At 71.3% G+C, this 84,973-nt stretch carries 53 protein-coding genes and 3 pseudogenes; 19 read left to right on the top strand and 37 right to left on the bottom strand.

What is annotated here, in order from left to right; translation table 11 throughout:
• Window positions 1-182: 182 nt before the first annotated feature.
• Window positions 183-602, bottom strand: coding sequence for a hypothetical protein (locus ACFWBT_RS04295; RefSeq protein ID WP_385695687.1), 420 nt, complete (start codon window positions 600-602; stop codon window positions 183-185).
• Window positions 603-624: 22 nt separating this feature from the next.
• On the opposite strand from ACFWBT_RS04295, the gene ACFWBT_RS04290 reads away from it, so the two are divergent.
• Both ACFWBT_RS04290 and ACFWBT_RS04285 read left to right on the top strand, forming a co-directional pair.
• Window positions 625-927 (top strand): hypothetical protein, encoded by a 303-nt coding sequence (locus ACFWBT_RS04290; RefSeq protein ID WP_385695691.1) that lies wholly within the window; start codon window positions 625-627, stop codon window positions 925-927.
• Window positions 924-1,145: pseudogene (locus ACFWBT_RS04285) on the top strand (transposase); the annotation flags it as partial. The gene ACFWBT_RS04290 and the pseudogene ACFWBT_RS04285, both read left to right, overlap by 4 nt.
• A 27-nt stretch (window positions 1,146-1,172) precedes the next feature.
• On the opposite strand, the pseudogene ACFWBT_RS04280 reads toward ACFWBT_RS04285, so the two are convergent.
• Window positions 1,173-1,343 (bottom strand): annotated as a pseudogene (locus tag ACFWBT_RS04280) (DUF4259 domain-containing protein); the annotation flags it as partial.
• Between the two features lie 530 nt (window positions 1,344-1,873).
• Here ACFWBT_RS04280 and ACFWBT_RS04275 point away from each other — a divergent pair.
• A complete protein-coding gene (locus ACFWBT_RS04275; protein ID WP_385695685.1) occupies window positions 1,874-2,365 on the top strand; it encodes a hypothetical protein in 492 nt (163 codons plus the stop codon).
• Window positions 2,366-2,551: 186 nt separating this feature from the next.
• Window positions 2,552-2,674, top strand: a pseudogene (locus ACFWBT_RS04270) (IS5/IS1182 family transposase); the annotation flags it as partial.
• On the opposite strand, the gene ACFWBT_RS04265 reads toward ACFWBT_RS04270, so the two are convergent.
• Window positions 2,646-2,981, bottom strand: a complete 336-nt coding sequence (locus ACFWBT_RS04265) for an ankyrin repeat domain-containing protein (RefSeq protein ID WP_385695682.1) — start codon at window positions 2,979-2,981, stop codon at window positions 2,646-2,648. The pseudogene ACFWBT_RS04270 and the gene ACFWBT_RS04265 overlap by 29 nt on opposite strands.
• Window positions 2,982-3,445: 464 nt before the next feature.
• Between ACFWBT_RS04265 and ACFWBT_RS04260 the strand changes: the two genes are divergently transcribed.
• Entirely contained in the window at window positions 3,446-4,315 is an 870-nt protein-coding gene (locus ACFWBT_RS04260; protein ID WP_385695679.1) for a hypothetical protein, read from the top strand.
• A gap of 421 nt (window positions 4,316-4,736) precedes the next feature.
• Here the strand turns inward: ACFWBT_RS04260 and ACFWBT_RS04255 are convergent, their stop codons facing one another.
• Window positions 4,737-5,252 carry a YceI family protein gene (locus ACFWBT_RS04255; RefSeq protein WP_385695676.1) on the bottom strand — a complete coding sequence of 172 codons (516 nt, stop codon included), beginning with the start codon at window positions 5,250-5,252 and terminating at the stop codon, window positions 4,737-4,739.
• Between the two features lie 142 nt (window positions 5,253-5,394).
• Here ACFWBT_RS04255 and ACFWBT_RS04250 point away from each other — a divergent pair, with 142 nt between their 5' ends.
• From ACFWBT_RS04250 to ACFWBT_RS04230, 5 genes are all read left to right on the top strand, one after another.
• Complete coding sequence (locus ACFWBT_RS04250; protein ID WP_385695674.1) at window positions 5,395-5,916, top strand: MarR family winged helix-turn-helix transcriptional regulator; 522 nt, start codon at window positions 5,395-5,397, stop codon at window positions 5,914-5,916.
• Between the two features lie 403 nt (window positions 5,917-6,319).
• Complete coding sequence (locus tag ACFWBT_RS04245; protein ID WP_385695671.1) at window positions 6,320-7,531, top strand: hypothetical protein; 1,212 nt, start codon at window positions 6,320-6,322, stop codon at window positions 7,529-7,531.
• A 356-nt stretch (window positions 7,532-7,887) separates the two neighbouring features.
• Window positions 7,888-8,226 carry a thioredoxin family protein gene (locus tag ACFWBT_RS04240; protein WP_385695668.1) on the top strand — a complete coding sequence of 113 codons (339 nt, stop codon included), beginning with the start codon at window positions 7,888-7,890 and terminating at the stop codon, window positions 8,224-8,226.
• Window positions 8,227-8,361: 135 nt separating this feature from the next.
• Window positions 8,362-8,532 carry a hypothetical protein gene (locus tag ACFWBT_RS04235; protein ID WP_385695665.1) on the top strand — a complete coding sequence of 57 codons (171 nt, stop codon included), beginning with the start codon at window positions 8,362-8,364 and terminating at the stop codon, window positions 8,530-8,532.
• Window positions 8,533-8,573: 41 nt separating this feature from the next.
• Window positions 8,574-9,581: an NAD(P)H-dependent glycerol-3-phosphate dehydrogenase gene (locus ACFWBT_RS04230; RefSeq protein ID WP_385695662.1), complete on the top strand. Its 1,008-nt coding sequence runs from the start codon at window positions 8,574-8,576 to the stop codon at window positions 9,579-9,581.
• A gap of 123 nt (window positions 9,582-9,704) precedes the next feature.
• On the opposite strand, the gene ACFWBT_RS04225 is transcribed toward ACFWBT_RS04230, so the two are convergent.
• Together ACFWBT_RS04225 and ACFWBT_RS04220 are read right to left on the bottom strand one after the other, a co-directional pair.
• Complete coding sequence (locus ACFWBT_RS04225) at window positions 9,705-12,491, bottom strand: AAA family ATPase (RefSeq protein WP_385695689.1); 2,787 nt, start codon at window positions 12,489-12,491, stop codon at window positions 9,705-9,707.
• A gap of 315 nt (window positions 12,492-12,806) precedes the next feature.
• On the bottom strand, window positions 12,807-13,397 hold the full coding sequence (locus tag ACFWBT_RS04220) for a LuxR C-terminal-related transcriptional regulator (RefSeq protein ID WP_385695659.1): 591 nt from the start codon (window positions 13,395-13,397) through the stop codon (window positions 12,807-12,809).
• A 124-nt stretch (window positions 13,398-13,521) separates the two neighbouring features.
• Here ACFWBT_RS04220 and ACFWBT_RS04215 point away from each other — a divergent pair, with 124 nt between their 5' ends.
• Complete coding sequence (locus ACFWBT_RS04215; protein ID WP_385695656.1) at window positions 13,522-13,680, top strand: hypothetical protein; 159 nt, start codon at window positions 13,522-13,524, stop codon at window positions 13,678-13,680.
• A 1,120-nt stretch (window positions 13,681-14,800) separates the two neighbouring features.
• On the opposite strand, the gene ACFWBT_RS04210 is transcribed toward ACFWBT_RS04215, so the two are convergent.
• Window positions 14,801-16,276, bottom strand: a complete 1,476-nt coding sequence (locus tag ACFWBT_RS04210; RefSeq protein WP_385695654.1) for an MFS transporter — start codon at window positions 16,274-16,276, stop codon at window positions 14,801-14,803.
• Between the two features lie 112 nt (window positions 16,277-16,388).
• Here ACFWBT_RS04210 and ACFWBT_RS04205 point away from each other — a divergent pair, with 112 nt between their 5' ends.
• Window positions 16,389-17,042: a TetR/AcrR family transcriptional regulator C-terminal domain-containing protein gene (locus ACFWBT_RS04205; RefSeq protein ID WP_385695651.1), complete on the top strand. Its 654-nt coding sequence runs from the start codon at window positions 16,389-16,391 to the stop codon at window positions 17,040-17,042.
• A gap of 86 nt (window positions 17,043-17,128) precedes the next feature.
• On the opposite strand, the gene ACFWBT_RS04200 is transcribed toward ACFWBT_RS04205, so the two are convergent.
• The 12 genes from ACFWBT_RS04200 to ACFWBT_RS04145 form a co-directional block, all read right to left on the bottom strand.
• The gene (locus ACFWBT_RS04200) at window positions 17,129-18,100 is read right to left on the bottom strand and encodes an alpha/beta hydrolase (protein WP_385695649.1); all 972 of its coding nucleotides are present in this window, start codon (window positions 18,098-18,100) and stop codon (window positions 17,129-17,131) included.
• Window positions 18,101-18,289: 189 nt separating this feature from the next.
• A complete protein-coding gene (locus tag ACFWBT_RS04195) occupies window positions 18,290-19,399 on the bottom strand; it encodes a thioester reductase domain-containing protein (RefSeq protein WP_385695646.1) in 1,110 nt (369 codons plus the stop codon).
• An 8-nt stretch (window positions 19,400-19,407) separates the two neighbouring features.
• Window positions 19,408-25,650, bottom strand: a complete 6,243-nt coding sequence (locus ACFWBT_RS04190; protein WP_385695644.1) for an SDR family NAD(P)-dependent oxidoreductase — start codon at window positions 25,648-25,650, stop codon at window positions 19,408-19,410.
• A 103-nt stretch (window positions 25,651-25,753) separates the two neighbouring features.
• Window positions 25,754-26,350, bottom strand: coding sequence for a 4'-phosphopantetheinyl transferase superfamily protein (locus tag ACFWBT_RS04185; protein ID WP_385695641.1), 597 nt, complete (start codon window positions 26,348-26,350; stop codon window positions 25,754-25,756).
• A gap of 9 nt (window positions 26,351-26,359) precedes the next feature.
• A complete protein-coding gene (locus ACFWBT_RS04180; RefSeq protein WP_385695638.1) occupies window positions 26,360-26,614 on the bottom strand; it encodes a hypothetical protein in 255 nt (84 codons plus the stop codon).
• The gene (locus tag ACFWBT_RS04175) at window positions 26,607-27,473 is read right to left on the bottom strand and encodes an alpha/beta fold hydrolase (protein ID WP_385695635.1); all 867 of its coding nucleotides are present in this window, start codon (window positions 27,471-27,473) and stop codon (window positions 26,607-26,609) included. Before ACFWBT_RS04175 ends, ACFWBT_RS04180 begins: the two co-directional genes overlap by 8 nt.
• Before the next feature lie 5 nt (window positions 27,474-27,478).
• Complete coding sequence (locus ACFWBT_RS04170; protein WP_385695634.1) at window positions 27,479-28,462, bottom strand: NAD(P)H-dependent flavin oxidoreductase; 984 nt, start codon at window positions 28,460-28,462, stop codon at window positions 27,479-27,481.
• Window positions 28,462-29,289, bottom strand: a complete 828-nt coding sequence (locus tag ACFWBT_RS04165; protein WP_385695631.1) for a hypothetical protein — start codon at window positions 29,287-29,289, stop codon at window positions 28,462-28,464. Before ACFWBT_RS04165 ends, ACFWBT_RS04170 begins: the two co-directional genes overlap by 1 nt.
• Window positions 29,289-29,531 carry an acyl carrier protein gene (locus ACFWBT_RS04160; protein WP_385695629.1) on the bottom strand — a complete coding sequence of 81 codons (243 nt, stop codon included), beginning with the start codon at window positions 29,529-29,531 and terminating at the stop codon, window positions 29,289-29,291. The genes ACFWBT_RS04165 and ACFWBT_RS04160 overlap by 1 nt, the downstream gene beginning before the upstream one ends.
• Window positions 29,531-30,412, bottom strand: a complete 882-nt coding sequence (locus tag ACFWBT_RS04155) for a diiron oxygenase (RefSeq protein WP_385695626.1) — start codon at window positions 30,410-30,412, stop codon at window positions 29,531-29,533. Before ACFWBT_RS04155 ends, ACFWBT_RS04160 begins: the two co-directional genes overlap by 1 nt.
• Window positions 30,413-30,426: 14 nt before the next feature.
• Window positions 30,427-31,284: a hypothetical protein gene (locus ACFWBT_RS04150; RefSeq protein ID WP_385695624.1), complete on the bottom strand. Its 858-nt coding sequence runs from the start codon at window positions 31,282-31,284 to the stop codon at window positions 30,427-30,429.
• 361 nt (window positions 31,285-31,645) lie between these two features.
• The gene (locus ACFWBT_RS04145) at window positions 31,646-32,971 is read right to left on the bottom strand and encodes a cation:proton antiporter (RefSeq protein WP_385695621.1); all 1,326 of its coding nucleotides are present in this window, start codon (window positions 32,969-32,971) and stop codon (window positions 31,646-31,648) included.
• A 490-nt stretch (window positions 32,972-33,461) separates the two neighbouring features.
• Here ACFWBT_RS04145 and ACFWBT_RS04140 point away from each other — a divergent pair, with 490 nt between their 5' ends.
• Window positions 33,462-37,142, top strand: coding sequence for a type I polyketide synthase (locus ACFWBT_RS04140; RefSeq protein WP_385695619.1), 3,681 nt, complete (start codon window positions 33,462-33,464; stop codon window positions 37,140-37,142).
• Between the two features lie 20 nt (window positions 37,143-37,162).
• Complete coding sequence (locus ACFWBT_RS04135; protein ID WP_385695617.1) at window positions 37,163-40,552, top strand: amino acid adenylation domain-containing protein; 3,390 nt, start codon at window positions 37,163-37,165, stop codon at window positions 40,550-40,552.
• A 233-nt stretch (window positions 40,553-40,785) separates the two neighbouring features.
• Here ACFWBT_RS04135 and ACFWBT_RS04130 read toward each other — a convergent pair whose 3' ends face one another.
• The 3 genes from ACFWBT_RS04130 to ACFWBT_RS04120 all read right to left on the bottom strand — a co-directional run bounded on the left by ACFWBT_RS04130 (window position 40,786) and on the right by ACFWBT_RS04120 (window position 44,862).
• Complete coding sequence (locus tag ACFWBT_RS04130) at window positions 40,786-42,891, bottom strand: MMPL family transporter (RefSeq protein ID WP_385695614.1); 2,106 nt, start codon at window positions 42,889-42,891, stop codon at window positions 40,786-40,788.
• Window positions 42,892-43,012: 121 nt separating this feature from the next.
• Window positions 43,013-43,858: an ABC transporter permease gene (locus ACFWBT_RS04125; protein ID WP_385695611.1), complete on the bottom strand. Its 846-nt coding sequence runs from the start codon at window positions 43,856-43,858 to the stop codon at window positions 43,013-43,015.
• Entirely contained in the window at window positions 43,855-44,862 is a 1,008-nt protein-coding gene (locus ACFWBT_RS04120) for an ATP-binding cassette domain-containing protein (RefSeq protein ID WP_385695608.1), read from the bottom strand. The genes ACFWBT_RS04125 and ACFWBT_RS04120 overlap by 4 nt, the downstream gene beginning before the upstream one ends.
• Window positions 44,863-44,936: 74 nt before the next feature.
• On the opposite strand from ACFWBT_RS04120, the gene ACFWBT_RS04115 reads away from it, so the two are divergent.
• Window positions 44,937-45,575, top strand: coding sequence for a TetR/AcrR family transcriptional regulator (locus tag ACFWBT_RS04115; RefSeq protein WP_385695605.1), 639 nt, complete (start codon window positions 44,937-44,939; stop codon window positions 45,573-45,575).
• A 55-nt stretch (window positions 45,576-45,630) separates the two neighbouring features.
• On the opposite strand, the gene ACFWBT_RS04110 is transcribed toward ACFWBT_RS04115, so the two are convergent.
• The 8 genes from ACFWBT_RS04110 to ACFWBT_RS04075 form a co-directional block, all read right to left on the bottom strand.
• A complete protein-coding gene (locus tag ACFWBT_RS04110; protein WP_385695603.1) occupies window positions 45,631-46,947 on the bottom strand; it encodes an aspartate aminotransferase family protein in 1,317 nt (438 codons plus the stop codon).
• Between the two features lie 19 nt (window positions 46,948-46,966).
• Window positions 46,967-48,043, bottom strand: a complete 1,077-nt coding sequence (locus tag ACFWBT_RS04105) for a ketoacyl-ACP synthase III family protein (protein ID WP_385695602.1) — start codon at window positions 48,041-48,043, stop codon at window positions 46,967-46,969.
• A gap of 79 nt (window positions 48,044-48,122) precedes the next feature.
• Window positions 48,123-49,706, bottom strand: coding sequence for an amino acid adenylation domain-containing protein (locus ACFWBT_RS04100; RefSeq protein ID WP_385695600.1), 1,584 nt, complete (start codon window positions 49,704-49,706; stop codon window positions 48,123-48,125).
• Window positions 49,699-50,457: a thioesterase II family protein gene (locus tag ACFWBT_RS04095; RefSeq protein ID WP_385695598.1), complete on the bottom strand. Its 759-nt coding sequence runs from the start codon at window positions 50,455-50,457 to the stop codon at window positions 49,699-49,701. The genes ACFWBT_RS04100 and ACFWBT_RS04095 overlap by 8 nt, the downstream gene beginning before the upstream one ends.
• A gap of 10 nt (window positions 50,458-50,467) precedes the next feature.
• Window positions 50,468-50,743: a phosphopantetheine-binding protein gene (locus ACFWBT_RS04090; RefSeq protein WP_385695596.1), complete on the bottom strand. Its 276-nt coding sequence runs from the start codon at window positions 50,741-50,743 to the stop codon at window positions 50,468-50,470.
• A 12-nt stretch (window positions 50,744-50,755) separates the two neighbouring features.
• Window positions 50,756-51,703: a chlorinating enzyme gene (locus tag ACFWBT_RS04085; protein ID WP_385695594.1), complete on the bottom strand. Its 948-nt coding sequence runs from the start codon at window positions 51,701-51,703 to the stop codon at window positions 50,756-50,758.
• A 242-nt stretch (window positions 51,704-51,945) separates the two neighbouring features.
• Entirely contained in the window at window positions 51,946-58,509 is a 6,564-nt protein-coding gene (locus ACFWBT_RS04080) for an SDR family NAD(P)-dependent oxidoreductase (protein ID WP_385695591.1), read from the bottom strand.
• A gap of 7 nt (window positions 58,510-58,516) precedes the next feature.
• Entirely contained in the window at window positions 58,517-73,513 is a 14,997-nt protein-coding gene (locus tag ACFWBT_RS04075; RefSeq protein WP_385695588.1) for an SDR family NAD(P)-dependent oxidoreductase, read from the bottom strand.
• A gap of 78 nt (window positions 73,514-73,591) precedes the next feature.
• Here ACFWBT_RS04075 and ACFWBT_RS04070 point away from each other — a divergent pair, with 78 nt between their 5' ends.
• Complete coding sequence (locus ACFWBT_RS04070) at window positions 73,592-74,266, top strand: 4'-phosphopantetheinyl transferase family protein (protein WP_385695585.1); 675 nt, start codon at window positions 73,592-73,594, stop codon at window positions 74,264-74,266.
• Between the two features lie 42 nt (window positions 74,267-74,308).
• Here ACFWBT_RS04070 and ACFWBT_RS04065 read toward each other — a convergent pair whose 3' ends face one another.
• The 5 genes from ACFWBT_RS04065 to ACFWBT_RS04045 form a co-directional block, all read right to left on the bottom strand.
• Window positions 74,309-75,655, bottom strand: coding sequence for an FAD-dependent oxidoreductase (locus tag ACFWBT_RS04065; protein WP_385695582.1), 1,347 nt, complete (start codon window positions 75,653-75,655; stop codon window positions 74,309-74,311).
• Window positions 75,656-75,660: 5 nt separating this feature from the next.
• A complete protein-coding gene (locus ACFWBT_RS04060; RefSeq protein ID WP_385695579.1) occupies window positions 75,661-75,933 on the bottom strand; it encodes an acyl carrier protein in 273 nt (90 codons plus the stop codon).
• Window positions 75,934-75,963: 30 nt separating this feature from the next.
• On the bottom strand, window positions 75,964-77,457 hold the full coding sequence (locus ACFWBT_RS04055) for an amino acid adenylation domain-containing protein (RefSeq protein ID WP_385695577.1): 1,494 nt from the start codon (window positions 77,455-77,457) through the stop codon (window positions 75,964-75,966).
• Window positions 77,454-78,590 carry an acyl-CoA dehydrogenase family protein gene (locus tag ACFWBT_RS04050; protein ID WP_385695574.1) on the bottom strand — a complete coding sequence of 379 codons (1,137 nt, stop codon included), beginning with the start codon at window positions 78,588-78,590 and terminating at the stop codon, window positions 77,454-77,456. The genes ACFWBT_RS04055 and ACFWBT_RS04050 overlap by 4 nt, the downstream gene beginning before the upstream one ends.
• A 268-nt stretch (window positions 78,591-78,858) precedes the next feature.
• Complete coding sequence (locus ACFWBT_RS04045; protein ID WP_385695571.1) at window positions 78,859-79,626, bottom strand: thioesterase II family protein; 768 nt, start codon at window positions 79,624-79,626, stop codon at window positions 78,859-78,861.
• Between the two features lie 189 nt (window positions 79,627-79,815).
• Between ACFWBT_RS04045 and ACFWBT_RS04040 the strand changes: the two genes are divergently transcribed.
• Together ACFWBT_RS04040 and ACFWBT_RS04035 are read left to right on the top strand one after the other, a co-directional pair.
• Entirely contained in the window at window positions 79,816-81,900 is a 2,085-nt protein-coding gene (locus ACFWBT_RS04040) for an acyl-CoA dehydrogenase family protein (protein WP_385695568.1), read from the top strand.
• Between the two features lie 32 nt (window positions 81,901-81,932).
• On the top strand, window positions 81,933-82,682 hold the full coding sequence (locus ACFWBT_RS04035) for a class I SAM-dependent methyltransferase (protein ID WP_385695565.1): 750 nt from the start codon (window positions 81,933-81,935) through the stop codon (window positions 82,680-82,682).
• A gap of 126 nt (window positions 82,683-82,808) precedes the next feature.
• On the opposite strand, the gene ACFWBT_RS04030 is transcribed toward ACFWBT_RS04035, so the two are convergent.
• Complete coding sequence (locus ACFWBT_RS04030; protein WP_385695563.1) at window positions 82,809-83,327, bottom strand: adenylate kinase; 519 nt, start codon at window positions 83,325-83,327, stop codon at window positions 82,809-82,811.
• A 439-nt stretch (window positions 83,328-83,766) separates the two neighbouring features.
• Between ACFWBT_RS04030 and ACFWBT_RS04025 the strand changes: the two genes are divergently transcribed.
• The gene (locus ACFWBT_RS04025) at window positions 83,767-84,216 is read left to right on the top strand and encodes a spore-associated protein (RefSeq protein WP_385695560.1); all 450 of its coding nucleotides are present in this window, start codon (window positions 83,767-83,769) and stop codon (window positions 84,214-84,216) included.
• Between the two features lie 491 nt (window positions 84,217-84,707).
• Here the strand turns inward: ACFWBT_RS04025 and ACFWBT_RS04020 are convergent.
• On the bottom strand, window positions 84,708-84,973 hold a 266-nt coding region (locus ACFWBT_RS04020; protein WP_385695558.1), incomplete at its 5' end, for a transposase.

Below are 84,973 nucleotides of genomic sequence, written 5' to 3'. Positions count from 1 at the left end.
CCAACTCACCCCGGAGCCGGTCCACTTCCCCCAACCTCATTCCGGGAAGCTGCCCACACTCAGCCGAGATCACTCAACGTAACGAAGCACTACTAGGACCTGTCCGGTCGATCATCGGCACGTGACTCGCGCCGTCCCGGCAAGGCCGGGGCACTGCAGCTACAGGCACGTGAGCGGTGAGGTCAGGGAGCGAAGTACCAGCAGTACAGGCTCAGGCCCTTCTCTGCCCGGCTGTTGGCTAGAACTGACAGACACTCAAGGAGGTCCACCGCTCTATCCGGCGAGATCTCATTGTCTGGCTCGGAGGCACTCGCAGCCCACGCAATGCCTATCGTTCGGAGTTGATCCCTTTCCGCGCCCGCCAAAGCCGTACACAGCGGCTCCGGAACAGCGAAGACGGTGAACCCGTCGTTGGCCATGGGCACCACGTCTCGGAGCGGACTCGCGGGCGTGCCCGTCAGCAGAGTCTCCCAGCTGAGAACCGCGTCATCTGGATAGATGCCGTCACATGGCACGGCAAGAAAGTCGTGTCTCTTGCGCGGGCCTACCCGAGCTGTGGACGCATCGTCTGCGGCTAGGAAGAACTCACCTGCAAGCACCATCCGCCGATCCTGTCACGCCCTGGTGCCCGGGTTGTGGTCGGCCGACGGCACCTGGGAACGTCTGCTCCAGGTCCAGGCCGAGGCCGACGCGGCGGGTGAGATCGGCTGGGACATCTCGGTCGACTCCACCATCGTGCGGGCTCATCATCACGCCGCCGGCGCCCGCACCGATCCGCCGCCGGCTCCCGCGTCAATGGGGGACGTCCTGGCAGAACACCAGGACGAGGCACCGTGGCAGAGCCTCGTCGCCCGCCTGGAGGAGGTGGTGCAGGAGGTGAGGGCCTGGGCCGCTCGCGCGGCGGCTTCACCACATAGCTCCACCTGAGTGCGGCCGGCAGCTGCCGCCCACTGTCCCTGATCGTCACACCAGGACAGCGGGCCGATTGCACCCAGTTCAAACCGGTGTTGGAGAAGATCCGTGTCCCCCGCCTCGGGCTGGGCAGGCCCCGCAAGAAGCCGCACAGTCTCGCCGCGGACACGGCATACAGCAATGGCCTCGTCCGCGAATACCTGCGACGACGCGGCATCCGGCACACGATCCCGGAGAAGACCGACAACCAGGGCAGCCGCGGCCACTGCTCGCTCGCCGTCGGAGGTATCCAGGTGGTCCGCAGGTTCGGCGGCGCGTTTGAGTGCGCCGCGGATCATGGATTCGCGTTCTTCCGACGTTGCGTCGTCCAGGTCACCCCCGAAGTCGGCGGCGGTGTCGTTGTCGAAGGGGCCGATGTCCCAGGTGCCCATGTCTCTCCTCGCGCGGCCGTCCGGAGATCGTCGCACTGACCACCGACAGCGAGGTCAGGAGGCAAGCAGCACCCGCTTGCGCAGGAGCTTGAAGCCAGCGCGTCCGTACATCTGCCGCTTGATCATTGCAAGCCTGGCTCGGACACCGATCGTCGCAATCCACCCAGTACTGCGCGAAGATCACCCCGAACACTCTGTCCAAGGCGTATTCCAAAGCGTATTCGAGGCGGGCTACTTCGAGCGGCACGTCCGCACCATCGAGGTCCTGGTCGACCGGGACGCGGTCGCCTCCCGCTCACCGACGAAGAACGCGCGGCCGTCGACGATGGCCAGGCAGCTCTGGACCGCCTGCTTGACCGTCTGGCCGACACTCCGACAGCCGCAGGTCCGACACCTCGCGAACTCGACGTGCCGGCCACCGCACCGCCTTCTGCCACTCATCGCCGTCCGGCAAGGCAGGGTAGGGCAGGCCCAGCGTCACGTTGATATCGGAGTGCGAACTGCCTCGGGAGAGTGTCACAGTCAATGTCGTGACCTTGATGGACGTACTCGTCGACTTCTCCCGCACTGGCCGGATCGGGCCCCTGAACTGCGGAATGACGCTGGCTGAGGCTGAAAACCTCCTCGGCCCGGGGCGCCCGCACCCCGCCCACATCATGAAGGGGCCCGATATCGACGGCTACCCGTACTCCTGGGACGGGCTGCGGCTGGTGGTCACTCAGCGGGCCGTCACCGGGATCTGGATCAGCCTCTGGCCCGGTTCGACCGCCAAACTCCCGCCGCTCGTCCTGCCTGATTCCGAGTCGTTCGACGCCACCGTCCTCCGCGAGGAGCTGATCACCGCCCTGGACAACGCAGGCTGTGAACACGCCGTCAACAGCACCCTCACCTTCGGCCAGCAGGCAAGCCTCATCACCCAACCCGCTGACGTCTGCGCGGTCTTCAGCCTGCCGAGACGGGACAACCACGTGTCGCACCGTGATCGGCACTACCTCAACGTGATGCACAAGCACACGGCTTGACATCGCTGATTCCACAGAATGATGCGGTTGACGTGGCCTTCCACGACGCATGAGCTCCAGGGCAGGGTCAGGCCGGCGGTGACGGCCGCGAGGTCGCGTTCGAGGCCGCTGATGAAGGTGTGCGGGCTGGGCAGGTCGTCAGCCCGGACCGCCGCGATCCACTCGGGGAGCCGTTCCCCCCGGTGCACCATGTCCTGGCTCGCCGGCTGCCGCCGTCTCCACCGGCGCTACGAGCGCAAGGCCGAACACTTCCTCGCCTTTACAAGCATCGCCTGCACTCTCATCTGTTACCGGCGTCTGGCTCGCTGATGTGGGTGCGCAGTAGCTTCACTGCCAGGTCGTGGCAGTAGTGTTCGGCCACCTCCATGGGAGTGCGACCACCCGGACCTGCGAGCTCCGGGTCAGCCCCGAAGGCCAGCAAGATCGCAGTGGTATGCACCGTCAAAGGCTGGCCGCTCTGGAGTGAGCCGTCTCCCTCGACGTCGATCGCATGGGTCAGCAGCGTCATATTGTTGAAGACCTCATTGGGATCGGTGCCATCGGCCAGCAACCGGGCCAGGGCCTCCGCATTCTCGTGCTCCACCGCGTGATGGGCAGGCGTCCAGTAGTCGTTCACCGGAGCATTCAACCGCCAACGCAACGCGTCTGCCAGCGACTATCCACCTCGGCAACCACCAAATGAGATGACGTCTAAATACACCGCAGGAGTTGAGCCAGCACCTCAAGTCGGGAGGCAACCCGGTCGGTTCTGTTCGACGTTCACGAGAACGGGCAGCACCGCTGCCGGAATCCAACGCAGGCGGCCGGTCGGATCGCCCCGGGCGAATGGGACTTGAGTCGTACGATCCCTCGCCCCGCAGGGGGATACGGATCGACCTGGCGGTCGATGCCGAGCTGCCGCGGTCGATGCGACGTTTGGGCATGACCGATGACGGACGGACAGTGCGGACCCTGTGGCGCGCGTTACGGGGCCGGCCGCGCTGGGTGGGCTCGATATCAGTGCTCTGGGCGGTGGCGTACGCCTCGTTGGGCTTGGCTTGCGCGCTGAGCGGGACCCCGCTGTTCGATGGCGGCGGTCAGGTGTCCACCGCGCTTGACTGGGGTGTCGTAGCGGTGGGCGCACTGGCGGCGCTTGTCTGCGGAGCTGTCGTGCGGTACGGGCCGCGCCCGCTGCTGCGGGCGCTGCTCTGGGTAGTTTGTGGACTGACAGCCGTCGCCGCGTTCAGCCTGCTCATGGACGTGATCACGCTGATGTTCGGTGAGGGGGTGGACAGTTGGGCAGCCGCCACGAACCATACGGCGGCGGCCGCCGGGGCGCTGCTGCTCGCCGCGACCGACCGCTCCCACCGCCACCCGCCCCGCGGTGCCTTCGCGCCGGCCCCCTCCTGTGCCCCCTCGCGGGTCCAACTCGCTGCCTGGGCCGGGACCGTGGCCTTCGTCCCGTACGCCGCGATGAAGTTGTTCTGGGCGTGCGGGGGCACCTTCGCCGGGATGAGCAAGCAGGAGATGTTCGCGATCTCCGAGCGCAACGGCGCTTCGGAGATCTGGCTCACTCTGGAGTCCTGGGGCCTGGACGCCACCGTATTGCTGGCCGCACTCGGCGTTTTCCTGCTCTGGGGCCTGGTCCGCCCCTGGGGGCAGGTCTTCCCCCGCTGGTCACCGTTCCTGCGCGGCCGACGTGTTCCGCGCTGGCTCCCGCTGACCCCGGCCCTGATCGGGGCGGCCACTCTCGCCCCGTACGGGGTGCTCGGGCTCGCCTACTGTGCCCTGGCCGCAGCAGGCGCGGTAACGATGCGGAAAGGTGATTTCCCTACGTCGGGGGACGCGTTGCTGGTCAGCTGGCTCGGCATGATCGCGTTCGCTGTCTACGGGGTCGTACTGGCCGTCGCCGCCCGCTCGTACTGGCTTCGGACGCGTCCGATCAGCCAGGTATCAGTTGACGCCGAGTGACAGCTTGCGGCCGGTCAGCTCCCCACCGGCCGGCCCTTCCTTTGCCGTTCCAACCGACCAGGCAGCATCTGGGCGCCCGGCAGCCCGGGGAGCCCGGGGGTAGCTTAGCTGCCCTCGGCTTCGGCGAAGTGGGGCAACGCCGGCGCCGGGGCGGGGACCGGGTGGCCTGAGCGCGGCAGCTCATCGCTGTTGGGAAGGAGCAGGAACCGGCCGGAAGGAGGCAGCGCCTGTACCTCCCGAAGGCGTCGGGCGGAGTGCCGTGTCTGCCGACGCCGGACGTCGTTCACGAGAGGTCGCGTAGAGGTGCCGACCCTGATGCGTGACCGCCGATGGCGCGGCCTTCTGATGTCCGGTCTCGGGCCCTGTCTCGGGCCCTCAGCTCTGGCCCGGCCCGTTCCATCTGCGGGGCCGGGATGGCGTCTCAGGCGGGTGTACGAGTGAAGGCGAGCGTCGCGGTGACCGTGGTCCGGCCGCGGATCATCCCCAGCTGGTTCCAGCCCATCCCGAACTGCTCCCGGTCCACGGTGAACTCCGTGGTGAGGCTGACCGCATCGGTACTTGATTCGGTGACCCGGGCGGTGATGGCCTGAGGGCGGCTCTCACCCCGGACGGTCAGCCGGCCGGTGATATCGACGCTGTCGTCCTGGCGCACCACGGCGTCATCGACGGCGAAGGCGAGGGTGGGGTTGTTCTCAGCGTCGAAGAAGTCGCTGCCGCGCAGGTGCTCGTCTCGCTTGGCGTTCTTGGTGTCAAGGGACGTCGCATCCAGGGTGACGACGCCATGGGCGCGGCCGTCCGGTCGGATCTCGCCCTCGGCGGTAACGCCACCGAAGGTGCCCTTGACGGTGACCAGGCCCCACATCGTCCGGTGCGCGATGGCCACGGTGGAACCGGCGGGGTCGAGCTGCCACAGGCCGGTCTCGATGGCGACAGTCATGGGATGTCCTCCTGAAAAGTTAGAGGGAGCGAACGGGGACTCGGCGTACCCGCGATGGGATGGCCGAGCCAAGTCGTCCAAATTTGGATGACTCCACGCTAGACGGTTATTCAAAAATGGACAACAGGTAGACTGTGACGTCATGGTCGACTCTCCCGCCCCCGCCGATCAGCCCGAATGTGAGCCGTCAGGCGACAGCGGGCTGCTGCCGCCTGAACTGCGCTCCTGGATGCGGCTGCTGGCCGCGGCCGGTGCGATCGAGCAGGAGCTGCGTTCGCGGGTGAAGGACGCCATGGGGATCTCACACGACGAGTTCCTGGTGTTGTGCCTGCTCGCGGATCAGCCCGGATCCGGCTTGCGCATGACGCGGATCGCGGAGCTGCTGGGCCGCCCCAAAACGCGGCTGACCTACCAGGTGGCATGCCTGCAGCACGCGGGGCTCGTCACCAAACACTCCGCGTGCGGCGATCGACGCGGTATCGACGTGGCGCTCACCGACAAAGCCCGCCGCCTGCTCGGCGAGTCATCGGGTGCCTTGGCGGACGCCGTCTCCGAGGCCATCGAGCGGACGGCCTGCGCCCAGCGGTACACGCAACTGCACGACCTGCTCGCGGCGGGCAAGGGCTCCGAGGGACACGACGCCGACGAGACGCCGCAGCCGTAAGGCGCCGAACGGGGAACGCGTCGCGTCGGAGAGTCCCGTTCCAGCCCGATCCCGGGATCTCCCCACCCGCTCCGCCTACGCGGCTCACGGCGCCGGTTACCGGCCGGTACCCCGGCAACCGGCACGTCCGAGGACATGCAGCGCCAGCACTCGCCGTCACCCTCAAGCTCCTGGGCAAGCTGCGTGCCCGTTGCCGATGAACGACGATGGAGAGACAGCGGTTCGGTAGCTTCCGCCCCGCAGGGCGCATACCGCCGTGGCGCGCCGAGGACTGCGCGCGGAGGGAGTTCCCATGGACCCGCCCGCCGCCTCCGGCCCGCACGAACACGGCCGCCACAGGCCGAGCCGCTCTTTGGACCATGTCGAACGAGCGGAGTACGAGCGACTGCGGCGCACTCTCGACATGCGAAACCGTCGCCTGCGCCTTTGGGGAGCATCCCTGCTCCTCCTGCTGGCGATTCTGATGGCGCCCATCAGCGTCGTCGCCACCTGGGTGAATTCCGAGGTCACCGATACCGATCGGTATGAGCAGACCGTCTCACCCCTCGCCCGAGACCCCGCCGTCCAGAGCCTGATCATCGATCGTGTCACTGACGCTCTGGTCCACAAGATCGACGTTCGCAAGATCACCGACACGCTCGCCGACACTCTGGCCGACCATGATGGACCCCGCTTCCTGGTCGACGCGGCCAGGTCGCTGGATGAAGAGCTCAAAGGCGGGCTGAAGGCCGGCGTGCGCTACACGGTCGCCAGGGTGGTGACGAGCGACGCCTTCGCCAAGGCGTGGGACAGCATCCACCGCGACGCGCACACCGCCGCGACGAACGTCCTCACCGGGGAGGGAGGCGGAGCGCTCGAGGTCAAGGGCGACACCATCACACTGAACGTCGGCACCGTGGTCGAGGAACTGCAGAAACAGCTGATCGGCGTGACCCTTGTCGGGGCAGAAGACATTCCCGGGGCCGACAAGTCGATCGAGCTGGTGCACAACGACCATCTGAGTGAGGCCCGTGATGCGGCCCGCTGGCTCAGCGTCGTCGGCCCGTGGTTGCCCGTGGTGGTGGTTGTGCTCGCCGGGCTGGGAATCTGGGCGGCACCTTCACGCCGGGTTGCGCTGATGGCCGCGGGCATCGGCATCGGCGCCATGATGTGCGGGCTGCTCATCGGACTCGCCGTCATGCGCCAGGTCTGTCTGGACGCGGTGCCTCCGGCATCCCCGTCGCAGGACGCGGCAGCAGCCCTCTACGACACCCTGGTGAGGTTCCTCCGGCAAACCATCCTCACCGTGCTCCTCAGCGCCTTCCTCACCGTGATCGCAGGGTATCTGTACGGACACGGCCGCGGTGCCGTCGCCGTACGCGCAGCTGCCGCCCGATGGACCCGAACCGCCGGGCACGCCCTCGCCCGGACGGGACTGAAGCCAGGTGCCGCCGGACAGTGGCTGCGCACGCACTGGCCCCTGACCACGGGCGTCGTCATCGGGGCCGGGATCCTGACCCTCTTCCTGTGGAACTACCCCACGCCCACATCCGTGGTCCTGGTGTTCCTGCTCGTCGTGGTTGTCCTGGCGGCCCTGGGCGTCCTTGCCGCTGCGGACGGAGCGGAGCAACGCTGACATACGTCAGAAGACGAACGGTGAATGCGGAAATCGGTACGGCCGGAGGTGTACCCGTGACCCATCACCAGGATCGTGCGGGGTGATGACCGTACGCGGCCCTGGTCGTCGGGCCGGTCGACGAGCCGCCCGAGAGGGTGCGGCGGCATGCCCGGTAGTTCCCGGCCGGGATGCCGATCAGGTAGATGCCGGCCCGCGTCCCATGGACAACGCCCCCCACAGGCCGAACACCCCAACCGCGCCGGTCGGAACCGCGACTCTCTCACGTGCCCGTCGGTCACCGACCGGACGCAGCCCGCCGCACCGCGCGGGGGATGATGGGGATGGAATGACGGAACACGAGGTCAGGAGCTTCCATGGCGAAGCGGGTTCACCAACCCCGTGAGGACGCGGAGTTCGATTTCATCCTCGGGATGAGCGAAGTCCCGGTCCTCGCATACTTCACCGGGACCTGGCCCAAGGCAATCGAGCCCTGCCGGACGATGGACCTCGTCGTGGGTGGCATCGCCGACGAGTACGCGGGCCGCCTGACGGCCGTCCGCACCGACATGACGCGCTGTCCGGCCGCGACCGAGCGATACGGGATCACCGGAGCCCCGTCCTACGTCCTGCTGAAGGAGGGAGAGACGGTGGCGCACGGCACGGGACCCACGAGCACCGCCGAGGTACGGGAGTTCCTGGACGGCCACCTCTGAGCGGCCACCGTGGCACTGCGGCCCCGACGCCTGTCACGCAAGCCGTTGCGCGCGGGCTGCGGGCGTCGGTGGTGGAGCAGGCGCGCGCGGCCGCACTCACGGTGGAGCATATCGACGCGCGGCCGGACCCCAGTGATGCGGAGACGCTTCTACCGGCTGTGGCAGGCCCACGAAGCGGAGCTGCGCCGGGAGCTCGGTGACGACCGGGCGGCGCGCATGCTGCGGTCGGCCGAGCTGATCATGCCCCGGTCGGCGACGCGCGCGGCCTTGGCCGTGACGCCGAGGAGGCCTTCGGGTGACGGATAGGGTCACCGGGGTCAGGGCTCGCGAGGTGGACGGGGTGTCGGGTGGCTCGGGTTGCGGTGCTCTCCGCAGGGTCGTGGGGGACGACGATGGCGAAGGTGTTCGCCGACGCCGGCAGCGACGTCACGATCCACGCCAGACGGCCTGAGGTCGTCGAGGAGATCAACGTCCGGCACCAGAACGCCCGGTACCTGCCCGACGTCGTCCTGCCCGACCGGCTCCGCGCGACAGTGGACCCGGTCGAGGCGCTCGCCGGGGCCCGGCATGTCGTGCTGTCGATCCCGGCGCAGGTGCTGCGGGCGAACCTCGCCGCCTGGGCCCCGCACATCGAGCCGGACGCGGTCGTGGTGAGCTCGATGAAGGGTGTCGAGACGTCCTCCGGGCTGCGGATGTCGGAGGTGATCCACCAGGTCACGGGCATCCCGTTCGAGCGGATCGCGGTGCTGTCCGGGCCGAACCTGGCCCGGGAGATCGCCGGCGGGCAGCCGGCCGCGTCCGTGATCGCCTGCCCCGACGAGACGGCGGCCGCCGCGCTCCAGAAGGCGTGCCACACCCCGTACTTCCGCCCCTACACGGGCACGGACGTGGCGGGCTGCGAGCTCGGCGGGGCGATCAAGAACGTCATCGCCCTCGCGGTCGGCCTCGCGGCCGGTCTGGGCATGGGCGACAACGCCCGCGCCCTCCTCGTCACCCGCGGCCTCGCGGAGACCGCACGGCTCGGCCGGGCGATGGGCGCCGACCCGCTGACGTTCTCCGGCCTCGCCGGCGCCGGCGACCTCATCGCCACCTGCTCCTCGCCGCTGTCCCGGAACCGGACCTTCGGCGAGCACCTCGGACAGGGGATGAGCATGGAGGAAGCCACGACGGCGACGGGGCAGACGGCTGAGGGTGTGAAGTCGTGCCGGGCCGTCCTGGACCTGTCGCGGGTCCACGGGGTCGAGATGCCGATCACCGAGGTCGTCGCCGCGGTGATCGACGGCACTACCAGCGTCCCGGACGCGGCCGCAGCGCTCATGTCCCGGACGCCGAAGCCCGAGCAGTACAGCGCCTGATCGCCATCTGTGCCGCGCACCCCACGCCCCGCAGCGGATGGGGCGGGGAGCCCGCGGGGCGAGGACTTCCGCGAACGGATCGTGCTCCCGTCACCGGGCGTCGAGCGGGAGCACGGGACCCCGTCACCGGGCGGCCCGTGGACGGCGGTGGTCGTGGGACGAGTTCGGATACGCGGAGGGCAGTTGGGTACGGCGGCGAATGCCGAGTTTCCGGTAGGCGCGGGTGAGGTGCTGTTCCACTGTGCTGACCGTGATGAAGAGCTTTCGGGCGATCTGCTCGTTCGTGGAGCCCCGGGCGGCCAGTTCCGCCACCCGCCGCTCCGCCGAGCTGAGCCGGCCGGCGGGTGGGCCGGACTCGCCGAGGGGCTCCGGCCCCGCTCCCTCGTTCGCCGCCGCTGCCGGTGGCTCCGGCAGGAGTGCCGCGGCGCACCGGTCCCCCAGTGTCCTCGCGTGGTGGGTGTGGCGGCGGGCCTGGACGGAGTCGCCCAGTGACTCGTAGGCGTGCCCCAGGTCGGCGAGCGTGTACGCCAGGTTCAATGAGTCGCCGCAGCGGTCGAGCAGGTTCGCCGCTTTCAGCAGTACCGGCGGGCGCTCGTCCGGGCGGAGGGTGGCCGCCAGGGCGCGGTACGTCAGGCCGCGAGTGCGCGGGTGGCCGGACGGGAGCAGCGACATCTGTTCCGTCAGGAGTTCCCCGGCCGGCACCGAGAGGCCCTTGTGGAAGTAGGCACGGGCGGCATGGGCGCGCCAGGGCACCGCGGACGGGCAGTCCATCTCCCAGAGCTTCATCAGGTGTCCGGCCGCCAGGAAGTCCTGCAGAGCGGCGTCGTGGCGGCCCCGCGCGAGATGGAGACTTCCCCGGGCATCGAGGTAGACCACGCCGCCCAGGGTCCCGAAGGCGGCACTGGGTACGGGGAGGTCCAGGTAGCTTTCGGCCTCGCCCGGATCGCCCATCGCCGTGGCGGTGCGCACCAGGATCGACAGCGGGACGACGACGGCCGCTCCCCAGCTCTCGTGCAGCATCAGCGCGAGCGCCGCGTGCGCCTGCCGCTTCGCGTTCGCCAGGTCTCCGAGGCGGTAGTGGATCTCCGCGCGCGCCGCGGTGAGCATGGCGTTCCATACGAGTCCGTATGTCTCCCCCATGGAGGCGAGGAGGGCGTCGCACCAGACGGACGCCTTGTCGAGGTGGTCGGAGTAGATCAGGACCATGAGTGAGGCGAGCGACGAGGCCGGGCTCGCCGCTCCGGCGAGGGCCTCCCGGAGGACGAGTTCCGCGGCGGGGACGGCTCCCGCCTCGCCGTCGCCCCGGAGGACCGCGCCGAGTGCGGCCGCGGCACGATGCCCGGGAGCGCTCGGCCCGGCGTCCTGCGCCGCCACGTCCTCGGTTCCCGGGGCGGATGCGAGGCCGGGGTAGGTGAGCGGGAGCCACCGGCGCAGCTGTTCGGCGTACGGGACGGCCTCCTCGCCGTCCTCTGCGTGGGAGTCGTCGCCGAGGCGCGCTACTACGCGCGTCGCCTGTTCCACCTGTCCGTTCCAGAGCAGACATCGGACGAGGTGGACGGACTGCCGGACGGAGAGCTCGCCCTGCTCGGCGGCCGCGACCAGTTCGGGGAGATAGCTCTTGACCGCCGCCGGGTCGTACCGCCACATGACGTCGGTGAGCCTCGCGGCGATGTCGATCCGTTCCCGCTCCTCGGCGCACTCGCGATGTGCTCTCTCGAGGTAGCCGACGGCCGCCTCGGGGTCTCCGCCCGCGAGGGCCTGGTCCGCGGCCTCGCAGAGCACCTGTCTGGCCCAGGAGACCGGTTCGCCGATACGCATCAGGTGTTCGGCCGTCACCAGGGCGGGGGCTCCCTTGTGGTGCAGCAGACGGGCTGCCCGGGACCGCATGTCCTGGCGCTCCTTCTGCGACATGCTGCCGAGCACGGCCTCACGCACGCTCGGCTGCCCGAGCAGGTCGTGCTCCAGCAGCCCGCCGACGCCGGGGGACGCGGCGATGCGTGCGACGGATTCCGGGTCCATGCCGCAGAGGCGGGCCACGACGGCCGCCGATCGGAACTCCCCCAGCGTGGCCATCGCCCGCGCGATCTGGAGCACGACCGGATCGGCCCGGTACAGGCAGCTCAGGACAGCACGGCCGAAGGCGGGACCGGCCACTGGCCGCCACTGCCCGGCCGGCTCCGGGATCCTGCCGGCGTAGTCCTCGGCCAGAGCGTGCACCAAGAGCGGCCGGCCACCGCTGAGGTGTCTGCAGTCGGCCGCGATCCGGCCCGCTATTTCAAGATTGAAATAGTCCTCCAGTACCGTCGTGACTCCCGTCTCCGAGAGCGGCTCGAGGTCCAGCTGGGTGCAGTTGGGCATCCGGAGGATCTCGGCCTGAAGTATGCGCTGGACGCTGTCCCGGCCCATGTCCGGGCAGTAGGTGAAGACGATCGACATCGGCGCGGTGCCCATCCGCCGCATGAGTGCGAGCAGGTACTGCAGCGACTCGACGTCCATGAAGTGCGCGTCGTCGATGCACATGACCAGCAGCGGGCTGTCGGTCAGGTGCTGGAAGGCACCGTGCAGCAGACCGAGGATCGACGAGGAGATCTCACTTTGCGCTCCCTCGCCGCCGGCGCTCGCCAACAGCGCGCGGACTTCGAGGTCCGCACCGGGTGAGAAGAGGCGGCACCCCCGCAGAAGCTGATCGATGATCCCCAGCGGCTGGTAGCGCTCGAAGCTCGACGCGGTGGCCTCGAGGACCGTCGCGCCCGCGTCGGCGGCGTCGCGGGCGAAGGAGGCCAGCAGGGCCGTCTTTCCGCTGGCCAGCGCACCTTCGATGGCCACGAGCCGTCTTCCGCCGAGAGAGCACTCGCCGTAGACCTGCGCCAGCGTCTTTTCTTCCGTATCCCGTTCGGCCAGCTTCTCCATCACTTCTCACCACCTCGCAACACAGGGACAGGAGTGGATCAACAACCGACGCATGCACGCGGTCGCGCGCAGATGTCGACGGACCGGCGCCCCGGGGAGACCGATGCGTGCTCCGGGTCGCTCGACGCCATGGACGGATTGTCCCTGCGGTGACTGGGGGCGGACCCCACGTCGATTTCTCGGGCCACGCCGACCACGCCTAATAAGATTGCCACCCCCAGTTCAGGGGCAATATCGCCTGTGCCGTCCGCCGTCACTATTTCCGTGTTCATCGCCATCCCTCAATTGATGGAACAAGGTCGGTTCGCAGGAATTTCAAAGCCAGTGCGCGTCTCGGGCGATCCGCAGTGCGTCTATGCGATTGCGGGCACCGAGTTTCGTCACCAGTGATGAGAGGTAGTTGCGCACGGTCCCCTCGGACAGGTGCAGCCGTGTCGCGATCTCGACAATGGCGTCGCCGTAGGAGAGGCGCTCCAGCACGGAGAGCTGGCGCGCGGTCAGTGGGCAGCCGGCGTTGGCCAGGGCCGCGACCGTCAGGTCCGCGTCGAAGACGCGTTCGCCCTGATGCACCCGGTGCAGGGCTTCGAAGAACCAGCTCGGCGACACGCTTCGTTGCAGCATGCCGTCGACGCCGCCGGAGAAGGCCTGGCGGATGATCGAACGGGTGTAGCTTTCGGCCAGGACCAGACTCCGGCATTCCGGAAGGCTCGCGATTTTCTCGGCCACGCTGATCGCACCGATGTCCGCGCCGTCGAAGCTGATTATCGCGATGTCCGGCCGATGAGTCTCCGCGAACTCCAGCGCGTCGGTGTCGCCGCCGACAGCCCCGACAACCCGGATCTCCTCACGCTTTTCCAGCAACGCGGCGAGGGCACTTCGGGACAGCGATAATTCGTCGGACACCATCACTCGGATGCACATCGGTTCCCCCTGGAATGAGAAACGGCTCGCTGGTGACGGAAAGCGATTCCGGCCGAATGTCGCGACGGCTGTCCGGTCCGGAAACGGCGCCCTGGGGGACCCTTGGGCGATGCGCCACAGCACCGCGCACTCGCCGGTGGGACAGCGGCAGCGGCAGCGGCAGCGGCAGCGGCAGCGGCAGCGGGTGGACTTCCAGCCAGAGCCGGACATCGCACACGCCACGACGGACACCGGCTCACCCGTCGGCCCGTCGCCGCGCCGGACTTGAGCGGCTGCCGCCCCTCTGTCAAGGGACGCCGCCTGCGAACCGGCTGTCGTTTGCATGCGAAACACGACGAGCCGAATGATCTACCGACACCAGCACGGTGAAACCCCAGTACTTTCACGGAACCGCGAGGTGTGAGAGTGACGGAGCCGACTGTGCGTCCGCTCCATGCACGCGGCTGGCTGAAAACCGCAGTAGGTCCGGCCGCCTGCCGATGCGACCCTGCCAGGTGATTGCACTTCCGCGCTGCTCTTCGCCATAAGCCGACACGCGACAAGTACGCCATGCTCAACCTCCCCCGTTTTGAGGCCGACAGCGGTCGAAGATAGTCAGTCACGATGTTTCGAGTCAAGAGGTTTTGGCCAAAGGTTGAGCCGGTTGCGGCGCGCCGCGTCGAAATGCCAGAATTCGTTCGGAATGAAGAACCGCACAGCTGGAATTTGCGGGTCCGATTAGCGCGGTTCTCGGCTTGTCGATCACACATCCAGACGGGGCCGTCGACACGGAATTGATCATCGACGGAGCATGGAATTCGGACCTGTCGCCGTCGACGGCATGCGAAGAGCCGGCATCACCCGCGGTCAACCCGCCCGCTCTTTGCCTTGTCGAACCAGTCGAACCCGGCTCTACGCGATCCACACACCCTCGACACAGGTTCCCCTGAAGGAACGTATCTTCATGAGGCCGATCGTGGCGTAGAACGGCGAGGACAAGGAACGACCGGCGCCTCAGCGGCGGGTGGATTCCAGGTGAAAGCAGGTGCTGTTCACTCTTTACCCTCCGACGGGGCGGCACCCACTAATCGCGGCGGCCCGGCCATCCGGCAATCGATTTCGGCGACGCGTGGCTCGAATTGATGCCCGGGGTCCGAATACAGCGAAGCGGGCGAGCACGGCAGCCTCGCGGGTCGTGAAGAAGGGAAAACTCCACGATCCGCATGCGCCGAGTTCGCCTCGCATCCGGTATACACGCGCTCTCTTATTATTTCACCGACCGGCTGCGGGCCGGGGCCTTGGCGTTCTCCTTTCTGTCGATTTCCAGCCTGATCAAAAAAGGGATCGAGCCGGGCTCATTCGCCCGGCCGATCCTTCTCAAGCAGCAAATCAGCAAAGACAGTTTCGGGTCACGGCCGCGTGGGCGCCGTCTGGTTGTCGAGCGGTTCGGGGGTCTTCTCCTTGACCGCCATCGCCGGCAACGCGAGCGCGGCCAGCGCGGCGACGAGCATGAGCCCGCCGTTCACGAGGAACGCCACGCGGTAGCCCTGGACGAGCGCGTCGAGGCGGCCTTTGTCATGACTGGCATGAGAGGTGACGGTGGAAGCGATGTTCACGAGCACGGCGAGACCGACGGCTCCGCCGATCTGACGGGAGGTATTGAGCAGGCCGGAGGCGGCACCGGCGTTCCGGGGAGCCACCCCGGAGGTGCCGCTGATGGTGACGGCGAGCAGCATGATGCTGACGCCGAATCCGCCGACCAGGTTGGGCAGGAGGATGTGGGTCACATAGGCGGAGTGGGTGGGGACGGTGGCGAGCCAGGCGATGCCCGCGGCGGAGATCAGGCCGCCGGCCACCAGCATGCGCCGGGGACCGACCACGGGCACGAGCTGACGGGAGGTGAGGCCGCCGACGATGAAGATGACGGTGACGGGCAGCATGGCCATGCCGGTGCGCAAGGCGCTGTAGCCGAGCACCTGCTGGCAGTACAGCGAGAGGAAGAAGAGCAGGGCGGTCAGCGTCACGCCGAGGCAGAACATGAGTACATTCGCGATCCGCAGCGTCCGCGGCCGGAGCAGGTCGAGCGGGATGAGCGGGTTGGAGCCTCTGGCCTCGGCCACCAGGAAGCCGGCGATGAGGACCGCGGCCGCGATCAGCGGCACCAGGGTGTCGGGGGAACCCCAGCCCTCGGAGGAAGCCTCCGAGAGCCCGTAGGTGAGTGCCCCGATCCCGAGGGTGACGCACAGGGCGCCGGGCAGGTCGAGCCGGATGCGCTCCGTCCTGGCGGGGGGAAGCAGGAACAGCAGGCCGGCGGCGAACAGTGCGATGCCGGGAGGGATGTTGACGAACAGTACCCAGCGCCAGCTCAGTTCGGCGGTGAGGACGCCGCCGAGGACCACTCCGGCCAGGCCGGCGACCCCGCCCATCATGCTCCACAGCGCCAAGGCGTGCTCGCGCTCGCGTTCGTCGGTGTGGCTCGCGGTGATGAGGCTCAGGCTGGTGGGGGTGAGCGCGGAGGCCCCGGCACCCTGGGCGATCCGGGCCGCGATCAGGACGACCGGACCGGACGCCAGACCGCCGATCAGGCTGGCGACGGTGAAGAGGACCGCGCCGAACAGGAAAACCCGCTTGTGTCCGAAGAGGTCGCCGGCCCTGGCCGCCAGGAGCAGGAAGCCACCCAAGGTGATCAAGTAGCCGCTGACCACCCACTGTTGCTGATCGGTCGACAGCCCCAGCCCGGCTTGCATGTCCGGCAGGGCCACGGTGACGATGGTGGCGTCGAGCACGACCATGAACAGGGCGAGACAGGACATGGCCACGACGACGCCGAGAGGCAGATTCGGCCGTAACACAGAGGGTGTCGACGCGTCTCGGGTCCCGGACATGGAGTCTCCTCAGTGATTGACCACGAGTGAACCACGGTCAAGTGAACAGCGTTCACGTGAACAACGTTCACGGTACGATGCGGCCCGGAGGATGTCAATCAAGGGAGTCTCGATGCCGCTGCGCAAAACCGACGTGGTCGAGGAAGCGCTGCGCTTCCTCGACGCCGAGGGTCTCGACCAGCTCACGATGCGCAAGCTCAGCGCAGCACTCAACGTGCAGGGTGGCGCTCTCTACCGGCACTTCCCGAACAAGGAGGCTCTGCTCGACGCCGTGGCCGACAAGATCGTCGAGGGCATCGGCGACCCCCTGCCGGACGTCTCCTGGCCCGAGCAGATCCAGATTCTGAGCAACCGGCTCCGTACGGCCCTGCTCAGCCATCGCGACGGCGCCAATGTGGTGGCCGGGACGTTCGCCCCCGGAGCGAACACCATCATCGGCTCGGACATGGCCGTCCAGGTGCTCTGCGGAGCCGGCCTGCCCCCTGCCCAGGCGGGCTGGATGAGTTTCGCCCTCTTCTACTACGTGCTCGGTCACACCATCGAGGAACAGGCCCAGTTGCGGCTGCCGCCCGACCACGACTGGCGGGTCCACACCGAGCGGCTCAACGTGAAGGTGTCACCGCAGTACGCGGCGGCCCTCGACTCACTGACGGGCACGGACCCGGCGGAGCGGTTCGACTACGGGCTGAACGTCTTCATCGACGGGCTCTGCCGACTCCAGGCGACCCTGCCGCAGGGGGAAGCAGCTCAACAGGCCGCTCCCTAGGGATCCTTGGTCGGGTTCCGCTTCACCGGGGAACCCGTCCGCCGCGCTCCCCGGCTCCCGTCCCGCCGACCCGACGACGTCGGGTCTCACCGCTCGCCTCGGTCTCCCCGGGGCGAACTGCTCCCGGCTTCCGCGTCCTGCGCGTTCAGCAGCATGTCCAGTGCCCTGATGACCCGTCGGGCGCACGCGGCCGCCGCCGGAATGATGCCCTGCATCAGGAAGTAGCCGTGCACCAGCCCCTCACCCGGTACATGGCGTACGGCCACTCCCGCGGCGCGCATCCTCGCCGCCAGTTCCACGCCCTCGTCGTGCAGCGGGTCGTACTCGGCGGTGGCGACGACGGTCGGAGGCATGTTCCGGAGGTCCGCCCTCAGCAGGTCGACGGCGGGGTCGGCGCGCCGCCGCGGGTCGGGGACGTAGCGCTCGTAGTTCCAGGCCATGTCCTCGACGCTCAGCAGATAGCCCTTGCTGTGCTCGCCGGCCGAGGCGATCATCAGACTCGGGTCCACCGGCGGATAGACCAGCAGTTGCGCCGCGAAGCGGACGTCGGGCGCCTGGAGGACGACGCCCAGGGACAGACTGGCGCCCGCACTGTCGCCCGCGATCACGTGCGCACGGCCGGGAAAGGACCGGGCCGTCCACCGGGCCGCGGTGACGGCGTCGCGCAGGGCCGCGGGATAGGGGAACTCGGGCGCCCGCCGGTAGTCGACCGCGACCACGACCGCGCCCAGTGCTGCCGCCATGGCCCGGCAGGCCCCGTCGTGGCTGTCGAGGTCGCCCAGCACCCATCCTCCACCGTGCAGGAAGGTGACCACCCGCTGCCCGGCCGGCTCCGGGGTGTAGACCCTGACCCCGAGCGCCGACCCGTCCGGACCGTCGATCAGCCGGTCGGCCGATGTCACGGCCGGGCCGGAGGCGTCCTTGTCCCGCCGCGGGTGCGCCGCGTTCGCCCGGTATCGTTCCCGGGCCTGCTCGATGGTCAGTTCCCGGTCGGGGACGGGAGGTCCGTCGGCGCTCTGCCAGGCGATCAGGTGCCGGAGTAGACGGTCCAGAGGCATCGCGATTCTCCACGTACTCGGTCGCCGGGCCGGAGCGCACGCTCCCCGGATTCACTTCGCCGGCACGGCAGTCGAAGAGCACGGCAGTCGAAGAGCACGGCACCACGGCATGGGAAGCAGGTGTCACATGGTGTGCGTCGGCCCCGGTCCGGGGAGCTGGACCGGGAACCGACTCCTGGTCTGTCGGGCTCATCCCTTCGGCGGTGGGGCGAACCGGGTGAGCCCGTGGGCCACCAGCCGGTCGAAGAAGCCCTCGTCGAGCGCGGCCGGCTCCGGGAGGGCGCAACGGAGGACGCCGTAGGTGTGGTCGCTGCGGAACGACGGCAGCAGGTACCCGGGCTCCAGGCCCAGCATCCGGCGGCCGATCGGACCCATGTGCATCAGCGGTGCCACCTCGGGGTCCTCACGGCGGTGCGCCGCCAGTTCCCACCACTTCTCGGGCGACACCTCGGCCAGCGGGTAGCCGGCCCGGCGAAGCGCGTCGAAGGCGTGCATGAGCGAGACCGGCCGGGGCTTGACCATGTGGTACGCCTGGCCCCCTGTCCGACCGACGGAGAGCCCCGCGATGTGGCGGGCGACGAGATCGACCGCCTCTCCGGGCACCGCTTCGGCCCGGTCCGGCGCGTATCCGATCGCGACCATCGCGCGCAGCACCGGCATGAGCAGGTCGGAGCTGGAGGTGTCGCCCGTCACCGAATGCCCGGTGACCAGTCCGGGGCGGTAGACCGTGCTGACGACGCCGCTGTCCGCGGCCCTGGCCACCACACGCTCGGCGGCGACCTTGGAGCGCGGGTAGCCGAGTTCCCCCGCGGTCTCCATCGACGGCCGCGTGGTCTCGTCCACCTCGGCGAGCCCGGCCTTGACCGAGTCCAGGAAGACGGCCAGCGTCGAGACGTAGTGGAAGCCGACCGGCGAACCCGAGCGTTCGGCGATGGCCGTGGCCAGGCCGATCAGCTCCCTCGTGCCGCCGACGTTGGCCGGCGCGAGCTGCGCGTACGTCGCCGTGAGATGGACCGACGCGGCGCAGTGGAAGATCCGGGTCACCTGGTCGGTGAGGGTTTTCCAGACCTGCGGCGGCACGCCGAGCCGGGGCGACTCGAGGTTGGCCGGAACGGCGACGAGCCGTGCCGGGTCGTCCGAGCCGACCTCGGCCATCCGGTTCCGCAGCCGCCGGTCGGCGGTGGCGGTGTCCGTGGCGCGGACCAGGCAGTAGATGACGGGATGGGACTGTTCCAGCAGGGCGGCGGCCAGGTGGCCGCCGAGTGATCCGGTCGCACCGGACAGAATGATCGCGGTCATGCCATCTCTCAGGTGCCGATGTGGTCTGCCAGGTGCTGGGCCAGCGCCTGGGCCGAGTTGTTCTCGGCCACCGCCTTGGGGGCGATGCGTATTCCGAGGTTCGTCTCGATCCGCGTCCGCAGTTCCAGGTTGCCGAGCGAGTCCAGGCCGTAGTCGTTGAAGGGCCGGCTGGGGTCGACGGCGCTGCGGACGATCGCCGCGGCCTCCCCCGCGACGAACCGCCGCAGCCAGGAGACGCGCTCGCCGGCGGGCAGCGCCTCGAACTCGAGCCGCAGCTCCGAGGACTGCGGGTGGTCGCCCCGGTCGTCCTTGAAGGCCGCCGCGAACGGGCTGCGCTGGGCGAGCGCGGTCAGCCAGGGCGCCCGGGAGAGCGGAAGGTAGCCGGTGTAGGGCCGGGTGCGGCGCAGCAGGGCGTCGAAGGCGTGCACCCCCTCCTCGGGAGTGATCATGGTGGTGTCGCCGGCCTCGGCGAGGACGGCGCCGCGCCCGATCTCGCCCCAGGCCCCCCACGCGATCGTGGTCACCGGCAGCCCCTTCGCGTGCCGCCAGGCGGCGAAACCGTCGAGCCAGCTGTTCGCGGCTGCGTAGGCGCCCTGCCCGGGCGAGCCGAGCAGCGCGGCGGCTGATGAGAAGCAGCAGAACCAGTCGAGGTCGTCCTCCGCGGTGGCCTGGTGGAGGTACCAGGCGCCGTAGGTCTTGGACGCCCAGTCCCGGTCGATCAGCTCGCGGGTGATGCTCGTGATGGTCGCGTCCTCCACCACCGCCGCGGCGTGCAGGACGCCGCGCAGCGGGAGCCCGGTGGCCCTGGCCGCGGCCGCCAGCCGTCCGGCGGTCCCCGGGTCCGAGATGTCCCCGCACTCGACGTGCACCTCGGTACCCGCGTCGCGCATCGCCTGGATCTCGCGGGCCGCCGCCTCGCCGGGCGCGGACCGGGAGTTCAGCACGATCCGGCCGCAGCCGGCCGCGGACAGGTGGCGGGCCAGACGCAGTCCGAGACCGCCCAGGCCGCCGGTGATGACGTACGCGCCGTCGGCGCGGTACACCGGGACCCGGTCGGGCGCGAGCACGGCCGCCGTGCCCTGTTCCACCGCCGTGGTGAGCACGAGCTTGCCCATGTGCTGGGCCGAGGCCATCCGGCGGATCGCGGTCGCCGCCTCGGCCAGCGGGAACGAGGTCGTCGTCGGCGGCGTCAGCTCGCCGGCCGCCATCCGCTCGGACACCTCCCGCAGGAGGCGACCCAGCCTGCCCGGGTCGGCCACCGCCATCAGTTCGAGGTCGACGCTGTAGAAGGCGAGGTTGCGGCGGAAGGGTGCCAGGCCCAGCTTCCCGTCGCGGTAGATGTCGCGCTTGCCGATCTCGACGAAACGGCCGCCGAAGGACAGCAGATCGAGGCCGGCGCGCTGCGCGGCACCGGTGAGCGAGTTCAGGACGACGTCGACGCCGGCTCCTGAGGTGTCCTCGCGGATGCGGTCGGCGAACTCCAGGCTGCGGGAGTCGTAGACGTGCTCGATCCCCTGCGCGCGGAGCCAGTCCCGGCGCGCCTCACTGCCGGCCGTGGCGTAGATCTCCGCCCCGACGTGCCGGGCCACCGCGATCGCCGCCTGGCCCGTTCCGCCAGTCGCCGAGTGGATCAGCACCCGCTCGCCCGGACGCAGCCTGGACAGCTCCATGAGCCCGTACCAGACGGTGGCGTACACCGCCGGGACGGCGGCGCCCTGCTCGATGCTCAGAGCGTCCGGCAGCGGCGCCGCCAGCGCCGCGCCGATCGTCGCGTGGCTGGCCCAGGCGCCCTCGGTGGCGGCGCTGGTCATCACCCGGTCGCCGACCTGGAACTCCGTCACCGCGTCGCCGACCCGGACGACGGTGCCCGCGCAGTCGACGCCGAGGGCCGGCGTCACGCCCTCGAAGGCGAAGTAGTTCCCGTGGGCGAACAGGACGTCGTGGAAGTTGATGCTGGCGGCGCCGATCTCGATCTCGATCTGGTCGGCGCCGGGGGCGCGGCGCGGGACCACGGTCAGTTCCAGCGTGTCCAGGTCGCCGGGCTGGCGGATCTCCATGCGCACGCCGTCGGCCGGGCCGCCCGCCGTTGCCGGGTGGCGCTCGTCGGCGGCGAGCGGCGCGTGCTGGAGCCGGGCGGTGTACCAGCGCCCCGCGCGCCAGGCGGTCTCGTCGTCCGCGGTGTCCGAGGTGAGTTCCGCCGCGAGGTTCTTCGCCGCCGGACCGTCCTCCTGGTCGCTACGGACGTCGATCTGGGTGGCCCGCAGTTCGGGGAACTCGGCGCCGATCACGCGGAGCAGTCCGCGGATCCCGGCGTGCTCCAGGTTGACCAGGTCGCCGGGTACGACCCGCTGCGCGCTCTCGGTGATCGTGTAGAGGCGTGGCGGGGTGCCGTCGGCTCCGGCGAGTTCCCGCGCGACCTCGACGACCGACGCCACCAGGTCACGTCCGAGGGCGACGGCGTCCTCCCCGGCGGACCCGGCCGGACGGGGGCAGAGCAGGACGACGCCGTGCCAGGGGGTGTCGGAGAGCGCGACCTGCGTGCCGGGCGCCGGCCACGGCCGGATCTCGCAGTGGGCGCCCTGTTCGCGGAGCGCCTCCGCGAGCTCGTCCGGGGCCGGCACGGACCGGGGAGACGCCAGGATCAGCCAGGGCTCGACGGTGGGCTTGCCCGTGGGCTCCGGCGGCTCCTGCTGCTGCCAGGCGATGGTGAGCAGCCGCTCGTTGAGCAGTTGGTCGGCGTTCTCCTCGCCGCTGGCGTGGGTGCCCATGACCAGGCCGTCGACGGTCAGCAGGACCGCGCCGTACTTGTCCGTCAGCCGGACGTCGGCGATCACCCGGTTGCTGTCGCTGGAGCGGAGCTGGACGTGGCAGTACCCGGCGCCGCCGACGGTCGACCACAGCTGGAGCCGCTGGACCTCCAGCGGGAGCAGCAGGCCGCCCTCGCCGTCGCCCGCGACGGCGGGCAGCGCGGCGACACATTGGAAGCAGGCGTCCAGCAGGGCGGGATGGACGGAGAAGCCGTCGTTGCCGCTGCGCAACTGGGACGGGAGGGTGACCTCGGCCAGGACGCTCCGCCCACCCTCCGCCGCCGCGCCGCGGTGGGCCGCCACGGCCCCCTGGAAGGCCGGCCCGTACTGGATGCCGCGCTCGTTCAGGGTGCCGCGCAGGTCGTCGCCCGACAGCCGCTCGGTGTGCTCCTCGATGAGCAGGTCGATGTCCAGCGGTACGGGCTCGGCCCGGTCCGCCGACGGGGCGTGCAGGGTGGCGGAGGCGAGCCGTGCCCGCTCGTCGTTCTCGGTGGTGACCGCCTCCCAGCGGGCCTGCCCCGGGCTGTCCACCGTCGCGGACGTGGACAGGTCGGTGTTTCCGCTGAGCAGCAGCATGCGCTCGAACTTCAGGTTGTGGACCTCGGCGCCGGGCCCGAAGATCTCGGCGGCGGCGGTCAGGGCGGACTCGCAGTGCGCCGCTCCCGGATAGGCCGCGACGTCCCGCACCCGGTGGTCGGTCAGCCAGGGCAGCACCGAGGTACCGACGTCCGACTGCCAGGCGTGGCGCTCCTCGTCCTCGTCGAGGCGGATGTGTACGCCCAGCAGCGGGTGGATCCTGACCGTGTGGGCGAGCCGCGACTGGCCGGGCCTGACCAGCAGGTGCTGCCGGGTCCAGGTCGGCAGCGGCGCGTCGACCAGCTCGCCGCCCGGGTACAGGGCGGCGAAGTCGACACCGCCGCCCGCGGCGTGCACCTCGATGAGGCTGTGCAGCAGGCCGTACGGGGTCTCCTGGGCGCGCCGCATGCTCGCGATGGCGTTCGCGGGCAGGCTCGCCGACCGGGCGCACTGGTCCACCGCCCGGGTCAGCAGCGGGTGGGGGGAGAGTTCGAGGAACACGCGGTGGCCGTCGTCGAGCGCGGCCATCACCGCGTCGCCGAAGCGGACGGGCCGGCGGAGGTTGCCGACCCAGTAGTCGGCGTCGAACGAGGGCCGGAGTCGCGGGTCGTCCATCGCGGTGCTGTACATCGGCACCGTCCCGGTGGTCGGGGCCAGATCGGCGAGCACGTCGGCGAGTTCGGCGAGGATCGGGTCGACCTGCGGGGAGTGCGAGGCGACGTCGACGGCCACCTCGCGCGCCAGCACGCCCCGGCGCTCCCACTCCACGATCAGGTCGCGGACCCGCTCGGTGGCTCCGCCGATCACCGTGGACTCCGGTGAGGCGATGACCGACACGACGACGTCGTCGAGGCCCGCCAGCTCCTGCTCGACGCGGGCGGCGGGCAGCTCGACCGAGGCCATCGCGCCCGCGCCGGCCAGCCTGGCGCACAGCCGGGACCGGCGGCAGATCACCTTGACGCCGTCCTCGAGCGAGAGTGCTCCGGCGACGACGGAGGCCGCGACCTCGCCGAGCGAGTGCCCGATGACCGCGCCCGGCCGGACACCGGCCGCCCGCCAGGCCGCGGCGAGTCCCACCTGCATGGCGAACAGGGTCGGCTGCACCCGGTCGATGCCCGTCACCGTCTCCGGCGAGGTCAGCGCCGCGGTCACCGAGAAGCCCGACTCGCGCTGGATGAGCGGCTCGGCCTCCGCGACCAGGGCGGCGAACGCCGGTTCGGTGGCGAGCAGTGAGGCGCCCATGCCGGCCCACTGGGAGCCCTGGCCGGAGAACAGCCAGACCGGGCCGCGCGAGTCGTCGCCGGTCGCGGGGGCCGGGGGTCGCGCGGCGAGCTGGTCGCCGAGGCCGCGCAGGCCGGCGATCAGCTCCTCGCGGTCCGTGGCGATCACCGCGGTGCGTAGGTCGCGGTGATCGCGGCACCGGGCGAGGGTGTAGCCGAGGTCGGACGGCTCGACCTCGTCATGGGCGCTGAGCCAGTCCGCGATGCGCGTCGCGGTCGGCGCGAGTTCCTCCGTCGAGGTGGCCGACAGCGGGAACAGCAGCCGCTCCCGCGTGCGCCGCGGGGCCGGCCGGGTGACGACCGGCGCCTCCTCGAGGATCGCGTGCGCGTTCGTGCCGGTCATGCCGAAGGCGGAGACCGCCGCGCGCCGGGGCCGCCGCTCGTCCGGCCAGGGCTGTATCTCGCCGGGCACGAACAGGTGGGTGGGCAGCGAGCTGATCTCCTGGTTCAGCTCGTTCAGGTGCAGGGTCCCGGGCACGACGCCGCGCTGGAGCGCCAGGATCGCGGTGATGAGGCCCGCCGTGCCCGCCGCGGACTCGGTGTGGCCGATGTTCGACTTGACCGAGCTCACGGCGCATCCGCTGTCGCGGCCGTACACCTCGGCCAGCGCCCGGAACTCGATGGGGTCGCCGACCGGGGTCCCGGTGCCGTGCGCCTGCACCAGCCCGATCGTCTCCGGCTCGGCACCCGCGTCGGCCAGGGCGGCCCGGTGCACCGCCACCTGGGCGGACTCCGAGGGCATCGTGATCGTCTCGGTCCTGCCGTCCTGGTTCGAGGCGACGCCCTTGATCACCGCGAGGATGCGGTCCCCGTCGGCCAGCGCGTCCGAGGCGCGCTTCAGGAGCAGCACGCCGCAGCCCTCGGACCGGACGAACCCGTCGGCCCCCTGGTCGAAGGGCCGGCACCGGCCGGTGGGCGAGAGCATCCCCAGACCGGACGAGGACACGGTCGCGTCCGGAACCAGCATGATCATGCAGCCGCCGGCCAGCGCCATGTCGCTCTCGCCGCCGCGGATGCTCTGGACCGCCAGGTTCACCGACGTCAGACCCGAGGAACAGGCGGTGTCGATGCTCAGGGCCGGGCCGGTGAGGCCCAGCGCGAAGGCGATCCGGCCCGACCCCATGCTCGGGGCGGAGCCGGTGAAGCCGTACGGGTGGATCTTCTCCTGTTCCTGGGGGCCGTGGCAGGCGAGGGCGTAGTCCATGTGCGCCATCCCGACGAACACGCCGGTGCGCGTGCCCGCGAGCGCGGACGGCCGCATCCCGGCGTGCTCGACCGCCTCCCAGGCGGTCTCCAGCAGGACCCGGTGCTGCGGGTCGGTGGACAGCGCCTCACGCTCGCCGAGCTTGAAGAACTTCGCGTCGAAACCCGCGACATCGGTGAGGAAGCCGCCCCAGCGGGACACGGACCGGCCGGGCACGCCCTTCTCCGGGTCGTAGTAGTCCTCCGCGTTCCAGCGGTCCGCCGGGACGTCCGTGATCGCGTCGCCGCCGCGCTCGATCAGATCCCACAAACCCTCTGGGGAATCGATTCCACCCGGGAATCGGCACCCGATGCCAATGACCGCGATATCCCTGGGATCCGACACGACGACTCCTTTTTGCGGAACGGACCGTACTTGGCGATCCAACGAGAGTTGCTGTCCAGCTGGTCAATCTTCTTTAATGTGCGCAATTCATCCGTGACCGTGCTCAGAACGACGTCACCACCGGCCCGCGTGGACACGTGCGGAGGGCGACGGCCAGGGAGAGATCCGTCTCGGAGCGCACCCAGACCGGCACCCGCGCGCCCCGGTAGGACGCCTCCAGCGCGTCGCCGGAGCGGCTGAGCTCGACGCGCCAGAACAGCAGGTCGTCCTTGGTCTCCGGGCCGTACAGCACCTTGAAAGCCGCTTCCTTGGCGGCGAACAGCTCCCGCGAGGTGAATCCCGCTCCCGGTACGAGCAGCGTGTGCCGCTCCGGTTCACGCAGGACGAACCGGGCGACGCGGGGACCGATCACCGCGTCCTCGATGTCGACGCCGACCCCGGCACCACCCGGGACCACCACCGCGACGGCCAGCCGGCCGGTGTGCGAGATCGACCCGGCGAAGCCCGGCGGAAAGCGCGGCCGGCCGTCGGCGTGGCGCGACACGACGGATGTGGCGGCGCCGGCCGCGGCGAGTGCCGCCGATGCCGCACGGCGGCCGGCCGCGGACTCCTGGGCCGGGCCGTACGGCCGCCGGACCGGACGCCAGGCGATCCGGACGCCCGCCGCCACCTCGGCGGGAAGCGGCAGGTCGACGGTCACCGTGCGCCCTCAGACCCGGAGTGCCAGCACGTGGTCGGCGAGCGACTCGACCGAGCGCAGGGCCTCCGGCCGGACGTCGTCGTCCCACTCGAAGCCGAAGGCGTCCTCCATCGCCACCAGCAGGCTGACCAGCGCGTTGGACGACACCCCCGCCTGGCGCAGGGACGCCGAGTCGGGGACGCCGCTGAGGAACCCGGCATCGGTGAACAGGCCGAGCAGCAGTTCTCTGATGCGCAGCCGCACCTCCGCCGCCCGGTCAGGCACGCGCTTCCACTTCCCCGATGAACTTGTGCACGAGGGCCTGGAAGTGCTCGGCGTCGTCCACGTAGGGCACGTGGCCGGCCTTCGGCATGATCTCGTGCCGGCCGTCGGGGAACTGCTCTGCCAGTTCCTTGGCGCCCGTCGAGCCCAGCAGGAAGTCGTCGTCGCCGATGACGACGAGCGTCGGTGCCTGGATGCCGGCCAGCATCTGGGGCTTGTGCTCGTCCTTCATGGCGTGGGTGAGGCCGTTGACCAGGTCCTCGACGGTGGACAGGGCCGAGAAGGCCTCCCGGAAGGCCAGGTAGCCCGGAGAGCCGAGGAACTCGTTCATCTCGGCGCTGAAGACCTCCGGGTACATGTGCTCGTAGAGGCCCGCGACGCCGTGGGTCTGCAGCGTACGGAGCCACGCCCGCTGCACCTGCCGCTGGCGCCGCATGCCGCGGGGGCCGAAGACGGGCCCCGTCAGTACGAGGCCCCTGATGCGGTCCGGGTGCTTGATCGCCATGTCCCGGGCCAGCACGGTGGAGGTCGACACCCCGATGAGATACGTCGACTCGATCTCCAGGGCGTCGAGCAGGCCGATCAGGTCGGTGATGTGCTCGTCCCAGGTCGGCTCCTCGGGGATGTGCGAGGAGGCCCCGTGGTTGCACATGTCGTAGCTGAGGAGGCGGTAGTCCTTCTCCAGCTGCTCGCTGAACACGCGCCATGACGGGCTGGTGAGGAAGAAGGGGTTGACCATGGTGATCGGCGTGCCCTCGCCGCGGGACTCGTAGTAGAGCTCCACCCCCTCCCGCGTGGGGATCCGAGGCGTGTCCTCGCGGTAGGTGAGATCCATGCGGGACAGGTTCTCGTAGCCTGGCATCGGTTCTATCCTTTCCCTCCGTCGAGGGCGTCGGCGCCCTCGACGATGTGCGCGAAGGCGGCGACGATGTCGGCCGCCGGGCGTTCCTGCGAGACGGCACCGCAGGACAGACCGCAGTACAGCGCCATCTCCTCGACGCGGCCGGTGGTGGAGACGGTCGGTGTCGCGGCGCTGAACCGCGGCACCACGTGCTGTTTCCCCTCGACCACCGTGCGGCCGATGAACTTCTTGGGCTGGTCCGGGTCGCGGGTGACGTTCGTGGCGAGGACGCGGTGGCGCCGGCCCGGCCATCCGATCTCGTACACATCGGTGATCACCGTGTCGGCCTCGCCGGAGGTGCGGACCGCGGTCTTGAAGTACGGGTGGGCCATCGACTCGCGGGCGACCACGAAGGCGGTGCCGAGCAGGACGCCGTCGGCTCCGGCGGCGACCGCCCGGGCGGCCTGGGCCGGCGAGCCGATCCCGCCCGCCGCGACGAGGCAGGTGTCGGGCAGCAGGGCACGCAGCTCGGCGACCAGGTCGTCCCGGTTCGGCGTACCGAGGAGGTGGCCGCCCGCCTCGACGCCCTGCGCCACCACGATCGCGCCGTGCCCGGCCGCGCGCACACCGTCCTCGACGGTCCCGATCTGGACGACGAGTCGGCGTCCCGCGGCGGTGATCCGGTCGAGCACGGCGTCGTCGGCCATGCCGAACAGGGAGAGGTAGACGTGCCGCGGTGTCCGGTCGAGCACCTGCGCGACCTGCCGGACGAGCTCGTCCGGTCCGACGACCTCCGGGATCAGATTCACGCCGACCGGGCGGTCGGTTCCCGCGACGAGCCGCCCGAGCATGGCGGACAGCGGGTCGTCGACCAGCTTGTAGCCGCCCGCACAGCCCCCCGCGCCGGCCTCGGACACCGCGCATGCCAGGTCCGGGCCCGCGACGCCACCCATCCCCGACTGGAGCAGGCTCACCCGGATGCCGAGCACCTCTGCCAACGTGGCGCGCATCAGCTCAGGTTCTCCACTGCGGACAGCGCGGCGGCACTGTCGCCGAAGCGCTGGGTCAGGGTGTGCACCCACCGCTCCAGGCCGAAGGCGAGGCAGCTGGTGTGCGCGGTGTCGCCGTCGGCCCGGATGGAGCACCGCTCGCCGAAGAAGTTCCGGTGGTAGTTCACCGAGCCGATCGCCAGGCCGTCGACGACGAACTCCTCCTTGACCGGGAACAGCCGCTGCATCTTGGCCTTGCCGCTGTTCTTGTCGAAGAAGGGATCGGTCGCGACCTCGACCTGCACGTCCAGCCCGAGCTCGGCGCAGAGCGTCAGCACGGTGTCCTTGGCGCGTGTGAGGTGCTGCTTGGCGCCGTGCTCCGGGCCGATGAAGACGATCTCCCGCATCGAGAAGCCCAGCAGCCGCTGGAGGCCGTCGTAGTGGTCCTCGTTGCGGAAGCAGGTGGCGAGCGTCGTCCGGGTGATCCCGCTGTCGGGCAGCGCCGTGCCGGCCAGGTCGAGATAGATGGCGTAGCAGGCCGCCGACGGCAGCGCGAAGGCGGCCGGTTCCATGATCTCGGGCGGTACGGTGTCCAGCGGCCTCGGCGTCTCGGTCAGCAGCTTGCCGAGGCGGTGCGGGTCGAGCCGGGTCGCGGCCAGACCCAGGTGCGGGAAGTTGTCGAAGTAGTCGAAGGTGTCCAGGTCCTTGCACCGGATCAGGAAGGGGAACCGGAACTCCGGGGCCTGCCATCCCTCGGCCAAGCGTTGGAACACCGAGTCGAGCGCCCGCAGCAGACGCAGCTGGCCGCCGTCCAGAACGCTCAGGCCGTTGTCCGTCGCTGTGGTCATCACGCCGCCTTCTGCTTGAAGAATCGCGCTTCGATCGCGTTGAGCGTGCGGAAGTCGTCCAGGTCCAACTCTTCGGGATCGATCGCCTCGCCGGTCAACTCCTCCAGCAGGAAGATGAATTCGACGAAGGCGAGGGAGTTGATGGCCCGGCTGTCGATCAGGTCGAGATCGCCGTCCAGCCGGTCGAGTTCGGGGTTGCGCCCCAGGATGAACTCCTGGACGGACTGCATGGGTTCGGTCATCACTCGGCCGGCTCCCCGATGCCCACGCCCGACTTCTCGAGGAAGCGTCTCGTCCGCTTCAGCACCCGGTCGTGCGCCGCCTTCCTGGCGGGGTGTCGCAGCGCGCGCCGCCGCAGGTTCAGCGCGTCCGGGATGCCCGCGTCACGGTAGGCGGCGGGGTTGTAGAGGGTGGCGATGCTGTACTGCAGGTACTTCTCTAGGTATTCGGCTATGAGGGGGACCTCGGCGGGATCGCGCCGGGTCACCTGGTCGAGCAGGTTGACGAAGATCATCCGGCCGAACGCGACATGCCGGCTCTCGTCCTGGTGATGCACCCGGTTGACCTCTCGGGCGATGTGCGGCAGCGTCTCGTCCGTCGCCATGTGCGCGTTGTAGTGGTCGACGATCTCCTCGAAGATCAGGACGCGCGCGAACACGACCAACTCGCGGGCCAGCGGCGAGAGATGCTCCACCGAGTCGGCCCGCAGCTTCGGCTGCGCCCCGTACAGCTTGCCGCCGTAGCGCAGACAGAACTGGGCGAAGAACCACATGTGCTCGTTCTCTTCGCCGATGAAGTGGTGCAGGAACTCCGAGACGCCCGCGTAGGCGCGCTCGTGGATGCGCATGACCACCTCGGTCAGCAGCTCACGGATGCCGTGGATGTTGAGGCTGAAGAAGTTGATCGCCTCGTACCGGGTCAGTGCGAGCTGCTGTTCGCGGGTCAGCTCGTCCCACATCTCGGTGCCGGCCAGCGTGGTCAGGCTCTCGCTCATCCAGGGCTTGTCGGCCTCGATGGCGTCGGGCCAGTCGAAGGCCGTGTAGGGGTTGTAGTAGCCGGACTCCGCCATCTGTTCCAGCCGGTCCAGGTCCAGCACGACCGGTTCGATTTCGCGTACAGCCATGTGCAAACGTCTCCTCAACGCACCGATCGGATATCCGCACGCACGTGGACCGGCGTCCGTGAGCCGCAGTCGTGATGGCCCAGAGCGGCGTTGCCAGAGGCGGTGGACGGAATGACTTTGTTGTAGATCGATCCGAGGCACAGCTCCTGGAAGTCACCGGTGCTCGCGGAGAGCCGCGCGGCGAGCTGGGCCTTGGCGATGTCGATGGTCTTGAGCCTGCCGTCGTCGTCCTCGACCTCGACGCAGGCGTGCGGCAGATCCAGGGCGCCGCCGACCACACCGCAGAACCAGCCCCGTTTCGCCTCGGCCCGGTACCCGGCGTCCCGGAAGCGCTCGGCGAGCAGCAGGCTGGCCGCGATGCAGCTCGTCGCGCCCAGCTCGTGCACCAGCGCGTAGTCGGCCTGCATGGGCACGGGAATCATCTGCCAGCGATAGCCGGCCGCCAGGTACTCGCTGGTCAGCCGCCGCAGTACCGGGGAGAGCACCGGAGTGCGCGCACCGGTCGTGGTGACCGTGGCCTTGTACGTGGCCGACGCGGAGCCCGGTGCCGGCGCCGTCACGTCGGTGAGGCTCCCGCCGAACCGCGCGATGTCCGGCTCCTCCAGGCGCCACGGGGCCTCCCCCGCACAGTCGAGGCATTCCAGGTGGACCTGGAAGTCCCAGGTCTTCGTGCGGAGCAGGGCGTCCACCGGCCGGCCGGCGAACCGGAAGAGCATGCGGAACGCGAGTTCCGGCTGGGTCTTCGAGGTGTTCGAGTACATGCCCAGGTTGTAGAGATCGTTCGGGTCGAAGTGACGGATTCCGGACCGGTCCTCGTACGGCAGTCCGGCGGCGACGAGCCGATCGATCTCCGCAGCTCCACAATGCAGCATGGCCTGCGCCACCGATTCCGGCTGATTCTTGTTGGAATATTTGGCAGGAACGAATTCGATAGAATGCGCCACCTTTTCCCAGGGCGTATCCACCGTTACAGATTGGCCCGACACAGTCCATCTCCCGATACAGGATCAACACGATGATCGCCAACGAACCCTGTCGACGCTATCAGCGGGACCACTTGGCGCGACAGATTAATCCCGCACCTTTCCTCGTGCATTCTTCATTGAACGCGTGGACATGCTGGATCACCCCACCGGTAATCCGATACGGTGAGGAAATCGCTCGTTCTCGTTCTCGTACTCGCTCTCGCGGACGGGCGGGAGGTGTTCCCGGGCCGGGTACGAGAGCTCGTGTTCAGGTGCGCGGGGCGCCGACGTCCGCGGGCGGCGCGGCCGTCGCCGGGCCCTGCCCGGGCGGGTCCGGTACGGGGGTGGCGCCGCGCCGGGACAGCAGCGGGCCGGCCATCGCCGTCGTGACGAGGGCCATGATCACGAGCATGGTGAACATGCGCCCGTCCAGGACACCCAGGCTGACGGCGGCGTTGAGGATGATGAGTTCGGTCAGGCCCCGGGTGTTCATGAGCAGTCCCAGGTCCGACGCCTCTCGCCAGGAGAAGCCGGCCATCCGGGCCGGCAGGATCGCGCCGACCAGCTTGCCGACGCAGGCCACGGCAATGATCGCGACCAGCGCCAGGACGTCACCCCCGGTCAGCGCGCCGAGGTCCACGCCGAGCCCGGTGACGATGAAGAAGACCGGGAGCAGCACGACGCTGACGTGGTCCAGGGGCCGGCGTACGTGCTCGGCCAGGACCATGGCGGGCTCCTGGGGCATGACGAACCCGAACAGGAACGCCCCGAAGATCGCGTGAATGCCGATCCAGGTGGTCAGCCAGGCCGAGGTCAGCGCGCCCGCGCACAGCACCGACAGCAGCGCGGACCAGCGCTCGGTGGCGGCCCAGCGCCACACCAGGCGGGCCACCAGCGGCCGTACGACCAGCAGCATCCCGGCCACGTAGAGCAGGCTGTACAGCCCGATGCGGCCCAGCTCGGAGTAGTCGCCGTGCGCGGTGACGAGGGCCGAGACGTACGCCAGAAGACACCAGGCGAGCAGGTCGTCTATGGCGGCGCTGGCCAGCGACAGCGAACCGGCCCTGGAGTCCATGAGCTTGTTCTCGTGCAGGATCCGGGCCAGCACCGGGAAGGCGGTCACCGACATCGCGGTGCCGAGGAAGGTCGCGAACGCCGCGAAGGAGATGTGACGCCCGGCCACCGAGGCGTGCTCGTCGTACAGGAACGGCGCGAGGGCCACGCCCAGTCCGAAGGCGACCGCGATCGACGTCAGCGAGACCCCCGCGGCCAGCCGGGCGTGCGGCCTGATCAGGCGCTTCTCGAACTCCCAGCCGACCACGAACATGAACAGGACGAGGCCCACCTGGGAGACCGCGGACAGCAGCGGCCGTACGTCGGCGGGGAAGATGCGTGCCGTCAGGTCGCCCGGCAGCAGGCCGAGCACGCTGGGCCCGAGCAGGATGCCCGCCGTGATCTCGCCGATCACCATCGGTTGACGGAACTTCTGGGCGAGCCGCCCCAGTGCCGCACCCGCCACCAGCACCAGAGCCATGTCGGCGAACAGGATCGCGAGCTTCATGTCCTGGGCACCGGCCCCGGCGAGGGCGGTCATCGCTGTGTTCCCTTCTGCGGCGGCGTGCCGTGGGTCCACGGCACGTACAGGGGCTCCCCCACGGGCGGAATCCCCTCGTCGGGCGGTAACCAGGCAGCCGCCTTGATGCTCAGCCCATTGCCTTGCTCAGCCATCGACTTTTCGACCCTTTCTCGGGTGAGAGTCCATGCGAATACACGGCCGCTATCGGAGCCGTCACGATACTTACGGGAAATGTCTTACGGAACATGGAGAATGCACTTTCACCGGTGCATCCGTCACCGGCGCGGCCGTTCACCCCGCCACGAGCCACGCTATACCCGACTCCCCATGCCTCATCAACCCCTATCGCACCCTTAGCCGAGCGTAATAGGGGTGTGCATAGGGGTGGAGCTGGGGTATCAGGGGTTCTTGATCGCACAGTAGGGTCGACCGGGAATTGGACCGCCCAGTAAATCACCCGTTCCCGAGCACTCGAATCTCTTGGATATCACGGGGAGCCGTACGGTCAATGGCTGATGAAGAAAAGCTGCGTCAGTATCTGAAGAAGGCCACCGGCGATCTGCAGCGTATGGCCCGCAAACTGTACGAGGCCGAACTCAGGGATTCGGAGCCCGTCGCGATCGTCGGCATGGGCTGCCGGTTCCCGCCCGACCTGCGTTCCGCGGCGGACCTCTGGCGGTTCGTGGCCGGCGAGGGCGACGGCATCTCGGCGTTTCCCGACGACCGGGGCTGGGGCGCGATCGGCGTGCCCGGCGGCGGCACCCGGGCGACGCCGGAACCGACGGCGTACCAAGGAGGCTTCGTCGCCGGAGCCGACCGTTTCGACGCCGAGTTCTTCGGGATCGGTGAACACGAGGCACTGGCGATGGACCCGCAGCAGCGGCTGCTCCTGGAGACCGCGTGGGACGCGGTGGAGCACGCCGGCCTGGATCCGGCCGGCCTGCGCGGGACCCGGACGGGCGTCTACGCAGGTGTCTCCTACTGTCACTACGGCGCGGGACCGCAGGCGGTGCTCCCGGCAGGCGTCGAGGACCAGTTGATCGTGGGCGGCGCCCCGAGCACGACGTCCGGCCGGGTCGCCTACGTCATGGGACTGCACGGGCCGGCCATCAGCATCGACACGGCCTGCTCCTCCTCGCTGGTGGCCATCCACCAGGCTTGTCAGGGACTTCGGCGCGGCGACAGCGAGCTCGCGCTGGCCGGCGGCGTCACGATCATGGCCACGCCGGACGTCGTCCTCGAGTTCGACCGCCGCGGCGCTCTCGCCGGGGACGGCAGATGCAAGCCCTTCGCGGCCGCCGCGGACGGCATGGGGTTCGGCGAGGGTGCCGGGCTGCTGGTGCTGGAACGACTGTCCGTGGCACTGCGCAACGGCCGCGAGGTGCTCGCGGTCATCCGCGGTTCGGCGGTGAACCAGGACGGTGCGACGAATGGGTTGACCTCACCGAGCCGTGCGGCCCAGGAGGCGGTCATCCGGCAGGCGTTGGCGGACGCCGGGCTCACCCCCGACCAGGTGGACGCGGTGGAAGGGCACGGCACCGGCACCCCACTGGGCGACTCGATCGAGGCCGAGGCCGTCATCGCCGCGTACGGCGAGAACAGGACGGCGGACCGGCCCCTGCGGCTGGGTTCGGTCAAGTCGAACATCGGCCACACCCAGACCGCGTCCGGGGTGGCGAGCGTGATCAAGACGGTCATGTCGATCCGGGCGGGAACACACGCGCGGACCCTGCACGTCGACCGGCCGTCCACCTATGTGGACTGGTCCGGCGGGACGGTCGCGCTGACCACCGAGTCGGTCCCGTGGCCGGCCGACGGCCGGCCACGGCGGGCCGGTGTGTCCTCCTTCGGTATCAGCGGCACCAACGCGCACCTGATCCTGGAGGAGCATGCCGCCGCTGACGGCGCATCCGCCCCGACGCCGGACACCGCCGACGATGTCCCGACCCCCTGGGTGCTGTCGGCGAAGACCGAGCCGGCGCTGCGCGCCATGGCCGCGGAGCTCGGCGACTTCCTCACCGCCCAACCGGCCCCCACCGCGGGGGTCGCGAGGTCGCTCGCCCGCACGCGGGCGGGGTTCAGGCACCGCGCGGTCAGCACGGGTGCCTCCGCCGACGAACACCTCGCCGCGCTCGCGGCTCTGGCCCGGGGCGAGGACGCACCCGGCCTGATCACCGGTGCGGTCACCGCCGCTAAGACGGCCGTCGTGTTCACCGGTGGCGAGCCGGGAACCGGTGACGCGACCCGGAGGCTGGCGGACCGGTTCCCCGCCTTCGCCGAGGCGTACGCCGAGGTCCGCACGTGTGTGGAGGCCCGTCTCGACGGGCCGCTGACGGTGTACCCGCATGCCGCCGCGTTCGCCCTCCAGGTGGCGCTGTACCGCCTGATCCGCTCGTGCGGAGTGCTGCCCGACCTGGTCGCCGGGGCGGGGATCGGCGAGATCACCGCGGCTCATGCCGCCGGTGTCCTGTCGCTGGACGATGCCGGAGCACTCGCGGCCGCGGCCGCCGCGCATGCGGCCGGCGCCGAGGACCGCGGGGCCGAGGAGCTGTTGCGGGTCACCGCGGAGCGGGTCGGCCGGGCGAAACCGCGCATCCCGCTCGTCTCCCCCGGAGAAGCCGGCCGCCCGGACCACTGGGCGACGGGCGCCTTCCTGCGGACCGGCACCGAGGACGTCCTGTCCGGCGTGCGGTCGCAGGGGGTGACGTCCTGCCTGGAGCTGGACCCCGGGGCCGTCGTCACCGACGACCGGGTACTGGAACTCCTCGCGACGGCGTACACGGCCGGTACGGACGTGTCGTGGAGCGTCTGGACCGGGACGGATACCGGCGGGGTCCGCCTGCCCGGCTATCCGTTCCAGCGCAAGCGGTACTGGCTCGACGCGCCGGACGCCCGGGGCCGAGGCGGGCACGATACCGCCCGGGAGCCCGTGCACCCGCTGCTCGGGGGCACGATCGACCTCGCCGACGCCACCGAGCGGCGGTTCGTCCGGACAGCTCCGGCACGCGAACCCTGGTACGTCGCCCAGTACCGGTTGCGCGGCGCGCCCGCCCTGCCGCCCGCCGCCGTCGCCGAATGGGGACTGGCGGCCGCGCGCCACGGAGCGCCCGACGGTGGCGGCGCCCGGACGATCGAGAACCTCACCTTCGGTGCACCGGTCACGCTGCCCGGCACACGTGTGCCGGCCCTTCAGACGGCGGCCGAAACCCACGGCGCGGTCCGCCGGATCAGGGGATTCAGCGCGGAGCCCGAGGACGCCGGCCCCGGCTGGACCCTCCGGTTCACCGCCTCGGCCACCGAGGAGATCCCGCCGGTCCCCTCCCGCACGGACCTGGACCGGCTGCGCTCCCGGATGACCGAGCAGGATCCCGGCACGCTGTTCGCGCGGCTCGGCGACGCCGGAATCACCTGCGGCCCGGCCTTCCGGGACGCAACCCGGCGCTGGTGGCGGGCGGAGAACGAGGCGCTGGCCCTCATCGAGACCGACGTGGCCGCCACCGACAGCGAGCCCTACCTTCTCCACCCCGTGGTGCTGGAGGCGTGCTTCCTGACCGCACTGCCGCTCGTCGCCGACGCGGGCACCGGCACCGGCACCGGCACTGTTCTGTGGCTGCCTTCGGGTCTTTCACGCCTCACCCGCCACCGCGATCTGCCACCGCGGATCTGGTGCCACGTCCGCCGTACGGCGGACGGCCCGATCCATCTGGAGCTGTACTCCGACACCGGCGAACCGCTCGTCACCGTCGCGGGGCTCAGGTACCGCGCGTCCGACCTGGCGGAACAGACGGGGGCCCGCGCGGAGCCGGACGACGCCGAACCGTGGGACGGCGACGGGCTGTCGCGGCTCGCCGTCGAGGATCCGCGGACGGCGCGCAGCGCGCTCACGGACCTGCTGTTCACCCGGGTGACCGCCCTGGTCGAGGGGCTCGCGGACGACCGGGAGACCCTGCGCGCCCGGTTCGCCGGCACCCGGCTGGGCGATCTCGGCATGGACTCGCTGCGCACGATGCGGCTCCGCGAGCAGTTCCGTACGGAGCTTCGCGTGGACGTACCGCCGCAGCGCCTGCTCGGCGACACCACCGTGGCGGACATCGTCGACCTGGTCTGCCGGACCCTGGCCGCCCGGAGCCTCGTCGTGGATGCCGAGGAGCCGGAGGCCGCCGGAATGATCGAAGAACTCATCCTGTAACCGCCAGGAAGGCAGGCACGATGACCACCGATCTCTTCGCCGAGTTGTACCGCCGCGGGGTGAGAATGCGGCTGGCCGACGGCCGGCTTCACGTGACGGCCCCGCCCGGTGCTCTCACCCCGGAACTGCGCGAGGAGATGAGGCTTCGCAGGGACGAGCTCATCGAGATCATCTCGCGCCTCGAAGACGCGGACGAGCCCGCGGGCCTGGCTCCCCGGCCCGAGGAGCGGCACGAGCCGTTTCCGCTGACGGACATCCAGCAGGCGTACTGGGTGGGCCGGACCCCGGTGGTGGAGCTCGGCGGCAACTCGACCCACTGCTACCTGGAGTTCGACGCCGCGGATCTCGACGTCCCGAGGCTGAGCCGGAGTCTGGACCGGTTGGTCCGGCACCACGACATGCTCCGGGCGGTCATCCAGCCCGACGGCCGCCAGCGTGTGCTGCCCGAGGTACCGCCGTACGACATCCAGGTCACGGACCTGGCCGGCCTCGACGACACGGCGCAGGAAGCGGGAATCGCGCGGATCCGGGAGGAGTTGGCGCACCAGGTCCTGCCCGCCGACCGGTGGCCGCTGTTCGAGGTCCGCGTGACCCGGCTGGACGGCGGGCGGTGGCGCCTGCACCTCAGCCTGGACATGCTGGTCCTGGACGGGTTCAGCTTCGGGATCTTCCAGCGGGACTGGTTCCGCTTCTACAGCCGGCCGGACGCCCCGCCCGAGCCCCTCGACGTCACCTTCCGCGACTGCGTTCTCGCCGAGCGACGGCAGCAGGGCGAAGGGCGGTTCGAAGCCGACAAGCGGTACTGGCTGGACCGGCTCGACCGGCTGCCGCCCGCTCCCGAACTGCCCCTGGCCGTCCAGCCCGGACAGCTCTCCTGTCCGAAGTTCGCCCGGCACCACGCCCGGCTGTCCCGCGACCGGTGGTCCGCCATCAAGGAGACGGCGCGGCGCCGGGGTCTCACCCCGTCCGCCGTGCTCGTCGCCGCCTACGCCGATGTGCTCCGGCGCTGGTCGAAACGGCCCGAGCTCACGCTCAACCTGACGCTGTTCAACCGGCCGCCGCTCCACCCCCGGATCGGCGAAGTGATCGGCGACTTCACCTCGTTGGTCCTCCTGGAGACGCGGCCCGAGCCGGAGGACTCCTTCGCGGCGCGGGTGAAGCGCCTGCACCACCAGCTCATGGACGATCTCGGGCACTCCACCTACTCGGGGGTCCGCGTACTGCGGGAGCGGGCCAGGCGGCTGGGCGGCCGGCCGGGTGCCGGGATGCCGGTGGTGTTCACGAGCATGATCGGCTTCGACTCCGGGTCCAACCCCACCGAGACGGCCCAGGTGTTCGGCGACGTCGTGTACGGCGTCAGCCAGACGCCCCAGGTCTGGCTGGATTACCAGGTGCTCGAGGACCGGGGCGAGCTGCTGGTCAACTGGGACTACGTCGAGGACCTCTTCCCCGCCGGCATGCTGGAGGAGATGTTCCTCGCTCACCGGACGTGCCTGGAGCGCCTCGGCGAGAGCGAGGCCGCGTGGGACGAGCGAGAGCTCGTCACGCTTCCGGCCGCGCAGGCCGACGAGCGCCGTCGGGTCAACGAGACCGGGGCGTCCATCCCCGGGCGCACCCTCTGCGGCCTGGTCGAGGAGCAGGCCGGGCGGACCCCGGACGCGATCGCCGTGATCTCGGCCGACGGCGAGCACACCTACCGCGAGCTGGTCGACGACGCCCACCGGCTGGCCCACGTCCTGCAGTCGCTGGACGCGACCCGGGACACCCTGATCGGCGTCATCGCCGAGAAGGGGTACGAGCAGGTGGCGGCGGCCCTCGGCGTCACCCGGTCCGGGGCCGCCTACCTGCCGGTCGAGCCGCGCTGGCCGGCCGCCCGGAGGGAGCAGCTCCTTCGACAGGGCCAGGTCCGGGTGCTGGTCACGACACCGCACCTGCGCGACGAGCTGACCTGGCCGGACGGCATCCGGCTGGTGACCCTCGCCGACGCCGAGGTGCGGTCCGCCCCGTCCACCCCGCCGTCGACCGGTCCCGACCCGGACGACCTGGCTTACGTGATCTTCACCTCCGGGTCGACCGGCACGCCGAAGGGCGTGATGATCGACCACCGGGCCGCGGCCAACACCATCCAGGACCTCAACGACCGCTTCCGTGTCACGTCCGACGACCGCGTGCTGGCGCTGTCCGCGCTCAGCTTCGACCTCTCCGTGTACGACGTCTTCGGTCTGCCGGCCGCGGGAGGCGCGGTCGTCATGCCGGAGCCGGGCAGGTCGCAGGAGCCGCGGCACTGGACCGACCTGGTGGACCGGCACCGAGTGACGCTCTGGAACACCGTGCCGGCCCTCATGCAGGCGTGGATCGACGCGCACGATCCGGCGGCTCCCCCGCCCGGGCGTGGGCTGCGGCTGGTCATGATGAGCGGTGACTGGATTCCCGTGACGCTGCCGGACCGGATCCGCGCGGTCTATCCCACGGCGCAGGTGATGAGCCTGGGCGGCGCCACCGAGGCGTCGATCTGGTCGATCCACCACCCGATCGGCGCGGTGCCCCCGCACTGGTCACGGATCCCCTACGGCAAGCCGCTCGCCAACCAGACCATGCACGTGTACGACCAGTGGCTGGAGCCCAGCCCGGTCTGGACGACGGGTGAGATCTACATCGGCGGAAGCGGCGTGGCCCGCGGCTACTGGGCCGATCCCGAGCGGACGGCGGAGCGGTTCGTCGTGCATCCCCGGACCAAGGCCCGCCTCTACCGGACCGGCGACCTCGGCCGCTATCTCCCCGGCGGGGACATCGAGTTCCTGGGGCGCGAGGACTCGCAGATCAAACTCAACGGCTACCGCATCGAGCTCGGTGAGATCGCGGCCCCCCTGCGGCGGCATCCTGGCGTCCGTGACGCGCTGGTCACCGTGGACACCAACCCCAGGACGGGCCGCCGCCAGCTGGTCGCCTACCTGGTGCCCGCGGAAGGAGAGGCCACCGCGGGACAGACGCACCCCGACGCCGAAGCGCTGCGGGCCACGCTCGAAGAGACCCTGCCGGAATACATGGTGCCCCGCCACTACCTCGTCATCCCCAAGGTGCCGCTGAGCACGAACGGGAAGGTCGACGTGTCGGCGCTGCCGGCCCCGAGGGAACGGCAGGCCTCCGGCAGCCTCCAGGCGCCGCGGGACGAGCTGGAGCGGACGCTGCTGTCCTTCTGGCAGGAGGTCCTGGAGCGCGACGACTTCGGGACGGAGGAGAACTTCTTCGAACTCGGCGGGGACTCCCTGCACGCGATCGGCGTCCTGGAACGGATCACCAAGGAGTTCGGCACGTCCGAAAGCCAGGACGACGGACTGCGCCGGCTCTTCGAGAACCCCACGGTCGCACGGCTGGCCGCCGTCATGCGGGCCGAGGGCCAGGGGTGTTGACCCGTGCGCCCCTCGTGATCCCGGCCTGACCGGGGTAGGGAATCCGCTGCCGGAAACCGGCGGCGGATTCCGCCAGACCCGACGTCGTCGACCGGGCAACGGGCAGACCGCAGCCCCCGGTTCAGGTCGGGGGCTGCGGCCCGGTCGGGCGGGGCCCTCCGGCCACCGGTGCGGATGTCTCCGTCCGCACCGGGCGCCGAGAGGGCCCTCGTCTCCCCTCGGTCAGGGAGATGTCACCGCGGGGCGAGCGTCTGCGGCGCGATCTCCTCGTGATCGCTCGCCGTCTCCTCGCGGCTCAGGGCACTCGGCCACCACATCCGCCGACCGAGGTCGTAGGTCAGGGCGGTGACGAGGACGGAGCGCACCAGGAAGGTGTCGAGGAGTACGCCGAACGCGACCGCGAAGCCGATCTCCGCCGCGAAGACCAGGGGCAGCGTCGCGAGCGCGGCGAACGTTCCGGCGAGCACGATGCCCGCCGACGTGATCACGCCGCCGGTGGCGTTCAGGCCGCGCAGCGCTCCGCGCCGGGTGCCGTGCGCCTTGGATTCCTCGTGCACCCGGGTCATCAGGAAGATGTTGTAGTCAACTCCCAGGGCGATGAGGAAGACGAAGATCCACAACGGAATCGCCGGGTCGGCTCCGGCGAACCCGAAGATGTGCTTGAAGGTCAGGGCGCTCACCCCGAGTGCCGCCGCGAACGACAGCACGACCGTGCCGAGCAGGACCAGCGGCGCGACGACGGCTCGCAGCAGCACGCCGATGATGAGGCCCACGACGATCAGGACGAGCGGCACCAGCAGGGTCCGGTCGTGCTGGGCGGCCCTCTTGTAGTCGAGGTTGACCGCGTTGCCCCCGCCGACCTTGGCCTCGGCGCCGGGCACGGCGTGCACCGCGTCGCGCAGCCGGTCGACGGTCGCGAACGCCGCCTTGCTGTTCGAGGGGGCCGTCAGCGTGCCCTCCAGGTAGACATGGCCGTCCTTCACCACCGGCGGGGTGACGTCCGTGATCCCGGGCGTGCCGGCCACCGCGGACCGCAGCGGTTCGGCCGCGCCGGCGGCGCCGATGATCTGGGCGGGATCGCCGCCGCCGGCCGGGAAGTGCACGGCCATCGCCTGCTCCCCGGTGACGGCTTCGGGCGTGCTGGTGAAGGAGTCCTTCATCTGCATGTTGTCCGCCGTGAACCCGATCAGGCCGAGGGCCAGCACGCCCAGCACGGCCGAGGTCCCGATCCAGGTGGCACGCGGCCCGCGGGACACCACGCTCCCGATCCACGCCCAGGGACCGCGCTGCGGCGGCTGCGGGGAGCCGAACGCCGGCCGGACCGGCCAGAACACCCAGCGCCCGAGGATGACGAGGAGAGCCGGAAGGAGGGTGACCATGACGGCCAGGGCGCTCGCGACGCCGATGGCCAGCGCTGGACCCAGGCTCTTGGTCGAGTTGAGGTCGGCCGCGAGGAAGCACAGCAGGCTCAGCGTCAGCGTCACGGCACTGGCGACGATGGCCGACCCCGAGCGCCGCAGGGCGACCGCCATCGCCTCGTGCCGGTCCTCGTGCCGGCGCAGCTCCTCGCGGTAGCGGGCGATGAGCAGCAGGGCGTAGTCGGTGCCCGCGCCGAAGACCAGCACCGTGAGGATGAACTGGGTGTCCCCCTTGACCGTCAGGCTCCCGTACCGGGCGAAGAGGTAGATCGCCGCCTGTGCGACGAACAGGGCCACGCCCACGCAGATCAGCGGGGCGATCCACAGCACCGGGCTGCGATAGGTGAGCAGCAGGATCACGAAGACGATCGCGACCGTGAGCAGGAGCAGCGCCTTGTCGGCGCCCGCGAACGCGTCGGCCTGGTCCGCGGCGTAGCCCGCGGGTCCGGTGACGTGCGTGGTGAGGCCCTGATGGGAGTCGAGGATCGACCGCATGTCCTTGACGGCGGCCTCGATCTCGCTGGAGCCCGTCTGTCCGCTGCCCCCGGCCTTGACGGGGACGACGATCTCGATGGCCCGTCCGTCCTTCGCGACCACCGGGCCGACGATGGGCGTGGTCACGTGCTTCGACTCCGCGAAGCGCCCGGCATCCGCCTTGGCCACGGCCCGGTCGTCCGCGGTGACGGCGCCGTCGGCCCGCTCGTAGATGACGACCGCCGAACTGATGTCCGGGGTGAACTCCTTCGCCAGATCGATGGCCTGGGTCGACTCGGCGTCCTTCGGCAGGAACGTGCCCACTTCGTTCTTCACGACGCTGTCGAACTTGCCGCTGAACACGCCGGCGACCGCCAACAGGCCGATCCAGAAGGCGAGGACGGCCCACTTGGCCCTCCGGCCGGACGGGATTGCTGTTACTCGCATGGAATCTCCGCTGATGGGTTCGGGCAGGAGGCATGCCGACCGCCCGAACAAGGTCGTTGTCCAGGTGCCGCGGCATGCCGGTCCGTCCTGACGGGCCCGGCTCAAGCCGGTGAAGCGCTCCTCAGCCCTGCTTGCTGTACAGGCGGAGGGTGATGGGGCCGCACACGAGGGTGATGGCGGCGGTCGCGACGAGCGACCAGACGACCGAGCCGCCGGCGCCACCGGTGTCGTTCATCAGGCCCCGGGCCGCGCTCGCGACATGGCTGAGCGGATTGACGTCGACGAAGGCCTGGAGCCAGCCGGGCATGGTGCTGGGCTGGACGAAGACGTTGCTGGCGAACGACAGCGGCATCAGTACGGCGTTGGCGATGCTGATGACGACGGCCGGGTCCCGGACGGCCAGGGCGACCGCGGCCCACAGCAGGGAGAGCGAGAGCCCGAAGGCGATGACCAGGGCGACCGCGGCGAGCACGCCCAGTACGCCGCCGTCGGGGCGGTAGCCCATGACCATGCCGAGGACCACCACGATGGCGGAGGCGAACAGGTAGCGGGCGACATCGCTGAGCAGGCCGCCGAGCACGAAGGCGCCGCGCCAGACCGGCAGGCCGCGGAAGCGGTCGAAGGCTCCGCTGCGCACGTCCTGGGCGAGGCGGCCACCGCCGTACATGGTGACGATGGCGATGCTCATGCTCAGTACGCCGGGCAGCAGGACCTTGAGGTATTCGCCGGTCGAACCGCTGATGGCGCCGCCGAACAGGTAGGTGAACAGCACGGTGAAGAGGATCGGGATGGCTGCCGAGTCGACGAGCTGCTTGGGGTCGTGCTTGAGCTTGAGCATGGCGCGCCCGCCGAAGGTGGCCGAGGCGGCGAGCGCCCCGGCACGGTGGCGGGTGCGTCCCGCGGCGAGCAGCGCGTCGATCGGGTCCTCCGCCGCAGCGGGGCGCGTGGAGACGGCAGGGGTACTCATGCGGTCAGTTCCTCGTGGTCGATGGTGGCCGGGGCTGCCCGGTGGCCGGTCAGGGCGAGGAAGGCCTCGTCCAGGCTGGGCTGACCCAGGGAGAGATCGGCGATGCCCACCCCGGCCTCGGAGAGCCGGGTCATGGCGTGCCCGACCAGGCGGCCCGTGTCCGTCGCGTCGGAAGGGGTGGCGAGCATCATGGACAGGGCGAGCGGGTCGGCGGCGGGCCGAACCGTCCCCTCCAGGGCGCCGGCCAGGATCTGCAGGGCTTGCGGACGCTGCTCGCCGTCGAGGAGCCGGACGTGCAGAGTGCCCGAGCCGACCCGGGACTTGAGCTGGGCGCTGGTGCCCTCGGCCACGACCCGGCCGTTGTCGATGACCGCGATCTGCTCGGCGAGCTGGTCGGCCTCTTCGAGGTACTGGGTGGTGAGCAGCACCGTCGTGCCGGCGGCGGCGACCCGGCGCACCAGCTCCCACACCTGGTTGCGGCTGCGTGGGTCGAGGCCGGTGGTCGGCTCGTCGAGGAACAGCAGGTCGGGGGTCACGATCAGGCTGGCGCCGATGTCGAGCCGGCGCCGCATGCCGCCCGAATAGCCGCCCACCGGGCGTCCGGCCGCGCCGGTCAGGTCGAACGCGGCGAGCAGGGCGTCGGCCCGCCGTCTGCCGGCGGCCCTGGACAGCCCCTGGAGCCGGCCGAGGATCATCAGGTTCTCGTATCCCGTCAGATCCTCGTCGAGGGAGGCGAACTGGCCGGTCATCGCTACCCGCGCCCGGATCGCGTCCGTCTCGGTCAGCACGTCGTGGCCGAGGACGCGGGCGGTGCCGCCGTCGGGTCGGGTCAGCGTGGCCAGGATGCGGATCGTGGTGGTCTTGCCCGCGCCGTTGGGGCCGAGGAACCCGAACACCTGACCGCGCCGGATCGTCAGATCGATCCCGTCCAGCGCTCGCTTCTCCCCGTAGACCTTGACCAGGCCGTGCGCCTCGATCGCCGGATGATCTTCACCCACGCTCATGTTTGGCATGCTGTAAGAATTAGCTATCTCTTACAACTTGTCAAGATTAGGGCCAGAGCCTTACTATTCCTGGCATGATCGACTCGCCCGAGGCAGCTCCGCCGCCACGCCGCCGCCGTGCCGACGCCCGGCGCAGCATCGAGGCCATCCTCAACGCGGCCCGGGTCGTGCTCGGCGAGCGGCCAGACGCGAGCATGGACGACATCGCCGCCGAGGCCGGCGTCACCCGCCAGACCGTCTATGCGCACTTCCCCTCGCGCGACGCGCTGGTCGCCGCCCTCATCGAGGCCGCGGCCGCCGAATACCTCGCCGCGCTCGACGCCGCGGGTCTCGACACCGCCCCGCCCGCCGACGCGCTGGCCCGCTTCCTCGACGCCGGATGGCAGTTCCTTCGCCGTAACCCCCTCCTTCTCAACCCCGCCGCGTCCGGGCCTCCGCGGCCCGGCCGCAACGCTCTGTCCGACGTCGTGCCCCCGCGGCTCGAACGGCTCATCCGGCGAGGCCAGGACACGGGTGACTTCGCCGGGTCCCTGCCCGCCTCCTGGCTCACCGCAGCCGTCATCGGACTCCAGCACGCCGCCGCGGCGGAGGTCACCGCCGAGCGCCTCACCACCCACGAGGCGGAGACGCTGTGTCTGGAGAGCACGCTGCGGCTGTGCGGCGGCCAAGGGCGTGCCGGGCAGCCCGCCCCGGAGGTCAGCCGGCCGAAGTGAGCGGGGGCGAGGATCAGGCCGGCGGTCCGTGACGCGACAACGGACCACCGGCGGGTCACCGGGCGCCGGCCGGCCGCAGACCGGACACGACGCTCGCGAAGCCCTGCGCCGCGAACTCCGCCTCTTCCATGGTCATCGTCAGCGGCGGCATCAGCACGACGGTGTCGGGCGTGTAGTGGACCAGCACGCCCTGCCGCCGACACGCCGCCTCCAGGTACTGCCGGTCGGGCATCGAGAGCGGACTGCCGTCCTGGTCCACCAGGTCGATCGCCACATAGGCGCCGACAGCCCGGACACTCCTGAACGTGGGTGCCCCGCCGAGCAGTTCGTTCAGCCGGCCGCAGAGGAACCGGCCGAGCGCCCGGCCGTTGGCCACCAGGTCCTCGGATGTGTACGCGCGGATCGCGGCGAGCGCCGCGGCGCAGGCGACGGGGTGGCCGTCCGTGGTCGACGCGTGGGCGAACACCGTGCTGCTGGTGTCGAACGCCCGGTGGATCCGGTCGGTTGCCAGCACGGCGCCCAGTGCCGCGTAGCCGGCGGTGATGCCCTTCGCGAGGCACATGATGTCCGGCGAGACTCCGGAGATGTCGGCCGCGAACATCTCCCCCATCCGCCCGAACCCGGTGAACGCCTCATCGAAGATCAGGAGAATGCCGTTCTTCGTGCAGTACTCACGCGCGGCTCGCAGGTACGCATCAGGTAGAGGCCGGCCGTTCCGCCCCTTCACCGGCTCGAGTATCAACGCCGCGATGCGCTCCGGCCCCATCGCGTCCAGCTGATCGGCGAGTCGGACCCCGCAGTCGTCGGTGGGCTCCGGCTCCGGCAGATGACGGAAGCCGTCGGGCATCGGACCGTAGAGCCAGTGCATGATCCGCTGCCCGCTCGCCGCCATGGCCGCCACGGGGCTGCCGTGGTAACTGTCGCGAAGACCCACGACGAGCCGCTTGTCCGGCCGGCCCTCGTTCCGGTGGAAGGAGCGAGCCATCAGTACCGCGCTCTCGACCGCCGCGCCGCCCGTGTGGCAGAACCGCACACGGCTGAGGCCGGGCGGCGCGATCTCGGTGAGCGCACGGGCGAGTTCGACGACCACGGGCGCCGGCAGTTCCCACCGCACCATGCAGACATAGGGCAGCTCGCGCGCCTGACGGGACATCGCCTCCACGACGTCGGCCCTGCCGTAGCCGAGCATCATGTTGCCGACGCCCGCGCGGGCGTCGAGGGCGCGCCGTCCCGAAGCGTCGATCAGCCAGGACCCCTCACCCCTGACCCACATGTCCTCGGGCCCGCTCCGGTCGAGGATCGCCGACGTCGGTATGGTCCCGTGCCACAGGGAGTACGTTCCGCGATCCCATGCACTCGGCGTCGTAGCCATGTCGTCCCCGGATTCCGCGCTATTCGACGGGCGCCTGGACCACGGCACACGTGAAGGTGTATCCACCGGTGCCCTGGATGATCATGCCGAATTCACCCGGGTCGAGGCCGTCCTCGATGTCCACCAGGTTCGCGAGGAAGTCCCCGGCGCCGAGGCAGCCCGTGCCGCACTCGAGATAGCGAGGGTCTCCCCCTATGACGTCACTGATGGTGGGCTTGAACATGCCCTCGCGCATGGTCCGGGTGAGACGCGGCAGCGCGACGCAGCTGATGTCCTCCCGGCCGATACCGGCCACGCGCAGGGCCCGCTGGACAAGCTCATGCATCTTCGGGACACCGAGCTTGACCATGCGGGCCGCCGCGCCGGACTCCCTGAACACCTTGTTGGCGCGCCGGAGGTCGACAGGAGCGCCGTGCCCCAGGGGGACGGAGCTGAATGCGTCGTCCCCGCGCAGCTGCACTTCCCACTCCGAGTCCGTCACCATCTCGAGCGAGAGCAGGTGGAGGAAGTCGTGGCCCTCGCCGGTCCGGCCGAGCAGGACCGCGGTCGCCGAGTCCGAATAGGCCGCATCGTCGTCACTCGACCATCGGTTGAATCCCGGCGGGCCGAACCGGTCCGCGGACGTGACGAGAGCCGTGCTCGTGTCGGGGGTGGCGACCAGCCACTTGGCCGCGAGCTGCAGGGCCACGGCCCCGCCGTTGCAGAGCTGCTGGACATTGACGGGCAGCCCGTCGAGGATCCCGGCCCGATGAGCGATGTAGTGCGCGGGCGACCACATGTCGAAGCCCTGGTGATAGCTGAAGGAATGCACCAGGAGGCCTATGTCGGCCGGTTCGGTTCCGCTTCCCTCCAAGGCGCTTCCCACGGCCAGCGCGGCCATCTGGGGCGGCGCGATGTCGGCCGAAGCCACATACAGTTCCGTGACACCGATGCGTTCGACGTCCGCGGAGCTGAGCTCACCGTCTGGGGCGCCTTCCTTGGTGGGTGGAAGCCAGAGGGTCGCCGCCTTGATGCTCAGCCCGGTCGCGGGCCCCGGGCCGGCCTCGGCCTCGGCGGGCCGCGTGTCGACCGCAGGCGGTTGATTCGTCGCTGTCACTGGATCCTCAGCCTTCTCTCGTCTTCCTTCGGGATTCCGGTGGCGCGAGCACGCGCTCGGCGCCCGAACCCCGTGCACGTCACGACGACGCGGGAACCTCTTGGTGGTGCCGTTGCGACAGGAGCGCCCTGCGGTCCACCTTGCCCGAGCCCGTCAGCGGCAGGCTGTGGCACACATGGATCTCCCCGGGCATCATGTAGCCGGGAATTCTCGTGACCAGGTGGTCGTGGCACGCTCGGGGCGTGCAGGCCTCACTCGCCGGCACCACGAACGCCACCACGACCTTCTCGCCGGACTCCTTCTCGCTGGTGGTGACATAGCTCTGCTTGACGTGCGGCACCTCGTTCATGAAGTGCGCGATCTCGCCCAGCTCGATCCGGAATCCGTTGACCTTCACCTGATCGTCCAGGCGCCCCTGGAAGACGACGTTGCCGTCCTCCCGGCAGAATGCGCGGTCACCGGTGTGGTAGAGCCGCACCTTCTCGCCGTCGATGCCGTACTCGACGTACTTCTTCTCGGTCAGCTCCTGCATTCCCAGGTAACCCGGTGAAAGCCCGGGTCCCGCCAGGCACACCTCTCCCACCTCGCCGGGAGCGCACAGCGAGCCGTCGCGGATGACGTAGAGGGACGTGTTCTGGATGGGCAATCCGATCGGCAGCGCGGACTCACCCCGGACGGAGTCCCGGACGGGGTAGTACGTGGCGAAGACCGAACACTCGGTCGGCCCGTAGACGCTGACGACCTTGTCGTTCCCGTAGTGGTTGCGCGCGCTCTCGATGTGCCGCAGAGAATGTGCCTCACCGCCGGTGAGAATGGTCCGTACGCTGTCGAGCGTGCCGGGAGCCTCGTCCACGATCACGTTGAAGAGCGCCGTGGTCACGAAGAGCGCCGTGACGCCGTTCTCCCGCACGACCCGCTTCAGCTCCGACAGCCGCACGAAATCCGACGGGTAGAGCACGCTCGTCCCGCCGTGCAGCAGCGCACCCCAGATCTCGAAGACCGCGGCATCGAACGATATCGACGCCAGCTGCGGGACGACGGCGTCCTCGTCCAGGTCGACGAAACGGGCATTGAACACCAGGCGGACGACACCCCGGTGCCGGATCGGCACGCCCTTGGGGGATCCGGTCGATCCCGATGTGAAGACGATGTAGGCGATGGAGTCCGGATCGACCCGCAGGGAAGGGTTCTCCTCGTCCGCGGTCAGCGCGGCCAGGTCGACGGGGACCACCGGCAGGTGCTCGAAGCGGACCGCCATCGCGTCGGCCGCGTCGGTCAGCAGCGCCGTGCAGTCCGCCCGGCCGAAGATCCCGCTCAGGCGCCCGTCCGGCCAGGTGCGGTCGAAGGGGAGGTAGGTGGCGCCGCACTTGATGATCGCCAGCATGGCGACGATCATCTCCGGCGAGCGCTTGACGCACAGTCCCACGACGTGGCCGGGACGTACTCCGGCCTCGCGGAGCCGCCCTCCCAGGCTGTTCGCCAGGCCATTGAGCTCGCGGTAGGTGAGCTTGCGCTCCTTGTGGACCACCGCGACGGCCTCCGGACGGCGGCCGGCAGCCCGCTCGAAAAGTTCCTTCAGGCTCTCCGCCGGATAGGCGGTATCCGTTCCGTTGATCTTCTGATGAACAGACAGAGCCGCTTCCGAGAGGGCGATCTCATCCATTCGCATTCCCCATATGTGTGTTGACGATTCGCGTGACGTACTCCGGGTGGCTGTCCACGAAGAAGTGCCCGCCAGGAACTTCGATCAGCTCGCAGTCCCGGCTGGTGAAGCCCTTCCAGCCGCGCATGGTGCTCAGGCCGTCGATCGGGTCGTCCGGGCTGTAGAGAGCGGTGATGGGAACATCCAGCGCGGACGTGTGGCGGTCGTCCCATATCTCGGCGAGCCGGATCTCGCTGCGCACGGTCGGCAGGACGAGACGCAGCAGCTTCTCCTGCTCGAAGACCTCCGCCGGCGTGCGGCCCATCCTCGCCACCGCATCGCGGAAGTCGCTCTCGTTCATCTCGTGCATGTACGGGCGCCTCTGCGGCGTGTCCGGACTCCGACAGCCGGAGACGAACAGCCGTCGCGTCTTACCCGGGTACTCGGCCGTGACCAGATGAGACAGCTCGTAGGCCAGCCGCCCGCCGAAACTGTGCCCGTAGAATGCGTGACGGCGGTTCAGGTACGGCGACAGCGCCTCGAAGACATCGTCCACCAGGGGCTGCCACCGGTCGTAGCGTGCTTCCTTGAGACGGCGTCCCCGGCCCGGCAGTATCACGCACAACAGCTCGACGTCGTCCGCGATCCCGCCGCACCAGCCACGGAACGTCTCGGGGCTCCCGCCGGCGTAGGGGAAGCAGAACAGCGTGCCCGCGGGCTCTGCCGCCGCCGCCTTGAGGGTCATCACCCACTTGTCGTCCGGTGCCGCCACCGTGACCCTGCTAGTCCGCCACCGCGTCGGCGGGCTTGGTGTTGCGCTGGAGGCTGGCCACGATCTCCGCGATCCGGCTCTCGGTGAACAGTTCGTCCGGGGGGAGCGAGTCGTCGCCGAACTCGCGTTCCGCCCGCTCCATCAGTTTCACCGCGGTGAGCGACGTGCCTCCGGCTTCGAAGAAGTCGTCCTCACCGCCCGTCACCCGCAGGCCGAGTTGCTTGCACTCGTCGACCACCCAGGCCAGCAGCTTCTCCGGCTCCATGTGGTTGTTCGTCTCGCTCACGTGTCATCTCTCCTAGCGGACCGGGAAACGGAATCCGTTGACGGTGGTCTCAGCAAAGCGGTTGTGGCCGTATCGGTCCTCACCGGACACCAGCACACAGCCGTACTTCTCGAGGCTTGCGCGCGCTCCGAATTCCTGGAGCTCGTCGGAGTAGGGGTAGACCTGGACCTGCGTCGGCAGATAACGAGAGGCGAAGCCGAGCCGCATCTGGTCGGTTTCGCCGCTGTGCGGGTGGGACGCGTGCATCAGCGTCGACCAGAAGAGAATGAACTGCCCTTGGCGCATGACCTGGGAGACGGCCTTGGACTCGTCGGGACTCCAGTCCGGGTCCTTCTGCAGCTGCCGGTAGTCGTAGCCGAAGAGCCCGCGCTTGACGCCGTCCTTGTCCAGCTGGTTGATGATGTCCGGGTTGTATTCCATGATCTTTGATTCGTCGTAATTCATCGACGTGTGCGTGCCGGGAATGAACTGGAGGCAGCCGTTCTTGACCGACGCCTCCGTGAAGGCGGTCCAGGCCGTCACGGTGCCGCCGAACTCGGCGTCCTCCGGCCACACGATGTGCGGGTGCTTGGAGCCGTCGACACTGGAGAAGTTGTCCGCCTGGTGCCAGTCGGTTCCCTCGTCACCCGGGTACTTCGGGAACAGCTCGGTGCGCCAGCAGAGCGTGTCGGGCCCGAGGATGCTCGACACCCTGTCCACGATCTCCGGCCTGGCGACGTGCTCGGCGAGAAAGTCGACGTCGAGATGACGGTCGTAACTGGCCGCCAGGTTCGTGTTGCCGGATTCCGTCTGACCCTCGCTGTATATGGACGTCTTGGTCTTGAGCAGCTTCGGCCTGATCGCCCTGAGATTCCTTTCCATCTCCTCTTCGGTGTAGAGATCGAAAGGGCCGATGTAGCCATCACGAGCGAATTGCTCCAGCTCTTCGGCGCTCAGCGCGAACGTTTTCGTACGAGCCATGATTTCTCCTTGATCCCGTGCGCGCCCGGAGATGTCACTCGGAGCGGCGGAAGGCTGGATACTGGCGGCCGCCGGCGGCCAGGTGGCCGAATCGCCGGAAATTAAACGAAGAATAGAACCGAAAAAAAGCTACCCGCGGATCACCCCTACCAACAACCCCTATCCAACGGTCGGCAACCCCTATCCGGCCGTTGATTCGACGCACGGACGACCATCGATCCGGAATGGACACACCGCACCGGTCACGTGGCGTCGGGGTGGTTTCCGTCGATGAGCGCGAAGAGCTCGTCGTCCGTGGCGGAGTCGACGGCGACCTCCGTCGCGTCGCCGGACGGCGTCACGGTCTCCGGGTGAGCGTCGTCCCATCGGCTCAGCAGCGTCCGCAGGCGCCCGGTGATCCTGTCCCTCAGTTCCTCCTCCGGCCGGCTCCGCAGCAGGGCCTGCTCGAGGCTCTCGATCTCGTCGAGCACCGGGGCGGAGGGGGGCGCAGCCTCGGAGGTGAGCCGGGTGCGCAGATGGCCGGCGAGTTCGGCCGGAGTGGGGTGGTCGAAGACCAGCGTCGCCGGGAAGCGGCAACCGGTCGCGGCGGACAGCCTGTTGCGGAGGTCGACGGCGGTGAGGGAGTCGAACCCGAGATCACGGAACGGCGTGTCCGGGGCCAGTGCCTCCGCGTCCCCCGCGCCCAGCGCGACGGCGGCGTGCGACCGCACCAGGTTGAGCAGGAACTCTCTCTGCTCGGTCTCGGTCAGCGCGGCCAGCTGCCTCGTCAGACCGGCGGCGGGGTCGGCCGCCGCGACCCGGGGCGGGACCGGCGCGTTGATCAGTCCGCTCCAGAGCGCCGGGAGCGAACCGTCCCGGGCGAGGGAGCGGAGCCGGCCCACGCGGATGGCGGAAGCCAGCAGCACGGGTTCGGCGGACCTCCGCGCGGCGTCGAAGAGCGTCAGCGCCTGCTCGGTGGGCAGCGGGGTGAAGTACCCGTCGATGCGGGCCCGGTGGGAGCTGGTGATGCCGGCGGTCAACTCGCTGGTCTCCGCCCAGAGGCCCCACGCTATCGACGTCGCGGGCAGGCCCAGGGCCCTCCGACGGCCGGCGAGCGCGTCCAGGAAGACGTTCGCGGCCGCGTAGTTGCCCTGCCCCGGAGCGCCGGTCAGTCCGGCGCCCGAGGAGAACATCACGAACTCGGCGAGGTCGGTCTCCGCGGTGAGCTCGTGCAGGTGCAGTGCCGCGTCGACCTTGGGACGCATGACCGTGTCGATCTTGTCCGGGGTGATCGAGGGCAGGATCCCGTCGTCGAGGACACCGGCGGCGTGCACCACCGAGGTCAGCGGGTGACCGGCCGGAATCGCGGCCAGCACCCGGGCGAGGTCCGCCCGGTCGGCGACGTCGCAGGCGACGATCTCCACCCGGGCGCCCAGCGCTGTCAGTTCGGCACGAACCGACTCCGCGCCGGGTGCTTCGGGACCGCGGCGGCTCACCAGCACGAAGTGCCCGGCCCCCTGCTCGGCGAGCCGGCGCGCGACGAGACCGCCCAGCGTCCCGGTGCCGCCGGTGACGAGCACCGTCCCCTCGGGGTCCGGCGCCCGGGGGACGGTCAGCACGATCTTGCCGACGTGCCGGGCCCGGCTCATGAACCGGAAAGCCGGTATCGCCCGGCGGACGTCCCAGGTGGTCAGCCGCGGCAACTCCAGCGAGCCGGCGCGGAACAGGCTCATGATCTCGTCCAGCATCTCCTTGATGCGATCCGGTCCCGCCTCGGTCAGGTCGAACGCCCGGTAGCTGGTTCCGGGGTGGCTGCCGGAGACGTCGTCGCGGTCGCGGACGTCGGTCTTCCCCATCTCGACGAAGCGTCCGCCGGGCCGCAGCAGCCGCAGTGAGGCGTCGACGAACTCCCCGGCCAGCGAGTTGAGCACGACGTCGACGCCCTGTCCGGCGAAGTGCCCCTCGAATTCGAGCGTGCGGCTCGACGCGATGTGCGCGTCGTCAAGGCCGGCGGCCCGCAGGACCGGCCACTTGCCCTGACTGGCGGTCGCGAACACCTGCGCGCCGCGGTGCCCGGCCAGCTGGACCGCCGCCGTGCCGACCCCGCCGGCGCCCGCGTGCACGAGCACCCTCTCCCCGGATCGCAGTCCGGCGAGGTGGAACAGCGCGTAGTACGCGGTGAGGAAGGCGACCGGTACCGACGCGGCCTCCTCGTTCGACCATGCGTCGGGGATCTTGGCGAGCAGCCGGTGATCGGTCACCGAGACCGGGCCGAAAGCACTGGTCAGCAGACCCAGCACGCGGTCCCCTGGCATCAGGTCGGGTACGTCGCTGCCGACGGCCAGCACCGTTCCCGCGCCCTCACCACCCAGATCCGTCTCGCCCGGGAGCAGCCCCAGCGCGACGACCACGTCGTGGAAGTTGAGCCCGGCGGCCCGCACGGCCACCCGTACCTCGCGCGGGCCCAGCGGGCCGGTCACCGCCGCGCGTTCCGCCAGCGTCAGCCCCTCCAGAGTTCCGGTGCCGGCGCACTCCAGGCGCCAGGCGGCCGCGCCGGCGGGCGGCATCAGGGTCTCGCCGCCCTCGGCCCGGGCCAGCCGCGGCGCCAGCAGCTCGCCGGAACGGACGGCGAGCTGGGGTTCCCCGCAGGCCGCTGCCGCCGCCCAGACGTCTCCCGGTCCGGCGTCGTCCGGGCAGGTGCCGTCGTCGATCAGGACGAACCGGCCCGGGTGTTCCGTCTGCGCCGTGCGGACCAGCCCCCACACGGCGGCCGAGGCCAGGTTCGCGGCGTCGTCCCCGTCCTGTGCGGCGACCGCGCCCTGGGTCCTGATCAGCAGACGGGCGGCGCCGAGGCCGTCGTCCGCGGACCACTCCTGCAGCACGCCGAGCGCGGCCGCGGTGACCGTGCGGACGCGTGAGGCCGACTCGGCGGCGCCGCTGCCGTCCACGGGTCCGGGAACGCTCCACACCACCAGGTCGGGTACGCGCGTTCCCTCGGCGATCGCCGCGCGGAGAGCGGCCATGTCGCGGTACGCGCCGACGTCCGCGCCGGAGCCGCCGAGCCGTTCGGCGACCTTCGTCCCGTCCTCGCCGAGCACCGCCCACCGCTGCCGAGCCGCCGTCGGCCCCGGCTCGGAGGGGGCGACGGGTACCCAGGTGAGACGGAACAGCGCGTCACGCAGCGCCTGCGCGGTCGTCGCGCGCCGCTCCCAGGACGAGCCCGGCCGCACGACGAGGGTTCCCACCGAGACCACCGGCCGGCCGTCGAGGTCCGCGGCCGTCAGCGCCAGCCGGTCGGGGCCGAGCTGCCGGACCTTGACCCGCAGGTCGGTGGCGCCGGGCGCCACCAGGGTCACGTCGCTGAACACGAACGGCAGCCGGACTCCGTCACCCGTCGGTGAGTCCTCGCCCGAGCCGAGGATGCCGGCCGCCTGTGCCGCCGCGTCCAGCAGAGCGGGATGGACGCCGAATCGCCCGGCGTCACCGCGCTGCTGGGCGGGCAGCCCGACCTCGGCGTAGATGTCGTCGCCGGCCCGCCACAGCTTGCGTATCCCGCGAAAGGCCGATCCGTACCGGTATCCGCGCTCCGCGTACTCCTCGTAGAGCCGTTCCGTGGGCAGCGGCTCCGCGCCGGCCGGCGGCCAGATCACGAGGTCGCCGAAGTCTCCCCCGACGGGCGAGCCGGTCAGCTCACCCACGGCGTTCGTCGTCCATTCGCCGTCGACGGACGTCTCCTCCGGCCGCGAGTACACGGTCACCGGGCGTTTGCCCGAGCCGTCCGGGGCGCCGACGACCACCTGGACCTGGACGGCACCCGTGGGCGAGACCGCCATGGGTGCCTCCAGGGCCAGTTCCTCGATTCCGGAGCAGCCGGCCTCGGTCGCGGCGCGCAGCGCCAGCTCCACGAACGCCGTGCCGGGAAGCAGCACCTGGTCCCCGACCATGTGATCGGCCAGCCATCCGTGGGTCTGCGGCGACAGGCGGCCGGACAGGACGACGGAGTCGTCGGCGGCGACGTCCACGGCGGCACCGAGCAGGGGGTGGTCACCGGCGCGCAGGCCCGCCTTCGCGAGGGCGTCCCCGGACGGCGCCGTGGGGTCCAGCCAGTAGCGCCGGCGCTGGAAGGCGTACGACGGAAGGACGACACGGCTGCCGCGGTGTCCGAGCATGCTCCCCCAGGCGACCGGCACACCGGCGACGTAGGCCTGCGCGACCGAGCCGAGGAAGTCGTCCTGTCCGCCGCGGTCGCGGTGCAGCGTGCCGAGGACGACCGCGGAGGCGTCCGCGTCGGCGATCGTCTCTTCGAGTCCCATGGTCAGTACGGGGTGCGGGCTCGCCTCCACGAACAGCTCGTGGCCCCGGTCGAGCAGGGTCCGGGTGACCTCGTCGAAGCGCACCGGCTGCCGGAGGTTCCGGTACCAGTAGTCCGCGTCGAGTTCGGCGGTGTCCAGCCGACCGCCGGTGACCGCCGAGTAGAACGGGATGTGCGAGGGGCCGGGGGTGATGCCCTTCAGCTGCACGAGCAGCTCGTCCCGGATCCGTTCCACGTGCGGCGAGTGCGAGGCGTAGTCGACCGCGAGGCGCCGTACCCGGACGTCGGAGTCCTGGTGCTCGGCGATCAGTTCGGCCATCGCCGCGCTGTCGCCCGACACCACCACCGAACCGGGCCCGTTCACGACGGCGATGCCCAGCCGGCCCTCCCACCGGGACAGCAGCGCCTCGGCCGCCTCGCGTCCGAGGGCCAGTGACGCCATCGCCCCCTGTCCGGACAGCGACGCCAGGGAGCGGCTTCGCAGTGCCACCACCTGTGCCGCGTCCTCCAGGGACAGGCCGCCGGCCACGCAGGCGGCCGCGATCTCGCCCTGGGAGTGTCCGACCACCGCGGCGGGCACGATTCCCGCGTGCTGCCACAGCGCGGCCAACGACACCATGACCGCGAACAGCGTCGGCTGTACGACGTCCACCCGCTCCAGGTCGGGGGCGCCGGGAGCACCGCGGAGCACGTCGCGCACCGACCAGCCGGTGAACGGGGCGAGCGCCTGGTCGCATGCGACGAGCCGGTCGCGGAACACCGGGGCCGTCTTCAGCAGGCCGAGCGCCATCCCCTGCCACTGGGAACCCTGCCCGGGGAACACCAGGACCGCCTCTCCGGACCGGGTGCGTGCGGTCCCCTGGAGCAGCCCTGCCGCGGGCCGTTCCGCGGCCACCGCGTGCAGCCCGGCGAGCAGTTCGGTGCGGGTGCTGCCGAGAACGACGGCCCGGTGGGACAGCGCCGGACGGCGCACCAGCGCGCCCGCGACGTCCCGCGGATCCAGGTCGGGCCGGGTCTCCAGGAACTCCGCGAGCCGCGCGGCCTGACCGCACAGCCCACGCTCACCCCGGCCCGACAGCACCCACGGCACCGTCCCCGCCTCGCCCGTCGTGTCACCGGGCAGGTCCGCGGGCGGTGCCTCGTCGGGCTCGGGTGCCTGCTCCAGGATGAGGTGGGCGTTGGTGCCGCTGATGCCGAAGGAGGACACGCCGGCCCGGCGCGGGCGCCCGTGGTCGGGCCACGGCACCGCCTCCACCACCGGCTTCACCGCGCCCGCCGACCAGTCCACGTGCGGGCTCGGCTCGTCCAGGTGCAGGGTCGCCGGCACCATGCCGTGCCGCATGGCCAGCACCAGCTTCATCACGCTCGCCGCGCCCGCGGCCGCCTGGGTGTGACCGATGTTCGACTTCGCCGACCCCAGCAGCACGGGCTGGTCCCCGGGCCGGTTCCGCCCGTAGGTCGCCAGCAGCGCCTGTGCCTCGATCGGATCGCCCAGCGAGGTCCCGGTGCCGTGCGCGTCCACGACGTCCACGTCCGACGCCGTCACGCCCGCTCGTGCCAGGGCGGCCCGGATCACCCGCTCCTGCGACGGCCCGTTCGGCGCGGTCAGCCCGCTCGACGCGCCGTCCTGATTCGTGGCCGAGCCCCGGATGACGGCGAGGACCCGGTGCCCGCGGCGCCGCGCCCGCGACAACGTCTCGACGAGAAGCAGGCCGACGCCCTCCGCGAAGCCGAACCCGTCCGCGGCGGACGAGAACGCCTTGCACCGCCCGTCCGCCGACAACGCGCGCTGCCGGCTGAACTCGACGAACACCTTCGGGCTCGACATCACCGCGACCCCGCCCGCCACCGCCATCGAGCACTCACCCGACCGCAGCGCCTGACACGCCAGATGCAGCGCCACCAGCGACGACGAGCACGCCGTGTCGACCGTCACCGCCGGGCCCTCCAGCCCGAACACGTACGACACCCGGCCCGTCAGCACACTCGGGGTGGTCCCGGCCACCGCGTAGCCCTCCACGCCGTGCGGGTAGTCCGTCGGACCGGCACCGACGAACACCCCGGTCCGGCTCCCCTTCAGGCTCGCCGGATCCACTCCGGCGGCCTCGAACAGCTCCCAGGAGGTCTCGAGGAGCAGCCGCTGCCGGGGGTCCATGGCCAGCGCCTCACGCGGCGAGATCCCGAAGAACTCCGCGTCGAAGTCCGCCACTTCGTCCAGGAAGCCGCCGTCACGGACGTACGACGTGCCTTGGTGATCGGGGTCCGGATCGAACAGCCCGGCCAGATCCCAGCCCCGGTCCGAGGGGAATCCGGACACCACGTCCCGGCCCTCGGCCAGCAGCCGCCAGTACTCCTCCGGCGAGGTCACACCTCCCGGCAGGCGGCACGCCATCCCCACGATCGCCACCGGTTCGCCGAGCGTCGCCTCGAGTTCGTCGTTCCGCGCGCGCAGCCGCCGGGTCTCCTTGACCGACTCCCGCAGCGCGCTGGTGATCTTCTCGACTGATGCAGTCATCGGGATCTCACTCTCCGGGGTTTCGCTCGTGGCCGTCGGCGCCGTGCACGGCGCGGATCAGTTCGTCCACGTCCATGTCGTCGACCGTGCCGATGTCGTCCTCGTCGGGCCGTCCGTGGCCGTCGTCGCCGTCGTCCGCCGCGGTCGGGGCGTCACTCGCCGGACTGAGCCGTTCGTCGAGCCGGCGTGCGAGTTCCGCCGGCGTCGGACAGTCGAAGATGAGGGTCGCGGGCAGCCGCAGACCGGTGGCCGTGGCCAGCCGGTTGCGCAGTTCGACGGCCGTCAGCGAGTCGAATCCCATCTCGACGAACCCGCGGTCGACGTCCAGCGCGGTCGCCGAACCGTGGCCCAGCACCGCGGCGGCCTGTTTCCTGACCAGGGTCACGAGCGCCTGGCGCCGCTCGCCCGCGGACATCCCGGTGAGCCGGCCGGCCACTCCGGCGGAGGTGCCGGAGTCGCCCGTGCCGCGGTCCGGCCGGGCACGGCGCGGTATCAGCAGGCGCATGACGGGAGGGAGCGAACCCTGGCTCTCCTGGGCACGCAGCGCGGCGCGGTCGATGTGCGCCGCGACCACGAGCGGCTCATCGGCCCGGACCGCCTGGTCGAACAGGGCGAGGCCCTCCGCGGCGGACATGGCCTGTGCTCCGCCCCGGGTGAGCCGTTCGCGGTCCACGGCGTTCATCTGACCCGTCAGTGCGCTGTCGGGTGCCCACAGGCCCCAGGCGATCGACGTGGCGGCCTGCCCGCGCGAGCGCCTGGCCGCGGCGAGCGTGTCGAGAAACACGTTGGCGGCACCGTAGTTGGCCTGTCCGGGATTGCCGAGCAGTCCGGCGGCGGACGAGTACAGGGCGAACATGCCGAGGTCGAGACCGGTGGTCAGCTCGTCGAGGTGCACGGCGGCATCGATCTTGGGACGCAGCACGGGCGCCAGGCGCTCGCCGGTGAGGGACGTGAACACCGTGTCGTCCAGCGCCCCCGCCGTGTGGACCACCGCGGTGAGCGGGTGGTCCGCCGGAATGTCGCCCAGCAGGTCCCCCAGGGCTTCGCGGTCGGCGATGTCGCAGGCGGCCAGCGTCACGTCGGCACCCAGCCCGGCGAGTTCCGCACGCAGCTCGTCGGCGCCCGGCGCGCCGGCGCCCTGCCGGCTCGCCAGCAGGATGTGGCGCATTCCCCAGGGGCCGGCCAGGTGCTTGGCCACCAGAGCGCCCAGCGTTCCGGTGCCGCCGGTGACCAGTACCGTGCCGTCGGGGTCGGGGACCGGCGGAATCGTCAGTACGAGCTTGCCGACGTGCTTGGCCTGAGCCATGTGGCGGAATGCCTCGGGTGCGTCACGGACGTCCCAGGTGCGGACGGGCAGCGGCTGCACGGCGCCGTCCCGCAGCAGCCGGACGACCTCGGTCAGCATGGTGTGGATCGACTCCGGGGTCGTGTCCGGCACGAGGTCCACCGGCCGGTACACCACGCCCGGATGGGCGGCGGCGACCTGTTCCGGGTCCCGGCGGTCGGTCTTCCCCAGCTCGATGAAACGACCGCCGTGGGGCAGCAGGCGCAGCGACGCGTCGATGAGGTCGCCGGACAGCGAGTTGACGACCACGTCGACCCCCGCACCGCCGGTGGCGTCGAGCACCCGCTCGGCGAACGCGGAGTCCCGTGACGAGGAGATGTGGGCATCGTCCAGGCCCATCCGCCGCAGCGCGTCGTGTTTGCCCGGGCTCGCCGTGGCGAACACCTCGGCGCCCAGGTGGCGGGCGATCCGGACCGCCGCCGTGCCGACCCCGCCGGCCGCCGCGTGGACGAGGACCCGCTGCCCGGGGCGCAGGCCCGCCGCGTCGTGCAGGGCGAAGTGGGCGGTCAGGAAGGCGGAGGGAACCGAGGCCGCCTGCTCGAACGACCAGTCCCGCGGCATCGGGACCAGCCAGCGGTGATCGGTGACCGCCTCGGTGCCGAACGCCCGTGGCATCAGTCCCATCACCCGGTCCCCGGGCTTCAGTCCGGTCACGCCGGGACCGGTCGCCTGGATCACTCCGGCGCCTTCGCCGCCGATGAACAGGCCGTCGTCCGGGGGCAGCCCCAGAGCGACCAGGAGATCGTGGAAGCTGATCCCGGCCGCGCGGACCCGTACCCGCACCTGGCCCGGTGCCAGCGGTTCCGCGGTCTCCGGGCACGCCGCGACGGTCATGGCGTCGAGGACACCGGAGGGGTCGGGTTCGAGCCGCCACCGGCCACTGAGCGGGGGTGCCAGCCTGCCCCGCGCCGTGCCTGTCGGCGCCAGCCTGGGGATCAGCAGTGCCCCCTGCCGGATCGCGATCTGCGGCTCGTCACCGGCCAGCGCGTGCGCCAGCGCGTCCGTGCCGTCGTGCTCGTCCAGGTCGGCGAGGACGATCCGGCCCGGGTTCTCGGCCTGGGCCGAGCGGAGCAGCCCCCACACCGGCGCCGCACCGAGGTCGCGCACGTCGTCGGGTCCCGCGACCGCGAGGGCCCGGCGGGTGAGGACGACCAGCCGCGTGTCGGCCGTCCGGTCGTCGGCCAGCCAGGCCTGGACGTCGCGCAGGACCGCGCCGGTCAGGTCGAGGGCCGAACCGGGCAGCCCGGCGCCGGGCACCGTCGCACAGGGGAGCACCGCCGTGCGCGGGGGCGGCGCGCCGTCGGCGGGCGCGTCGAGAAAGGCGGCGACGCCGGGATGGGTGCGCACCGGGATTCCCGACGCCGCCAGCGAGCCGGCCAGGCCGAAGGTGTCCGCGCCGAGTACAGTCCAGTCGCCGCCGACACGGGTCTTCGGCGTCGCCAGCGGGACCCAGTCCAACCGGAACAGGGACCGGCCTGCCGGGTTCGCGGCTCCGGAGAGCCGCTCGACCGGGACCGGCCGGGTCACCAGTCGTTCGATCACCAGAACCGGCTCGCCGGTCTCGTCCGCAGCGGTCAGCGTCACAGCGTCCGGACCGGCCGGGGAGATGCGCACGCGCAGGGCCCGCGCACCCGGCGCGAACAGCGAGACGCCGGCCAGGGTGAAGGGCAGCCGCACCGTCCTGTCGCGGCTGTCGCCCTGTGCGGCGGACGGGGCGAGCACCATCGCGTGCAGCGCCGCGTCGAGCAGCGCGGGGTGCATGCCGTACCGGCCCGCCTCGTCGCTCACCGGGGCGGGCGGCGACACCTCGGCGTAGACGTCCTCGCCGCTCCGCCACGCCCGTGCCAGGCCCTGGAACGACGGCCCGTAGGTGTAGCCGGCCTCCGCTCCCGCCGCGTAGAAGTCGTCCGGGTCCATGGGCACCGGCTCGGCGCCGGGTGGCGGCCAGGCGGCCGGCGAGGCCGGAGCAGTGCCGGCGTCCGGCGCCAGGACCGCCGACGCGTGCCGCGTCCAGTCACCGTCCCGGCCGTTCTCCCCGTCCGGCCGTGAGTAGACGGCCAGGGGCCGGTGGTCCGAGTCGTCGGGCGGGCCCACCACCAGTTGGAGGCGTACCGCGTCGTCGCCGTGCAGCAGCAACGGCGCTTCCAGAGTCAGTTCCTCGACCCGTGGGCAGCCCGCCTCGGTACCGGCCCGCAGAGCCAGCTCGGCGAATCCCGTCCCCGGGAACAGACACACGCCGCCGACCGCGTGGTCGGCCAGCCACCGTGGGGTCCCGGCCGACAGCCGCCCGGTGAGCACCAGTCCGCCGCCGTCCGCCAGTTCCACCGCGGCACCGAGCAGCGGATGGTCCGGCGCCACCACACCGAGGGCCGCCGGGTCCACGGCGGCACTCTCGTCCTCCATCCAGAAGCGCTGCCGGTCGAAGGCGTAGGTGGGCAGCGGGACCCGCCTGCCGCCGGGGATCAGCCCGGCCCAGTCCAGGTCGGCGCCGTGCACCCACGCCTCCGCCAGCGAGGCCGTGAACCGTGCCATGCCGCCTTCGTCGCGGCGCAGCGAGCCCACCGTCACGGGCTCGGCGGAGTCGTCCGCCGAGGTGGCGGTGTCCAGCACGGCGGCGTTCAGCACGGGGTGCGGGCTCGCCTCGACGAACATCGTGAAGCCGTTGTCGAGCAGGGCCCGGGTGGCGCGCTCGAACCGCACCGGTTCCCGCAGGTTCCGGTACCAGTACGCGGCGTCCAGCTCACCGGCGTCGGCCGGCTCCCCGGTCACCGCGGAGTAGAACGGTATGCGCGAGCGCCTGGGGGTGATCCCGTCCAGCTTCGCCAGGAGGTCGTCGCGCATCGGCTCGACCTGCGGCGAGTGCGACGCGTAGTCGACCTCGATCCGCCGGATGCGGATGCCCTGCCGTTCGCACTCGGCCGTCAGGTCGTCCAGCGCTTCGGTGTCACCGGCCACGACGACCTGCGAGGGGCTGTTGACGGTCGCGATCGTCAGCCGTCCCTCCCACGGGGCGAGCAGCTTGGCCACCTGCTGCTCGTCCACCTGCAGCGACGCCATTCCGGCGATGCCGGTCAGCCGGGCCAGTTCCGCCGCCCGTACGGCCACGACCTTGGCGGCGTCCTCCAGTGACAGCACGCCTGCCACGTACGCGGCGGCGATCTCGCCCTGGGAGTGACCGACCACGGCGGCGGGGCTCACGCCGTGGTGCTGCCACAGCCGGGCCAGCGACACCATCACGGCGAACAGCGTCGGCTGCACCACGTCGACCCGGTCGAAGCCGGGCGCTCCGTCCGCCTGGCGGAGCACCTCGGTCAGCGACCAGTCGACGTGCGGAGCCAGTGCCTGTTCGCATGCGCGGAGGTACCCGGCGAATTCCGGGGAGGTGTCGAGCAGTTCCGCGGCCATCCCGGGCCACTGGCTGCCCTGGCCGGGGAACACGAAGACGACCCGCGGCTTGCGCCGCGCGGTGCCGCGCACCAGCCCGGGGTCCGGCTCGTCGCCGGCCAGCAAGGTGAGCCGGCGGAGCCGGTCGTCCCGGTCGGCACCGAGGACCACCGCGCGGTGGGTCAGCGCCGCACGCGAGGACGCCAGGCTCCAGCCGATGTCGCGCGGCTGGAGACCGGACTCGTCGGCGAGCAGTCGGCGCAGCTTGTCGGCCTGCTGCCGCAGCGAGGCCGGAGACGCCGCCGAGACCGGCCAGGGAACCGGCGGTGCCGCCGAACCGGGACCGGTGGCCTCGTCCTGCTCGTCCTGCTGCCGTGGCTGAGCCGGCGGCTGTTCGAGGATGAGGTGGGCGTTGGTGCCGCTGACCCCGAACGAGGAGATCCCCGCACGCCGCGGGTGCCCGTCCCCGGGCCACGGCACCGCCTCCACGGCCAGCTCGACCTCGCCCGCCGACCAGTCCACCTGACGACTCGGCTGATCGACGTGCAGCGTCGCGGGCACCGTCCCGTGACGCATCGCCAGCACCATCTTCATGACACCGACCGCACCCGCCGCCGCCTGCGTATGACCGATGTTCGACTTCACCGACCCCAGCAGGAGCGGCCTGTCGGCAGGCCGCTCCTGCCCGTAGGTCGCCAGCAGCGCCTGCGCCTCGATCGGGTCGCCCAGGGTCGTCCCCGTCCCGTGCGCCTCCACCACGTCCACATCACGCAGCGACAGACCCGCGTTCGCCACCGCCTGCCGGATCACCCGCTGCTGGGACGGCCCGTTCGGTGCCGTCAGCCCGTTGGACGCACCGTCCTGGTTCAGGGCCGAGCCGCGGACGACCGCGAGAACCTCATGCCCGCGGCGCCGAGCCTCCGACAGCGGTTCGACCAGCAGCAGGCCGACGCCCTCGGCGAACCCGGTGCCGTCCGCGGCGTCGGCGAACGCCTTGCACCGCCCGTCCGCCGACAACGCGCGCTGCCGGCTGAACTCGACGAACACCTTCGGGCTCGACATCACCGCGACCCCGCCGACGACCGCCATCGAGCACTCACCCGCCCGCAGCGCCTGGCCTGCCATGTGCAGCGCCACCAGGGACGAGGAGCACGCCGTGTCGACCGTGATCGCCGGGCCCTCCAGCCCGAACACGTAGGACACGCGGCCCGAGATCACGGCGGGTGTGCTGCCGGTCACCGCGTACCCCTCGGCGCTGCGCGGCGCCAGCGGCGCCCCGGTCGCGTAGTCCGTCGGGCCGGCCCCGATGAACACTCCGGTCCGGCTCCCCTTCAGGCTCGCCGGGTCGACTCCGGCGTCCTCGAACAGGTCCCAGGAGGCTTCGAGGAGCAGCCGCTGCCGGGGGTCCATGGTCAGCGCCTCGCGCGGCGAGATCCCGAAGAACTCCGCGTCGAATCCCGCCGCTTCGTCCAGGAACCCGCTCTCGCGGACGTACGACGTCCCCGGGCGGTCCGGATCGTCGTCGAACAGCCCGGCCAGGTCCCAGCCCCGGTCAGCCGGGAACCCGGACACGGCGTCCCGGCCCTCGGCCAGCAGCTGCCAGAACTCCTCCGGCGAGGTCACGCCCCCCGGCAGGCGGCACGCCATCCCCACGATCGCCATCGGCTCGTCGACGGCGGTCGGGTTCTCGGCCGTCACGGCCGGTGCGGCCGCCGCCTCCGGCGCGTCCGAGGCGCCGACGGCGAGCTCGAGCAGACAGCCGGTGACGGCGCCGGCGGTGGGGTAGTCGAAGGCGAGGGACGCCGGCAGGCGCAGCCCGGTGGCAGCGTTCAGGCGGGTCCGGAACTCGACCGCCGTGACGGAGTCGGACCCCATCTCGGTGAAGGGCCGGTCGGGATCCACGTCGTGGGGACGGTCGTACCCCAGTACGGCCGCGGCCTCGGTCCGGACCCGGTCCAGCACCGCCCATTCACGCTCGGACTCGGGCGTCCGCGCCAGCAGCCGAGCGAGAGTGCTCTCCCCCGCCTCCTGCTCGCCCTGGCCCGGGGCCCCGCCCGCGGCGCCCTGGACGTCCGGCAGTTCGTCGAGGAACGGCCGGGGGCGGGCCGCCGTGTAGAGGGGGGCGAACCGCTCCCACTCGACGTCGGCGACGGCGACGGCGGTCTCGTCCCGGTCGAGCACCTTCCGCAGAGCCCGCAGTGCCTGCCCGGGATCCAGCAGGGGGAGGCCCTGCCGTTCCGACTGGCTGGTGAACATGTCCCGCACCGCCGACTCGTCGGCGTCTTCCCCGAACGCGTTCCAGAAGCTCCAGGAGACGGCGGTGGCCGCCTGTCCCCGGGCGCGGCGCTGGACGGCCAGTGCCTCCAGGCCGGCGTCGGCAGCCGCGAACACGCCGTTCTCGGCTGCTCCCCAGACGCCCGCGACGGAGGAGAACAGGACGAAGGCGTCCACGGACTCCTCGCGCAGCAGCTCGTCCAGGACGCGCGCACCTGTCACCTTGGCGCGCAGCGTGCGGGCGAGCTGCGCCGGTGTCGTCCCGGACAGCGGGCCCGGCTCGGGGACGACGGCCGCGTGGAAGACGGTACGGACCGGCCGCCCCGCGGACCGGGCCTCGCTCAGCACCGCCTCCATCGCGGCGCGGTCGGCCACGTCGCAGGCCGCCATCGTCACGGTGGTACCCGCCCGGACGAGTTCCGCCTCCAGCTCGGCCGCGCCCGGTGCGTCGCGTCCCCGCCGGCCGGCGAGGACGACGTGCTGGGCGCCGGAGGCCGCCAGCCACCGGGCGAGGCGCCTGCCGATCCGGCCGGTACCACCGGTGACCAGCACGCTGCCGCGCGGCTGCCAGGTCCGTACGGCGGGCCGGTCGGCCACCGGATCGCGCACCAGCCGCCGCACCAGCACACCGCTGTCCCGTATCGCCACCTGGTCGTCCGCGCCCAGGCCGCCGCCCAGCACCGCGCACAGCCGCCGGAGCGCGTCCTCGTCGGGTGAGCCGGGCAGGTCGACCAGGCCGCCCCAGCGCTGCGGGAGTTCGAGACCGGCCACCCGCCCCATGCCCCAGACCTGGGCCTGAGCGGGCGACCGGAGATCGGTGCCGTCCGCGCAGACCGCACCGGTGGTCGCCAGCCACATCGGGACGTCGGCTCCCACGTCGCCGAGCGCCTGTACCAGTGCCAGGGTGGCGGCCGACCCCGCCGGGACGTCCGGGTAGTCCTCGTGCGGGCGTTCGTCCATCGCCAGCAGCGACAGCACACCCGCCGCGTCCGTGGCCGTCTCCTGCCGGAGCAGGCCGGCGATGTGGTCCCGGCCGTCGCGTGCCGGGTCCAGCGTGAGCTGCCGTGCGTCCGCGCCGCGTGCGGCGAGAGCCCGGCACACGGCCGCCGCACAGGCCTGACCCTGTCCGATGCCGGGAGCCAGGACCAGCCAGTCCCCGCTCAGCGGCTGCTCGTCGGGATCGGCGGCGGGCTGCCAGTCGACGCGATAGCGCCAGGCGTCGAGTTCGTGCCCGACGATGTCGGGGATCGCGGCCGGCTCCACGTCGTGGCCGGCGAAGACCGGCTGCCAGTCGACGTCGGCGCCCTGCGCGTACGTCTCGGCGAGGGAGGTCAGGAAGCGCCCGGTGCCGCCGTCGTTCCGGCGCAGCGTGCCCACGGCGCGCGCGTCGCTCCCGGCCTGCTCGACCGTCCCCTCGATCGCCGGTGTGAGCACCGGGTGCGGGCTCGACTCGATGAACAGGTTGTGGCCGTCCGCGAGGAGCGCGCGGACCGACTCCTCGAACCGTACGCTCCGGCGGAGGCTGTAATACCAGTAGTCAGGGCCGAGTTCGGAGGTGTCCAGCAGACCTCCGGTGGCCGCGGAGTAGAACGGCACCTTCCCCGGGCGGGGCGTGATCCCCGTGAGCACGTGTGCGAGGCGCTCGCGGATCCGTTCCACGTGCGGGGAGTGCGAGGCGTAGTCCACGTCGACGCGTCGGAACCGGATCCCGTCTCCCTCGCAGAGGTCCGCGAGTTCCTCGAGGGCGCCGACGTCACCCGCCACCACGACGCTGTCGGGACCGTTGACCGCGGCGATCGACAGACGGCCGCCGAAGCGGTGCAGCATGCCGGTGACCGCCTCCGCGTCGAGCGCGAGCGAGGCCATGCCGCCCTGGCCGGACAGGTGCAGCAGTTCGGCGCTGCGCAACGCCACCACCCGGGCCGCGTCCCGCAAGGACAGCGCGCCGGCGACATGTGCGGCGGCGATCTCGCCCTGCGAGTGACCGGCCACGGCGGCGGGCACGATCCCGTACGAGCGCCAGAGCCCGGCCAGCGAGACCATCACCGCGAAGAGCGTGGGCTGCACGACGTCGACCCGGTCGAGCGACGCGGCGCCGGGTTCACCGGCGATCACCTCGGCGAGCGACCAGTCGGTAAACTCGGCCAGTGCCTCCCCGCACGCGCGCATCTGCTCGGCGAAGGCCGGCTCGGCCGCCATGAGTTCGGCGGCCATTCCCGGCCACTGAGCGCCCTGGCCCGGGAACACCAGGGCGATCTTCGGGTCGCTTCCGACCCTGCCCTGGATCAGGTTCGGGGCGGTCCCGCCGTCCGCGAGCGCGGTCAGCCCGTCGCCGAAGCCCCGGGCGTCGGTGGCCAGCACGACGGCGCGGTGTGCCGCCGAGTGCGGCAGCGCGGCCAGCGAGGACCCGACGTCGAGGGGGCCGAGTTCCCGGCTCCGTACCGTGAAGTCCCGCAGCGCGGCGGCGCGGGCCCGCAGGCCGGTGGCGCCGGCGGCGGACACCACCCACGGAACCGCCGGCCGGTCGCCGGGCAGGTCGACGGCCTCGCGGTACCAGTGGCGGCGACGCTGCCACGGATAGGCGGGCAGGCTGACAGGCCGGCGCGACACCTGGGCCGGAGCGGGTACGGCGCCCGTCACGAACAATTCCGCCGCGGTGAGGGCGAACCGGTCCACCGGGTCGTCGGTGTCGGTCTCCACCCCGAACCGGGCGGCCAGCTCATCGGGCAGGTTCCGCGGCAGGACGTCGACGAGCGCGTCCACGCCCTGGGCGGAGATGTCGTCGGCAAGGTTCCGGGGCCGGTCGGCGGGCGCGCCGAGGCGGACCCGCCGCACCAGGTCGTCGCAGGACACGGTGAGGTCCTCGCCGTCCGCGGACACCTCGGGTACGCGGCCGGGCCGGAGTTCGACGCCGGACGCCTGCCCGGCGGCCAGGCGCAGCGCGTCGTCGAGGTCCAGCCGTCCCGCCGCCCAGGCGGCACCCAGCCGGCCCGCGCCCTCACCGGTCACGGCGTCCGGCGCCAGGCCGACGGCGGCCCACAGTCCGGCCGCCGCGACGTGGTGGCACAGCAGGTAGGCGGCCGGCAGGTCGGCCGACGGCTCGGCGAGCGGGTCGATGTCCGCTCCGGTCAGCGCGGCGAGGCGCTCGGCACAGGCGCGCAGGGCACCTGTGTACTCCGGCAGCTCCGCCAGGCGTTCACGCAGGGCGGCGGACGGCGGTTCGGCTCCGTACCAGAATCCGACGGAGCGCTCCGTCCCCTCGGCCACCTGTCCGGATCGGGCGGTCGGCGTGCTGTTCTCTCGTGCGGCGGCCTCCAGGGCCGCCGCGACGGCGGTGGCGTCCTGGCCGGTGACGGCGAGGCGGTGGCCCAGCCAGGTGCGGCGGTAGGCGGCGGTGAAGACGATGGCGTCCAGGTCGCCCGGAGCCTCCCGGAGCCGGGCGGCGAGGCGCCCGGCCGCCTGGCGCAGTGCGGGCTCCGCCGCCGCGGTGACCATCAGGACGTAGGGCGCCCGGCGGGCCGGAACCGTCACCGGCTCCGGAACCTCCGGCGGCTGCTCGACGACGACGTGCGCGTTGCTGCCGCTGAACCCGAACGAGCTCACACCGGCCCGCCGCGGGTGGTCCCGTCGTGGCCACTGCTGCCGCTCGGTCACCACCGAGACCGGAAGCCTCTCCCAGTCGATGCGCGTCGAGAGCCGGTTCAGCGGGTGCGGCGGAAGCTCCCCGTGGTGGAGCGCGAGGACCACCTTGAGCAGCCCGGTGACACCGGCCGCCGCCTCGAGGTGCCCGATGCCGGCCTTGGCCGCGCCGATGAGCAGCGCCTCGTTAGCCGTGCGCCCCTCCCCCAGCGCCTCGGCGAGAGCGCGGACCTCGATCGGGTCACCGAGGGGCGTTCCCGTACCGTGCGCCTCGACGTAGTCGACGTCGCGGGGCGCCCAGCCCGCGGTCCGGACCGCCCGCCTGATGACGGCGACCTGCGCGGACGCGTCGGGCACCGTCATGCCGCCGCTGGCGCCGTCCTGGTTGACGGCGGTGCCGCGGATCACCGAGTAGACACGGTCACCGTCCCGGTTCGCCGCGCCCAGCGGCTTGAGGATGAGCGCCGCCGCCCCTTCGCCCCGGCCGTAGCCGTCGGCCGCGTCGTCGAAGGTCTTGCAGCGCCCGTCGGGTGCCAGGGCACCGGCTCCGGCCATGGAGACCGACACCGTGGGAGCGACGATCACGTTGGCCCCGCCCACGACGGCGATCTCGCAGTCCCCCTCGCGCAGGCCCTGACAGGCCAGGTGGACGGCGGTGAGGGACGACGAGCACGCGGTGTCGACGGCGATGCTGGGGCCGCTCAGACCGAGGAAGTACGACAGGCGCCCGACGGCTGCGGCGAACGTCGTCCCGGTCCCGTAGAAGTGGTCGACGTCGGCCATGTCGCGGGTGAGCAACTGCTGGTAGTCGGCGGTGTTGAGGCCGAAGTAGACACCCGCGGCCCGGCCGTCCCGCGCGGGCTGCCCGGCGTCCTCCAGTGCCTCCCAGGCGACCTCGAGAAGCAGCCGGTGCTGCGGATCGAGCGACTTCGCCTCGCGCGGCGAGACACGGAAGAACTCCGCGTCGAAGCCCTCCACGTCGTCGAGGAAGCCGCCGCGCGTCGGGACGTCGGACCCGGCCTCCGCCCAGATCGGATCGGCCCGGCGGGCTGCCGGCAGGTCACGGACCGCGTGGCGGCCCTCGGTCAGCAGCGACCAGAACTGCTCCGGCGAACTCGCGCCGGGCAGCCGGCACGCCATGCCGATCACCGCGATGGCGTCGTCCGCCGGGTCGCCGGACGCTGCGGCCGACGAGACGGTCCGGTGCGGGCCCTCGGCTTCCGGCGCGGCCTCCGCCAGCAGCGCGGTGAGCGCCTCGATCGTCGGCTTCTCGAAGACGATCGTGGTGGGCAGCTCCAGGCCGAACTCGGCGGACAGGCGGTTCCGCAGTTCGACGGCGGTGAGCGAGTCGAGGCCCTGGTCGAACAGCCCGCGCCGCCGCGCGAGCGGCTGGTCGCCGGAGAGGCCGAGCACCGCGGCGACATGCTCCTCGACGCGGCGCTGCGTACCGCCGGGCACCCGCGGTTTCGCGGCGGAAGCAGAGGCGGAAGCGGGCGTGGAAGCGGCATCCGGTGCGGGTGCGTGAGGGGGAGCGGGCGCGGCCGTCCGGGCCGGTACGCCCTCCGTTCCGCGGGCGCCCCAGGCGGTGTCGTCCGCCGGCCGCGCGACCATCTCGCCGATCACCCTGCCGTCGGCGTCGAGCAGCCCCAGACGCAGCGGTGCCGGTGCCGCGGCCGCCGGGCCGTGCCCCTGGTCGCCGGGCTCGACGCCGGGCAGCCAGAAGGTGTCGCCGCCCCAGGAGGGCACGGGCAGCGTCCGGTACCGGTCCGGTGTTCCGGTGATCTTCGTCCAGTCCACGTCGACACCGCTGACATGGAGCTGCGCCACCGTCCTGTGCAAGGAGAGCGGTCCGGAGGCGGCGCGGTGCAAGGTGGCCGTCACCGGCCCGCGGCGCTCACGGCGGCGGACGGCGTCCGCCAGCGGCCGGGTCAGCATGGGGTGCGGGCCGATCTCGACGAAGGCCCGGTCGCCCTCGGCGAGCAGCCGGTCGATCGCGGGCCACAGAAGCACGGGGTCGGTGAGATTGCGCTGCCAGTAGCCGGCGTCGAAGCACACGTCCTGGTCGTCGGGCAGCACGCTGGAGAGCAGCCGCACCGAGGGCACGCCGACGGTGAGATCGGCCAGTGCCTCCCGCAGCCGCGGGCCGCAGTCGGCGACCACCGGGCTGTGGAACGCGTAGTCACCGGCCAGCCGTTTGCACCGCAGGCCGCGTGCCTCGATGGCCGCGGCGGCCGAGTCGACGGCGTCCCCGGGGCCGCTGAGCACGACCGCTTCCGGCCCGTTGAGCGCGGCGATCACCACCGGCAGGCCGGTGTCGGCCAGCACCGCCAGGACCGTGTCCCGGTCCGCGCGGACCGCCAGCATGGCGCCCCGGCCCGCCGTCTCCTGGAGGATCTGGCCCCGCCGGACAGCCAGCCGTACGGCGTCGGCGCGGGTGATCGCGCCCGCCGTGTGCGCGGCGGCGATCTCCCCGACGCTGTGTCCGACCACGGCCCGGGGCCTGATGCCGCATGCGGCGAGCCAGCCGGTCAGCGCCACCTGTACGGCGAGGAGGGCGGGCTGGGCGTGGTCGGTCCGGCCGAGCCGGCTGTCCTCGACCCGTCGCAGCTCGTCGATCAGCGACCAGTTCACGTCCCGCCGGATCAGGGCGTCGCACTCGTCGAGCGCCTCACGGACCACGGACGAGGCGTCGTACAGGTCCACCGCCATGCCCGCCCACTGCGCGCCCTGACCGGAGTAGACGAACACCGGCTCGGGGGCGCCCTCGGGGTCCACGGCGCCGACGTAGGCGCCGTCCGGCGCATCCTCGATCCCGTCCAGTGTCGCCGCCAGCTCCTCCGGTCCCGCCGCGACGGCGGCGAACCGGTGCCGCTCATGCGTCCGCCGGGTCGCGGCGGAGGCGATGAGGCCGCCGAGCCCGTCGGCCTCGGCGGCCACCCGCTCCCCCATCCCGGCGACCTGGTCGGCCAGGCCCGACCGGTGGAAGGCCGAGGCGAGCAGCACGTAGGGACCGGCCGGGGGGCCCACGGGCGCGGCACCGGCGGGCTCGACGCCTTCGGCGATCACGTGGACGTTCGTGCCGCTGAGCCCGGACGAGCTCACCCCGACCCGGACCGGGCGGCCCGTGTCGGCGAGGCTGACCGTGCTCACCGGCACCGCCAGCCTGCCGCGGTCCCAGGAGACCGCCGAGGTGAGCCGTCCGGGGTCGGGCTGAGCGGGTACCTCACGGGAGTTGATGACCCAGAGCCCCTTGAGCAGGCCGGCAATTCCGGCCGCGCCGTCGGTGTGTCCGAACACCGCCTTGTTGGAGCCCACGTAGAGCGGCGGGCGGCCCGGGTCCCGGTCCCGCGCGTAGACCTCGTCCAGGGCCATGAGCTCGACCTGGTCGCCGAGCGGGGTCCCGGTGCCGTGGGCCTCCACGTAGTCGAGGTCGGAGGGGTCGATTCCCGAGGTGCCGAGGGCGGAGCGCAGGAGAGCGGCCTGGGCGCTGCCGTTGGGTGCCGTGATGCCCAGGCTGCGGCCGTCGTGGTTGACCGCCGACGAGCGGATGATCCCGTAGATCCGGTCCCGGTCGGCGAGGGCGTCGGGCAGGCGCTTGAGGACGAGGACGCCGCAGCCGTCACCGCGGAGGATGCCGTCGGCGTCGGCGGCGAACGGACGGCACCGCCCGGTCGGCGAGATCGCGCCGATCCTGCTCATGAAGACGCTCAGCTCGGGCGTGATCATCAGGCTGACGCCACCGGCCAGAGCGATGTCGCTCTCGCCCGTCCGCAGGCTCTGACTCGCCAGATGCACGGCCAGCAGGGAGGAGGAGCACGCAGCGGTGACGGAGGCCATGGGCCCGTGCAGGTCGAAGGTGTAGGCCAGCCGGCCCGCCACGAAGCTGAACTCGTTTCCGCTGGCGTAGTGCGGCCCGATGCCCTGGATTCCGAGCGTCTTGGTGTGCAGCGTCGCGTAGTCGTGGGCGAACATGCCGAAGAACGCCCCGGTGCGGGTGCCGTGCCAGGCGTCCGCGGGCCGCCCGGAGTCGCTCATCGCCTCCCAGGCCACCTCGAGCATGAGCCGCTGCTGGGGGTCCATGGCGCTCGCCTCACGGGGCGAGACCCCGAAGTAGGCGGCGTCGAAGCGGTCGATGCCCTCCAGGAACCCTCCGACATGGCTGGCCGTGCCGGGACCGGCATCGCCCGGGCCGGCGAACCCACGACCCCAGCGGCTCGCGGGCACGTCCTGGAAGACGGTGGTCGCGGACCTGAGCGCGGCGCCGAAGGAGTCGAGATCGCGGGCGTCGCCGGGGAACCGGCAGCCGATGCCGACGACGGCGATCGAGGTGGCGGGCGGGCTCGTCAGCGGTCGTTCTGCCATTGAAGATATTCCTCGCTCTACAATGATCTTCCGCGAATTCGGCATCGGGATCCCGTGGGATTCCGGAGGGGGCGACCGGTGGACGAGCCGCAGCTCGGGGGGTCCGGTCACGTCGCCGTCTGGGTGGCGGTGGGCGCGGCGCCCCGGGACGAGCCGCTCAGCCTGGACCGGCGCGCCCTGCGGTACCGCCGGGCGCGCGCCGCCGCACATCGGGTCGGCCGGCAGCTGGTCGAGGCGTACACGTCATGTGCGCCGGACCGGCAGGCCTGGGAGCGCGACGGACGGGGGCGCCCGCTGGTCGTCGATCCCGGGGGCCTCCACGTGAGCCTCAGTCATGCCGAGTCCGTGGTGGCAGCCGCCCTGTCGTGGGGCGCCCCGGTCGGCGTCGACGTAGAGCGCCTCCGGCCGCTGGCCGACCGCGGTGCGCTGGCCCGGACGGCGCTGTCCGAGAGCGAGCGGCAGGCCGTGGACGCGCTGCCGGAGGCGCTCAGGGACGCCCAGGTACTGCGCTTCTGGACCCGGAAGGAGGCCGTGGCGAAGGCACTCGGCACCGGCCTCGCGACGCACCTGCGCGGCATCGTCACGACCGCCCGCGGCACCGTGGTGGCGCTCCCCGACCCGTGCGGCGACATCACCGCCTGGTCGTTGGCCGACCTCGCCGCGGGGGACGGTGTGATCGCCTCCGTCGCGGTACGGGCACCGGGCGTCCGGGTGGTGACCCGGACGCTCCCGCTTCCCGCGGACGAGGGCTGAACCGGCCCGGGAGGCAGTGGTGTCGCGGGCGGTACAGGCCACCTAGAAGGCCGGAGCCAGGATGGGCGCCCGGAGCGTGCCCAGGTACGAGTGCCACAGGTGGGTCGGGTCGTTCTCGACGGCGGTCACGGTCTCCCGCATGATGCGCAGGACCTCCGGCTCCGCCTCGTCGTAGAGGTCGCCCTGCAGCAGCCGGATGATGTCCAGCCGGTACCGCGGATCGGCCACGAACGTGGTGAACAGGATGTTCAGGCGGTAGTAGACCGAGATGAACTCGTACCAGTTGCGGACCCCGTTGCGGATCTTCTTCTCGAAGGTGGAGAACCTGGCCTGCGAGAAGTCGTCGGCGTCGAGGGCCGCGACGATGTCGTGACAGGCCAGCCGCGCGCTGTTGAGCGCGACGCTCACGCCGCTGGAGAAGATCGGGTCGACGAACCGCGCGGCGTCACCGATCAGCACGTACCGGTCGCCGCAGATCTGGCGCATGGCGTAGCTGTAGTCGCCCTCGACCTTCAGGGGCGTCACCTGCTCCGTCTTCTTCAGTGCCTCGTACAGGTCGGGCCGGCTCTCCACGAAGCTCCAGAAGAACTTCTCGCGGTCCATGTTCGCCTCGGCGAACCGGTGTTTCTGGGTCACGACCCCGACGCTGGTGACGGTGTCGGTGATGGGGATCTGCCAGACCCAGGTGTCGCTGATCGGCAGGAAGTGCACGTAGATGTAGTCGACCTTCTCGGGGCTGTTGGCGACCGAGGAGCGGTCCAGGCCGTCGAACCAGGCGTGGATGGCGTACTGGTTGAAGACGGGGTCCGCCTCCTTGGTGCCGAGCTGCCGGCCCAGCAGGGTCTGGCGGCCGGAGGCGTCGATGACCATCTTCGCGGTGACATCCACCTCCTTCGAACCCACCTTGCAGGTCAGGGTGACCTTGGCCGGGTCGTCGAAGTCCACGCGCATCGCCCGGATCCCCTGGAACACCTTGGCGCCCAGGCTTTCGGCGTGCTTGAGCAGGATGAGGTCGAACCGGCTGCGGTCGACGTGGAAGGTGTAGTCCCGGTCGACCCCTGGCTGGTCGCGTTCGCTGAACAGGATGTCGGCCACGCCGAGTTCGTGCGTGAACGCGCCGGCCTGGTCGGCGTTGACGTTGCGCGTCTGGGACGACGTCCAGGCCGCACCGTACTTGCGCGGGAAGCCCGCCGCCTCGATCTTGTCCATCACCTCGGTTTCCAGCAGCACCCTCGTGGTGGCCGGAACCAGCGACTCGCCCACATGCGGACGGGGGAAGTTCTCACCCTCGAACACGGCCACCGACCTGCCGGCCTTGGCGAGGTAGGCGGCGGCGCTGGATCCGGCCGGGCCACCGCCGACGATCACGACGTCGTAGTCGACACTCATCGTTCTCAGACACCTTCCGCGGGAACGGCCACCAGGCCGGAGACGAGCTTGCTGATGGCTGCTATGTCCCGGAAGTTCGCCGCGTTGATCGACGACAGCGGTACGTCGACGCGCAGTTCCTCCCGCAGGAAGTTGAGCAGGAGTGCGCTGTTCATCGAGTTGAGGATCTCCCATTCGAGCAGCGGGGTGGACTCGGTGAGTTCACCTTTCGGGTCACCGTCAAGAAAGCTCTCGCTGATGAAGGTCGTGATCCGCGGTGTGACCTCATCGAGGGTCATTGCGCCGCCCTTTCGGTTGGGAGGTGGTGGTCACGCATCCGGTTCGTACGCCGTTCGTTCCGCCCCACGGGCGCGCGCCTGCAGCGCCGGTCGGTCGATCTTGCCGTTGCCGTTCCTGGGCAGCGGGGACAGGATCCGCACCTCGTCCGCCACCATGTAGCGGGGCAGGTGTTCGGCGAGATGCCGGCGAAGGGCCAGGGCCCCGAGATCACCTCCGGCCCGCGGAGCCACGAACGCCACCAGGCGGGTGTCGACGCCCTCGCCGACCGCCACCGCGGCGGCCTCCGCGACGTCGGCGTGGTTCTCGAGCACGGACTCGACCTCACCGAGTTCGACCCGGTGTCCGCGGATCTTGACCATCTGGTCGCGGCGCCCGAGGTAGTCGAACACCCCGCCGGGCAGGACCCGGACCAGGTCGCCGGTACGGTACGGGCCGCTCCGCGGCGGGTGACCCCAGTAACCGGGCATCACCGTGGGTCCGTCCACGACGAGTTCGCCCTCCTCGCCCGCGGCCGCGACACCTCCGTCGGCCCGCAGCGCCCAAACCCGGTCGCCGCCGGCCGCGATCCCGATGGGCACCGGCCGGTCGCGGTCCAGGTCCGCCTTGGTGACCTCGTGGAACGTGCACACGTTGGTCTCGGTCGGGCCGTAGAGGTTCATCATCCGCGCGCCGGTCCAGCCGGCCAGGTCGCGGAGCTGTGCGACGGGGAACGGCTCGCCCGCGAACAGCACGGTGTGCAGCGCGTCCGGCGCCGGACGGTCCAGCAGTCCGCCGTACCGCATCATGACCGCGAGGGCGGACGGCACCGAGTACCAGACGCTGATCCGCTCCGAGTGGAGGTACTCGACGAGTTGCGCCGGCGCGAAGGACAGCTCAGGGGGGACGAGACACACCCTCGCGGCGGCACGGAAAGCCACGTACAGGTCGAGCACCGACAGGTCGAAGGTGAACGGCGCGTGGTTGGCGAACCGGTCGTCCTCCGTCGGCGTCAGCAGGTCGTGTGCCCAGTCGACGAACGCCCGCGCGTTCCCGTGGGTCAGGCACACCCCCTTGGGCGTGCCGGTCGATCCCGACGTGTACAGGATGTACGCCAGGTCGTCGTCGGTCGTGGCGGCGTCGACGGGCGGCGCCGGGTCGTAGGGACCGTCGGTCTCCACGCAGGTGACATCCGCGGCCACCTCGCCGGAGATCCGCGGGACGCGTGCGCGGTCGGTGACGACGACGCGTGCCGCGCAGTCCCGGGCGATGGCCGCGACCCGGGCCACCGGGCTGCTGCCGTCGACGGGCACGTAGGCGGCGCCGAGCCGGAGGACCGCCTGCATCGCCGCCACCGTCTCCGGGCTCTTGCCCGTCCAGAGCACGACCCGGTCGCCGCGCCGGACGCCCCGGCGGTCGAGCCTGGCCGCGATCGCGTCGGCCGCGGCGTCGAGCTCGCCGTAGGTGAACGACCCCGACGGCGCGCCGACGGCCGGCGCGCCGGGCCGGCGCACGGCGGCCTCGATGACGAGCCGGTGGAGGCTCACAGCCCTTCCCCCCTCGCGATGAGCTCCAGCTGGATCTCGGTCGTCCCGGAGAAGACGGTCGTGGGCAGGCAGTCACGCAGCTGCTCCTCGATCCCGGCGCCGGCCAGGTAGCCGGTCGAGCCGAACAGCTGCATGGCGTCAAGGCTGTTGGCGATCGCGGCCTCGGACACGGCGGTCTTCGCCATGGCGATCGCGCCGACGTCCGTGCGGCCCTGGTCGAGCAGCCAGCAGGCGCGGTACAGCAGCAGCCGCGCGCTCTCCAGCCGCTGCCGCATCCGGGCGATCCGGTGCGAGACGGCCTGGAAGCCGGCGATCTTCCGTCCGAACTGGCGCCGGTCGGTGGTCCGGCCCACGCAGTCGGCCAGCTGCCGCTCCATCAGCCCCAGGTACGCGGCGAACAGGCAGCCGCGCTCCCACCCCATGGAGTGCTGGAAGACCGCCCCGCCGCTGCCCTCGGCCCCGAGCCGGTAGCCGGCCGGCACGACGCAGCCCTCGAACCGCACCCGTGCCGCCAGGCAGCCGTTCAGTCCCATCTTCGGCAGCGGCGGACCGACGACGACGCCGTCGAGCTCACGCGGCACGGCGAACGCCGAGATGCCCAGGAAACCGGCGGAGGGATCCGTGACCGCGTAGGTCACGAACACGTCCGCGACCGGGGCGTTGCTGACGAAGGACTTCTCCCCGTCGAGCAGATACGCCTCGCCCGAGCGCTCGGCGGTGGTCCTGATCCGCCCGACGTCCGATCCCGCTTCGTCCTCGGTCATGGCGTTGCCGGCGATCAGGTCGCCCGCCGCCATGCCCGCCAGCAGCTCCCTCGCCTCGTCCGTCCCGAACTCCGCGACGGGCACGGCACACGACAGCAGGTGCGCCGCGACGCCGAACACCAGACCCATGTCGGGGCAGGAGCGGCCGAACGCCTCAAGGCTCAGCGCCGTGTCCAGGGCGCCCAGGCCGGCCCCGCCGTGCTGCCGTGGCAGGCACAGTCCCGTCAGGCCGATGCCCGCGGCGTCCTTCCAGGCCAGCCGCACCGACTCCGGGTCGGTGCTCGTCTCGTGCTCGGCGAACCGATCGGCGACGGCCGCGCTCGTGCCGGCGTAGCGTTCACGCTGGTTCGGTGACCAATCGAATTCCATCAGTCGGTTTCCGGTGAGTATTCGAGCATCGCCAATTCAATCCCGCCTCGATGGCCGTACTCAGAATGCGAAAGTGCCGCGGCATTTGATTGTCCCGACCTGGCACATTCGGCAACAATAGGTTCGCGGTCGGCGGATCAAAACCCTTACCGCACCCTTATGAGAAGAGTGCCGCGGCTAGGGGTACGGTAGGGGTGCCGACTCGGGCGCCATCCACGTACTGTCCGCACGAGAGGCCGTACACAATTGCCGAGAGGCGCGTCCTGCGCTAACGGCTGCCCGCGTCCTGCCGTACCCGGGAGAGCACGGACACGATCGCATCGAGCACCCCGGCCCGGCAGTCCTCCAGGTAGAAGTGGCCGCCCGGGAAGATCCGCAGATCGAAGCGGCCGAGCGTGTGCCGCGACCAGGCCGACGCGTCGTCGACGGACGCCTTCGGGTCGCCGTCGCCGACCATCGCGGTGATGTCGCACGACAGCGGAGGCGCGGAGTCGAACCGGTACGTCTCGATGGCCGTGTAGTCGGCGCGGATCGTCGGCAGGACGAGATTGAGCAGTTCCTCGTCCGCCAGGACGCGCGGGTTCGTGCCGCCCAGGGCGCGCATCTCCGCCACGAGTGCGGACGTACTGGCCCGGTGCAGCTCCTCGTGCCGGACGAGGGAGGGAGCCCGCCGGCCGGAGACGAACAGGTGCGCCGGTCCGGTCCCCTCCTCCCGGGCGATCCGGCACGCCACCTCGAACGCGAGGATCGCTCCCATGCTGTGGCCGAAGAACGCGAACGGCTCCGCGAGCAGCGGCCGGATCGCCGTGTGGATCCGGTCGGCCAGATCGGGGATGCTGCGGGCGTGGGGCTCGCCGGCCCGGTCCTGGCGGCCCGGGTACTGCAGGGCCAGCACCTCGACGTCCCCGGGCACCGATCTCGACCACGGATAGAAGTAGCTCGCGGCGCCGCCCGCGTGGGGGAAACAGAAAAGGCGCAAACCCTCCGGCACCTGGCGGTAGACGCGGACCCAACTGTCGCTGTCGGTATTTCCCACTTCCGTCACCCTCTCCGAGCACAGCACAATTGCCGACACCTCAGCAGTGTCCGACCCTATCCCCGTCCCTGATCTCACGAACCCCTATCAGGCCCCTATTGTCCCGGTCCCGCATTGCCCCGGTTCTGACGCCGCCCCTACGCTCGGAATAACGGCGTGACAGCGGACACCGCAGGCGGGACGGGCGAAATGCTCAGCGTGGATGAGATCACCGAACTGCTGACCCGGCAGTGGCACTTCCCTGATCTGGCCGACGAGGCCGCCCTGGCCCGGCTGTGGGGACTGGCCGCGGACGGGGGCTGGTTCGGCCCTGGCGACCTCGCCGCCACCGTCGCGCTGGTCCGGGCCACCGGGGCGGCCGCCTGCCCGCTGCCCGTCATGGACGGCTTCGTCGCCGAGGGCCTGCTGGCGAAGGCCCCGCGGATCACGGCCGGCATCGCGGCCGGGGACATCCGGATCCTGGTGGCGGTGACGGACCCGGCTGCCGAGACGGTGCCGTTCATGGAGGCCGGGACAGCCGCCTCGCACGTCCTGGCCCTGCCGCCCGGGGGCGGCCGCGCGACGGTGCGGCCCGTGGAGTTCGCCGTCCCGCAGCCCGGGCTGGCGTCGCCCGCCTGGGCCCGGCTCCACCTGGGCGGACCGGAGGCCGCCGTCGACATCGGTCCCGAGCAGGCCGGCCGGGCGCTCTCCCTGCTCAGGCTGGGCCTGGCGGTACGGGCGATGGCGGCCGCGCGGCAGACGCACGACCGGTCCGTCGCCCACGCGAAGGTGCGCCGGCAGTTCGGCCGGGCGATCGGCGGGTTCGGCGCGGTCCAGCAGCGCACGGCGACCCGGGAGATCGAACTCGTCGCGGGTGAACTCCTGATCGAAGATGCCGTCCGCGGACTCGGCGCCGACGCACCGGACGGGGTCCTCGCCACGGAACTCGCGGTGTCCCACGCGACCGCCGTCGCGTCGCGCGTCCAGCTGAGCGCCCATCACACCCTCGGGGCAGGCGGGTACTTCGAGGAGCACGACGCCCCCTGGCTCTTCCGCCGGGTCCATGCCGACCTCGCGCTGCTGCCGACCTGTCCGCCTCCGGGCGGAACCGTCGCCGACATCCTGATCGGGGCCGCGACCGGCCTGCCCGCCGTGCACTCCACTCCGCGGGCGGCGGCGGTGCGGGAAGAGGCCCGCTCCTTCTGCGCCGGGCACCGCAGCCGGGTGAGGCCGCTCGGCAAGGGAGACGACCCCGGCCTGGTGGCGGAGATGGCGGCCCGGAAGTGGTTCGGAATGACCTGGCCCGCCGCGGACGGCGGCCGCGACGCCGCCCTCGTCGAGCAGCTCGCGGTGCAGGACGAGACCGCCTACCACCAGCTGCCGGTCGCCATCGCGATGGCCGCCGTCTCGGTGGTCGGCGCCCCCATCGTCAAGTACGGCACGGCCGAGCAGAAGGCGCGCCATCTGCCCCGGATCCTGGACGGAGAACTCACCTTCTGTCTGGGCTACAGCGAGCCCGAGGCGGGCTCCGACCTCGCGTCGCTGACCACGACCGCGGTCCGGGACGGCGACGACTGGGTGATCAACGGAACGAAGTCCTGGATCGGCAACGCCCACGCGGCGGAGTACATCTGGCTCGCCGTACGCACGGACATGAACGCGAAGCTGCCGCCGGCCGGGATCAGCATGTTCATGGTCCCGATGGCGACCGCGGGGGTCACAACCGAACCGCACCAGGCCCTGTCCGGGCAGATCTGCTGCACGGTGCGCTTCGACGACGTCCGAGTGAGCGACTCTGCGCGTGTCGGCCCGGTCAATCGCGGCTGGCAGGTCATCACGGACACCCTCACCGGCGAACGGCTGCTGCTGGCCGGCGAGCTCGCCGGCATGTCCCGTCGGCAGTTCGACGAACTGCTGGCAGCCGTCCGCGCCGATCCGGACGGCGTGGCCGGCCCGTCCGGGTCGGACAAGCGAGCCAGGCTGAGCGGTCTGGCCGTCCAGGTCCAGGCGGTGAACGTGCTGCTGACCGAGGCAGCCGGGAAAGCCGGGGCCGGCCCCGCGCACACCGCGCGCCTCGCCTCGTCGATGGCCGGCGTACTGGCCGCGGAGGTGGCGGAGCGGCTCAGCCTCGACGCCCTGGAGATCCTCGGTCCCGCGGCGGCCCTCGACGCACCGGACGCCCCCGGCGCGGGCATCTTCGAGCAGGGCCTGCGCCTGTCCGTCCTCGCCTTCCTCGGCGGCGGAACCAACGACGTGCAACGCGGGCTGATCGCCCGCGGCCTCGGTCTCAGCTGACCGGACCACCGGAGCACGAAGGACGGACCTCTGTGGACGCCGAGAAGTACCGCGCCACGCGCGATCTGCCGCCCGCGGCCCTGACCGGCTGGCGGGACGCGCTGGCCCCGCATCTCCCGCGGCACCCGACGATCCTGGATGTCGGAGCCGGGACGGGCGGATTCGCCGCGGCGTTCACCTGCTGGTTCGGCGCGCGTGTCCTCGCTGTCGAGCCGGACGCCGCCCGCCGCGCGCTGATCCCTCCGGGCATCCGGGCTCTGGACGGCGTGGCCGAGCACCTGCCCGTCCCCGACGGGTGCGCGGACCTGGCGTGGTTCGGCTCGGTCCTGCACCACCTCGACGACCTGGACGCCGCCGCCCGGGAAACCCGGCGGGCGCTGCGACCCGGCGGACGCGTCGCCTTCCGCAACGTCTTCCCGGGCCACGGCGGCGCCGACCTCCGCGTCCGCCACTTCCCCGAGACCGAGCGGCACATCGACACCTACCCGAGCGTCCACCGGGTCGAAGAGGCCTTCGCCCAGGCCGGTTTCACCCGGCTGGACCTGCGCACGATCACCCACACGGCAGCGCCCACCCTGGCCGAGTACGCCGCGACCCTGGACCGCGCCTCGGATTCCAAACTCCGCGCTCTCACCGACGACGAGTACGAGCGCGGCATGGCACGACTGCGCGCCGCCTATCCCCACACGCCGGCCCTCAGCGGAATGACCCTCCTGCTTCTCGGTCAGCCGGCGGAGCCACGGACGGAGGGGCCACGGCGGCGGAGCGCGCCGGCTCAGTAGCTGCCGTACGTGGGGCGGCCCGCCTGCTCGTACGTGTGGAGGGTGACGCCGGTGCTCGTGGCCGGGTTCGCGTGCGTTCGCACGTCATCGCGGGGGGAGCTTTGAGTCGCCCGGGATCCGGCGCGGTCAGAGAGACTCCACCCAGGCCGCGGTTTCGTCGGAGCGCCGGAAGCGGAGCGTGTCGAGCGGGGCGAAGCCGGGGTCGAGGGTGCGGCGTTCGACTTCGTCGTGCCGGGCCCCGTGCTGCGACCAGGACCACCAGACCGGGTGGTCCCGGCGCAGCCATTCTCTCCAGGTCTCCCGGTTGCCGCCGAAGATGACCTCGCGTGTGACAGTGCGCCGGATGGACCGGCGCAGGACTCGGGGCATGACGACGTGCCGGGGGTAGTCCAGCCAGATCACGGTGTCGGCCCGGCTCCACAGCAGATCGCGGACTTCCGGGTAGCCGAGTGAGTCGATGATCCAGCGAGGCCCGGCAGCGAGCCTCGACACGTCCTCGGCCAGCTTGTCGTTGACGGCCCAGCCGGGCCCGCTGAAGTACAGCGCGTCCATCTCGTGGTACGGCAGGCCGAGGCGGCCGCTCAAGGCCCGGGCGAGAGTGGACTTGCCCGCGCCGGTGACGCCCACCACCAAGATCCGTTCCATCCGCGCACCCTACCGTTCCTGAAGACTGAGCTGGTGTGATCCCTGTCGCCAGAACTCGTGCTCAGCCGCACGTCCCGGACGGTGTTGGGCGTGCCGGTTGCCCGCGTTCGCTCCGTGTCCTGGCGGCACGCATCGTGCGCGTGGTCCAGGAATTCGCCGGGCCGCATGACGAGTTCAGCAACCGGGTGGCGGGCGGTGCGCTCGGGGACGACGACGGGGAGCGGGCGGTGGGGCGGAGCGGTGGCTTCGGTGGCACGGGGGCACGGGGTCGCGTCGAGCCGACCTTGAGCCGATCCGGCGCGTGTCAGGCTGCGGTCGCCTGCTCGCGTTCGACGAGGACACGGCCTCACATATTTTGCGGCCCCTGCACAACCGTTCCGGTGTCTCGTGGGTCACACAGGACAGGAGCAAACATCTCCAAAGATCACAAGGGGGAAATATGCGATTCAACCGCTCTGTCCTCACGGCTGCCGCCTTCGGCGCCCTGGCAGTGGGGGCCACGACCGCTCTGGCGGTGCCCGCCTCGGCCGCGCCCAACACCACGCCGCAGAAGGTCTGCGGAAGCGCCTACAAGACGGTGAACTCCGCTCCTGTCGGCTCACTGGGCACCGTCTACCTGACGTACAACGCCTCGAACGGCAAGAACTGCGTCGCGACCATCCGCAAGAACCCGGGCACCGTCCTGGACATGTCCACATGGATCTACGTCTCCGACACCGGCGTGGGCGACGAGGACTACGGGCAGTACACCTCGTACGCGGGACCGGCCTACGTGTACGGCAAGGGTCACTGCGTCGACTGGGGCGGCCACATCAGCAACGTGTACACCCAGGTGTCCGGCTCCAACTGCGCCGCCTTCAAGGAGCACCGGGTCACCTTCACCCGCTGACCGGCCGCTTCTCCCGGCCACCACGCTCCCGCGCCGCCCTCTCCCCTCACCCGGGTGCAGAGAGCCGACGGTCATAGAGCCGGGGCCTACAACCCGATGACCGTGCGGGACCGCACTGGCCCGACTCGCCCTGGCAGGCTCACCGAGTTCTGCCAGGGCGAGCGCCTCGACGAGACTCGTCCGGGACTCCGCCGGCCTTCTCGTCGTGGCCGGGAGCTCATCGATGCGAACGCGGACTGGCTCACGGTGTTCCCGTTGCCCTCCTACGCTCCCGACCTGAACTCCCGACAGCAGGAGTTCACGTTCAGTTGACCGGGGCAGACCCCGGCGAGCTCAGGAACGCATAGGTCGGCACTTCCTAGTAGTGCTTCGTTAGGTTGTGGGCTGTCTGCGGCTGCTCCGAGGGCTGGGCAGGGGGCGGCCGCAGGTGGTGCAGGTGCCGGTCCAGCACCTCAGCAGGTCCTGAAGAACGTCGAGGACCTGGTAGAGGGTCAGGCCGGTGTGCGGACTTTTGGGTCGAGCCGCCTGAGGGTGAGGAATGCCTGGGCGGTGGTGACGAGGGTGACGTGGTGGTGCCAGCCGCGCCAGGTGCGGCCCTCGAAGTGGTCCAGTCCGAGGCCGTGTTTGAGCTCGCGGTAGTCGTGCTCGATCCGCCAGCGCACCTTCGCCCACCGCACCAGGTCAGCGGCCGGTGTGGTGGCGGGCAGGTTCGATATCCAGTAGTCCGTCGGAGTGTCCTGGCCGTCCGGCCATTCGA

The organism is Streptomyces sp. NPDC060027 (assembly GCF_042737005.1).
Taxonomy (GTDB): Bacteria; Actinomycetota; Actinomycetes; order Streptomycetales; family Streptomycetaceae; genus Streptomyces.
Note: the sequence above shows the minus strand (reverse complement) of the source record. Positions and strands in the feature narration are given on the sequence as shown.

Coding starts and splice junctions, on each gene's coding strand:
- ACFWBT_RS04295 (WP_385695687.1), bottom strand. CDS start 602: ATGGTGCTTGCAGGTGAGTTCTTCCTAGCCGCAGACGATGCGTCCACA.
- ACFWBT_RS04255 (WP_385695676.1), bottom strand. CDS start 5,252: ATGACTGTCGCCATCGAGACCGGCCTGTGGCAGCTCGACCCCGCCGGT.
- ACFWBT_RS04250 (WP_385695674.1), top strand. CDS start 5,395: ATGGTCGACTCTCCCGCCCCCGCCGATCAGCCCGAATGTGAGCCGTCA.
- ACFWBT_RS04245 (WP_385695671.1), top strand. CDS start 6,320: ATGCGAAACCGTCGCCTGCGCCTTTGGGGAGCATCCCTGCTCCTCCTG.
- ACFWBT_RS04240 (WP_385695668.1), top strand. CDS start 7,888: ATGGCGAAGCGGGTTCACCAACCCCGTGAGGACGCGGAGTTCGATTTC.
- ACFWBT_RS04235 (WP_385695665.1), top strand. CDS start 8,362: ATGCGGAGACGCTTCTACCGGCTGTGGCAGGCCCACGAAGCGGAGCTG.
- ACFWBT_RS04225 (WP_385695689.1), bottom strand. CDS start 12,491: ATGGAGAAGCTGGCCGAACGGGATACGGAAGAAAAGACGCTGGCGCAG.
- ACFWBT_RS04220 (WP_385695659.1), bottom strand. CDS start 13,397: ATGGTGTCCGACGAATTATCGCTGTCCCGAAGTGCCCTCGCCGCGTTG.
- ACFWBT_RS04215 (WP_385695656.1), top strand. CDS start 13,522: ATGCGCCACAGCACCGCGCACTCGCCGGTGGGACAGCGGCAGCGGCAG.
- ACFWBT_RS04210 (WP_385695654.1), bottom strand. CDS start 16,276: ATGTCCGGGACCCGAGACGCGTCGACACCCTCTGTGTTACGGCCGAAT.
- ACFWBT_RS04205 (WP_385695651.1), top strand. CDS start 16,389: ATGCCGCTGCGCAAAACCGACGTGGTCGAGGAAGCGCTGCGCTTCCTC.
- ACFWBT_RS04200 (WP_385695649.1), bottom strand. CDS start 18,100: ATGCCTCTGGACCGTCTACTCCGGCACCTGATCGCCTGGCAGAGCGCC.
- ACFWBT_RS04195 (WP_385695646.1), bottom strand. CDS start 19,399: ATGACCGCGATCATTCTGTCCGGTGCGACCGGATCACTCGGCGGCCAC.
- ACFWBT_RS04175 (WP_385695635.1), bottom strand. CDS start 27,473: ATGCCAGGCTACGAGAACCTGTCCCGCATGGATCTCACCTACCGCGAG.
- ACFWBT_RS04170 (WP_385695634.1), bottom strand. CDS start 28,462: ATGCGCGCCACGTTGGCAGAGGTGCTCGGCATCCGGGTGAGCCTGCTC.
- ACFWBT_RS04165 (WP_385695631.1), bottom strand. CDS start 29,289: ATGACCACAGCGACGGACAACGGCCTGAGCGTTCTGGACGGCGGCCAG.
- ACFWBT_RS04160 (WP_385695629.1), bottom strand. CDS start 29,531: ATGACCGAACCCATGCAGTCCGTCCAGGAGTTCATCCTGGGGCGCAAC.
- ACFWBT_RS04155 (WP_385695626.1), bottom strand. CDS start 30,412: ATGGCTGTACGCGAAATCGAACCGGTCGTGCTGGACCTGGACCGGCTG.
- ACFWBT_RS04150 (WP_385695624.1), bottom strand. CDS start 31,284: ATGCTGCATTGTGGAGCTGCGGAGATCGATCGGCTCGTCGCCGCCGGA.
- ACFWBT_RS04145 (WP_385695621.1), bottom strand. CDS start 32,971: ATGACCGCCCTCGCCGGGGCCGGTGCCCAGGACATGAAGCTCGCGATC.
- ACFWBT_RS04140 (WP_385695619.1), top strand. CDS start 33,462: ATGGCTGATGAAGAAAAGCTGCGTCAGTATCTGAAGAAGGCCACCGGC.
- ACFWBT_RS04135 (WP_385695617.1), top strand. CDS start 37,163: ATGACCACCGATCTCTTCGCCGAGTTGTACCGCCGCGGGGTGAGAATG.
- ACFWBT_RS04130 (WP_385695614.1), bottom strand. CDS start 42,891: ATGCGAGTAACAGCAATCCCGTCCGGCCGGAGGGCCAAGTGGGCCGTC.
- ACFWBT_RS04125 (WP_385695611.1), bottom strand. CDS start 43,858: ATGAGTACCCCTGCCGTCTCCACGCGCCCCGCTGCGGCGGAGGACCCG.
- ACFWBT_RS04120 (WP_385695608.1), bottom strand. CDS start 44,862: ATGAGCGTGGGTGAAGATCATCCGGCGATCGAGGCGCACGGCCTGGTC.
- ACFWBT_RS04115 (WP_385695605.1), top strand. CDS start 44,937: ATGATCGACTCGCCCGAGGCAGCTCCGCCGCCACGCCGCCGCCGTGCC.
- ACFWBT_RS04110 (WP_385695603.1), bottom strand. CDS start 46,947: ATGGCTACGACGCCGAGTGCATGGGATCGCGGAACGTACTCCCTGTGG.
- ACFWBT_RS04100 (WP_385695600.1), bottom strand. CDS start 49,706: ATGGATGAGATCGCCCTCTCGGAAGCGGCTCTGTCTGTTCATCAGAAG.
- ACFWBT_RS04085 (WP_385695594.1), bottom strand. CDS start 51,703: ATGGCTCGTACGAAAACGTTCGCGCTGAGCGCCGAAGAGCTGGAGCAA.
- ACFWBT_RS04080 (WP_385695591.1), bottom strand. CDS start 58,509: ATGACTGCATCAGTCGAGAAGATCACCAGCGCGCTGCGGGAGTCGGTC.
- ACFWBT_RS04075 (WP_385695588.1), bottom strand. CDS start 73,513: ATGGCAGAACGACCGCTGACGAGCCCGCCCGCCACCTCGATCGCCGTC.
- ACFWBT_RS04065 (WP_385695582.1), bottom strand. CDS start 75,655: ATGAGTGTCGACTACGACGTCGTGATCGTCGGCGGTGGCCCGGCCGGA.
- ACFWBT_RS04060 (WP_385695579.1), bottom strand. CDS start 75,933: ATGACCCTCGATGAGGTCACACCGCGGATCACGACCTTCATCAGCGAG.
- ACFWBT_RS04050 (WP_385695574.1), bottom strand. CDS start 78,590: ATGGAATTCGATTGGTCACCGAACCAGCGTGAACGCTACGCCGGCACG.
- ACFWBT_RS04040 (WP_385695568.1), top strand. CDS start 79,816: ATGCTCAGCGTGGATGAGATCACCGAACTGCTGACCCGGCAGTGGCAC.
- ACFWBT_RS04030 (WP_385695563.1), bottom strand. CDS start 83,327: ATGGAACGGATCTTGGTGGTGGGCGTCACCGGCGCGGGCAAGTCCACT.
- ACFWBT_RS04025 (WP_385695560.1), top strand. CDS start 83,767: ATGCGATTCAACCGCTCTGTCCTCACGGCTGCCGCCTTCGGCGCCCTG.